Here is a 113,174-nt window from a genome sequence, read left to right on the forward strand (position 1 = left end):
GGGCAAGCTGGTCAATCTGGAAAAGCGCCTGGGCGAAGAGCCGCTCGGCGGCATGATCGGCATCGGCCACACGCGTTGGGCCACGCATGGCGTTCCCAATGAGGCCAATGCGCACCCGCATTTTGCCGAGGATGTGGCTGTCGTTCACAATGGCATCATCGAGAACTTTGCCGAGCTGCGCGAGGAACTGAAGCGCGACGGCTTCGTTTTCGCTTCGCAGACCGACACCGAGGTGGTCGCCCATCTCGTGGCGCGCGAAGTGAAGAACGGCGCATCGCCGAAGGATGCGGCCTTTGCTGCGCTCAAGCGTCTGCGCGGCGCATTCGCGCTCGCCATCATGTTCCGCGGCGATGAAGACCTGATCGTTGGTGCGCGCAATGGCCCGCCGCTTGCCGTTGGCCATGGCGAGGGCGAGATGTATCTCGGCTCTGACGCCATCGCTCTTGCGCCCTTCACCAACGCCATCACCTATCTGGAGGATGGCGACTGGGTGGTGCTGCGCCGCAACGGGATGGAGATCTTCGACATGGCCGGCCAGCCGGTTGAGCGTGCCCGCCAGCAGTCGGTCGGCACCAGCCTTCTGGTCGACAAGGGCAACCACCGGCACTTCATGGAAAAGGAAATCCATGAACAGCCGGAAGTCATCTCCCACACGCTTGCCAACTACCTGAACTTTGCCGAAGGCACGGTTGCCGATTTCGATCTGCCGTTCGATTTCGCAAAGATCGAGCGTCTGGCGATCTCGGCCTGCGGCACCGCCTATCTGGCCGGCCTCATCGGGAAATACTGGCTCGAGCGTTATGCCCGCCTGCCGGTCGATATCGATATCGCCTCGGAGTTCCGCTACCGCGAGATGCCGCTGCCGAAGAACAGCGCCGCCCTGTTCATCTCACAGTCCGGAGAGACCGCCGACACTCTGGCGTCGCTGCGCTATTGCCGTGAAGAGGGCATCCCGATCTCGGCAATCGTCAATGTGCGCGAATCGACCATCGCCCGCGAGAGCGACGGCATCTTCCCGACATTGGCCGGGCCCGAGATCGGCGTTGCCTCGACCAAGGCCTTCACCTGCCAGTTGAGCGTGCTTGCAGCGCTGACGCTGAAGGCCGCCAAGGCGCGCGGAACGATTTCGCCGGAGGAGGAACAGGCGCTGGTGCGTGAGCTTTCCGAAGCACCGCGTTACGCGTCTCAGGCGCTCAAGCTCAGCGCCAGCATCGAGAAGGTCGCGCGCGAGCTCTCCCATGTGCGCCACGTGCTTTATCTCGGCCGCGACACGAACTATCCGCTGGCTCTGGAAGGCGCGCTGAAGCTCAAGGAGATTTCCTACATTCACGCCGAAGGCTATGCCGCCGGTGAGTTGAAGCATGGTCCCATCGCGCTGATCGACGAGCAGATGCCGGTGATCGTGATCGCGCCGCATGACCGCATTTTCGAGAAGACGGTCTCGAACATGCAGGAAGTCGCCGCGCGCGGTGGCCGTATCGTTCTGATCACGGATGAGAAGGGCGCACAGAACGCCACGCTCGAAACGCTCGAGACCATCGTTCTGCCGGATGTTCCCGAGTTCGTCGCGCCGATCATCTATGCACTGCCGATCCAGATGCTTGCCTATCACACGGCAGTCATCATGGGCACGGATGTCGATCAGCCGCGAAACCTGGCGAAGTCGGTTACCGTAGAATAACGAAAGGAGGGCTGTCATACGGCGGCCCTAATTTCTATTCTAATGTTCAGCCTGGTGGCGTAGTGTCCACCGGGCTGCTTCCCGTTAATTCGCCACTCTTGAGGCCCGTTCCCACATCATGATGACTCGCCTGCGCAACTATTTTCTTACGGGTTTCATTGTCACTGCGCCGCTCGCAATCACGGCCTATCTGGCCTGGTCGATGATCGGATGGGTGGATTCATGGGTCAAACCCTACATTCCCTTCCGCTACAATCCCGACAATTACCTGCCATTCGCCCTTCCGGGCTTCGGTCTGATCGTGGCGCTTGTCGTGATCACGCTGATCGGTTTCCTGACAGCGAATTTCATCGGTCGCACCATCGTCAACACCGGTGAAAACATTCTCGGTCGCATGCCGCTGGTGCGCAGCGTCTATCGCGGTCTGAAACAGATCCTCGAAACGGTTCTTTCCGAGCGCTCGGACACGTTCAAGAAGGTCGGTCTGATCGAATATCCGCGCAAGGGGCTCTGGGCGCTGGTCTTCGTTGCCACAGAGACGCGCGGCGAGGTGCAGGCAAAGGTGGATGACGATGCAGGCCAGACCATCGCCGTGTTCCTGCCGACAACGCCGAACCCGACATCCGGCTACCTGCTGTTCGTCCCGAAGCAGGATGTGATCGAGCTCAAGATGACCGTGGAAGAGGGCGCAAAGCTCGTGATCTCCGCCGGTCTGGTTGCGCCTGAATATCAGCAGCAGACGGCAGCGCTGGCCGCCGAGGCGATGAACGAAGACAGTCAGCCGGCGCGCAAGAGCCGCACCGCCTCATCCCGACCGAACAAATAAAGAAGCAGCCTCAGCGCTTCACCGCGCGGGGTCTGTAGCTCCGGGTCGCGCGACAGGATAAGCCGCGCATCGTCACGCGCGGCCTGTAGCAGGTCCACATGCGCCTCGATGCGGGCCACCCGGAAACCGGGCGTGCCCGACTGTTTGGTGCCGAGAAGGTCACCTTCGCCACGCAGTTTCAGGTCTTCCTCGGCGATGACGAAGCCGTCTTCGGTTTCGCGCATCACTTCCAGCCGCCGGGTGGCGGTCTGGCCGAGCGGGCCTTTGTAGACGAGCACACAGGACGAGGCGAGGGCGCCGCGCCCCACGCGTCCGCGAAGCTGGTGCAGCTGCGCCAGACCGAAGCGCTCGGCATGTTCGATCACGATAATGGTGGCGTCGGGCACATCGACGCCGACCTCCACCACTGTGGTGCCAACCAGAATGCGCGTTTCGCCTGCCTTGAAGGCGCGCATCGCCTCGTCCTTCTCGGCAGCCTTCATGCGACCGTGAATGAGGCCGACCGCGCTGCCGAAGACCTTTTGCAGCGAAGCATGCCGGTCCTCCGCCGACATCAGCGGCAATTCCTCCGATTCATCGACAAGCGGGCAGATCCAGTAGACCTTCTGGCCTTCGTCCAGCGCCTTGCGCAGCCGGTCGACCAGTTGCGGCAGGCGCTCTACAGGCAACGTCACCGTACGGATGGGCTGGCGTCCCGCCGGTTTCTCGGTCAGGCGCGAAACATCCATGTCGCCGAATGCCGAAAGCACCAGCGTGCGCGGAATGGGCGTCGCCGTCATGACCAGCATGTCGGGCGCGTCGCCCTTCGCGGTCATGGCGAGCCGCTGGTGCACGCCGAAACGATGCTGCTCGTCCACCACGGCCAGCGCCAGATCCTTGAACTGCACGGTTTCCTGAAAAAGCGCATGGGTGCCGATCACGAAGTCGACTGCGCCCGATGCGATATCATCAAGAATGCGCTGGCGCTCCTTGCCCTTTTCCCGGCCCGTCAGAACGGCAACGGAGAGGCCTGCCGCCTGCGCCAGCGGCGTGATCGTCGCGGCATGCTGCCGGGCGAGGATTTCCGTCGGAGCCATGAGGGACGACTGTCCGCCGGCTTCGGCGGCGCGCGCCATGGCAAGCAGTGCAACAACGGTCTTGCCCGCACCCACATCGCCCTGAAGCAGCCGCACCATGCGCTCTGCGCTGCCCAGATCCGCTTGAATGTCCTTGACGGCCTCCTCCTGCGCGCCCGTGAGCGTATAGGGAAGCGCCGCACGGATCTTGCGCTCAAGGCGTCCATCGCCCGTCAACGGCCGGCCGGAAAGGCGCTTCACCTTCGCCCGCACAAGCGCCAGGGAGAGCTGCCCTGCCAGAAATTCGTCATAGGCGATGCGCCGCCAGAACGGGCTTTCAGGCTGCACGTCTTCGGGCGCCTGCGGATCGTGAAGCCGCTTCAACGCGTCTGCGAAGGGCGGCATCCCGTTGCGCGACAGGAATGCGGCATCCTGCCATTCGGGCATGTCTGGAAGGCGTTCAAGCGACTGGCCGATGGCGCGCCGAAGCACCTTTGCCGAAAGGCCGGCCGTCAGCGGATAGACCGGTTCGAGCGCCGGCAGCGTGTGCGCTTCGGAAAGCGGCACGATGAAATCCGGGTGCACCATCGATGCGCGCCCGTTGAACCATTCCATCCGGCCACTCACCAGAACCTTCTCGCCCTCCGGCAGGATCTTTTCGATCCATGGCGCGCGGGCATGGAAGAAGGTCAGCGTGATCTCGCCCGTGTCATCGAACGCGAAGACCCGGTAGGGCACGTTCCTGCGCCCCTGCGGCGAAGGATGATGGCGGCCCACTGTCACTTCAAGCGTGACGATCGCGCCCTCGGGCGCATTGGCGATGCCCGGCCGGTTGCGCCGGTCGATCAGCGAGTGCGGCAGAACAAAGATCAGGTCGCCGACGCGCAGCTCACGGCCAGCGGCGTCGCCCGGCACGATATTGGCCAGAAGATCGGCAACCTTGGTCCCGACGCCATCGAGCGTCGTGACAGGGGCGAACAGGGGATCAAGAAGTGAAGGGCGCATGGTGTCATGATTAAAGCCCAAATTCGGCGACGCAAGGCTGACAGACGCTCATGCACACGCTATATCCGCCCGGGCGACCGATCACCGCAGATCATGCCGCAGACCATGCCGCAGACCATGCCGCAGACCATGAAGGCCAGACCATGACAGGCACCACCCGTTCCAGCCACGATCTCGACCCCCGCCGCCGCCGCGCCCTGGTGCGCTCCTGGCGTCGCGGAACGCGCGAGATGGATCTCGTTCTCGGCGGTTTCGCCGATGCGGAAATCGATCGTCTCAGCGATCAGGAAATGGACGAGCTGGAAACCATTCTGGATGTGCCCGACACCCAGCTTTTCAAATGGGTGACGGGCGAAACGCCGGTGCCGTCGGAGTATGACACACCACTCTGGAGGCGCATTCTCGCCTCGCGGAGCCGCTGAGGCACGACGCTGATGAGCCTGATGACTGCTTTGAAACTGCCGCGCGAGGGCATTGGCGCGGTAACGGTGGACGGTGTTGCCGACGGCTTTGAAGCCTTCGCACTGGCAACGGTCGCGCGTGAGATCGCCCCCAATGGGCCGGTGATCTTCGTTCTGCGCGATGGCCAACGTCTGCCAGCACTCATCGACACGCTGCGCTTTGCCGATCCGGGCCTGCCTGTGCTCGACCTGCCGGCCTGGGACTGTTTGCCCTATGACCGCGTGTCGCCGGGCGGCGATGCGGCTGCGCGCCGGCTTGCAGCCATGAACGCCATGGCGGATCTGCGCAAGAACCCGCACCGCGCCATTGTCATCGTCAGCGCGAACGCGCTCTTGCAGCGCATGCCGCCGGCAGATCAGATCGGCGCGCAGGGCTTTTTCGCCAAACCCGGCAACCAGGTGGACATGACCGCGCTCACGGGCCGGCTTGAGACCAGCGGTTTCGAGCGCGTTTCCACCGTGCGCGACGTGGGCGAGTATGCGGTGCGCGGCGGCATTCTGGACCTTTTCGCGCCCGGCTGGGACGAAGCGCTGCGGCTCGATTTCTTCGGCGACACGCTGGAATCCATTCGCGCCTTCGATGTCGCCACACAGCGCACCACCGGCCAGCGCACCGAAGTCGCGCTTCAGGCGATGAGCGAAATCACGCTGACGTCCGAGGTTATCAGCCGGTTTCGCCGCAATTACATCGAGATGTTCGGCGCGCCATCGCGTGACGATGCGCTTTATGCCGCCGTCAGCGAGGGCCGGCGCTTTGCCGGCATGGAGCACTGGCTGCCGCTCTTCCATGAGCGCCTTGAAAGCGCGCTCGATTATCTGCCCGACGCACCGCTCATCTTCGATCATCTGGCCGAGGAAGCGCTTGGCGAACGTCATGCGCTGATCGTCGATCACTATGAGGCGCGGCGCGAGCAGATGGCGGGCAACGAGCTTGGCGGCGCGGTTCCCTACAAGCCGGTGAAGCCCGACACGATCTATCTCGATCCGAAGGAAGTGACTGCGGCAGGCGCCGAGCGCCGCGTGGTCCACTTCACGCCCTTCGCCACGCCCGAAACCAGCAAGTCGCGCCTCTATCACGCCGGTTCCGAAGCGGGCCGCAACTTTGCCGAAGAGCGCGCCGACCCCAACGCCAACGTTTTCGACCATGCCGTGAAGCACATTGGCGACCTGCGCTCCAGGGGCAAGCGGGTGCTGATTGCCGGCTGGAGCGAGGGCTCCGCCGAGCGGCTTTCGCAGATCCTTGCCGAGCACAATCTGGGCAATGTCGCGCGTGTCGACACGCTGGCCGAACTTGAAAAGCTGGAAGAGCGGCAGGCCGGCATCGGCATTCTGCCGCTGGAATCCGGCTTCGAGACGGCGTCGCTGGCCGTCATCGGCGAGCAGGACATTCTGGGCGACCGCCTCGTCCGTCGCGCAAAGAAGCGCAAGAAAGCCTCTGATTTCATTTCGGAAGTCGCGGCACTCTCCGCTGGTGATATCGTCGTTCATGCCGATCATGGCATCGGCCGCTTCATCGGGCTCAAGACCATTGAGGCGATGGGCGCGCCGCACGACTGTCTCGAACTGCGCTATTCCGGCGATGACCGGCTCTTCCTGCCGGTCGAGAACATCGAGCTTCTGTCCCGCTACGGCTCCGACGGCCCGGACACGATGCTCGACAAGCTGGGCGGCGTGGCCTGGCAGTCGCGCAAGGCGAAGCTCAAGAAGAAGCTTCTGGAGATGGCCGGCCACCTGATCCGCATTGCCGCCGAGCGCGAAATGCAGAAGGGCATCAGGCTCTCCCCGCCGGACGGTCTCTATGGCGAGTTCGCCGCGCGTTTCCCCTATGAGGAAACCGACGACCAGCAGAACGCCATCGACGCCGTGCTCGACGATCTCGGGTCCGGTCGCCCCATGGACCGGCTGATCTGTGGCGATGTGGGGTTCGGCAAGACCGAGGTGGCGCTGCGCGCCGCCTTCATCGCAGCGATGGAAGGTTTTCAGGTGGCCGTGGTGGTCCCCACCACGCTGCTTGCGCGCCAGCACTTCAAGACATTCCGCGAGCGCTTTGCCGGACTGCCATTACGGGTTCGCCAGGCCTCGCGCCTCGTTGGCTCCAAGGAGCTGGCCGAGACCAAGAAGGGCCTGACCGACGGCACGGTCGACATCGTGGTCGGCACCCATGCGCTTCTCGGTAATTCCATAAAATTCAAGAATCTCGGCCTGCTGATCATCGACGAAGAGCAGCACTTCGGCGTGAAGCACAAGGAACGGCTCAAGGAGCTGAAGTCGGACGTCCATGTGCTGACGCTTTCGGCAACGCCCATTCCGCGCACGCTGCAGCTGGCCTTGACGGGCGTGCGGGAGCTTTCGCTCATCACCACCGCGCCGGTGGATCGCATGGCGGTGCGCAGCTTCATCTCGCCGGTCGATCCGCTGGTGATCCGCGAAACCCTGTTGCGCGAACGCTATCGCGGCGGACAGAGCTTCTATGTCGTGCCGCGCGTTTCCGATCTCGCCGAAGTGCGTGAATTCCTCAACGAGCATGTGCCGGAATTGAAGGTCGCCACGGCTCACGGCCAGCTTCCGCCTGGCGAACTCGATGACATCATGAACGCCTTCTATGACGGTCAGTATGATGTGCTTCTTGCGACCACCATCGTCGAATCCGGTCTCGACATTCCGACTGCAAACACGCTGATCGTGCACCGTGCCGACATGTTCGGTCTTGCCCAGCTCTACCAGATCCGTGGCCGCGTCGGGCGCTCCAAGGTGCGCGCCTATGCGCTCTTCACCCTGCCGCCCAACCGCACGCTGACAAAAACCGCCGAGCGCCGCCTAAAGGTGCTTCAGTCGCTCGATACGCTGGGCGCGGGCTTCCAGCTGGCAAGCCACGATCTCGACATTCGCGGCGCGGGCAACATTCTGGGTGAGGAACAGTCCGGCCATATCAAGGAAGTTGGTTACGAGCTTTATCAGCAGATGCTGGAAGAGGCGGTTGCCGAGCTGAAGGGGGCCGAAGACGCCGCCGATACCGGCTGGTCGCCGCAGATCACGGTCGGTACGGCCGTCATGATCCCGGAAAACTATGTGCCGGATCTGCAATTGCGGCTTGGTCTCTACCGCCGCATCGCCGATCTGGAGACGCCGCAGGAAATCGACGCCTTTGGCGCGGAGCTTATCGACCGTTTCGGCCCGCTGCCGCAGGAGGTGGAGCACCTGTTGAAGATCGTCTTCATCAAGGCGCTTTGCCGCCGGGCCAATGTCGAGAAACTCGATGCCGGCCCCAAGGGCGCGGTTGTGCATCTGCGCAATCAGCAGTTTGCCGAGCCGGCTTCTCTGGTGCGCTTTATCGGCGAGCAGGGCTCGCTTGCGAAGATCCGCCCGGACCACAGCATCGTGTTCATTCGCGACTGGCCAACGCCGCAGAAGCGCCTGGCAGGCGCTGCCGTCATCATGACCCAGCTCGTGCGGCTGATCGAGGCGAAGGCGGCCTGATTTCTCAGGCCTGGCTGCTGTCGAGCGCGCCTTCCGCCTTGGCCTGCGCCACCTGGCGGATGGCGTCCGCCAGCGTGTCGGCCTCCTGTGCGCCCATCACCGCATAGCGTCCTTCGAGAAGGAAGCAGGGCACCCCGGTGACGCCCATCTGTTGCGCGGTGGCAATTTCCTGCTCTACCTCGGCCCGGTCGGCGTCGGTTGCAAGCAGGGTCTCGACAACGGCCGCATCCATGCCTGCGTCCCGCGCAGCCTGAATGAGAACCGCAGCATCGCCGATATTCGCGCCTTCTTCGAAATAGAGCGCAAAGAGCCGGCCGACGAGCTTGTCCTGCACGCCGGGCTCAGCCGTCGCCGCCCAGCGGATCACGCGGTGGGCGTTCAGCGTGTTGGGCGAGGTCCGGATCGCATCAAAAGCGAAATCGATCCCCTCCGCACGCCCAAGCTCATCGATCTGTGCATGCATCTGGCGAATGCGTTCCTCGTCGCCGAATTTGTCCATCAGATAGGTCTGACGGTCCTTGCCCTCGGGCGGAATGGTCGGGTCGAGCTGGAACGGGCGCCAGCGCAGTTCCACGGCAATCTCGGGAACCGCCGCCAGCGCTTTCATGAGACGGGCCCGCCCCACATAGCACCAGGGGCACACGACGTCGGAAACAACGTCGATGGTTACGGGGAGGGGGCTCATCATTGTATCTGCCTTATTCTGCATCCGGCTTGTGCCACCACGTCTGCAGCTTGTAGCCGTAAAGCGGTGTTTTTTCCGGGTGGTCGAGGTCACTCCAGTAAGCGACCCATTCGTCATTGTCATGCTGCATCGGCACCACATAGGCGCCCGACATCAAAAGACGGTCCATCGCACGCACGGCAGCCGAATAATCATCCATGTCGCGCGCATTCAGCATGGCGTCGATCATGGCGTCGATGGCCGGATCGGCCGCGCCCGAAAGGTTGAACGAGCCTTCTGCGTTTGCTGCAGCCGAACCCCAGCGGTTAATCTGCTCGGTGCCCGGCGAAAGCGAGCCGGAGAAGCCCACGGAAGCAATCAGCATGTCAAAGTCATAGCGCTGTTTGCGCTGCTGGGCCTGTGAATCATCCAGAAGCCGGATCGAAACATCGATGCCGATTTTCCGCAGCGCGCGCTGGAACACGGCGGCCAGCTTTTCGCCTTCCTCGGACGTAACCAGAATTTCGAAGGTGAGCGCTTCGCCGTTTTCATTGACCAGCGCATTGCCTTCCAGGCTGTAGCCGGCCTCCTGAAGCATCTTCAGCGCTTCGCGCATCTGGTCGCGGCCAATTGGCTCGCCCGCCATTTCCATCTTGCCGTAGCTGCCGTCCATCACCTCCGGTGTCACCCGGTCGGCATAGGGCTCAAGCAGGGCGCGTTCGCGTTCATCGGCCGGCTTGCCGAGAGCGGAAAGATGCGATCCCTGCCAGTAGCTCAGCGTGCGCTCATACTCGCCGCGCAGCACATTGGTGTTCACCCAGCCGAAATCATAGAGCTTTGACAGCGCGCGGCGCACGCGCGGATCGGCGAATTTCTCGCGCCGCGTGTTGAAGAAGAAACCGCTGACCGCAGGCGGAACGCCATTGGTGAAGGTTTCGCTGACCACCTTGCCCTCGCGGGCCGCCGGAAAATCGATGCCGTGCTGACGACGCACCGGGTCGGATTCGGCATAGACCGAGCAGATGCCCTTCTTGAACGCTTCCACCATGGAGTTCACGTTGAGGAAGTACTCGATGGTGATCTTGTCGTAATTGTCGAAGCCGCGCTTGGAGGGAATGTCCTCGCCCCAGTACTCCTGGTTGCGCGAAAACACGATGCGCCGGCCCGGGTCCACTTCCGAGATGCGGTAAGCGCCGCTCCCCGTCACCGGCTTCAGCGTCGTCTGGTCAAATGTCTCGATGTCGAAGGCGTGCTGCGGGATGATCGGCGTCATGGCGATGATCAGCGGGAATTCGCGGTCGGCCTTCTCGTTGAAGGTGAAGCGTACGCTGTGATCGCCCGTCTTTTCGATCTTCTCGATCTTTGCCGTGCGGCTGGAATAGGGCGGGCGGCCTTTCTCCGTGAACGCTTCATAGGTGAAGATTACGTCTTCCGGGGTCACCGGCTTGCCATCCGACCATGTCGCATCCGGGTCGAGATTGAACTCGGCATAGCTGCGCGCCTCGTCCATCACCACGCTTTCGGCAAGCAGGCCATAGAGCGCGAAGGGCTCGTCGGCGCTGCGCATCATCAGCGGCTCGAAAACCAGATTGCCGAAAATCGTGTCGATCACGCCGCGCGCCGTTGTGCGCATGCTTTTGAGGATGAACGGGTTGAGATTGTCAAAGGAACCGACCACGCAATAGGTGACGTCGCCCCCCTTGGGCGCATCGGGATTTGCGTAAGGAAAATGCGTGTAATCGGCAGGCAGTGCAGGCTTGCCGTGCATCGCGATGCCGTGAACCGGCGCATCTTCGGCGAGTGCCGTGCCCGAGGCGAGCATCGTTGCGGAAATGGCGAGAAGGAGAGATTTGGAGCTTGGGAACATCTACGCACCTTGGCCGGATTTATCTGGCGGTTCCATGATTCGTCGGCGAGCGTATCACACACAATGTGGCGAATGCGGCCACCGGGGGCTTTGCCGGACAAAGACGCGTGATCGTGTGATGTTTGCCGCACAGGTCGACAAAGTCCAGCGAAATGGTCCGTTGGGCTGGATTCGCGTTTCACGGCAGTGTAACACGCGCACAAGAGTCATGCTGTCGCCGCATTTTACAAACAGGTGACACATGAACAAATTTCTGGCGCTGTGCATTTAGAGGAACTGAGCCATATGAAAAGCCTGAACGCGAAAGCTACCCGCACCCTGTTCGCCCTTGCCGGCGCCGCTTGTGTGGCTGCCAGCGGAGTTGGTGTCGCCGCCGCGCAGCAGCAAGCGCCGCAGGGCTGGTTCAAGGCCTGCACGAAGCAGGAAGACGTCGACATCTGCAATGTGCAGAACGTTCTCGTTGCCGAGACCGGCCAGATGATCACCGGCGTCAGCCTCATCGAGGTCAAGGGCAAGGTGAACCGCAAGGTCTTCCAGATCACCGTGCCGACCGGCCGCATGGTGCCTCCCGGCATCGGTCTGCAGATCGATGGCGGCCAGACGCAGAAGATCGATTACGCGATCTGCCTGCCGGACCGCTGCATCGCCGAAGCTCCGCTGACCGATCAGCTGGTTGGTTCCTTCAAGCGCGGTTCGGAACTGACGCTCACCTCGGTGAACTTCCAGAACCAGCCGAACCCGATCAAGATGTCGCTTTCGGGCTTCACCGCTGCCTATGACGGTGATCCGATGCCGCAGTCCGACATTGAGGACCGCCAGAAGAAGCTTCAGGACTTCGTGAACAAGAACAACGAAGAGTTCACCGAGAAGCTCCGCGAAGCGCAGGAAAAGGCCAAGAAGGCCGAATAGCGCTCACACAGAGTTCAAATGAAAACAGGGCCCGCGAGGCCCTGTTTTTGTATGCGTGTGGTTCTGCGCTGGCGTCAGTGGTGCAGGCGCTCGCGCGGTTCGTAGTGGCCGTCGCCGGTCTCGACGAAGAACTCCGCCAGTTGCGGGTGCCGCACGGGCACGCCGGTCTCGTCCGGCATCAGGTTCTGTTCCGAAACATAGGCGACATATTCCGTCTCCTCGTTCTCGGCGAGCAGATGGTAAAAGGGCTGGTCCTTGCGCGGCCGCACGTCTTCGGGGATCGCCTGATACCAGGCTTCCGTGTTGTTGAATTCGGGATCGACATCGAAAATCACGCCACGGAAGTCGAACACCCGATGGCGGACAACCTGGCCTATGCGAAATTTTGCAGTTCCAATGTTTTGCATAATTGTACCTCTGCCCCCTATTTGGCGCAGCCGCCGCCACAATTCAATCCCGCGACCTTGACGGGCAGGGGGCCTGCGCGCTAGCCGCGATGTCGGGCGTAACGCAGTCGAGCTGCTTCCGCGGGTCCGGCGGATCGAATGGCGGGCTCCACGGGGATGGGCTATGTCGGGTGTCGCGGGACTTGTGCTGCCGTTTTTCGGGCTGATCTTCATCGGCTATGCGGTCGCCCGGCTGAAGCCGCACCCTGCCGATGCGCTCGGCTGGATGAACACATTTGTCATCTATGTGGCGCTTCCCGCTCTCTTCTTTCAGCTGCTGGCCAAGACCCCGATCGAGAAGCTGACCGAGTGGGGCTATATCTTCGGCGCCGTCGCCTCGACCTATATCGTCTTCGCCATCATGTTCGTCGGCTCGATGCTCATCAGCCGCAGTTCGGTTGCCGAAAGCACGATCAAGGGGCTCGCCGCCGCCTATGGCAATATCGGCTATATGGGGCCGGGCCTGGCGCTCCTTGCCTTTGGCGAGAAGGCGGCGGTCCCCGTGGCGCTCATCTTCTGCTTCGAGAACATGATCCATTTCGCCGTCGCGCCCATGATGATGGCGATTTCGGGCGGCGACAGGCAATCGCCTGGCCGTCTTGCGCTGGAGGTTCTGCGCAAGATCGCGCTGCATCCCTTCATCATCGCGACCGCAGTGGGCGTTGCAGCGGCTGCGGTGCAGTTCACCCCGCCGCTTCCGATCGAACGCCTTCTGGCCTATCTTGCCTCGGCTGCCGCACCCTGCGCGCTCTTTGCGATGGGTGTCAGCCTCGCCATGCGGCCGCTGCGGCGCGTTCCGCATGAGGTTGGCGTGATCGCCTTCCTCAAGCTCATTCTGCACCCCGTCATCTGTTACGTGATGCTGAGCTGGATCGGAAATTACGAGGAGAGCTGGGTGTTCTCCGCCGTTCTGCTGGCCTCGCTGCCCACGGCCACCAATGTGTTCGTGATCAGCCAGCAGTACGGAGTCTGGATGGAGCGTGCGTCGGCCAGCATTCTGATCACGACGCTGCTCTCGGTCGGAACGGTGACGGCGCTGCTTTACGCCATCACGAACGGGCTTCTGCCGCCGGATCTTTTTCCCTGACCAGACCTTTTCCCCCAAAAGGAAGAAGCGCGGAGAAACCGCTGCCCGGACGCATGCCCTCGCGCATGAAAAGCGCGCGCAGTGGCGGAATGCTGCTGATGACGCTGAGGCCCGCGCTGCGCGCGATCTGTGCCGGCAGAAGACCGGACAGAAGCGACATGTTGAGCAGGTTCACCGAGTTGCTGCGCGCCAGAACATCCGGCCGGCGCGAAGCGTCGTAGCGCGTCATGGCGGCAGGAGCGCCCGGATCGTCGCGGAAGGCGTTCGCCGTTGCGACAAGGTCTTCCACGTCGCGAATGCCCAGATTGAGCCCCTGCGCCGAGATTGGCGGGAAGACATGCGCCGCTTCGCCGATCAGCGCCACGCGGTTCTGACCGAAGCGCGATGGCATCAGCGTGCTCAGCGGATAGACCTGTCGGCCGGGCTCCACCGTCACGCCGCCGACGAGCGAGGAAAGCTGCTTCTCCACCTCACGCGAGAGGTCTTCATCGCTCAGCGCATGGCGGCGCTCGGCGTCTTCCGGGCGCTGCACCCAGACGAGGCTTGAACGCATGCCCGGCAGCGGCACCTGCGTGCACGGGCCGTTCTGCGTGTGAAATTCGGTGGAAACGAAACCATGTTCGCGCGTGTGCGAAAAATTCAAAACGAGAGCCGCCTGCGGCAGCGGGCTGGTCTTGGCCGAAATGCCAGCCGCTTCACGGGCCGGCGATCTGCGGCCATCGGCAGCGACGGCCAGCTGCGCCGAAACGCGTTCGCCATTGTCGAGCGTCGCGGTCACATGATCGGGCGCGCACTCCCAGTCCGTGACGAGGTTCTCATGCCAGTCGATAAGCGGCGAGGCCTGTGCGGCCTTGGCAAGCTCTTCGGTCAGGCGCGCATTGGGAATGTTGAGCCCAAAATACTCTTCGCCGATCTCGCCGGCGTGGAATGTCACGGTCGGACTGCGCACCAGCCGGCCGGTTGCGTCCACGAGGCGCATGGCCTTGAGCGGCGCGGTCTCGGGCAGGAGCTTTTCCAGAAAGCCCAGTGGTTCGATGATGTCGAGCGACGGGCGCATCAGCGCCACGGTGCGGCGGTCTCTGCCCTGCGGCACCGGCCCCACCAGCGTCACCGCATGGCCATGATGCGCCAGCGCGAGCGCTGCAATCAGGCCGGCCGGTCCGGTTCCTGCAACGAGAATTTTACGGTCACTATCGCCCACGGCAGCTCATCCATCTATGCTTCGACAATCATCGACAGGACATCGGCATGTCTTTGTCATGATGGGGTTGTTCGACGCAAGGTTCAACGCGGCGAAAGCACCCAGGCAATGTGACGGGGGCAGGGCGTGGACCAGCCGAATGATGATCTGACGAGGCTCGAAGGCGGCGCGCGCGCCGTTCATCGCCTGGCGCTGGCGGCTTTTCCGCTTTCCGTCCTGTCGCTCTTTCTGGCCGTCCTCCTCTCATGGGGCGTTCTGGCGCTGATGGGCGCTGGCATTGCGGCGGTGGAGCCGCGTGCGCTCGGTCCGGGCGGCATGCTGCTTGAGGCTCTGCCCGACATGCCCCTGCCTGCACCGCTGCGAACCCTGCTTTCCCTGTGTCTAGCGCCTGTCGGGGCGGGGAGCGGACCTGCCGTTTTCGCCCTTCTCGCCTTCATGTGGTTTCTGATGGCTCTGGCGATGATGCTGCCATCGGCATCCCCGTTGATTCGCACCTATTGCGAAATCGCCGACACCGCCGCCCTTAAGGGTGAGCGGGTTGTCCATCCGCTGGTTCTGGTCGCGGGCTATCTGACCGTCTGGCTGATCGCGTCTCTCGGCTTTACCGGGCTGGCGCTCGTTGCAGAACGGTTCATGAGCCAAGGCGCGGTCATGTCCCCATGGACGGGACTGGCGGGTGCTGTCGTTCTTGCCATCGCCGGCCTTTACCAGTTCTCGGCCCTGAAGGAGGCCTGTCTCGTCAAATGCCGCAATCCCTTCACCACCCTTTTCGGGCGCTGGAGCACGCGACCGCGCGCCATCTACCGGCTGGGATTGCAGCAGGGCCTGTGGTGTTTCGGATGCTGCTGGGCGCTCATGCTTGTCATGTTTGCCGTTGGCATGATGAATGTGTTCTGGATGGCGCTTCTCGGCGTTTTCACCATCGTGGAGAAATCTGGTCATAGTCGGCTTTTCACACGCATTTCGGGCGTGACGCTGCTTGTGTGGGCGCTCGCGCTTCTAGTAATCTCGATCTAGAGCATCGCAATATCCGAACAGAAGGGGTTGGTTTTTCGGATATTCCGATGCTCTGCCAATGGTTTAGATCGTCCTTTGTGCGTCCGGCCGGGGGTGCGGCGGTCTGGAAGAGGGGTCGCAAGTCATGGGAAAGAAAGACTGGGCGCTGAAAGGCGAGCTGGTGCTGTCATGCAATTGCACCGTGTTCTGTCCCTGCGTGCTTTCACTCGGCAATCATCCGCCCACTGAAGGCTATTGCCAGACCTGGGTGGGCTTCCGCATCGATGAGGGCCACTATGGCGAGACCGACCTCTCGGGCCTCAATCTCGGTCTGGTGATGGAAATTCCCGGCTATATGAGCCGCGGCAACTGGACCGTCGGCCTGTTTCTGGACGAACGCGCCTCGATCTATGCGGAAAAGGCCATCGGCAAGATCTTTTCCGGCAAGGCCGGCGGCACAACCGGTCTGCTTTCCATTCTCGTTGGCGATTTTCTGGGTATTCAGCGTGTGCCGGTGACCTATGAGGTTGAAGGCAAGACGCGTATCTTCCAGATACCGAAGATCATCGACGGGGCCGTGACGCCCATTCCCGGCGGAGACAGGGATGGCGACACTGTCATCACCAATTCGCAGTACTGGATCGCGCCGGAGATCATCGTCGCGAAATCCGACAAGAGCCGTATGCGCGCTTTCGGGCGCAACTGGAATTTTGCCGGCCGCTCGGCGGAGATCTGTCCGCTCGACTGGCGTGGCCCTTAGGCGACTATCATGACCAAGAAGAAAGTTACGGCCCCTCAGGCCAAGGCGTTTTCCGTGCATCTCTTGACGGCATCGGGATCGTTTCTCGCATTCCTATCGCTTGTGGCTGCAAGCGAGGAGCGCTGGGCGGCGATGTTCTGGTGGCTGGGCTTTGCGCTTTTTGTGGATGGCATCGACGGCCCCATCGCGCGCAAGCTCGATGTGAAGCAGGTGCTGCCCACCTGGTCGGGCGACATGCTCGACAACATCATCGACTACGTCACCTATGTGCTCATCCCCGCTTTCGCCCTGTATCAGAGCGGGTTCATGGGCGAGGGGCTTTCCTTCCTGTCGGCCGCCATCATCGTGATCACCAGCGCGATCTACTACGCCGACACGGGCATGAAGACGCGGGAAAATTTCTTCAAGGGGTTCCCCGTCGTCTGGAACATGGTGGTGTTCACGCTCTTTGTCGTACAACCGGGCGAGATGATCGCTTTTGGTGTCGTGCTCATTTCGGCCTTCACGACATTCCTGCCCGTCTTCTTCCTGCATCCGGTGCGCGTGCAGCGCCTGAGAACGCTCAATCTGGCGATTTTCTTCGCCTGGTGCGCCTTCGGCATAATCGCGCTCATCCAGTCTCTGGAGGCTGATCAGCTCATTCGCATCGGCATTGCGGTGACCGGTATTTACCTCTTTGTCATTGGAGGGGTCATGCAGGCTTGGCCGAATCTTGGCAAAGGGAATAAAGAGTAATTGTGCGTTCCCATTTGAATCTCTTTCAAGTAAAGCGGCACTAATACGGGGCAAATCCGTCTGCCTATGATCGAGCTGGGAACAAAAACAAAATGACCGAAATGGGAGCCGGCGTGGATCAACTACACGAAGGCGAAGGTGGCGGACTCCTCGATGTTCGCGGCCTGACAAAGATATTTGGCGCTCTGAAAGCCTGTGACGCGATCGATCTGTCGATCGGCAAGGGCGAAATTCATGCGCTTCTTGGCGAAAACGGCGCTGGCAAATCGACGCTGGTGAAGATGCTGTTCGGCGCATTGGAGCCGGCTGCCGGTGAAATCCACTGGAAAGGTCAACCGGTCGCGATCCATTCGCCCGGCGCTGCGCGCCATCTCGGCATCGGCATGGTGTTCCAGCACTTCTCGCTGTTTGAGGCGCTGACCGCCGCCGAGAACATCATGCTCTCGCTGGATGAGAAAACGCCGATCCTTCAGGTGGCCGAGCGGGCGCGGGAACTCTCAAAGGCCTATGGCCTGCCGCTCGATCCTTTCGCACATGTGGGCGATCTTTCGGTCGGCGAGCGCCAGCGCATCGAGATCATTCGCTGCCTCCTGCAGAAGCCGGACCTGATCATTCTCGACGAACCGACCTCCGTTCTGACCCCGCAGGAAGCCGACAAGCTGTTCGAAACGCTTGAGACGCTGCGCGACGAAGGGAAGTCGATCCTCTACATTTCGCACCGCCTTGAGGAAGTGAAGCGCCTGTGCGACCGCGCAACGGTTCTGCGGCACGGCAAGGTGGTCGCCCATTGCGATCCCCGTCAGGAGACGGCGGCGTCGCTGGCCCGCATGATGGTGGGCGATGAAGTGGCCACGGTAAAGCGCACTGGCAGCGTCGACGCTGGCGGTCAGGCGCTGCTGGAGGTCCGGGAGCTCAGCCGCCCGTCCGCCAATCCGTTTGCCGTCCCGCTACGCAAGATCGATCTCTTGGTGCGCTCCGGTGAAGTCATGGGCATTGCGGGCGTTGCCGGTAACGGGCAGGGCGAGCTTTTCGAGGCTCTCTCCGGTGAAGCCCTGCAGCAGAACGCCGCCACGATCCGCATCCGCGACAAAGATGCCGGCCGGCTCGGCATCTCCGGTCGCCGCCTTCTTGGCGCAGCCTTTGTGCCCGAAGAGCGCCTTGGCCATGGCGCAGCCCCCCAGATGCGGCTTTCCGAAAACCTGTTCCTGTCGCGTCACGTGACGGATGCAAAGGCGCTCATGGGTGCTTTCGGCACCGTGCGCACGGGTGCGCTGGCCAAGGCTGCCGCCCGCATCGTCAAGGTGATGGATGTGCGCAAGAGCGGCGAGGACCCGGAAGCCTCCGCGCTCTCGGGCGGCAATCTGCAAAAGTTCATCATCGGCCGCGAGCTGGACCGGCAACCGGCGGTGATGGTCGTGAACCAGCCGACCTGGGGTGTGGACGCCGGCGCTGCCGCGCGCATCCGCCAGGCGCTGATCGATCTGGCGCGTTCGGGCTCTGCCGTTCTCGTCATCAGCCAGGATCTGGATGAGTTGTTTGAAATGTGTGATTCCGTCGCCGTGATGCATGACGGTCGCCTGTCGGCTCCCATGCCCATCGCGGAAGCGACATTCGAGAAGATCGGTCTTCTGATGGGCGGCGCGACGCCGGAACGCTCCGAACTGCCTGAAGAAGCGGAGACGGCATGATGCGGCTTGAACTCATCAAACGGCCGCAGCATTCGGTTCTGTTCAGCGCGATTTCGCCGCTGATTGCTCTGGTTCTGACCATGATTGCCGGTGCGATCATGTTCTCGGTTCTGGGCAAGAACCCGCTCGACGCGCTCTACTATTATTTCATCGATCCGCTGCGCGAGACCTGGTCGCTGCACGAACTGGCGATCAAGGCAGCGCCGCTGATCCTGATCGCGGTCGGTCTGTCGGTCTGTTTCCTGTCCAACAACTGGAACATCGGCGCAGAAGGACAGTTCATCGCTGGCGCAATCGCCGGCAGCATCCTTCCGGTGGTCTTTCCTGATTTCCAGAACTGGCTCGTCCTGCCCCTGATGCTGATCATGGGCATGGCGGGTGGCGCGGCCTATGCCGCCGTTCCGGCATTCCTGAAAGCGCGTTTCAACACCAATGAGATCCTCACCAGCCTCATGCTGGTCTATGTGGCCGAGCTTTTCCTCGACTGGATCGTGCGCGGTCCGTGGCGTGATCCGGGCGGCATGAATTTCCCCGAAACGCGCGATTTCCATTCCTTCGCCATCCTTCCGGAGCTGATGCCGGCTGCCGGCCGCGCAAACTGGGGCATCGTGTTCGCCATCATTGCAGCCCTCGTCCTGTGGTTCGTTCTCGGCAAGACCCGCAAGGGTTTTGAAATTCGCGTTCTCGGCCAGAGCCCGCGGGCAGGGCGGTTTGCAGGCTTCAGCGCATCGCGCATGGTCATGGTCGCCTTCCTGATCTCCGGCGCTCTGGCAGGGCTTGCAGGCATTTCCGAGGTTGCCGGCGCAATCGGGCAGTTGCAGCCGTCCATTTCTCCCGGCTACGGCTTTACCGCGATCATCGTGGCGTTTCTTGGCCGGTTGAACCCGCTGGGCATCGTGGCCGCCGGTTTCGTTTTGGCGCTTTCCTATCTGGGTGGCGAGGCAGCGCAGATTTCGCTCGGTCTTTCGGACAAGGCCGCCCGCGCCTTTCAGGGCATGCTTCTGTTCTTCGTTCTCGGCTGCGACACGCTGATTCACTACCGCATCCGCCTGGTCGGGCGCGCGCCGCAGGTCCGGGAGGCCGCCGAACATGTTTGAATCCGTTCTGATCACGATCGCAACGGCCGCCACGCCTCTTCTCATAGCTGCAATCGGCGAGCTGGTCGTGGAGCGCTCCGGCGTTCTCAATCTCGGCGTTGAAGGCATGATGGTGATGGGCGCCGTCACCGGGTTTGGCGTGGCGATCACCACCGGTTCGCCATGGCTCGGCGTGTTTGCGGCCATCCTCGTCGGCGCTGCCTTTGCCCTTCTGTTCGGCTTCCTGACGCTGACGCTGGTCACCAATCAGGTTGCGACGGGACTTGCGCTCACGCTTCTGGGGCTCGGCGTTTCCGGCATGATCGGCGAAGCGTTCATCGGCCTGCCGGGCGTAAAAATGTCGCCCTGGGTCATTCCCGTCCTGTCGGATATTCCCCTTGTCGGCCGCTTCCTGTTTGCGCAGGCGCCGCTGTTCTACATCTCGATCCTGCTGGTCATCGGCGTCAGTTATTTCCTGTTCAGCACGCGCGCCGGGCTGACGCTGCGCTCGGTGGGCGACAATCATGATTCCGCCCATGCGCTGGGCATTCGCGTGATTGCGGTGCGCTATGCCGCCGTCATGTTCGGCGGCGCGTGTGCGGGGCTGGCGGGCGCTTATCTGTCGCTCGTCTACACGCCGCAATGGATCGAGAACATGACCGCCGGTCGCGGCTGGATCGCGCTGGCGCTCGTCGTGTTCGCCTCGTGGCGGCCCTGGCGCGTGCTCGCCGGGGCATATCTCTTCGGCGCGGTCTCCATCGGCCAGCTTCACGCGCAGGTGATCGGCGTGTCCGTGCCGTCGCAGCTGCTGTCGGCGCTGCCCTATGTGGCGACCATCGTGGTTCTTGTTCTAATCTCCCGCAACAGACGGCTGACCATGGTGAACACACCCGCCTGCCTCGGTCGGCCCTTTGTTCCGGCCCGGTAATATCCGAACTCAGTCAACAGAGAGGACGTCAACAATGAAGAAACTCGTTATGGCACTCGCCGCCAGCACCGCGGCCCTTGCCTTCACGGCGGCCCCTGCCGCAGCGCAGGACAAGACCAAGGCCTGCTGGATCTATGTCGGCCCGATCGGCGATTTCGGCTATTCCTACCAGCACCATCAGGGTCTGCTGGATGTCGAGGAGCATTTCGGCGATAAGGTCGAGACCGCCTATCTGGAGAGCGTTCCGGAAGGTGCGGACGCCGAGCGCGCGATTGAGCGTTTCGCACGTTCGGGCTGCGACATCATCTTCGCAACCTCCTTCGGCTTCATGGACCCGGTCCAGAAGGTCGCCGCCAAGTTCCCGGACATCAAGTTCGAGCATGCGACGGGCTTCAAGCGCGACCATCCGAATGTCGCCACCTACAATTCGCGCTTCCATGAGGGGCGTTATGTGCAGGGCGTGATTGCCGCCCAGATCTCGGAGAAGGGTGAAGCCGGCTACATCGCGTCCTTCCCGATCCCGGAAGTCGTGATGGGCATCAATGCGTTCATGCTCGGCGCGCAGTCCGTCAATCCCGACTTCAAGGTCAAGATCGTCTGGGCCAACACCTGGTTCGACGCCGGCAAGGAAGCCGACGCCGCCAAGGCGCTGCTCGATCAGGGTGTCGATGTCATCACCCAGCACACCGATTCCACCGCGCCGCTTCAGGTCGCCGGTGAACGCGGCATCAAGGGCTTCGGTCAGGCATCCGACATGATCAAGTTCGCGCCCGACACGCAGCTCACCTCCATCGTCGACGACTGGGGCCCGTACTACATCGAGCGCGTTCAGGCGGTCATGGACGGTTCCTGGGAGCAGCAGGACGTCTGGGGCGGCATGAAGGACGGCCACGTCGTGATGGCGCCCTACACGAACATGCCCGACGATGTGAAGGCGGCTGCCGAAGCCGTTGAAGCGAAGATCAGGGATGAGGGCTTCAACCCCTTCACCGGTCCCGTCTACAAGCAGGATGGCACGCTGTGGCTCGAAGAGGGTGAGGTCGCACCCGATGGTGACGTTCTCAGCATCAACTTCTATGTGAAGGGCGTGGACGACCAGCTGCCGAACTGATCGGCATCCTCGCAGTCTTCTGCATTCGGAAAAGGCGGCTCTCGGGCCGCCTTTTTTGCGTCTAACCGCTTGCCCGCGAATGCTCCTGCCACAGCCCTGTCAGGAGCACTGTGCCAGAACGGCTGCGAGCAAAAAGGGAAGGCAAATCCATGCTTAAATTCTACCACGCGCCGTGGTCCCGTTCCTCAAGCGTGTTGTGGCTTCTGGAAGAGTTGCAGGCACCCTATGATCTCGAACTGGCCGACATGCATGCACAGGGCGGCGTGCCTGAGAGCTATCGTGCGATCCAGCCGAGCAAGAAAGTGCCGGCCATCGTTCACGACGGTCATATCGTGACCGAGCGCGCGGCAATCACGCTTTATCTCGCCGACATGTTTCCCGAGGCAGGGCTCGCGCCCGCCATCGATGACCCGGCGCGCGCCGCCTATCTGCGGTCGCTCGTCTATCACGACGCGGTGTTTGATCCGGTCGTCTGCGCGCGCGTTCACGGACTGGCCTATGAGAGCCGTGACTATCCCTTCGGGACCTTTGACGACATGGTGGCGTTTCTGGAGCGCCAGCTTGGCGAGACGCCATACGCTGCCGGAGACCGTTTCACCGCCGCCGACGTTCAGCTTGGAACCGGCATCGGCTACACGATGAACATCATGAACGCCCTCCCGGAACGCCCCGTCTTCAAAGAATATGTCGCAAGGATCGAGCAGCGGCCGGCCTACCGCAAGGCGCAGCAGATCGACATGGAACTGGCTTCGAGAATTCCGTTCTTTTCAGGAGAAAATGCGCCAGGAAAAGTCTGAAGGAAGGCGCGGGCAGGCGGGGCCTGCCCGGCGCTTATTTCGTTGCTTCCTCAAGCAGCGTTTCGATGAAACGCGGCAGGGCGAAAGAAGCCCTGTGATGTGCGGGCGTGTAGTACCGTGTGTCGATACCAGCCATGCGCTGTGCGAGCGTTTCTTCGCTCACCTTCAGCGTATCGGCATTGTCGGTCGACCAGCCGAGCGTCATGTGTCCGCCGAAATAGGTCGGTACCGCAACGAGATAGCAGCTTGCAATCTCAAACACGGAGCGCAGGCCGCGCATGGCGGTCTGGAACTCTTCCGGCTGAAGGAACGGCACGCCGTTCTGGCTGACGACGATGCCGCCAGGGCGCAGAATGCGCTTCAAATTCCGGTAGAATTCGGTCGTGAACAGCACCGCGCCCGGACCGGACGGGTCTGTGGAATCCACCAGAATGACGTCGAAGCGTTGATCGGTTTCGGCCGCAAACGCAGCGCCGTCGGCAATCTCCACTTTGAAGCGGGGATCATCGAAGACGGACGCATTGAAATCCGCGAAATGTTCTTTCGAGAATTCCAGAACCGAAGCGTCGATCTCGACCTGGGTGAGGGTGCCAACACGCTTGTGCTTCAGCACTTCCTCGGCAAGGCCGCAATCGCCGCCACCGATGATCAGCACATCGGCAGGGTTGTCATGCGCCGCAATCGGCACATGCGCGAGCATCTCGTGATACATGAACTCGTCGCGGCTGGTGACCTGCACCGCCCCGTCGAGCATCAGGACCTTGCCGAAGATGCCGTTGCGGATCAGCGCCAGCTGATGATGTCCTGTACCATCCTGGTACAGGACATCATCGACATCAAAAACGATGCTGACGCCGTTGTGCAGGGTCTCGGCGATCGTTTTGCGTTCGCTCACGCGCTTCGCCCCCGCAACAGTTCCTGCACGTCAATGCGACCCGGCGAGAAGGCGCGCTGCAGCACATCGATGCAGCGTTCCGGCTCCGCGTCGCCGCACATGAAGATATCCAGAGCCGCGTAGCTCCGCTCCGGCCACGAATGGATGGAGATGTGGCTTTCCGCCAGAACGGCAACGCCGCTCACCCCGCCATTCGGTTCGAATGGATGCAGATGGATATGCAGCAAAGTCGCGCCGGCTGCATTCACGCAGTCGACGAGCGTTTGCTGGATATACGGCAGATCGTCGAGACGCTCGGCCTCGAACAGATCAACGATAAAGTGCGATCCGGCGCACAGCACGCCGTTCTTCTCGATGAAGTGATCTTTGTCGTCGCAAACCGCCGGAGCGGGCTGCGCTGTGGTGTTTTCTTCCTTTTGGGCGGTGTTCAGTACAACTGAATCCATCCCCAATTGGAAAAGGGCGTCTTGCGACATGGCGTCCTCTCCAACCAGCAGATGTCTGAGGCCTGACCATTCAGGCGTGGCCCGTATATATGCAACGAAAGTGGCGACGCAAGCATAATCATTCATCGAATTTTATGACATTTTTGCAGCAGCCGGGTGCGAATACGCATTACCCCTGCGTCACATTTCGGCGATGCAGGGCATGTGCGGTCTGTATATTTCCTGACGTATACATTTATAAATCATGGCATCATTTCACATTTCCAGGCGGAATAAGTATTTTACAAATTTTTGTATCGCCATAAGAATAGATCTTATTGAAATAACTTATTTAATGTTTGTAACAAAGATATACGATAATGAACCTGAATGGAGAGTTCTCGGATTGGCTCGCGACCAACCAGGTTGATGAAAAATTCCTTCTGAGAAATTTAACCGGCAAACCATTCTCTCGACAGGCGTTCGCCCCTGAATCAGCCGCCGTCGGTGAAGTTCCAGAGATGTCTGCAGAAGAGGCCTGGGCGCTTGCGTCGCAGTCTCTTGCGGCAGCGCTGCCGCGACTCGCGCGGTTGATTCGATTTGTCCGAAACCGTGCGCCCAAATGCCTTGAGCCAAAGGCCGGGAAGCCGGAAAGGGCGTTCACCTATGATCATGGCCGCCGGCAATTGCCGTTCGTCAGTTGCAGCTATCGCGGCCAGGCGTCCGACATTCTGACGGTCGCACATGAATTCTCTCATGCGCTTCAGATTGTCGCTTCGGCAAATTCTGCCATGCCGCCTCTGGCGCGTGAGGTCTGCGCGTTCATTGGCGAGCATGCGCTTCTGGACTGGGCCCGGCAGAATGCTTCTCCATTGCTGCCCCGTCTTGAGGCAGCCTGGGCGGCGGACAATCAATGCTATATGGGCGCGGATGCCGAGCGATTACGCAAAGCGCTTGCCCGCAAAAGCGGAGCTTACGATTATCGCTGGAACTACCCGGTCGCTCGTGTTCTTGCCTGTGCGATCTGGCGTCACTGGGAGCGCGCGGAGATCATCGCGCTCTTTCGCAGCGGAGCTGCTGCGCCCTCCCTGCTGATCGGGGGCACGCGGACGCTGCGGCCACATTTTGATCTGCCGCCCTTACCCCTTGATGGTGGCGAGACCGTCAAACTCTATCGTCAGATCGGCGTTGCGACGCTGCTTGATCTACAGGAAGGCTCTGGGCGCGAACAGGCTGGTGCAGAGTTGTCCAGGCGCTATGGCACCCTTTTGAGGTGCATGCAGAGCCGCAGTCTCTTCATCGCTCTCGACCGCGAAAATGTGCCCATTGGATACGCCACATGGCAGCGGGACGAAGAGAAAACCATCACGGCGCATTCCTGCGTACCGCAGACTGAACGGCTGCCGTTTTTCCTCAAATCGCTTTCCCGAGCCTGCCCTGATGTAGGTCGCGTTGTCGAGCGTTCCTGTCAGTTGGCCAGTCGCGAGAGGCCGGCCTCATGACGGCAATCGATGTCTATGCGGGCGCTGGCTATGTTCTGGAGCTCTTGGCGCGGTCACCCTATCACCGGCCGTTCCCGTTCCGGCGCTATTTCGAAGTCGAGATCCTGCCGCCCCTTCAGTGCAGCCAGGCGCGCTTCTATCTGACGCCGGGCGGCATCCCGACCGGTTTTATCAGCTGGGCCTTGCTGGATGACGCCACGCTGGACGAGATACTCTCCACCGGCCGGGCACTCAGGGCAGGTGAGTGGGCGTGTGGTGAAAACCTGTTCTTCAACGACTTCATCGCGCCATACGGGACGCTTCCGGAAATCGTCAAAGACCTGAAAACGAATATGTTCCCGGGGCGGCAGGCGACCAGCATTCGCCGCCACCCGGATGGTTCCATCAGGTCTGTGAAACGCTGGAAAGCGTCCAGATAAATTCGTTTCGCCGAAGCAACTGGCCGAAACCGGGGGCGGTTATTGTGCTTCTTCGGCAAGAGATGCTTTCGCCGTTTTGCGTCGAAAGCATACCGGTGATTTTTCCACCGGTTTAACTGCCGGATATCCGGCTCAATAGTAAAAGTCATTTTGAAGAGGTTACCAATGTTTACAGATATTGATTTCGCTGATGATTGCCTGGACAGCGCTTTCAGCTTCGGAGGCGGTGGTGAAGGCAAACTGGCCGGTGGCATCATTGGCGCATTTATCGGCGGTTTGGTTGGCGGTTGCATTGGCGCCGTTCCGGGCGCTGAGATCGGGGGCGTTGTCGGCAACACTGTCGGCGGTCTCATCGGTGACGTGATCGACAGCGCAGTGGCCTGACCGGCTCTTTGCGCCAATCGTTGTTGCAGCCCGCAGCTTGGAGCGAGGGCTGTAGCGATATGGGGCCGTGGGGTTCCGCGGCCCTGTGTCTGCCAGACAAACCACGCCACTGATGGTTTCCAGATATGACACCAAACACCTCGCTTCCGGGGCAGGGCGTTCCGCTCTCCTGGTTCAGCACCACGCTGCGCAAGCACAGCTTGCTCTATGCGGAGCTCACCTTTCTGGCCATATGCGTTCGGCTGATTGGTCTGCTGGAGCCCTTTGTCTTTCAGGTGGTGATCGACCGCATTCTGCCGTTTCAGCGTGAAGCGTCTTTGATTGTCGTTATCGTCGTCCTGATCGGCGCCAACCTCTTTTCGCTCGGCTTCAATCTTCTGGCGGCGTTTCTCGGCGTCTCGGTCGCAAATCGCCTCACATCGGAACTTGGACGCCGGCTCTTCGATCACCTCTTTCGGCTCCCGCTGCGGCATTTCCGACGATGGCCGGTGGGGGAAACCCTGTCACGGATCGGCGAGACCGACACAATTCGCGGGTTTCTGATCGGGGTCACGACGGGTGCGTCGCTCGATCTTCTGTTCATCGGCGTCTATTTCATGGTTCTCCTGTCCATCTCGGGCAAGCTCACCATGGTCGTGGCCTTTGCGCTCCCGCTTCAGGCGCTGCTCTATATGTGTTTCGGGCCTGTTCTGCGAAAGCGCCTGCGCGCCCAGTTCGATGCCGGATCACATCATCAGGCGCGCATGGTGGAAAACCTTTCAGGCATGACCGCCGTAAAAGCCCTGACGGCCGAAGGGGCCATGCTGTCGCGCTTAAGCGAAACGCTCGCGCAGACCCTGAATGCCTCCCGCCGCGTCTACACGATGAACGCGGTCAGCGGGCAGCTGATCGGCCTTTGCGAAAAGGGCATCTTCATCGGTGTCATCTATATCGGCGCACAGCAGGTCTTCGCCGGAGAGCTTACCCTTGGCCAGCTGATCGCGTTTCAGTTGATCGCAGAGAAGATCGCCGCGCCGATTGCCGGGTTTTCGAAGCTCTGGCAGGACTGGCAGAACCTTCGAATTTCCCGCCAGCGCCTGGGCGACATTCTCAACAGCGAGCAGGAAAAATTCGGCAGCGGGAGTGTTTTTCCGGATGACATCGAACCACGGCTTGCCTTTCAGGGGGTCTCGTTCGGTTATGGGCCAGACGAGCCGCCGGTCATCAGCGGGCTTGATCTTTCCCTTGAACCGCGGACCTGTACGCTGGTGGTCGGGCCGTCGGGCATAGGCAAGTCCACATTCGGACGTCTCGCCGCCGGTCTCGAAGAACCGCAGAGCGGGATCATAACCGTCGGTGGTCAGGATCTGGCGGCGTTCGAACCGGAAAGCCTGCGCTCCCGCGTCGTTTATGTGCCTCAGGAGCCCTATCTCTTCTCTGGAACATTGCGCGAAAACCTGCTGCTGCGCACACCGGACGCCAGCGATGCCGAAATCCTAGACGCGCTTCGCATCTCTGCCGCCGGGGAACTGGTGTTCCGCCTTGCGCAGGGGCTTGATACCGAGGTCGGGGAGCGTGGCTCGGCCCTGTCAGGCGGGCAGAAGCAGCGCGTGGCCATCGCGCGCGCAATTCTTCAAAAGCCCGCCATCCTGATACTGGATGAACCCACAAGCGCACTTGATGAGGCAGCGCAGCACCGGCTGGTCTCCGAGCTCATGCAGCTCAGAAAGCAACTGACCGTTATCGTGATCACACATCGTCCGGATGTCTTTGCCGGAGCGGATCGCGTCATTGATTTCGGTTTGGGGAGACATTGATGTCTGCAACTGACGAACTCGACCGCACATCGCCGACGCTGCGCATCACCGCGCTTTTCACCAGCACGGTCTTTCTCATCATTCTGGTCGCGTCCTGCGTCCTTCGTGTCGAGATAACCGCACGCGGAACGGCACGCATCGTCCCGGTCGACCGGGTTCAGGTGGTGCAGCCCGAATATCCTGGCGCGATCACACAAATACGCGTCCGCAATGGAGCAAAAGTCGTCAAAGGCGACCTCCTTGTAAGCCTCGATGCAACGCCGGCACGCGCCGAGCGCATGACGCTGATCGAAGAGGAGACACGACTTGGACGCGAAGATGCACGTCTAGCGGCTTTTCTGGCGGGTATCGCTGCGATGCGGGAAGGGGGCCTGCCGCCCCCTCCCGACGTGACCGAAGATTTTAAGATCGATGCAGTCGATGAGACAGGCATGGAGGAACAGAAACGCCTTCTCTCCGCCGATCTGAAGGACTTTGCCGACACTCTAAGGCGCGCCGATGCCCGCATCGAGGCAAACAGCCGGGAAAGCGACGTCATTCAGGGAAGAATTGCACAGACCGAGGCCGCTCTGGAAATCCAGAACGAACGTTTGCGGGCGGTTGAGAAACTCTTGAAGCGTGGCGCGGTGTCCCGCAGCAACTATCTGGATGTGCGCAAACTGTTCGACAGTCTGGAAAACGACAGGATCATCGCCGAACGCCAGGCAGAGCAGAAACAGGCAGAGGCCGGTGTCTTGCAGGCCGAGTGGCGAGGCCTTTTCAGCAGCAGAAGCAGCGCCGCCTTAAAACGGCGCGACGAGATCGCACTGCGTCTTGCCGTGCTGCGGCAAAAGCAGCGCGCCCTGAAGGAGCGCATCGCGGCTGCCACGCTGACCGCCCCCGTGTCAGGCACTGTCGAGCAGCTCCAGATCGCCACCATTGGCGGCGTTGTGCAGGCGGGGCAGGAGTTGTTGCGGATCGTGCCAAGCGACAGCGCGCTTGAGCTGGAGGCGCTCTTTTCGAACGAAGACAGCGGCTTTCTCGAAGTTGGCCAGAAGGTGCGTGTTCGTCTCGATGCCTATCCGGCCGAGCGTTTCGGAACCGCAATTGCCGAGATCACCGATATCGCGACCGACTCCATTGAAACAGGCTCATCCGGGCGCTGGGGGTTCGCCGTGTCCATGAAGCCGGAGGACGCATTCCTCCAGTCTCCGTCCGGCCAGCTCGCGCTGCGGCCCGGCATGACGGCCAGTGTGGACGCCATCACCGGAGAGCGCCGCCTGATCAGCTATTTCATCGCGCCGATCACCGCCCAGTTCAGCCGGAGCCTTGGAGAACGCTGACCTTTCCTGATTTTGTGGCCGCGCCCTCTTCATCAAAACCGTCTGGCCCGGTATTGAGAAACCGGTCGACCGTTCGTCGGCGTCGTACCGGGGAGGGGTAATGACACAAACTCTCGCGCCTTTTTGCGCTGCCGTTGACTGGGGCACCAGCAGCTTTCGCCTGTGGCTTCTGGATGAAGCAGGCGCCGTTCTGGCCGAGAGCCGAAGCGGCGAGGGGATGATGCACTGCGCTTCGGGCCCGGGGTTTCAGCCCGTTCTCGATGCCCATCTTGCAAAGGCCGGAGCACCCGCAGACCTGCCTGTCGTGATCTGCGGCATGGCCGGGGCGCGTCAGGGCTGGCTGGAAGCGCCCTACGTGGCCGCGCCGGCCGCACTCTCCGAACTGCCGTTCAACGCCGCGCGGATCGCAGACGCCACTGCCGACATTCGCATTCTGCCCGGCATTTCGCTCAATGACGCATCGTCCCCGAACGTCATGCGCGGCGAGGAAACGCAATTGCTGGGCACCGTCGAGGCGCTTGGCAGCGCTCTCGTCTGCATGCCGGGCACCCACAGCAAATGGGTGCGCGTGGAGGCAGGCGCGGTCACCCGTTTCAGCACCTTCATGACGGGGGAGCTGTTTTCCGTTCTCACCCGGCACGCCATTCTGCAACACGCGGTGGATGCCGAAAGCGTGGTGAAAAGCGATGACGCGGCGTTTCTTGCCGCACTCGAGCGCGCCATCGCCCAGCCCGATGCGAGCCTGTCCGGCCTCTTCGGCGTCCGCGCTGCACAGCTTCTGGGCTATGAGCCCCGCGACGACGGGGCCGCACATCTTTCCGGCCTCCTGATCGGCGGTGAAGTGGCCGCAGCCCGCTCGCTCTACGGTGCGGATGCCGCTGTCACGCTCATTGCCTCCGGTGGCGTGTCGGCCCTTTATGAGACAGCGCTTGCGCGCGCCGGCTTTACCGTGACGCTGATCGATGCGGAAACCGCTTCGCGCAACGGGCTTTACCGTTCTGCGCGCCAGATCTGGGATGTGAAATGATGGATGTTTTAGACAAGAACTGGCCCGGAACGAACCGCGCGCTCGTCGCGATCCTGCGTGGCATTCGCCCCCCGGAAGTCGTGCCCATGACCGAGATGCTGATCGAAGAGGGCATCACCTCCATCGAGGTTCCGCTGAACTCGCCGGATCCCTTCAGATCCATCGAGGCGGCGCTCGCAGCAGCCGGGAAGAGGGCGCTGATTGGTGCCGGAACGGTGCTTGATGTCGAAGACGTCGACCGGCTTGCCGATATGGGCGCAAAGCTCGTTGTGAGCCCGAACACGGACGCGGATGTGATCCGCCGCACTGTCGAGCGCGGGCTGGTCTCCATGCCGGGCGTCTTCACGCCCTCCGAGGCGCTTCTGGCCCACAAATGTGGCGCCACGGCGCTCAAATTCTTTCCGGCGTCCGCGCTTGGCGTGTCGGGCATCGCCGCCGTCAAGGCGATCCTGCCCGCCGATGCGACCGTCTGTGCAGTGGGTGGCGTTTCGGACGCGACCATAAAGGATTATGTCCGCATCGGAGTGCGCGCCTTCGGTCTCGCCACAGGGCTCTACAGGCCCGGCGACAGCGTCGAAACCGTCCGCCAGAAGGCGCGTTCCACCGTCGCGGCCTACGATGCGGCGCTCGCGGACGCGTAAGGAATGCCGCTTGCGCTCTACACGTTCGGTGTGTTTTCCAAACCGGCGGATGATCCGGCCAATGATGGCTTTCACCGGCGGAATGATCCCATATTCGAGCTGGTCGATCAGGCCGAGGGGCTGATTGCGCGCTCCGGCTATGCATCGGATCCCGGCCCCTTGTCCTGGGGCGAGGAGGTCTATCCGCGTTTCTACGAGGAGAGGGGGGATGGATGGTCTCCGGCCACGCTGTCCTTATGGACAGACATGGAAGCGCTCTTCTCCTTCACCTATTTCGGGCTTCACGCCGAGGCGCTCAGGCGTGGCCGGGATTGGTTTGAAAAGCCGCAGTGGCCACCGCTGGCGATGTGGTGGCATCACGAAGAAGCCTATCCAGTCTGGGCCGAAGCCGTGCGGCGGCATGCGTATCTGCACGAGCATGGCCCGACGCCTGTGGCCTTCACCTTCAAACAGCCATTCGATGAAAAGGGTTTGCCGGTGAAGCTCGACAAGGCGCGCATTCAGGCGCTTCGCCCTTAGGGACGATGAGACCGCGCCGGGTGAAAAATCCATCCGGCGCATGTCAGTCAGATCAAATCAGGGCCGCAGTTCCTTCGCGCCCTTGTCAGTCAGCATCTTCGCGATCTCGTCATTGCCATTCGCGTTTGCGCGCACGAGCGGCGAATAGCCTTCGAAATCACGCGCATTGACGTCCGCGCCATTGTCGATGAGAAATTTGGCGAGCTCTTTATTGCCAACCATGCTTGCTAGATGCAGCGGCGTGTAGCCGTCCAGCTTCGCCGTGACGAGAGCCGGATCGCTCTGCATGGCCTTGATCGCTTCGGCATTCTTGCCAGTCCAGATCAGGTCACTGAGCGCCGCGTCGGCGGCGAGCGCCGGCCCGGAAAGACTGACCGCAATCAGGAAGGCTGAGACGAATTTCATGAGAATCTCCAGAACGTGATGAAAGCCACGTCCTAGGCCGCCGGCCAGTTAAATGTAATTGCCTCTGACTGCGACATTGTGCGCTGCTCCTGAAACAGAATGTGTCCAACTGGCTGCACAAGCAACTTTTCGGACGGTTACTTCGAACGCTGTGTTAGACGAAATCTGGACGAAAGGCGCAGTGGGAAGCAGATACATGATTGAGCCGAATGTGGAGCAGGGATTTTCTGAAATCGGTGTCCTTTTCGTGGCCGGTTTTGGCCCGATCACCAGAGAAGCTGAAGACAGTCGGGCGCTATATGCCGATACGCTGGGCCTGCCGCTCAAGCCATACGGCGAGAATGAGGATTATCTTCTGACCGAAGATGGCGAATTGGAGGGGTGCCGGCATTTCGCGCTTTGGCCACTCAGACAGGCCGCGCAGTCCTGTTTCGGTCGGGATGAGTGGCCGGCCGATCTGCCAACGCCGCAGGCATGGCTGGAGTTCGATGTGAAGAGCATTGCCGTCGCCACCGAAGGCCTCCTGGCGCGCGGGTATCATCTTCTGATCGCCAACAGGGAGGAACCCTGGGGTCAGAGAGTGACCCGTTTTCTCAGTCCTGAGGGCCTTTTGGTTGCCGTAAGCGAAACGCCATGGTTGCGGGGCTCGTAGAATCCAGACTTATCGGAGCTCGAAAGCACGGCACTCGCAAATCGCATCGCTACTGACGCGACATCGCGGCATGGTGGGAATGGCAGGTTTGTGGTGTTCGAACCATCCGCAGGCAGCACTTCAAACTTGAGCCCACCCAACCACACACAAAGGTCGCATAAGATAGATTATGGAACTGGCATGTGTCGATCAGCCAGCAGAACCAATGATGCGTGCGGTCGCCAGATAGCCGGCCCAGGCCGAAACGCCGGTCAGAACCGTGCCCCAGGCAATGTCGACGAAGGTCACCGCAATCGACCAGTTCTTCACGGTCGCAAGGTTCGTCATGTCATAGGTGCCGTAAGCGATGAGCCCCAGAATGGCGCCGGCGAAAAGCGCGCTGGCGGCGCTGCCATTGTTCAGCGATGGCGCGACGGCGAAATAGACGATGCCCGCCACATAGACGCAATAGAACAGTCCGGCAGCGACGAGATTGGGCTGGTCCAGCAAGAGATGTCCCATGCGCTCGCGGTAGAAGCCCGTGGCGACGCGTGACAGCCAGATGTAATCCAGCCCGAAGAACACAAGCGCTGTTGCGACATAGGCCACGAGATAGCTCATTCGATCTCTTTCTCCGTTTGTCCGTCGATTGTCAGATTCCGATGATTGGCTGCACGGCGCGCACCAGCCAGCTGCGGAATTTCAATGGCGCGTCCGTCACGGCCAGGCAGATGCAGTCTTCGCCTTCGGTGGCGATGGGCTGGTGCTGCAGCGTCTCGTCGGCTTCCTCGAAGTCGCCACGAGCAAAGAGATCGTCTCCGTCGTGAAAACTGCCGGAAAGAACGAGGGTCAGCTCCCTGCCCCTGTGGCCGTGCTCTGGCACCGGCTTGCCAGCCGGAATGCGCAGAAGTCGCACGCGCGCCGTACCGTCATCGGTCTCGATGGGCAGATGATAGGCTCCGCGACCGAGCGGCCGCCATTTCACCGTATCCACGTCGCCGCCCACATAAGAGCGTAATGGTTCTGGCAGAACCGTCTGCCCGGCTTGCGAAGAAGCCTTCGCCTTCACGGGCCGTTCAGCGTCCGGCGTATGCGCCCTGTCGGCGGCAAGCCGCTTTCTGAGGCTTTCCCAGGACGCGCTTTCGTCGCTGGCCGCTTCCTGCGTTGCCTCTTCATCCACCGGCTCGGCAATGAGCGCGCCGCCCGTCATTTCCATCACGGCCAGACGCCGGCGGCATGACGGGCAAAGCGCCAGATGCGTGGCGACAGCAATGCGCCAGCCTTCCGAAAGCTGGCCGGTTGCATAATCGAGAAGAAGCTCTTCGCTGATATGGTGCTGGATGCTCATGATCTGTCTCCCAGCGTCGCTCGCAGTCGATTGAACGCCAGACGAATGCGTGATTTCACGGTTCCCAGTGGCAGGTCGAGGCGCTTGGCGATCTCGCTGTGGGAAGCCTCGTCGAAAAATGCGAGATCGAGCAGCCTGCGTTGCTCGGGCGGCAGCTCTTCAAGTGCCGCATGGAGACGCCGCTCGTCATCACGGGCTTCCATTGTCTGATCGGCCGTCGGGTCTGCGTCAGGCACGAAAGCCGGATCGTTCGGGTCGAAATCCGGCCTCTTGGAGCGACGGTAGCTATCGATGCGCAGATTGCGCGCGATGGTGAAAATCCAGGTGGCCGCGTTGCCTTTGTCGGCGTCGAACTGCGCTGCTTTGCGCCACACCGTCATCATGGTTTCCTGCATCAGCTCCTCGGCTGCCTGCGGGTCCCGCACGAGACGCATCATATATGCGCGCACCCGCGGCCCGAAGGCGCGGAAAACCTGTTCAAAGGCCTCCATATCGCCATCGCTGCCGATCCTGGCGATGAGATCAGCCATCTCTGCCCTGGGCTCGGTATCCGTCGTCTTGGTCATCTCGCCCCGATTCACGGCGCGGCGGCGCTTCCGCGTCGCAGAGCCGGAGAACATTAAAAGCGCCTGTCGCACAGGCTTTGTCGGGCCGATTTCAAGGTTCATGCCCGCCACTACGCGATCTAGCGCGCTCCGGATCACAGCACACAAAAAAATGTCATGCCGGCAAATCCAGTCGCGCTTTGCTTGCGTATCTGAGTTCAAAGAGACGTCAAAAGGAAAAATCCGGTGCTCAACCAAGTTCGCCCAGCCAGCAGAGGCCATGTTGCTGTCATCGGAAGTGGTATTTCGGGCCTGTCGGCCGCCTGGCTTCTTTCGCGGTCGCGCCGGGTCACGCTTTACGAGGCAGATGCCCGCCCGGGCGGGCACGCCAACACGGTGGATGTTCCTTCCGAGACCGGTCCGATAGCGGTCGATACGGGGTTCATCGTCTACAATGACCGGAATTACCCCGAACTCGTCTCGCTCTTCGATCACTTAAGCGTTCCGACACTGCCATCGGACATGTCGTTCGCCGCGTCTCTGGATGGTGGACGTTTTGAATATTCCGGTTCCGGTCTGCGCGGTCTTCTGGGACAGAAGGCAAATGTGGTGCGCCCGCGTTTCTGGCGGATGCTGGCCGATGTTCTTCGGTTCTACCGCGAGGCCCCTTCCCTCCTGATCGAACGCAAACATGCCGATGAAACCCTCGGCTCCTATCTCAGGCTTTCCGGCTACAGCGAAGGCTTCATCAACGATCATCTCCTGCCCATGGGCGCAGCCATCTGGTCGACAACGTCTGAGGAGATGCGTGAATACCCACTGCATGCCTTCATCAGCTTCTTCGAACGGCACGGGCTTCTCTCGCTGTCGGATCGCCCGCGCTGGCGCACAGTGGCGGGCGGCAGCCGCACCTATGTGCGCCGGCTCCTTGACGATTTTGACGGCGAGTTGCGGCTTTCCACGCCGGTTGCAAACGTTCGACGGCTCAAGCATGGCGTGGAGGTCACAGACACGTCGGGTCATAAAGAACGGTTTGACGATGTCGTCATCGCAACGCATGCCGATCAGGCACTCAAGTTTCTGGAGGATGCGAGCGAGACGGAGCACCGGCTCCTGAGCGCCTTCTCCTACACGCCGAACAAGGCCGTCCTGCACAAGAACACGGATCTCATGCCGAAACGGCAAAGCGTCTGGTCGAGCTGGAACTATATCGAGCGCGACAGGAAGGCCGGCAACCGTCAGCTTTGCGTCACTTACTGGATGAACCGGCTCCAGAACATCGACCCCGCTCATCCGCTTTTCGTCACGCTCAATCCTTCGCAGGATATTCCGGACGAAGACGTGATTCAGGCGTTCGACTACACGCACCCGCTCTTCAACCACGCGGCTCTTTCGGCGCAGAAGCAACTCTGGCAGTTGCAGGGAAACCGCAACACGTGGTTCTGCGGTGCCTATTTCGGCAGCGGCTTCCACGAAGACGGCATCCGCGCCGGTCTTGGCGCCGCCGAGCTTCTGGCCGGCATCGCCGCGCCGTGGAAAAGTGGCAGGGCGGACGCCGCCGCCGCAAGGCGGGACGAGGCGCTTGTGGCAGCCGAATGAGCTGGAACTCCGCCATATACCGGGGTGAGGTGGTCCATGTGCGCCACCGGCCGCGCGTGCATCGGCTGCGCTACCGCGTGTTCGCACTGGATCTCGATCTGGACGAACTGCCGCGCCTGTCGAAGGCGCTCCGGTTTTTCGGCTACAACCGCCCTGCTCTCTTTTCGTTCCGCGACAGCGACCATGGAGATGGTCTTGCGGGCGGCCTGCGCCGCTGGGTGGATGCGCGCATCGCCGAGGCCGGGTTCGATCCCGCTTCCATGCGGGTCAGCGTTCTTTGTTATCCGCGCATTCTCGGCTATGTGTTCAATCCCCTCACCGTCTATTTCTGCCGCGACGAAAGAGGCGCGGTGCAGCTCGTTCTCTACGAGGTCTGCAACACGTTCAACGAGCGCCACACCTATGTGATCCCGGCCTCCGATACGGGCAGGCCCAGCATCCGACATTCCTGCGACAAGGCGCTTTATGTCTCGCCATTCCTCTCGATGGATTGCCGCTATGATTTCCGCATCGCTCCGCCGGGTGATGAAGTCATGGTCTCGATCAGCGAGAGCGAGGCGCGCGAGAAGGTGCTTTTCGCTTCCTTTTCCGGCAAGCGCCAGACGCTGACCGACGGGGCGCTCATCCGCCTCTTCTTCAGCCATCCGCTGATGACCCTCAAGGTCACCGGAGCCATTCATTTCGAGGCGCTTCGCCTCTGGCTGAAGGGCGTTCCATTTCACCGCCATCGGCCCGCCGACACCCCCGTCGCCAAAACACTGGTCGCCCCCAATCCCAAGGTGCAACAGCATGAGCCACATTGAGAACGTTTCCGGCCTCTCCACCCAGATCGACGGCGCGCTCTGGCAGCGCATCGTGTGCCGCTGGGCTGATGCGATCACCATTGGCCGGATCACCCTGCGCTTTCCCGATGGCCAGACCTACACCGCTGCCGGAGAAAAACCGGGTCCGGCTGCCGCCCTACGTTTCAACACCGGTCGCGGTTTCATGCAGATCCTTTCCGGCGGCAGCACGGGTTTTGCAAAGGCCTATCTCGACGGGCACGTAGACACGCCGGATCTTGATGCGATCATGGAGCTGGCGCTTGCCAATGAAAACCGCTGGCAGAATGTGCTCGACACGTCGAAGCTCGTCTCCCGGCTGGATTTCATCCGGCATCGTCTGCGGCGCAATTCACGCAGCGGCAGCCGGCGCAACATTGCCTATCACTATGATCTGGGCAACGCGTTCTATCGGCTCTGGCTCGATGACACGATGACCTATTCCTCGGCCCTTTACGAGGACGGCCAGACGGATCTGGAACAGGCGCAGATCGCGAAATATGACCGCATTCTGGAGCGGCTCGGGATCGGGCCGGATGACCGTGTTCTGGAGATCGGCTGCGGCTGGGGCGGCTTTGCCGAACATGCGATCCGCAAGACCGGCTGCCATGTGACCGGCCTGACGCTTTCCACCGAACAGGCGGATTATGCACGCGCCCGGCTGTCTGATGCCGGGTTGTCGGAGAAGGCCGACATTCGATTGCAGGACTACCGCGACTGTCAGGGCCGGTTCACAAAAATCGTGTCCATCGAGATGTTCGAGGCGGTGGGCGAGGAAAACTGGCCGCTTTATTTCGCCCGCGTGCGTGATCTGCTGGCCGAAGAGGGCCGTGCGCTTCTGCAGGTCATCACGATTGATGAAACCCGCTTCGACCATTACCGCCGCAATGCGGATTTCATCCAGAAATACATCTTTCCTGGCGGCATGCTCCCCTCGCCTGCAGCCTTCATAAATGCGGCCGGAACCGCCGGAATGGCGGTGGTTGACGAACTCCGCTTCGGTCCCGATTACGCCACCACGCTCGCCGAATGGGAGACACGCTTCCGCGCGTCCTGGGAGAAGATAGAAGCGCTCGGCTTCGATGAGCGCTTCTATCGCATGTGGCTCTATTATCTCGCTTATTGCCGGACTGGATTCCGCACCGGCCGCATCGATGTGGTCCAGTTCGAGCTTGTGAAACCGTGAGGCGCGCGGTGCGCCTTACGCAGTTTCCTGCGCGCGCACCAGCTTTCTCGTGATCGCAAACCTGAGGCCTGCGGGAAGTGCGTGAAGGAGCTTCACCGCGAGCTTCATCTTCCATGGAAAGATGATCTCGTAGCGGCGGTCAGTAAGCCCGCGTTCAATGTGTTCTGCGGCCTCGTCGGCCGAAATCATGAACGGCATTGGAAAATCGTTGCGCGCCGTCAGCGGCGTGTCGACGAAACCGGGATTGATGATGCTGAGCGAAACATTCCGGCGCTCGGCTTCGGGCTTCATCGCTTCACACAGATTGTTCAGCGCGGCCTTGGTCGCGCCATAGGTTGCCCCGCCCGGAAGCCCGGTATAACCGGCGACCGAGGCCATGATGGCGATCTGCCCCCGGCCCCGCCGCATCATTGCCTGAAGCACCGGATCGAGCGCATTGCACGCCCCTTGCAGATTGACCGATATCATTCTGGCGGCGGTTTCCGCGCTGAAACCGAACGCGCCATCCCGCGTATAGGTGCCCGCCCCCAGAACGGCCATGTCCACCGGCCCGAGCGCTTCTTCGATGGCCTCGAACACGGCGCGTGTTTCATCCATCTCTGTCACGTCGAGCGGATACGGGTGAATGCTCTCCGGGACTTCTTTTGCGAGATTGAGGAGCGCCTCTTCACTGCGCGCGCTTGCCGCCACGCGCCAGCCCGATTTGGTCAGTCGCAGGGCAAGCGCGCGTCCGATGCCGGAACTGGCGCCGGTGATCCAGACGAGACGGTTTGCGGAAATTTCGCTCATTTTCACTCGTTCTCCTGCGCTTTTGTCACAAAACACTACGAGAATCGGCGAAAAGTGGATCACCACACGCGGGTTCAAAAAATGTCGGTGACACACCCGACCTTCGCGTGGCGATTATGCAGAAAACCCAGCAATTGCAGGCGTTTGCGCTGTGGTCCACAGGCGAACCGGAAACACGCCGGCTAAGCTTGACAAAACAAATGCGCTATTTTCTTATTAAAAGAACATTTGTTTCATATTTCCATTGGAAACGACATGCGCATAGGCGTCGCCCGGCTCTGGCACGAGGCAAACTCATTCTCAGTCTGCGAAACCCGTCTGGAGCAGTTTCAGGCCCGCGAATGGGTGCGCGGCGAAGAAGCTCGCGAACTCTACCGGGACACGTCCACGGAACCGGGCGGTGCGCTCGCCTGGGCCGAGCAGCGCGAAAACGTCGAGCTGGTCTTCTCCCGTTGCGCATCAGCGGCTCCGGCCGGCCCGGTCGATCAGGCGCTGCTTGACCGGTTGACGCAGGAAATCGTCGAAGACGCATCGCTGGACGGTATCGACGGGCTCTACCTCTCGCTTCACGGCGCATGCATCGGAACCACGGATCTCGATCCGGAGCTGACGCTTGTCAAAGCCCTGCGTCAGCGCTTTCCCGATCTGCCGATTGCGGCCTCCTTCGACATGCATGCCTGCATCGCGCCTGAACTGGCCGATATGTTGAATGCGGCAACCATCTATCGCACCTACCCGCATGTGGACATGGCCGAGACTGCGCAGGCCGCACTCGACATGCTTGCCTGCATGGTGGAAGGCGGGCTGAAGCCCCGCGTGATCCTGCGCCGGATCGGGCGCATTCTGCCGAGCTTCAACATGCGCACCGACGGGCCGGGCCCGATGCGTGACATCGAGGCGAAGGCGCAGATCCTTGCGCCGGATGCTGCCGCCGCGCCCTTCCCCGCAGCCTACCCCTATGCAAGCTTTGCTTACGCGGATGTTCCCGTCGCAGATGCCGGCGTTCTGGTAACCTGTCTCAACGAAGCCGAGGGCTCCGCACTGGCGGACGAGGTTGCGGCTTTCATGCTTTCGCAGCAGGCCCGCTTTCAGCCGGATCTGCCATCCGCGCATGAGGCGCTCGCGGCCTGTCCGTGGGCGAGCGGCGCGCGCGTCGCGTTTCTGGAACCTTCTGACAATCCGCTTTCCGGCGGCATTGGCGATACGCCGGGTCTGTTTGCAGCGGCTCTGGAAGCCGATCTGCCGGAAGGCAGCGTCTTCGCGTTTTTCTGCGATCCCGATCTGGTGACGAAATCCCACGAAGCGGGGGCCGGGGCGACGCTCGAAGTCTCGCTGGGCGGACGGCTTGACGACCGGTTCGGCGAACCGCTGCGTTGCATGGCCAAGGTGCTCTGCGTCACTGATGGCCGGTTCCGCAACGAAGACGCGATGGAGCGCGGCATGCCGGTGGACCTCGGCCCCACCGCACTGATCGGTGTGAACGGTCTGCGGGTCATCGTCACCACGGGCTGCCAGTCGCCCAACGACACGGCCTATTTCCGCCTTCACGGCATCGATATCGACACGGTGCCCGTGCTTCTCGCCAAGGCGAAAAACCATTTCCGCGCTGCTTTCGGCAGCCGGTTTGACGTCATCCAGTCCTGCGAAACGCTGGGGCCAGCCATGGCTGACGTTTCACAACTGCCCTTCCGAAATGTGCCTCGGGAGCGCTTCAACCTGAAAGAACAGAGGGAAACATGAAGAAGACAATTACTGCCGCCCTGCTCGGCCTTGCGGCAAGCTCCGTCAGCGCCGCTGCCATCGAACTCACCGTCAGCTCCTGGGTCGCGCCGTCGCATCCGACGATCTTTGCTGGCTATGAAACCTACTTCCCGGCTGTGGCCAAGGCCTCCGGCGGTGATGTGACCTTCAACCTGGTTTCCGGCGGCGCTCTGCTGGGCGGCAAGGAAACGCTGACCGGTCTTGGCGACGGCGTTGCCGATGCATCCGTTCTGGCGCTGACCTACAACCCGGCCCAGCTGCCGACCAGCCAGCTCGTTGCGGAACTCGCCATGCTGAGCGGCGATTCACTGGCCGTTGCCGCTGCCGTGACCGAGTTCACGCTGCTCAACTGCGCGCCCTGCGTTGACGAATTTTCCAAGCAGAACGTCGTTTACACCGGCAGCTACGCGACGGCGCCCTATGCGCTGATCAGCAAGGAAGACGTGACCCAGACCGGCGACGTGGCTGGCAAGCGCATCCGTTCGCCCGGTGGCGCATGGGATCGCTGGATCGGCGAGGCCGGCGCGACCGTCGTGCACACCTCCAGCTCGGAAATGTATGAGGCGCTGGACAAGGGCGTGATCGACATCGCCATGCAGCCTGCCGCTTCGCTCAAGACGCATTCGCTCTGGGATGTGGCCGACACGATCACGCTGGGCAGCTTCGGCGTCTACAATTCCGGTCCGCTGCTTGCGTTCAACAAGGACGCGTGGATGGAGCTGAGCGCTGAAAACCGTCGCGTTCTGCTCGACGAGATGGCTGACGCCATCGTCGCGACCACCGAAGCCTATGTGGCGCAGAACGAAGACGCCAAGGCGGAAGCCGCCGACCACGGCATGAAGGTTCTCGACAAGCCGGAAGCGCTGGAGACGGAAATTGCCGCCTTCAACAGCCAGGACATCGCCTCCATCATCGAGAAGGCGCAGGACGTCTACGGCGTCGAGAATGCGCAAGCGCTGATCGAGAGCTACCAGGCATCGCTTGCCAAATGGGAAGAGATCACGGCTTCCGGTCTTTCCGGCGAGGCGTTTGCCGAGCGCATGAAGACCGAGATCTTCGACAAGCTTTCGGAAAACGAATACGGCCTTTGAGCCGGTCGCGGCGGCGCTTCATGAGCGCCGCCCCTTCTATCTGACACGCCGGATATTCCATGCAACAAATCGATGTCTTCCTGGGCAGGCTGGGGCGTCTTCTCGCGCTTGCGGCAAGCCTTTGCCTCGTCGTCATGATGTTCCAGATCTGCCTTGATGTTGGCGGGCGTTACCTCTTTGGCAAGCCCATGCCCTCAACGCTCGAGATCGTCTCGGACTGGTGGATGCCGGCGCTGATCTTCCTGCCGCTGCTCAATGTGGAATGGCGCAACGAAAACATTGCCGTCGACCTGTTCTATCAGGGGCTCGGCCCCCGTGCGCAGGCCGTGCTTGATGTGATCGCCCTCGTGTGTTTCGGCGTGTTCCTCGCGCTCATCGCCTATGCCGGTTTCGAGCAGGCCATGCGCGCCTATCGGCAGGGCGAGTTCATCATCGGCATGATCCCCGTCATTACCTGGCCGCCCCGTTTCTTCCTGCCGGTGGCGGGCTTCCTGACGGCCCTTCTTTGCTTTGTCCGGGCCGTACGCGCCGTTGGCCGCGCCGCTTCGACCAAAGCCGAAACCAGCGACATCTAGGGGCCTATCGTGGATAGCATCACACTCGTCTACTGGGCGCTTGGCGCGCTCATGATCCTTCTGGCGCTGCGCGTCCCCGTTGCAGCAGCCCTTGGCCTCGTCGCCATTGTCGGCATGTATATTCTGGTTGGCGAGCGGGCCACCTGGGGCGTTCTTCGCTCGGTCCCGCATGCCTTTGCCGCACACTGGAGCCTGAGCGCCATCCCCATGTTCCTGTTCATGGGCTATGTCTGCTTCTCTGCCGGTCTGACCGACGGTCTGTTCCGCGTGGCGCGGGCCTGGCTGAACTTCCTGCCGGGCGGCCTTGCCATCTCGTCTGTTGGCGGGGCTGCGCTCTTCTCCTCCGTCACCGGCTCCTCCGTTGCCTGTGCGGCGGCCATGGGCAAGATTGCCGTGCCGGCCATGCTCGACCGCGGCTATGACGCAAAGCTCGCCGTTGGCACCATCGCGGCTGCCGGCACCATGGGCTCGCTCATTCCGCCAAGCACGATCCTGCTGCTTTACGCCGTCTTTGCCGAAGTGCCGGTCAGTGAACTGTTCATCGGCGCGGTCATTCCGGGGCTTATCACTGCGCTCATGTATGCGCTGATGATCCTGATGCGGGTGAAGTACAATCCGTCTCTGGCTCCGCGCGAGATGAGCGTCGACTGGCGTGAGCGCTTTCTGGCGCTCGGCGAGACCTGGCCGCTCTTCCTGCTTGTCATCACGGTTTTCGGCGGCATCTTTGCCGGTCTCTTCTCGGCAACGGAAGCGGGCGCCATCGGCGCGCTGGCGGCCATCGCCATCGGTTTCGCCAAGCGCACGCTCTCCTGGCGAGCCCTGAAGGACGCCGCGTTCGAGACCATCCGCTCCACCTCGGCCATCTTCCTGATCGCCGTGGCCGCAGCGCTGCTGACCCGCCTCTTCGCCTTCGCCGGCTTCCCTGATTATGTGCAGGGACTGATCGGCGAGGACATGTCGCCGCTGCTCATCATCATCGCCGTGTCGCTGATCTATCTGGTTCTGGGCATGTTCCTCGACCCGATCGGCGTGATGCTTTTGACGCTGCCCGTTCTGCTGCCGATCTTCGAGACGGCGGACATCAGCCTCATCTATGCGGGTGTGATGATCACCAAATATCTGGAGATCGGTCTCATCACGCCACCGGTCGGGCTCAATGTGTTCGTGATCAAGAATGTCGTGGCGGACAGGGTGTCGATCAGCGACGTCTTCCGCGGCGTGGGCTGGTTCCTGCTTGCCGATGTGGTGACGGTGGCCATACTCATAGCCTTCCCGGCGACCGTTCTGTGGTTGCCCAGCCTGATAAGCGGGTGACACCATGACCGAGGCCCCTACCCTTGAAGCCCTGAGCCAGCGGATGATTGCCGAGATCGACGCATTGCCGCGTCGACTGGCCGATGGCGCACGCTATCTGATCGATCATCCCGACGATGTGGTGCTTCTCTCCATGCGCGAGATCGCCACACGCGCCGGCATTGCGCCGGCGACGCTGGTGCGGCTGGCGCGCACGCTGGGCTTTGCCGACTGGTCGGAACTGCGCGCGGTCTACGCCAACAGTTTCCGGACCGGGCCGGCCCGCTATGCCGACAAGGCGGTGGCGGCCGTGCAGCAGGACAAGGGCGCGGGGCTTCTCAGCGAAACGTTTCGCGCGCAGGAGGCGAGCCTCGCCTTTGCGCTCGAAAGCAATGCGCTTGAGGACATCACGGCGGCGGCGCGCACGCTCGCCCATGCCGAGCGCATCTATGTGGCTGCCTTCATGAGTTGCCGGGGACCGGGCCTCACCTTCACCTATCTGTGCAAGATGCTGCGCCCGAACGTGGAGTTTCTCGGCAGCGAAGGCTCATCGCTGGTGGCCGACCTTTCCATGCTCACCGAGCGCGATGCGGTTCTCTCGATCAACTTCCAGCCCTATGCGCGCGAAATCGACATGGTGGCCGAGGCTGTCGCAAAGTCGGGTGCAAGCCTGATCAGCCTGGCCGACAGCCGCGCCACGCCGCTTCAACCGCACGCCTCCACCTGCCTTCTGTTCTCTGCAGAGAGCCCGTCCTTCTTCCCCTCCGTCATTTCCGCCGTAGGCGTTGTCGAGGGGCTTGCAGCGGCCATGCTGACCGAGCTGCAGGACACGGCCATGGAGCGGATCGGCCACATCGAAGAACAGCTTTACACATCCGGTTCCTACCACGCGCACCGTCGTGCGCGATAACAGAGACGTCCCAATGACCCACGTGTTTCATCGCTCCCCGAAAAACCCGCTGCCGCTCGCAGTGAAAGGGGCTGGCGCCTACATCACCGACGAGACCGGCAAGCGCTATATCGACGCCTGCGGCGGCGCGGCCGTTTCCTGCATCGGCCATGGCGATGTGCGCGTTCTCGAGGCCGTTCAGCGCCAGATGAGCGAAATCAGCTATGCGCATACGAGCTTCTTTACCTCGGCTGCCGCCGAGGCGCTGGCCGACCATCTGTGCGCGGCAAGCCCGGTCCCGCTCGACAAGGTCTATCTGGTCGGCTCCGGTTCCGAGGCCGTTGAAGCGGCCATCAAGATGGCGCGCCAATATCACCTGGAGCGCGGGGAAGCATCGCGCAAGCTCGTGATCTCCCGCCACCAGAGCTATCACGGCAACACGCTGGGCGCGCTTTCCGTCGGCGGCAACCCGCCACGGCGCAAGCCCTACGGCCCCTTCCTTCTGGAAGAGCCGAAGATCGAGCCCTGCTTTGCCTATCGCTATGCGAAAGAAGGCGAAAGCGCGGAAGACTATGCCCTGCGTGCAGCGAACCTTCTGGAAGACAAGATCCTCGAGCTCGGGCCGGAAAACGTCGTGGCGTTCCTGGCGGAGACAGTGGTGGGCGCAACGGCTGGCGCAGTGGCCGCCGAGGCCGGCTATTTCCGCCGCATCCGCGAGATCTGCGACCGCTATGACGTGCTTCTCATCCTCGATGAAGTGATGTGTGGCTCCGGGCGCACGGGCACGTTCCTCGCCTGCGAAGAGGAAAATGTAACGCCCGACATCCTGACGCTCGCCAAGGGACTGGGCGGCGGATATCAGCCCATCGCGGCGGTGATGTGCACGGCCAATGTCTATGACACCATCGTCAATGGCAGCGGCGGTTTCGTGCACGGGCACACCTATTCGGCTCATCCGCTTGCCTGCGCGGCGGCACTTGCAGTTCAGAAGATCATCCGCGACGACGACCTGCTCGCCAATGTGCGTGCGCGTGGCGCGCAGCTTCAGGAGCGGCTTCAGGCGCGTTTCGGCAACCATCCCCATGTGGGCGATGTGCGCGGGCGCGGGCTTCTGCAGGCCATCGAGCTGGTCGAACATCGCGACGCCAAAACGCCATTTTCGCCTGAACGGCGCATCGGCGCGGCGATAAAGAAAGAAGCGATGGCCGCTGGCCTGATGGTTTATCCGGGAGCGGGCACCATTGATGGCGTATCGGGCGACCACGTGCTGCTCGCACCACCTTACAATGTTGACGCCGAAACCATTGATCTGATTGTCGACAGGCTGGGGCTGGCGGTGGATGCGGCCCTCGCCCGTCAAGGCTGAAATGCGCAGTTATGCGCCTCTTATGTGAGGCGCATAACAACGTAAAAACAATTAATTGCCGGAGGTTTCGTTTGTAAAAGATGAAATCGCCAGATCAGGAAACCGGCATCGAGCCAGCAACCATCCGGTGCCCGGCGACACGGTGGAAGAAGCCGTTGCTGAAGCGCGTTTGAGCGCAGGTTTCCGAGAGCTGCGCAAGCGCTTCCTCGCTGTCGATTTTTCCGTCGAGACAGGCCCGGAAAGTCTCCGCCACCGCAACCATGTCGACCGATTGCGGCATGAGCCGCAGATGGCGGATGCCCATTGCGACAAGCTCGGCCATCTCCCGAACGAGACAGATATAGCTTTCAGACTGGGTCTGGATTCCGTTCACCCTGAGGAACGGCGTCCCGTCGGCGGTCAGGAGCGGCATGCCATCGGGATCGTCCTCGCAGACGAACTGGCAATTGTCCTTGTGACGGCCATGGGCGCGGGCATGGTAGCAGCGTGCGGAAACGGCAAGCGGCGCGCGGCCGAACACCTGAAACTCGGTCTCGATGGCGATTTCGCCTGCTGCCTTGGCGGCATGGGCGAGTGAGGCGCGCGGCAGTTCGTGTGGCAGGCACACATGTGTCGCGCCGTTCTGCGCCAGCCAGGCGATGGTCGCTTCGTTATAGGCGTTGAGGAACGGACCGATGCGGTGCGGTGCGCCGGCCCGTGCATGAAGGCCGGCCGCATTGTTGATTTCGATCTCGGCGCCTTCCATTTCGCAGAGTGCGCGCGTGGCCTGCCGCTCGCGCGGAAGCATGACTTCGGCAAGCGATGACAGAACCACGGTCTTCCCGGCTCTCTCGAGGCGCTCGATGATGTCCGGCATGTCGCGCTCGAAGAAGGGCGCGCGTTTCGAGCAGATCACCTCCCCCAGATAAACGGTTTCGAGCGGGGCCTCGTCGGCAATGCGCGCATAGAAATCGCGCTTGCGTTCAGCGGGCCAGTGATAGGCTATCGGCCCGAGCGTCAGAGCGGCGTGCATCGGCTTATCTCCACTTCTTCGTTTCGAATGCGCCCTGCGTTTCCCGGCCGCCTTCGGTGAGTTGCAGGAGACCCGCAATGTTCGCCTCCCTGCCCGCGCGAATATCGTCCACCGCATTGCGGAAGGCGGAAACGACGTTGCGCACATAGCTCTTGGAGCGCTGCCGCCCCTCGATCTTGAAGGCGTGGACGCCGGCGTCGATCAGCTCGGGCAGGAGACGTGCGAGGTTCAGGCTGACGGGTTCTTCAAAGGCGTAATAGCCTTCGGGACGATGCGGCGCCTGATAGCGCCCCTTGCAGATCGTCGGATAGCCGGCCATCTCGTCCGGCCCGAAGCGGTCGATCACGTAGCCAGAGAGGCAGCTGGAGACCGCGCCATCACCCTCCCGGCGATACTCCACGTCGGCCGCCGGCGAGCACACGCCATCCATATTGGTGGAAAGCCCGGTGACGTAATTGGTCAGGCTGCAGCGCCCCTCCACCATCAGCCCGTGATTGCCGAAGATGAAGGTCTCGATCTCGCAGGGGATTTCCTGGGCGATGCGCCGGATTTCGGGGATGGTGAGGATACGCGGAAGGACGACGCGTTTCACACCGAAACTCTCGCAGTAATAGCGGATGGCTTCAGGGCTGGATGCTGCGGCCTGCACGGAGAGATGCAGGCGGATTTCCGGGTATTTCGTGGCGATGTACCGGGCAACGCCCATATCCGCGACGATGAAGGCGTCGACGCCGATGCGTGCGCCGGTGTCTGCCGCCTCGCGCCACAGATCCACCTGGCCCGCAGGCGGATAGGTGTTGAGCGCGAGAAGCACTTTCGAGCCCTTCGCATGGGCATAGGCGACGGCTGTGGCGAGTTCGTCGGTGCTGAAGTTCAGACCGGGAAAGTTCCGCGCATTCGTCGCATTGCGAAAACCGCAATAGACGGTGTCTGCACCGGCATCCACGGCCGTGCGCAAGGCTGCCGGTGTACCGGCCGGGCACACCAGTTCTGCAAGTGTCATGTCGAGCTCCTTTGTGAACGCGCGTCCGCCCGGCTTCGCAGGAAGCCAAGCGCAAGCCTGCCTGGCGGGCCGAACAGGTCGGCCGTATCGGCGGCAATCGATCCGTCGACATCGTCGAGCGCGTTGCGCAGGCTCACCACGGCCTCCGTATTGCCTTCGATGATCAGGTCGCGGGAGAAGAAGACGGCGTCGCCATCGGCATCTGCATCGATCAGTTCGAACAATGTGTCGAAGCTGCCACGGATCAGCGCCTCATGCGCCGGCAGCGCCCGGCGGGCGACGGCGCGCAGCACGGGGCGTTCGGGATCCGGCTGAAGGAAGAGAGCGAAAGGCAGGTTTGTCGGGTCGATGATATAGCCTGTCTTCGTATGCGGTCCGAGGCGCTCGAAGATTGCGGGGTGCTTGCGCGAGAGGCTTTTGACGACCCGGCCGAGAAGCGGCGCAAGGAGGACTGTGAGGGCTGGAGCTGTGAGGTCGGTGAGAGGATTTGCTTTATTCAGAACTTCATGTTTATGCGAATAAGCCATTGTTCATGCTTCACTTTGGTCTGAATGCCTTGCCGGTTTTGCCCGCAGTTTCCAGACCGGGCGAACCGATCAGGTCGAGGCAATAGGGAATGGCCGGAAACACGGCGTCGAGGCATGTGCGGATTGCTGCCGGCTTTCCCGGAAGATTGACGATGAGCGTCTTTCCGCGTGTTCCGGCGGTCTGGCGTGAGAGGATGGCGGTCGGCACTTCCTCAAGACTGCGCCGGCGCATCAGCTCGCCGAAACCCGGCAGCTCCTTTTCAAGAACATCCTGCATGGCTTCGGGCGTTTCATCGCGCGGAGCGGGACCGGTGCCGCCCGTGGTCAGGATCAGCGCTGCATTCTCTTCATCACAGAGCCTCTTCAGTTCATCGCCGACACGGGCCCGCCCGTCGCTGATGATGCAAATTTCGAGATGGAAGGCAGAAGCGATGTTCTCTTGAAGCCATTCGGCGATGGCCGGGCCGCCACGGTCCTCATAGTCGCCCCGGCTTGCGCGATCCGATATGACCAGCGCCACGATGCTGAGGCCGGCGCGTTCATTCTCATGAGGCGGTGCGGGTTCATGCGGCATTGCGGGCATCCTTGCGCACCACATGGGTTGCGAGCCACGCGTCGATGCGCGCCGGATCTGGCTGGAGTTCCGTGTGACACCCTTCCGTGAAGTCCTGCCAGGCCTGCGCATATTCATCCCGAACCGCCACCAGCACCGGAATGCCCAGCATGAAGGCCTCCTCGATTGCCGCGCGAAAACCGCCGCCGAGCATTTCCCCCTTGCCGAAACGGTTGAGGATCAGAAGATCCGGCTTTTCGCGAACACGCTCAAGAAGCGGGCCGCACAGATCGGCCAGCGCATGCGGATCGAGCCTGCACCCGGACGACCCCTGCCCCAGTTCCTGTGAAATGAGCCAGACCGCGCCATTGCGGATGTCTTCCAGATGCATGGCCGCGCAGCAGTTTTCGGAAAGGTCGCGTTCGAGCTGGACAAAGCCTTCAACGACAATGTTCTGCGACTGCAACCGCGCGGCGGCATCCGCGAGCAGCGCGTCGATGGGATCGCCGCCGCTGAAGCGGACCGCCGCTATGGCCGGGATGGTGTTCGTCATTCCAAAACTCCTTGCACGAAGGGGAGGAAATCCAGTTCCTCGCCCGCCTCGGCATCGCCGGTTGTGGCTTCGATAATGGCCACTCCATCGGCAAAACACAGAGGATAAAGCGACGCAGACCCGCCATGGCCGATGCGCGCCAGAAGCGGCTGTCCGCGATGGGTGTGCGACACGACGCGCACCGGCACATATTCGCGCCGTCCAAGCCTGTGGCGTATGACGCCCTCGGTGATGGCGCGCACGGGTTCGACAGGCTGCGTTGCGCGTCCCGATAGCCGCTCGACCGCCATGCGACCGAAAAGCTGGAAGCCGATCCATGCCGCCATCGGGTTTCCCGGAAGGCCGAGAAACGCCGTTTTGCCGATGCGACCGAACATGACGGGCTTGCCGGGTTTCAGGGCGACTTTCCAGCTGTCGATAACGCCACCGGCGGACGAAAACGCGCCTTTCAGAAAATCCCTGCCACCGACCGATACCGCGCCGGAGGAGATGAGCAGATCGAAGTCGCCGGCATGCCGATGCAGGAACTGGCGCGTTTCAAAGGGATCGTCCGGGAGGATGCCGAGATCGACCGGCGCGCAACCCATCTCCTGCAGCATCATCAGGAGCATGGGGCGGTTGGCATCGTGCAGTTCAAAGGCGCGTCTTTCGCCGCTGCCAGCCACCAGCTCGTCGCCGGTCGAGAAAACGCCGATGCGGGGCTGGCGATAGACGGTCACCGAGAGATGCCCATTGGCTGCCAGAAGCCCGGCATAGCGCCCGCTCATCCGGGTTCCGGGCGCGACAAGGACAGCATCGCGCGCGATATCGCAGCCAGCGCGCCTGATATGCGCGCCCGGTCGCGGCGCTTTGAAGAACGCGGCGCAGCCCTGCTCTTCCGACGTCTGTTCAAACGGCACGACTGCATCCGCATTGGCTGGAATGGGCGCGCCGGTGAAGATGCGCATACAGGCGCCCGGCGCGAGGGCTGGCGCCCCATGATCGCCCGCTGCAACCGCGCCGCTGATCGGCAGCGCATGCGGCGGTCCGTTTTCGAAATCCGCAAGACTGACGGCGAAACCATCCATCGCCGAATTGTCGAAGAATGGCATCGGGCATGACGCATGAAGTGGTTTTGCAACGATGCGCCCGGCGGCCTCAGCCAGAGGCAGGCTCTCCGTCGCGCTGGCCGGCATCAGCAGGGCGTAAAGGCGCTGACGCGCTTCGTCCACGTTGAGCATTCCACCGGCAGGGGCGTCGCAGGGACAAGAAATCGATATTGCCGCTTCACCCATGGGGGTTCTCCGTAGTGCCTGATCTCTGGATCACCTGGCGCTTCCTTCCGCGTGTTCGGGGAAGGTGATCCCACGACGTTCCGCCATATGCCGGCCGATGCGCGTGAGGTCGTCCGGCTCGAGCCGGATGCGCGCCATGGGGATGACGATGGCGTTCTCCACGATCAGATGCCGGCGCTCGTTCGCCGCAAAGCGGGTGAACAGGCCCTTCCAGCCCCTGCCCTGTCTTTCCGGCGCGTCCAGCGCGCGGCACAGTTCGTCTGCGTCGAGCTTGTCGGACGAGTGTTCTGCGCACAGTTCGCTGACCACATCCTCCATGCGGTCCTCTGGCAGAGCGCGCTCAAGAAGCACGGGAAACAGATCCAGCTCTTCATCCAGAACATGAAGCCCGAAATCACGGCGCAGAAACGTCAGAATATGCCGCGAGAGAGCGAGGTCGCGCTCACCCTCCGAGACCATCGCGTCGAGCAGGTTGCAGAGCATCCGCTGCCGAAAATGATCGGCAAAGATGTAGTCAAGCGGCTCGCGCAACAGCGCCTCCGGCGGGCGCTCCTCCAGCGCCTCCACCATCAGCCTGCGTTTCTCCTCCATATGTTCCATGACATCCCCGCTACTGCACGAGAGGACTGTCCGCCGCGCCGATCTCAATGCCGGAAATGTCCGCCTTTCCGGCGAGAATCGCGATGTATTGCGCGGAAGCGCGCGACCATGACTGGGCTTCCAGCCAGGCGGCAATTCTGTCCTCGACGAGTTCGAATGGAAGTTCACGTGCCGGAACCACGCGGTCGAGTGCGATGACGTGATAGCCAAAGCGCGAAGCGACCGGCCCCGGCGCGATCTCGCCTGCCGCCAAGCCTTCTAGCGCCTTCTCGAATTCGGGCACGGTGCTGCCGGGCGAAAGCTGGCCTAGATTGCCGCCCTGACTGCCCGACGGACAGGCCGAGTGCAGCGCGGCGAGCGCGGCAAAGGCCGACGGATCGGAGGCCAGCGCATTGCACAGTTCCTGCGCGAGGCGGTGCGCCGCGATGCGTTTTTCCTCATCGCTTTCAGGTGCAGCGATCAGGATGTGGCGGGCTTCAAACAGCGGCTCGCTCATGAAGCGCTGCCGGTTGTTCTCATAATAACGCCGGCACTCCTCCGCACCGGCGCGGGGCACGTCGAGTTCGGCCTCCAGCAGCGCATGGATGGCCGCATCGTCGGCCGAGGTTGTCCGGCCTTTCTCGTCGCGTTCGCCCTCGCCTGCAAGCCCGCGTCTTGCCGCTTCGCTCAGAAGGAGCTGACGGATCACCAGTGCTTCGGCAGCGGCGCGCAGCGCCTTTCCGGGATTGTCTGCCGGATGGTTCTGCGCCTCGCGCAGGATCTCGTCTTCGGGCACAGCCACGCCATCGACCGTGATGGCGCGGATGAGCGGCAGGGGCTTGGGCGGAACCCGTGTGTCGGGCTCCTGATAGGTGGTGTAGCCCTGCCCGTCCGGCGACGGAGCCGCCGCCGGATGATCGAGTTTGGGGTTCTTGTAGATCGTCGCCATGGTGCTACTCCGCTGCCGGCAGGCGCGTCGGCTGCGCCCGTTGATTGCGTTCGCGAACGACCTGGTAGCCGGGCCGCCAGAAGAAACCGAGCGGCACACTCAGCATGTGCACCAGACGGGTGAACGGGAACAGGAGAAGGATCGTCAGTCCGAGGAACAGGTGCGCCTTGAAAATGAAAGATACTTCAGCGACATAGCTCGATGCCTCAAAGTTAAAGGTGAAGATTCCCTGGGCCCAGGACATGAACTTCACCATCTCCTCGCCGTCGAGATGCTGCATCGAAATCGGGATGGTCATGAGACCGAGCGCCAGCTGGATCCATAAGAGGATGATGATCAGCGTGTCGGTGGTGCTGGAGTTTGCACGTACCCGCGCATCGAACAGGCGGCGATGGACGAGCAGGCTTGCGCCGATGATTGCCATCACGCCCGCCACGCCGCCGGCGACGATGGCCAGAAGCTGCTTTGCCCCATGGCTGATACCGAGCGCATCGAATATGGCGATGGGAGTGAGCAGGCCGACCAGGTGGCCGAAGAAGATCACCAGAACGCCCACATGGAAAAGCACCGATCCCCAGATGAGCTGCCGTCGCCTGAGGAGCTGAGAGGAGCCCGAACGCCAGCCATACTGCTCGCGGTCGTAGCGAATGGCGGTGCCCAGAATGAGCACGACCAGCGCGATATAGGGATAGATCCCGAACAGGAGTGTGTTGATATAGCCTGACATGACGGCCTCCACTCAGAGATTGGTTGCCGGCGCGGGAGCGTCCGGCCGGCGTTGATGGGCGCGCATCTGGCGTTGCAGACGGTCGGGACCGCAGGCGTTTTCACCGGCATTGCCGGCAAAGGTCACGGCCTCTTCCTCCCAGATGCGGTCGAGCGCTTCGAGATCCGCCGGATCGTCTTCCGGCGTCTCAAGGAGTTCACGCACCAGTTTCGGATCGGCTTCCCCCGAGGCGAGCGCCTCCAGAACCGCAAACGCATTGGCGTAGACCGACTGACGCTTCTTCAGCCGCTCGCGCAGGACCTTCAGGATATGGCCGGTCTGGCCGAGGAGTTCCGCTGCTTCCGCGTCCGGCTTGATCGACAGATATTCGAGGAAGAGCGGCAGATAGTCCGGCATCTCCTTTGCGTCGATGGACAGGCCGTCCGCCTCATACATGGCAAGCAGATCAACCATCGCCTGACCGCGATCCCGGCTCTCTCCATGGACATGTTCGAACAGATGAAGCGACAGCGAACGCGTGCGGTCGAACAGGAACACGTAGCGTTCCTGTGCGTCGTAGAGGTCGAGCCCGCCAATATCGTCGGCCAGCCGTTCCAGAAGGCGCTTCTGGGTCCCGTTGATCCCGTCTGCGCCGGCGATGGAGGTTTTCACCTCCTGCGTCGCCGCCTGCAGGTCCGCGCTCGGATAGGACAGAAGCAGGGAAATGATTTTCAGTGCGGTTTGCATCACACGCCCTCCGAAAGTTTGCCAACCGGCGTCTGCACCGTGCGGGTGCGCTTGCCGCCGAACAGATCCGTGCCCGTGTCTTCTCCCGAGCAGCCATTGCCGAAGGTGAAACCGCAGGAGCCGCGCACGTCATATGCGTCTTCCGAGATTTCACGATGGCTGGTGGGAATGACGAAACGGTCCTCGTAATTGGCAATGGCCATCACGTGGTACATTTCCTCGATCATCTCGTTGCTCATGCCGACCTTGCCGGCAACGGCCTCGTCGATGACGCCATCGACCGTCTTGGCGCGCATGTATGTCCGCATGGCGAGCATGCGTTCGAGCGCGGAGACGACCGGCGCTTCCTTGCCGCCCGTCAGAAGATTGGCGAGGTAGCGGACGGGAATGCGCAACGAACGCACGTCCGGCATGTCGCCGTCGAGGCCGATCTTGCCGGCTTCGGCCGCAGACTGGAGCGGCGAAAGCGGCGGCACATACCAGACCATTGGAAGCGTGCGGTATTCCGGGTGAAGCGGGAACGCCACTTTCCACTCCATCGCCATCTTCCAGACTGGCGATTTACGGGCGGCCTCAAGCCAGGCATCGGGCACGCCGTCCTTCTTCGCCTGGGCGATGACCTCCGGGTCATTGGGATCGAGGAACACTTTGAGCTGCTCTTCATAGAGATCCTGCTCGTTGGGAGCGGATGCGGCCTCGGCGATGCGGTCGGCATCGTAGAGAACCACGCCCAGATAGCGGATGCGCCCGACGCAGGTTTCTGAACAGACCGTGGGCTGGCCAGCCTCGATGCGCGGATAACAGAACACGCATTTCTCGGATTTGCCCGAAGACCAGTTGTAATAGATCTTCTTGTAAGGGCAGCCCGAGACGCACATGCGCCAGCCACGGCACTTGTCCTGATCGATCAGGACGATGCCGTCATCCTCGCGCTTGTAGATGGCGCCCGACGGGCACGAGGCCACGCAGGTCGGGTTCAGGCAGTGTTCGCACAGGCGCGGCAGATACATCATGAAAGTGTTTTCGAACTCGCCGTAAATCTGCTTTTCGACGCCTTCGAAATTGTAGTCCTTCGACCGCTTGGCGAACTCGCCGCCCAGGATTTCCTCCCAGTTCGGGCCCCATTCGATCTTCTCCATCCGCTCGCCCGAGATCTGCGACCGCGGGCGGGCGGTGGGCGATGTCTGGCTTTCCTTCGCCGTCTGAAGGTGGCTGTAGTCGAAATCGAACGGCTCGTAATAGTCGTCGATTTCCGGCAGGTCCGGATTGGCGAAGAGCTTTGCCAGAATGCGCCATTTCGCGCCCTGTTTGGGCTCGATGCGGCCATTGGCCCTGCGCACCCAGCCGCCATTCCAGCGTTTCTGGTTTTCCCAGTCCTTCGGATAGCCGATGCCGGGCTTGGTCTCGACATTGTTGAACCAGGCGTATTCAACGCCCTCGCGGTTCGTCCAGACGTTCTTGCAGGTGACGGAGCAGGTGTGACACCCGATGCACTTGTCGAGGTTCAGCACCATGCCGATTTGCGCGCGGACTTTCATTCTGCCGCCTCCTTCTTTTCGCCGGTTTCGCGGTAAGGCCCTTCCATCCAGTCCACCTCCTCCATCTTGTGCACCACGACGAATTCATCGCGGTTGGAGCCGACGGTGCCGTAATAGTTGAAGCCGTAAGCCTGGTGCGCGTAGCCGCCGATCATGTGCGTCGGCTTGGTGATGGCGCGGGTCACCGAATTGTGGATGCCGCCGCGCTGGCCGGTGATCTGCGACCCCGGCGTGTTCACGATCTTTTCCTGCGCGTGATACATGTAGACGGTTCCCTGTTTCATGCGCTGGGAGACCACGACACGCGCCACGATCGCGCCGTTGACGTTGAAGACCTCGACCCAGTCATTGTCGACCAGACCCGCCGTCTTCGCGTCTTCCTCCGAAATCCACACGACCGGACCGCCGCGATTGAGCGTCAGCATCAGGAGATTGTCGGAATAGGTGGAGTGGATGCCCCACTTCTGGTGCGGCGTGATGAAGTTCAACACCACCGAAGGCTTGCCCTTCGACTTCTCCGCGATCATCGGATTGATCGACTTGGTGTCGATGGGCGGCCGGTAGACGCAGAATGCCTCACCGAAGGCGCGCATCCACAGATGGTCCTGATAGAGCTGCTGGCGGCCGGTGATGGTGCGCCAGGGGATCAGCTCATGCACATTGGTGTAGCCGGCATTGTAGCAGACCTTCTCCGATTCAAGCCCCGACCAGGTCGGTGAGGAGATGATCTTGCGCGGCTGCGCCACCACATCGCGGAAGCGGATTTTTTCGTCTTCCTTGGGCAGCGCCAGATGGGTGTGGTCGCGACCCGTGTTCTGGGACAACGCATCCCAGGCCTTCACGGCCACCTCGCCATTGGTTTCCGGCGCGAGCATGAGGATCACCTCGGTCGCATCGATATCGCTGTCGATGCGCGGACGCCCCTTCGTTGCGCCCTCCTCCGTAACGACGCCGTTGAGACGGCCAAGGGCCTCCACCTCGTGCTCGGTGTTCCACGAAATGCCCTTGCCGCCATTGCCGAGCTTGTCCATGAGCGGCCCGAGCGCGGTGAAACGCTTGTAGAGGTTCGGGTAATCGCGCTCGACCACGGCGACTGCCGGCATGGTCTTTCCCGGAACAGGCTCCACCTTACCGGTCTTCCAGTCCTCCACCTCGAAGGGCTGGGCAAGTTCGCCCGGCGTGTCGTGAAGAATGGGGACCAGAACCACATCCTTCTCCACGCCCAGCACCTCGGGCGCGACTTCGGAGAATTTCCTGGCAATGCCCTTGAAGATGTCCCAGTCGCTGCGCGCCTCCCAGGCCGGGTCCGCCGCGCTTGAAAGCGGGTGGATGAAGGGGTGCATGTCGGACGTGTTGAGATCGTTCTTCTCGTACCAGGTGGCCGTCGGCAGAACGATGTCGGAATAGACGCAGGTGGTCGACATGCGGAAGTCGAGCGTGACCAGAAGGTCGAGCTTTCCTTCAGGCGCGGTCTCGTGCCAGACGGCCTCGCGCGCCCTCTGCCGCCCTTCTTCGCCCAGATCCTTGCCCATGACGCCATTCGCCGTCCCGAGCAGATGTTTTAGAAAATACTCATGCCCCTTGCCCGAGGAGCCGAGCAGGTTTGAGCGCCAGACGAACAGGTTGCGCGGCCAGTTGGCCGGATCGTCCGGGTCTTCGCAGGACATCTGCAGATCGCCGGACTTGAGCTGCGCCGCGACGTAATCCTTGGCCTCCTGACCAGCCTCGCCCGCCGCCTTTGCGACATCCAGCGGATTCGTCTTCAGCTGCGGGGCCGATGGCAGCCAGCCCATGCGCTCGGCGCGGATGTTGTAGTCGATCAGCGTCCCGTCCCACGGGCCTTCCGGCGCGGTTGGCGACAGGATTTCATCCACCTTGAGCGTTTCATAGCGCCACTGGTCCGTGTGCGCGTAGAAGAAGGAGGTCGAGTTCATCTGCCGGGGCGGACGGCCCCAGTCGAGCCCGAAGGCGAGCGGCAGCCAGCCGGTCTGCGGGCGCAGCTTCTCCTGTCCCACATAATGGCTCCAGCCGCCTCCGGACTGGCCGACGCAGCCGCACATGACCAGGAGATTGATGATCCCCCGGTAGTTCATGTCCATGTGGTACCAGTGGTTCAGGCCCGCGCCGAGAATGACCATCGAGCGGCCATTGGTCTTTTCGGCATTGAGCGCGAACTCACGGGCGACCGTGACGATGTGATCGCGCGGCACGCCGGTGATCTTCTCGGCCCAGGCCGGCGTATAGGGCGCTTCATCGTCATAGGATTTCGCGCAGCTATTGTCGCCCAGCCCCCGGTCGAGCCCGTAATTGGCGACGAACAGGTCGAACACGGTTGCAACCAGCGCCTCTCCGGAAGCGAGCTTGACCTTCTTGGCGGGCACGGCGCGTTCCAGAACGCTGTCATGGTCCGTGCCGGCGAAATGATCGTGCTCGCGATTGCCGAAATAGGGGAACGCCACATTGGCGACCGTGTCGCGGTCAGCATCGAGGATCAGGCTCATTTCGAGCTCGACATCCTCGCCCTTGCCGTCCTTGCTCTCCAGGTTCCACTTGCCCTTCTCACCCCAGCGGAAGCCGACGGAGCCGGTCGGCGCGACGATCTTGCCCGACTTGCGGTCAATCGCGACTGTCTTCCATTCGGGATTGTTCTTCTCGCCGAGCTTGCCCCGGAAATCGGAGGCGCGGAGCAGCCGGTCGGGCACATAACGCCCGTCCTTCTCGACAAGCCGCACCAGCATGGGCATGTCGGTGTAGCGACGGCAGTAATCCTCAAAATACTCCGCCTGCCGGTCGAGGTGGAACTCGCGCAGGATGACGTGCCCCATGGCCATGGCGAGCGCCGCGTCGGTGCCCTGCTTGGGATGCAGCCAGATGTCGGAGAACTTGGCCGCTTCCGAATAGTCCGGCGACACGACCACGGACTTTGCGCCCCGGTAGCGCACTTCCGTGTAGAAATGGGCGTCCGGCGTGCGGGTCTGCGGCACGTTGGAGCCCCAGAGGATGAGGAAGCTGGAATTGTACCAGTCGGCCGATTCCGGCACGTCCGTCTGTTCACCCCAGGTCATGGGAGATGCCGGCGGCAGGTCACAATACCAGTCATAGAACGACATGCAGGTGCCGCCCAGAAGCGACAGATAGCGCGAACCCGCCGCATAGGAGACCATCGACATGGCCGGGATCGGCGAGAAGCCGATCACCCGGTCGGGACCATGGGTGCGCGCCGTATAGGCGTTGGCTGCGGCGATGATCTCGTTGACCTCGTCCCAGCTTGCCCGCACGAAGCCGCCGAGACCGCGCACCTTGGTGTATTCGGCGCGCTTGGCCGGATCCTGCTGGATCGCCGCCCATGCGCCGACCGGCGTCTTCACCGCCCGTTCGCGCCGCCACAGTTTCAGAAGCCGCGAGCGCACCAGCGGATATTTCACCCGGTTGGCCGAGTACATGTACCAGGAGTAGCTGGCGCCGCGCGAACAGCCGCGCGGCTCATGGTTGGGCAGATCGGGCCGCGTGCGCGGGTAGTCGGTCTGCTGCGTTTCCCAGGTGACGATCCCGCCCTTCACGTAGATTTTCCACGAGCAGGAGCCGGTGCAGTTCACGCCATGGGTGGAGCGCACGATCTTGTCGTGCTGCCAGCGCTTGCGGTAGGCGTCCTCCCAGTCACGGCTTTCATTGGTCGTGACGCCGTGACCGTCGGAGAAGGTTCCCGTGTTCTTCCGCGCCAGGAAGTTGAGACGGTTTAACAGATGTGACATCGCTTGGTCCTTTTCAGCTTGCTGGCACGGTGCTGGCTGGCCGGGTGTTTCCGGCCCGCTCAACGGCATGCAGGAGCCCGCCTTTTCGCGTGTAGAAGAGGTAGGTGAGGCCCATGCAGACCACGTAGAAGATCAGGAAACCCCACAGGGCCATTTCGGGCCCGCCGGACATGGCGATCGAGGAGCCGTAGGCTTTCGGGATGAAGAATGCGCCATAGGCTGCGATGGCCGAGGTGAAGGCGATGATGGCCGCCGACTCGCGCTCGGCCTGTCTGACCGAAGCATCCTTGTCGAGCTCGGGCATCAGCCGCGGGATCTCGAGCCGCATGATCGAGGGGATCATCTGGAAGGTCGACGCATTGCCCACGCCTGTCAGGAAGAACAGGGCCATGAAGCAGGCGAAGAAGCCCCAGAAATTGCCGCCCGTGCCGTTCAGGGGCAGGAACTGCAACACACCCCAGACCGCCACGATCATGCCCGCAAAGGTCCACAGCGTGACGCGTCCGCCGCCATACCGGTCGGAAACCCAGCCGGTGCCCGCCCGCGAGAGCGCGCCGACCAATGGGCCGAGGAAGGCGTAGGAGAGCGCATTCACCTCAGGGAACTGCGTTTTCATTAACAGCGGGAAGCCGGCCGAATATCCGATGAAGGAGCCGAACGTGCCCGTGTAGAGAATGCACATCACCCAGTTGTGGAACCGCGAGAAGATGATCGACTGTTCGGCGAACGAGGCGCGCGCGGAGGCGATGTCGTTCATGCCGAGCCATGCGGCGATGGTCGAGACGATCAGGAACGGAACCCAGATGAAGCCCGCGTTCTGGAGCCACAGCATGGTGCCATCGCTGGCCATCTGGCCATCGCCGACCGCGAAGGCGAATGCGCCTGTCGAGATCACCACCGGCACCAGGAACTGCATGACGCTGACGCCGAGATTTCCAAGCCCTGCATTGAGCGCAAGTGCATTGCCCTTCTCCGACTTCGGGAAGAAGTAGGAGATGTTGGCCATGGAGGAGGCGAAGTTGCCGCCGCCAAGACCGCACAGAAGCGCCAGGACCAGGAAAATCAGGTAAGGCGTTTCGGGGTTCTGCACCGCATAGCCGATGCCGAAGGCCGGGATCAGGAGCGAAGCGGTCGACAATGTCGTCCATAAGCGCCCGCCGAAGATCGGCACCATGAAGGAGTAGAAGATGCGCAGCGTTGCGCCCGAAAGCCCCGGCAGAGCGGCCAGCCAGAACAGCTGATCGGTCGTGTAGTCGAAGCCGATGCTCGGCAGCTTGGCCACCACCACCGACCAGACCATCCAGACCGAGAAGGCCAGAAGCAGCGCGGGAATGGAGATCCAGAGATTGCGCCGGGCAATCGCCCTGCCCTTCTCGTTCCAGAAGGTTTCATCGTCCGGACGCCAGTCTTCGATCACGCCGGCCATGCCGCCATGCTTGTCTTTCTCATGGATCGGCTGCATTTCAGGCAGTTCGGGGAGCGCGCCGAGTTCGCGCGACAGCGCCGTCTTCTCCATCTGGCGGATCGAGAAGTGCATCCAGACGAGCGACACCGCGACGATGCCGAACAAGAGCATGAAGCAGGTGGTCCACACGCCCGTCATGTCGAGCAGAACGCCGAAGGTGATCGGCAGAACGAAACCGCCAAGACCGCCGATCATGCCGACGAGACCGCCGACAGACCCCACATGATCGGGATAGTAGACGGGAATGTGCTTGTAGACCGCCGCCTTGCCGAGCGACATGAAGAAGCCCAGAACGAAGATCAGCAGGATGAAGGGCACCAGGCTAAGGCTGGTCGAGAAGGTGATCGGCCCGCGAATGCCGTGGATGATGTAATCCGTGTCCGGATAGGACAGCATGAAAGTCGTCACCAGCGCCACGCCGAAGGTCCAGTACATGATGCGGCGCGCGCCATACCGGTCGGAAAGATGTCCGCCATAAGCGCGGAAGATGGAGGCCGGGATCGAGTAGAAGGCGGCGATCATGCCGGCCGTCTTGATGTCCAATTCATAGACGCCGACCAGATAGCGCGGCAGCCAGAGCGCGAGCGCGACGAAGCCGCCGAACACGAAGAAATAGTAGATCGAGAAGCGCCAGACCTGCAGGTTCTTGAGCGGTTCGAGCTGCATGAAGGTGCCGCGCGCCTTTGCGCCGGCTGCCCGCCTGGACTTCAGGTCCGGATCATCTTCGGTTGTCAGCCAGAACACGATGGCCATGGCGACCAGAACGGCGGCCCAGACCTGCGCAACCATGGTCCAGCCAAAGGCCACCATGACGAAGGGCGCGACGAATTTGGTGACCGCCGCGCCGACATTGCCGGCGCCGAAAATGCCGAGCGCCGTGCCCTGCTTTTCCTTCGGATACCATTTCGACACATAGGCAACGCCCACGGCAAACGAGCCGCCGGCAAGACCGACGCCCAGCGCCGCCAGGAGCATTGTCTCATAGGTCGTGGCGTAGGAGAGCGCGAATGTCGCGGCGGCTGCCGCAAGCATCGTCAGGACATAGACGATGCGCCCGCCATACTGATCCGTCCAGATGCCCAGGAAGATACGGGACAAGGAACCGGTCAGGATCGGCGTGCCGGCAAGGAGACCGAACTGCGTGTCGGTCAGGCCCAGATCCTCTTTGATCTGAACGCCGATGATGGAAAAAATGGTCCAAACGGCAAAGCACACGGTGAAAGCCAATGTGCTCATGCCAAGAATTGTGTTTTGCTGTCGGGGAGTGACCCCTTGGAGGGAACTCATGTGTCCGCCCTTTCCTCACAAGCGGCACGCGCCGCTCCGATGGCTATAACGGGGCGAGTTTCGGGGCATTCCTTCGAAGAAGTTTGATGCAGATCAAACTTCTGGAGCAAGGGATGGGAAATAAGACGCTGCGGGAAATGTTTCGGCAGCAGGGTTGCAGCCATCAAGTTTGACGGCCGGACCAGCAAAATGACAGACTGACTTTTATCAATCGCGCGATTGATAATTATCAAAAGGGGGATACATGCGGCCTTCAGATATTCCGGAGATCCGAGCGCTGCGCCTCTTCAAGAGCATGTCGGATTCGGCTTTTGAGGCGCTGATTCAGGCCGCTTATCTGCAAACCTTTCCCGCCCAGCTCGAACTGATCCGCGAAGGTGATCCGGCGGACTTTCTCTATGTGGTCACCGAGGGGCGCGTTGAGCTTTTCGCCCGCGCCAACGGACGCGAGGCCACGATGGGCATGGTGCATCCCATCGGCACCTTCATTCTGGCGGCCGTGCTGAAGGATGCCGTCTATCTGATGTCGGCGCGCACCTGCCAGAAGTCCAAGGTTCTCATGATCCCGGCGGAGAATGTTCGCGCCGCGTTCGAGGCGGACGATGCCTTTGCCCGCGCCATCGTTGTCGAGCTTGCGAGCTGTTACCGCTCGGTCGTCAAGGAGCACAAGGATCTGAAGCTGCGCAGTTCCGTGGAGCGTCTGGCAAACCGGCTGTTGCGTTACCACGCCGACCAGGGCGCAAACGGCACGCTTGAACTGCCCTATGACAAGCGCACCCTCGCCTCGCTTCTGGGCATGACGCCGGAGAACCTGTCGCGTGCTTTCAATACGCTCAAACCCTATGGCGTGCAGGTGAAAGGCACCGAGGTCACGCTGTCTGATATCGACGGGCTGACGACGCTTGCCAAACCCAATATTCTGATCGACGACCGCACAAGCTGATCGTCCTGCTCTCAATTTGCGCAAGATGCTGCGAATTCCTGTTGCATCCTTCGCAACATTCACTAGTATCCGGTGCGTAACCCTGCTCCTTGTTTGATTGTTCGAGAGCCTCCACCGCATGCGTTTCACACCCGGAAAATCGAGGGACCGCGTTCGCTTCTGCAACCACGCGGGTAGCCTGATCGCAAGCATCTAGCCCTGGCGCGGTTGCAAGACCGTCGACCGGGGGCCGGAAATCCAAACCACCTGAAATTTCGGTTCTGATTTCCGGGTCCGCCACCGACGACCCGGTGGAGTTGCATAAAGTGTTCACGACCATGGAAAGCCGTTTCCCCACGGCTCGCAGCATCGTTTTCATGCGCCCGCATCGCGTCGCGCGCAGTTCCCCGACAACGTCCCACGCAGGCTTGATCCCCGATCGGCGAAGGCACGCCCTCGCCGTGCCGCAACGGGCGTTTTCCATCCCGGCGTAGCACTCGCGCCTTCCCCAAATCCCCCAGATCCAAAAGTCATTCGGAGTACCCATCATGCGCGTTGTCGTGCTTGGCGCCGGCGTTGTCGGTGTAACCTCAGCCTACTATCTCGCCCAACAGGGCCATGACGTCACGGTTATCGACCGCCAGGAAGGCCCGGCGCTGGAAACCAGCTTTGCCAATGCCGGCGAGATTTCGCCCGGCTACTCGTCGCCATGGGCCGGCCCCGGCATGCCCTTCAAGGCCATCAAATGGCTGATGATGAAGAATGGTCCGCTGGCGATCCGCCCGCGCCTCGATCCGGTCATGTGGTCCTGGCTCTTCAAGATGCTCTTGAACTGCACCTCGGCACGCTACGCGCTCAACAAGTCGCGCATGGTGCCCATCGCCGAGTACAGCCGCGACTGCCTGCGCGCACTGCGCGCTGAAACCGGCATCACCTATGACGAGCGCAGCCAGGGCCTGCTTCAGCTTTTCCGCAAGCAGGAACAGCTCGACGGCATCGGCAGCGACATTGAAATCCTGAAACAGTTCGGCGTGCCCTTCGAGGTGCTCGACCGGGATGGCTGCGCCGCGGCTGAACCCGCACTGGGCGCGGTGAAGGAGAAATATGTCGGCGGCCTGCGGCTGCCGGGAGACGAGACGGGCGACTGTCAGGTGTTCACCACACGGCTTTCGGAACTGGCGGCCTCCTCGGTCGATTTCCGCTACGGCGTGTCGATCAAAAACCTCGTCAGGGACGGCGCGCGGGTGACCGGTGTCGAGACGGATCAGGGACGTTTCGAGGCCGATGCGGTTCTCGTCTGTCTCGGCAGCTATTCCCCGGCGCTCTTGCGGCCGCTCGGCCTCCACATCCCGGTCTATCCGGTCAAGGGCTACTCGCTGACTGCCAGGATCACCAACGAAGCCGGCGCGCCGGTCTCCACCGTCATGGACGAGACCTACAAGATCGCCATCACCCGGCTGGGCGACCGCATTCGTGTCGGCGGTACGGCGGAAATTTCCGGCTTCGACCTGTCGGTGCCGGAATCGCGCCGCCGCCCGCTGGAATTCTCCGCCGGCGATCTGTTCGGCAATGGCGCGAACTTCTCCGACGCCACCTTCTGGTCCGGTCTCCGCCCGATGACGCCTGACAGCCCGCCCATCATCGGCGCGACGCGTCTCGACGGGCTTTACCTGAACACCGGCCACGGCACGCTGGGCTGGACCATGTCCTGCGGTTCCGGGCGCGTGATCGCCGACATCATTTCCGGCCGCAAGCCCGAGATCGACACGAACGGCCTCGGGATCGAGCGTTACGGGCAGTGATCGGGAAAAGGGCGGGCGCCGATGAGGCCCCGCCCTTTCAATCTTCCTGTGCTCAAAACTCAGGCGATGTCGGCGCGCTTTACTGAAGCCGCGTCAAACAGAGCGCCGGGCATCGCGGAAAACACCGCGTCATGCGCGCCGGCGGCTGCCCACACCACATCATAGCCGAGCAGGCTTTCATCACCGAAGCGCAGCACGTCGTCCGGCTGACCGAGAGGCGACACACCGCCAATGGCGAAACCCGTCACCTCGCGGATATGGCGCGGGTCGGCCCGCTTGAGCGCTTCGCCCACCAGCGCCGACGCCTTGTCGAGCGCCAGCTGACGGCTCCCGGAAACAAGAAAAAGATAGAGCTTTCCGCTCTCTTCACCCTGAAAGATCAGGGATTTCACGATCTGCGCCACGCTGCAGCCGCACTGGGCCGCCGCCTCTTCGGCGGTGCGGGTGGACTCACCCATGCGCTTGACTTCGATCTCCAGTCCGGCGGCCTCAGCCGCCGCCTGCACCCGCCTGATGCTCTTGCTCATCGGTCTTCTCCCCCTCCTCCATGGGTATCTCGATCACCATGCCATCGAAACCGGGTTCGACATGATCCGGCGTCTCGCGCAGCACGGTCTCGTAATCGAGTGGAATGTGCATATGCGTGAGCACTGCGCGCCTTGGCGAAAGCCGCTCGATCCAGCCAAGCGCTTCCTCCAGCGAGAAATGGCTCGGATGCGGGCGGTATTGCAGGGCGTCGATGACCAGAACATCCGCACCGGCGATCAGCGCAGGCGTCTCTTCTGGAAACTGGCTGACATCGGGACAGTACGCCAGCCCGCCGATGCGATAGCCGAGCGAGAGAATGTCGCCATGGATTTGCGGCAGTGGCTGGAATGTCAGCGGCCCGCCCGCGCCATTGATGGAGAAAGGCGCTTCATGGCTGATCGGATGCGCCTTCAGGATCGGCGGATAATTGCTGCCCGGCGGCGTCTCGAAACAATAGCCGAAGGCTTCGATCAGGCGCTGGAGCGTGGGCTTGTCGGCGTAGACATCCATGAGATGGCGCTGGTTCATAACGAAGCCGCGCAGATCATCTATGCCGTGAATATGGTCCGCATGGGGATGCGTGTAGACGGCGGCGTCCAGCCGGTCGACGCCTGCGGAGATCATCTGCTCGCGAAAATCGGGGCCGGTGTCGATGACGACGCGGGTGATGCCGCCGCTCGCCGAAACGCGCTCCACCATCGCCGCGCAGCGGCGGCGACGGTTTTTCGGATTGGCCGGATCGCACGCGCCCCAATCGCCGGTGATGCGCGGCGTTCCCGGAGAGGAACCGCATCCCAGGATCGTCAGGCGCAGCAGATCGCTCACCGCGCGGCAGCGTCCCGCGGCGCTTTCTTGAACAGGCGGAAGAAGTTTTCCGTGGTCAGGTCGGCCGTCTCGGCATCGGAAAGGCCGATGGTTTCGGCCAGAACATGCGCCGTGTGTGCGACGAAGGCCGGCTCGTTGCGCTTGCCCCGATTGGGAACGGGCGCGAGATAGGGCGCATCCGTTTCCACCAGAAGCCGGTCATGCGGCACGGTCGCGGCGATGTCACGCAGCGCCTGCGAGTTACGGAAGGTCAAAATGCCGGAGAAGGAAACATATCCGCCAAGCTCCACGCCGGCCTTTGCAAGACCTGCCCCCGAGGAGAAGCAATGCAGGATGAAGGGAAATGCGCCCCTGTCCGTCTCCTCGCGCAGAATGGCGATCATGTCGTCATCGGCGTTGCGGGCATGAATGACCAGCGGCAGGCCGGTTTCACGCGCCGCCGCGATGTGCGTGCGAAAACCCTGCGCCTGTGCTTCGCGGGGAGCCTTGTCGTAAAAATAGTCGAGCCCCGCCTCGCCGATGGCCACCACCTTGGGGTGCTGCGCCAGACGCACGAGCTCTTCTGCCGTTACATCAAGCTCCTCATCCGCATTGTGCGGATGCGTGCCCACGGAGCAAAGAACGTTGTCGTTCGCTTCTGCAATTGCCAGAATCCGGTCGAACTGACGCACGTGCGTCGAGATCGTGACCATGAGGCCGACGCCGGCCTCGCGCGCGCGCTCCATGAACGCGGCGCGATCCTCGTCGAAATCCGGAAAATCCAGATGACAATGGCTGTCCACCAGCATTGGCGTCAGGCTCCCTCGCTCTCCGGCTTCGGCTCCACATAGCGCGGGAAGACCGGCTGCGGCGCGGGCAGTTCACTGCCGGAAACGAGCGCGTTTTCATCCGAAAGATGCGCGAAGGAGCGTGCATCCGCCGGAACGGCCAGAAGGTCGAGCAGCTTTTCGGCGGAGCCCGGAATGTAGGGCTGGCAGAGGATCGCCACGCGACGCACCAGCTCGGCGGTCGTGTAGAGCACCGAATGCATGCGCGCAGGATCAGTCTTCTTAAGCGCCCACGGCTCCTGCCCCGCAAAATAGCGGTTCGCCTCGGCGACAACGCCGAAGATTGCGCCCAGCGCCTGATGAAGCGCCTGCGTGCTCATGGCCGTGCGTGCAGTGGCGAGCGCCTCGTCGGCACTGGCGAGAATGGCCAGATCGGCTTCGCCGAGCGCGCCCTTCTCCGGAACCTTGCCTTCGCAGTTCTTCGCGATCATGGAAAGCGAACGCTGGGCGAGATTGCCCAGATCGTTTGCAAGATCGGCATTGGTGCGGTTCACGATCGCATCATGGCTGTAGCTGCCGTCCTGACCGAACGGAACCTCGCGCAGGAAGAAATAGCGCACGGCGTCGAGGCCGTAATGCTCCACCAGCGTGAACGGATCGACGACATTGCCGACCGATTTCGACATTTTCTCACCGCGGTTGAACAGGAAGCCATGCGCAAAAACGCGCTTGGGCAGCTCGATGCCAGCCGACATCAGGAATGCCGGCCAGTAGACCGCATGGAAGCGCACAATGTCCTTGCCGATCATGTGCACATCGGCCGGCCAGTAGGACCAGCTATCGGCATCCGTGTCCGGGTAGCCCGCAGCGGTGATGTAGTTGGTGAGCGCATCCACCCACACATACATCACGTGCTTCTCGTCGCCCGGCACCGGAACGCCCCAGTTGAACGTGGAGCGCGAGATCGACAGGTCCTTGAGGCCGGAGCGAACGAAGCTCATCACCTCGTTGCGGCGCTCGGACGGGCCGATGAATTCCGGATTGGCTTCATAATGCGCCAGGAGCTTGTCCTGATAGGCGGACAGGCGGAAGAAATAGGTCTCTTCCTCGTTCCATTCGACCGGCGAGCCGAGCGGCTCGCGGCGAACGCCATCTTCACCGACGGTCGTTTCGCTTTCGTCGAAATAGGCTTCCTGACGGACGGAGTACCAGCCCTTGTAGCTGTCGAGATAGATGTCGCCATTGTCTGCCATCTTCTTCCAGATAGCCTGACAGGCGCGGTGATGGCGCTCTTCCGTGGTGCGGATGAAGCCATCATTGGAGCCGCCCATTGCGGCGATCATCTCGCGGAACACGGCCGAGTTGCGGTCGGCGAGTTCCTGCGCGGTGATGCCTTCCTTTTCGGCGGTCTGCTGCATCTTCAGCCCGTGCTCATCCGTGCCCGACAGGAAGAAGACATCCTTGCCGTCGAGACGCTGAAACCGCGCCATCACGTCGGTCGCGATCACGGTATAGGCGTGACCGATATGCGGCTTGCCATTCGGGTAGAAAATGGGAGTCGTGATGTAAAAGCTATCGCGGGCCATTTGGCAGAGAGTCCAGAGAATGCATTGTTTGATGACGCCCAGATAGCGCATCGGCGAGGTGCATGCCAGCCCAAGCGGCCGCTTCAGGCATTGAATGCGGCATTAAGCTTCGCGGCGAGCCCGGCGGCATGCTGTTTTCGGTCGAGATTGTAGGTCTCGGCGTCGCGAATTGTGGTGGTGACATCGTCCCAGAGATCGGCAGCGGCGGCAGCGCCACGCGCATCACCGGCCGCAGCAAGCGCCACGGCACGCTCGTTGATCATGTCGAGAACAGTGCGGTTGAAGATCGAGAACTGCACGTCGCGGTCACGCCCGTTCACCGCGTCACCAAGCTTCAGCGCTTCGGCCGCATCGAAATTGCGCCCCGTAGCGAGCTTTTGCAGCACATCGGCGATTTCCGCACCGCCGAACTGCGACAACAGGATCGCATTGCGCACACTGCCCTGCGCGCGCGCCGCGATCTCCTCATCGCTGCCACCTCCATCAGCGCCAAGACGGCGCAGAAGCCCGGCAAGCTCCGGCGTTTCCAGAGGCTGAAGACGCACGATCTGGCAGCGCGAACGGATGGTGGGCAGGAGCCGTCCGAGCGAATGCGTGATCAGCACGAAGAGCGTGCGCGGCGGCGGCTCCTCCAGGCTCTTGAGCAGGGCGTTGGCGGCGCTGATGTTCAGATCGTCGGCGGAATCGACAATCACCACGCGGTAACCGCCATCATGCGGCGTCAGCGAAAGGAAGCGATGTATCCTGCGGATCTCGTCGACCGTGATCACCGTCTTGAACTTCTTGTCGCGCTCAACGAAGGGACGCGTCAGATGGAGCAGAGACGGATGCGCATCCTGCGCCACCAGCCGAAACACCTGTCCGGTGGGATCGGGCGGCGAAAAGCGCGGTGGCGCGGTCTCCGGCTGCGGGTTCGAAAAAAGATGGTTGGCCAGATGAAAGGCGAGCGTCGCCTTGCCGATTCCGGGCGGACCAGCGAACAGAAGGCCGTGATGCAGTTTGCCGGCACGGTAGGCCCCTGCAAGCATTTCTGCAGCGCGCTCATGGCCGACGAGTATGGGGTTCTCCGACGGCTCGGGAATATCCGGCAGACTGTCGAAGCGTTCAGGCGCGGTGCGTTCGAACATTACGCCTTGCTCCTTTTGCCAGACGACTGGGCTTCGGCCATCGCAAGACTGACAGTGCGCAGGATGGTTGCTGCAACCTTCTCCGGATCGGCGTCCGCATCGATGACCACGCAGCGCTGCGGTTCGGCCTTGGCGATTTCCAGAAACGCCTTTCTGCGGCGGCGGTGGATCGACAGCGTTTCCTTCTCGAAACGGTCGGGCGTATCGTCGCCACGCCGCGCGGTTGCCCGGCGCAGCCCCTCTTCGGGATCGATGTCGAGAATGAGCGTCAGATCCGGCTTCATGCCGTTGACCGTCACGCGTTCGAGATTGGCCATGAAGTCTGCGTCCAGATTGCCGGTCACGCCCTGATAGACGCGCGAGGAATCCAGAAACCGGTCGCAAAGAACAACCGCGCCGCGCGCGATGGCAGGCCGTATCACCTGCTCCACATGGTCTGAACGCGCCGCAGCGAAAAGGACTGCCTCCATTGCCGCGCCGAAAGGCTCGGCAGCGCCCGACAGGAGAACGTGGCGAACGGCTTCGGCGCCCGCAGAACCGCCGGGCTCGCGCGTGACGATGACGTCACGCCCCGCTTCACGCAGGCTGGCCGCAAGCTGCTCGATCTGCGTCGATTTTCCGGCCCCCTCGCCTCCCTCGAATGTAATGAAGAAACCGCGAGACAAGAGACCTCAATCCTTTCAGTAAGCGCCTGCCGGCTCCATTGCCGAACACGCTCCTACTTAGGCTCTCGTTTCCCGCAGGTCCATGCTGAACTGACATTGCGACAGGCTTTGTGGATGGCGGACGGGTGATGCGTCGCCGCGCTCAGGAGCGATACCGGCGCATCCAGCCGGTCAGAAGCTCACCGACGGCATCCAGCGCGCGGTCCGGCAGCCCACCCACGGCAATGCTTTCGGCTGCATAGAGCGGCGTTTCCTGGCTGAGCGTGTCGCCGATCCAGACCTTGAGCGTGCCGATGCGCTGGCCCTCTTCCACCGGAGCCGGGATCGGACCCTGATAGACGATGCGCGCACGCAGGCTGTCGGCATTGGTGATGGGACGGAAGATGGCCACAGGCCCCTTCGCGCGCACCGCAAGCTCGCCCTTGGCTCCGCCAAATACGGAGACGTTGCCGATGGTTTCACCTTCGGCGAAGATATCCATGCGCTCGAACGCCCGCACGCCCCAGTCCAGCATCTTGCGCGCTTCTTCGGCCCGCTCGCTCTCGGTCTCAAGCCCGCTCATCGCCATGAAAAGCCGGCGGCCATTGCGGTTGACGGAACCGACGATGGCGTAGCCCGAAGCTTCCGTAAAACCGGTTTTCAGCCCGTCCGCGCCAATATCCATGCGCAGAAGCGGGTTGCGGTTGCGCTGCAGGATCTTGTTCCAGGTGAAGGATTCCTGCGCGTAATATTTGTAGAATTCCGGATACTCCCGCCAAAGATGGGTGGCGAGCGTCACCAGATCACGCATGGTGACATGCTGACCTTCGGCGGGCAACCCGCTCGAATTCACGAACACCGAATCCGTCAAGCCGATCTTGTGGGCGCGCTCGGTCATCAGACGCGCGAAATTCTCTTCGGACCCCGCCATGCCTTCCGCGATGATGATGCAGCCATCATTGGCCGACTGGACGATCACGCCCTGGATCAGCGCCTCGAGCGGCACGGAGGATTTGATCTCGGCGAACATGGTCGACGTGCCCGAAACGGCCCCGCCCGTGCGCCAGGCGTGTTCGCTCACATAGAACGCATCACTCATCGAAAGCCGCCCGCTCTTGATGGCGTTGAAGACGACTTCCATCGTCATCAGCTTGGCGAGCGAAGCCGGGGGTATTTTCTCGTCCGGGTTCTTGGAGAAGAGGACCGTGCCCGTGTCCGCATCGATCAGAAAGGCCTGTCTGGCCCGGGTTTCGAACAATTGGGCGAATGCCGCCTGCGACCCGAGAAACAGAAGACAGAAGGCGAAAACAAGCGATTTATTGAGTGTAGAGATCACCGACCATGCACCATACCAGAACCCCACCAGGGAGACTCTAGCGCTGCTCAGCCGGCGGGATCAACCGCGGTAATACAAATTTGATGAAATGGTTATGGGCCGGGGGCGCCGCGCCGGCGCCCCGATCATTCAGCGGACGATGAAAGCGTCGGCTGCGCCTGCATTCCAGGCGGCCTGCAGCACCTGGTCGATGGAACTCTGATCCTGCGGCGTGACGGCGAGCGTATAGTAGAGCGTGCCGGCATCATCCGAAACGGTTTCGAACTTCAGCTGACCGAAACCCGCGAGCTTCTCTGCCTGCGCCTTGGCCTCGGCCTCAGACTGCCAGGTGCCGATATTGATGAAGGCCAGATCGTCCGAAGCGCCCTGCCCGGCTGCGCCGGGCTGCTTCTGCCGCCACCAGCGCGCCACGTCCTGCGACTGCAGATCGCTGCGCAGCACATTGTCAAACGCGCCAGCAGCCGCGCTCACGCGCTGATCGGCATAAGAGAGGAACGCCACGTCACGCTCGACGCCGTCCATCGGCAGTGAATCCGGGCGGTCGGGAACCAGCGGACCGGAGGTTGGCAGGGTGAAGGAGCCGGAAGACGCGGCAATCGGCTGCGGCGGCGTCAGGCCCGGCTGGCTCGCAAATGCGTCGCGCGCCTTGACGCCTGGAAGCGTCGCCGTCGGCGTGGAGCCGTTCATTGCAATCATCACGCCGGTCGGCAGACCGTCGGATGGATCGGGTGCTGCGCCGCCCGGGCGGTAGGACGCCATGAGATATTCGTCGTCGCGTCCTTCGAGCGGCGCCGGGCCGACATATTCGACCTTCACCTTTGCTACGCCGGCGCTCTGGTAATCGAGCAGCTGGGCCGCACGCTTCGACAGATCGATGATGCGGTTGTGCGCGAAGGGACCGCGATCATTGACGCGGACCAGAACGGAGCTGCCATTGTCGACATTGGTGACGCGCGCATAGCTGGGCAGCGGCATGGTCGGATGCGCCGCAGAAAGATGCGTCATGTCATAGGTTTCGCCATTGGCCGTGAGCCGGCCATGAAAGGCGTCGCCATACCAGGAAGCCGCGCCGACCTTTTCATAGTCGGGGTCTTCCTTGGGATGATACCACTTGCCCTTGATCTGATAGGGCTTGCCCACCTGGCGGCGGCCACCGCCGCGCTTCAGGTTGGAGCTTTTCATGGAAACGCGCGGGCTTGCCTGAACGCCGTATTCGGACTCGGCGAAATATTCCTTGGACTTGGTTTTGTTGACAGCGACCTTGGGGGTCGTGGACGAGCACGCCGAAAGCAATGCGGCACAGGCTGCAAAGGCAATGGCGGACGACAGGCGGCGAACCGCAATGCGGTGCACAACAATCTGAATGCTCATGCGTCCGCGTCTCCCCCGGACATCGAAATCCCGTTCATGGTCGCGAGATATCCCCACTCGTCAAAAAATGCCGAAACAAGGCGTTCCGGTTTCTACAACTCAGGATGCCCTCCGCACCCCTAGCTGAAATGCATTAGCAAGTTGTAAATCATTTATGGCAGCAAAACGGCAGAATTTCGAATTTTTGCCAAAACCTTACTACCATTGCGTGTGTTATTAGACTGACACGGTTTCAAATGTAAACCCCGCGTGCATCCGGCAACGCCGATCTGCTTGTGCGGGCGCGGTTTCGGGGCACGTTCGAATCGCCGCATCGCGCGGTGAGCCAGCGCAGCGCTAGAATTCGATCACCACCGATGGCGCACTGCGCTCTGCCTCGCCGTGGAACACGAATTCGATGTTGTTGCCATCCGGATCGAGCACGAATGCGGCGTAGTAACCGGGATGATACGCCCTTTCGCCGGGCGCACCGTTGTCGCGTCCGCCATGCGCCATCGCGGCCTGATAGCAGGCATCCACCATGGCGCGGTCCCTGGCCTGAAAAGCCAGGTGATGACGCCCCGTCAACACGCCGAGCGCTGCGGGGCTGTCCGCCGAAGACACCACCAGTTCGTCAGCGAAGAAGAAATCGGCATTCGTGCCGATGACCGGAATGTCGAGCACCTCCAGAACGGCTGCGTAAAAGGCGTGGCTTGCCTCAAGATCGCGCACGACGAGCTGGATGTGGTCAATGAGCCGGCCACGATGCAGTTGCTGGGTTTCCATGGTTGGGCTCCGTGTGGAATGGGGCTGGTTTCGCCTCCTGCGCTGACGGATAGCATAACTTTGGGGTTTCTGCGTGCTGGAACCTTGGGCTTTGGCGACGCAGAAGGAGCCGCAGATGCCCCCGCCTTGCTCCAGCACCAAACTGCTTACCCGACCGTTCAGCATGTTGCTCGGATACAATCGACAGGCCAACGACCTGCCGCTAATCTTGTCGGCGGGCGGGGTGTGTCATGACGTATAAATGGTATCTGCGTATTGTTTTTACAGCTGCATTGCTACTGAGCTTCAGCGTAGCTGCCCGCTGCGATCTGACATATGAGCCTGGGCGCACGGAAGATGGTCTCAGCTATCTGGTTGTTCACGGCTCTTTCACCAAAGGCGATGATCTATCGGAGTTCACTGCCGCAGTCCGCGCAGCAAACCCGACCGTGGTGACATTCAATTCCCCGGGTGGAAACGTCATAAAGGCCATGGAACTGGGCCGACTGATCCGTGCTTTCGAGCTCAACACACTCCAGTTTCGTGAACTCGAATGCGCCTCGGCCTGTGCTCTTGCATTTCTTGGGGGTGTGGTTCGCATTGCTCTGCCCGGATCGATCGGCGTGCATCGGGCTTCCTTTGCAGACGGTCACCAGATGTCGGCGGATGATGCAGTGTCCAGCGTTCAGGCGATGACGGCCGAAGTCATGAGCTACATGTACAGCATGGGTGCTGATCCCGGTCTTTTGCAGCTTTCACTGCGCTACGACGCCAGTGACATGCGCTACCTTTCAGGCAGCGAGATGCAGCAGTTCAAGGTCGTCACCCACGCAGGAGACATACCCACAGAGAGCCCCTCACCTCAATACACCCCGCCGACCGCACCCAGCCCGGAAGTTGGCAGATCACCGAGCGCCCCGGCAGGACCTGCAGATTTGCTAACTATTCCCACAGCAAGGACGGGGCTTGTTCGCCATCCAAAGGGTGAAGTGCCCTTGAAATCAAATGCGGACGGAAAAGCGCCGAATCTGGCGACATTGCACAATGGCACTGCGCTGCAGATTCTCGGCAATGTGGAGCGATGGTATCGTGTCAGGGTGCGAGGTTACTCGGGATACCTTCACCACACATGGGTTTATGTGGACCAGTTCGAGAGCGGCCCTTTCGGGCACCGCCACATTCAGGTGAAAAGTTTCGCTGATATGGAGACCGCGAACGCCTATGTCCGCTCATCTTCCATTCCCGTCTCCGCCTATCTGGCGACAAACGGATGGTTTGCCATAACTCTGCGTGACACCTTCGAACCGGATGTTGCGAGAACTCTGGTCAAGGAAATGAAAGCACGAGGCGCCATTCCCGACGATAGCTTCATGACTTTTGGCAACACTTATGTACGGAAAGTCTGTTGTTGGTGAGACAGAGAGTTGGGCCGTGCACCTCCCTCAGCGCTCTCTGTATGCGCAATAGACGGATTGATGCCACGCGATCACAGAAGCCGGGACGGATATGAGGCCATACTGCCAGGATATATCGCTGAAACTGCCTTCAAAGAGATACATCTCCAGCCTGATCGCAATGGCCTGAATGACAATCAGAAACAGCAGCAGCGACGAGACTGGTCTCAGTTTGAGCGCAGCAACAATGGCCAGCAGAACCGCCCCGCCCACCAGCGCGACAACCAGCGCCACAACGAAAGTCACGGCAGCGATATAGGCGAGTTCCAGACCAATCGAACGGGCCGCTATTCCCACGAGAACCGCATGGGCCAGCGCCGCGAAGATGGATGTCGCGATGGCCGCAGGAAAGAGGCGGCGAAATAGGGGCTGCGTTTCGCGCATGTGTTTCAGATTTCCCGCAATCTTCCCCAGTTTCGCGAAACCTCGTTTCGACAGGCGGTCGCTTCTTCACCCTTCGGCAAGCATTGCCACGCGCAGAACCGCAAGTCGATGCTCCAGTTTATGCAGGTTTTGAAACAGACATATACAGAGAAATCTGCAACCGTTCCTTACAATGCGGTGGCTCGCGGCGGTCAACGGTATTTGGGAGAATGCAGGTGATGCATGGCGGAGGGAGTGGGATTCGAACCCACGAGACGGTCACCCGCCTGCCGGTTTTCAAGACCGGTGCCTTCAACCGCTCGGCCATCCCTCCGGAACTTTCCGGGCGCTTGTACAGTCCGGCCCCGTCGCGCGTCAACTTATTCCGCACGCTGCGAACCGGTTTCTCGCCAGGCTCGACCGTTTGCCCCGCCGCGCCCATAGCTGCATGCCTCGCGCATTTCGGCCATGCGCTTTCGCGCGATTTGCGTCCTGCTGCGCGCTTGCCTAGAAAGGACGCCTGCAGACCAGTCGGGTCGGCCGGATCAAGAAGCGAAGTCATTCATGCCATCAGATATCATTCCCGTTTTCGACGGTCACAACGATGCGCTCCTGCGCCTCTATGAAAGTGGCCAGTCCAATGCCGAGCAGTCCTTTCTGGACGGAACGACCGAAGGCCATATCGACCTGCCGCGCGCCCGCAAGGGCGGACTTGCCGGTGGCCTCTTCGCCATCTTCCCGCCGCCGACTGCCGAGCGCGGACCGAACGGAAAGCGTATCCGTCCGGAAGACGGTGCGTTTCCGCAGCTCTCGCAGGCCGACGCGCTGAGCTCGACGCTCGCCATGGCCGCCATTCTGATGCGGCTTGAACGCGCCGCGCAGGGACGCTTTGCCGTGTGCCGCACCTCCGGCGACATTCGCAGCGCCATGGCTGTCGGCGCGCTCGCGGCGGTGTTTCACATCGAGGGTGCGGAGGCGATCGGCCCCGATCTCGACCTCATCGATGTTCTTTATGGCGCAGGCCTGCGCTCCATCGGCCCGGTGTGGAGCCGGTCCAACATTTTCGGTCACGGCGTGCCGTTCCGCTTCCCCTCCTCGCCCGACATTGGCGACGGGCTCACCGATGCCGGCAAGGCTCTGGTGCGCAAGTGCAATGCGCTCAAGATGATGGTCGACCTGTCGCACCTGAACGAGAAGGGGTTCCGCGATGTGCAGGCCATCAGCGATGCGCCGCTGGTTGCAAGCCATTCCAATGTCCACGCCATCAGCGAGCAGTCGCGCAATCTCACCGCCTGGCAGCTTGACGCCATTCGCGAGACGGGCGGTCTGGTCGGCCTCAATTTCGCGGCCGGTTTCCTGCGCCCCGACGGCCAGTCCAACGCGGACACCGATCTCGAAGTGATGCTGCGCCATCTGGATGCGCTGCTTGAGGCGCTCGGCGAGGACGGCGTGGCGTTCGGCTCCGATTTTGACGGTGCGCTGATGCCGCAGGCGATTGGCGATGCAGCCGGTCTTCCCAATCTGCTGAACGCGATGGAAGCCCATGGCTATGGGCGCGAACTGTTGGAAAAGATCGCCTGGCGCAACTGGCTCGGCCTTCTGGAGCGCACCATTGGCTGATGCAGGCGTGACAGAGCAGAAAGGAACAGGCCGGATGCAACCGTCCAAGGACATCGCCAGACTGCTTGAAATCATGCGCGCCCTGCGCAATCCGGAAACGGGTTGCCCCTGGGATGTGGAGCAGGATTTCTCGACCATCGCACCCTACACGATCGAAGAGGCCTATGAGGTCGCCGACGCCATCGAGCGCGGCGACATCGACGATCTGCGCGACGAACTGGGCGACCTGCTTCTGCAGGTGGTTTTCCATGCGCGCATCGCCGAAGAGGACCAGCAGTTCGATTTCGGTGACGTGGTCGAAGCGATCACGACGAAGATGATTCGCCGCCATCCGCATGTGTTCGGCGACGCCGAGGCCCGCGGCCGCGGCATGGCCAAGGGCATGTGGGACGAGATCAAGGCGCAGGAAAAGGCCGAACGCCTTGCCCGCCGCCTGCAGAGCGGCGCCCCCGACGAGACAATCGCCTATCTGGACGAGGTGCCGCGCGCCCTGCCCGCGCTCATGCGCGCCCACAAGCTGCAGTCACGCGCTGCGCGCGTCGGGTTCGACTGGGGCGAAGCCGGGCCGGTTCTCGACAAAATCGAGGAAGAGATCGGCGAATTGCGCGAAGCGCTTGCCGAGGGCGACGATGCCCATGCGGCCGAGGAATATGGCGACCTTCTGTTCGCCGTAGTCAATCTGGGCCGCCATCTGGGGCATGATCCCGAGGCAGCCCTTGCCGGTACGAATGACAAATTCCGGCGGCGGTTCGACTTTGTGGAGCGTGAACTCAAAAAAGCCGGCCGTTCGCTCGACGAATCCGGCCTCGAAGAGATGGAAACGCTCTGGCAGCGGGCCAAGACCGAAGCGAAATAGGCGTGGCTGCCGGCAGCTTTACCTGCCGCCGGCAAGACGCTCCTGGATTTCAGCGCGCGCGGTCTGCGTCACGCGCACGGTCAGCGTGATGCTGCCATCGTCATTGTCCGTACGCCCGGTCACATCGCCATTGCGATAGATCCAGTCGATCAGCGACATCTGGTGCGGGGCGAGATCGACCGTCATCGGCGCGACAGCACCCGAGATATGCTCTTCGATCAGGTCGAGCAGTTCGGGAACGCCCTCACCCGTGATGGCGGAAATGGCGAGCGGCGCATCGCTTGCGCGCATGCCTTCGAGCAGCGCGCGGCGCTGTTCGGCGTCCAGATTGTCGACCTTGTTCCACACTTCCAGAACCCGTGTGCGGTCCGAGGCGTCAACACCCAGATCGCCGAGAATTGCGGCCACATCGGTTGCCTGAGCCGTGGTGTCGGGGTCGGAAATGTCGCGCAGATGCACGACGAGATCGGCCTCGACCACTTCTTCGAGCGTTGCGCGGAACGCGGCGACGAGATGCGTCGGCAGGTCCGAGATGAAGCCAACCGTATCGGAAAGGATGATGATCGTGCCGTGCGGAAGCGTGACGCGCCGCAATGTCGGATCAAGCGTGGCGAAGAGCATGTCTTCGGCCATCACGCTCGCACCGGTCAGGCGGTTGAACAGCGTCGACTTTCCTGCATTGGTGTAACCGACAATGGCGACGATGGGGAACGGCACCTTGCGGCGCTTCGAGCGGTGCAGATCGCGCGTGCGGCGCACATGCTCCAGCTCTTTCTTGAGCCTTGTGATGCGCTCCTGAAGCTGACGTCTGTCGGCCTCGATCTGGGTTTCACCGGGACCGCCCATGAATCCGCCGCCGCCGCGCTGGCGTTCAAGGTGCGTCCAGCTGCGCACGAGGCGGCCGCGCTGATATTCCAGATGGGCGAGATCGACCTGAAGCCGCCCCTCCTTGGTGCGTGCGCGGCGTCCGAAAATTTCCAGAATAAGGCCGGTGCGGTCGAGCACCTTCGCCTTCAGCGCCTTTTCGAGATTGCGCTGCTGAACCGGCGTGAGCGGATGATCGATGATCACCACTTCCGCCTCCAGATCGTGGACGCGCTCGGCGATCTCGTCGAGCTTGCCCGTTCCGAGCAGTGTTGCGGGGCGCGGCGTGTTGACCGTGACGATATCGGCGGAAACGATATCGAGATCGATGGCCTCGGCCAGTCCGACCGCCTCTTCATGCCGTGCTTCAGGCGCACGCGCAGAAGCCGCGCTGCCTTCGGCAGAACGGCGTTCGTTGGTCAGAACCGGAGTGATGACAAGAGCGCGTGTGGCGAAAGGCTGCGTTGTCAGCCCTTCGTCTTCTCGCTTTCCGTCAGCGGAGTTTTCTGTGTCGTCCAATCAGGAATCCCGATTGTTTTCCTCGGCGTCATAAAGCTGCACGGGCTGGCTCGGCATAATCGTCGAAATCGCATGCTTGTAGACAAGCTGCGAATGGCCATCGCGGCGCAAGAGCACGCAGAAATTATCAAATGAAGTGACAATGCCTGTCAGCTTGACACCGTTGATGAGAAAGATCGTCAGAGGGTTCTTGCTCTTGCGAACGGTGTTCAGGAACAGGTCCTGTAGGTTTTGAGATCGTTCCGCCATTTTTTGGTCTTTCACCCATTCGCTGCACTTTATGCAGCCAGTAGCGCAAATATCACATGCCTCTGTCAAGAAACTCCGCGACAGAAGTTACATGAATAATTGATGCCAGTATTTTTCGGTCGTGCTGAGCCGCTACCACCATGCGCGCTGGTTAACAGCTAGGACTTTTTTCCGCAATCTCAAAAAATGCCTCGCGCAAAGAAGTTGCAACCGTGCCCGGATGACCATTCGCCACAGGCTTGCCGTCAATGTTCACGACCGGCATGACCACGCTCGTGGCGCTGGTCACGAACGCCTCGCGGGCATTCTGCGCTTCTTCCACGGAGAACGGGCGCTCTTCCACCTTGAGGCCGAGACTGTCGGCGACCTTCATGACGGTTGCCCGCGTGATGCCGCGCAGAATGCCGAAATCGGCAGGCCGCGTCACCAGAGAGCCGTCCGCCGTCACGATCCAGGCATTGGTGGAAGCGCCCTCCTTCACGGTTCCATCGGGATCGACGAACCAGGCTTCCTGTGCGCCCGAATCCACCGCCGTCTGGCGCGCAAGCACGTTGGGCAGAAGGCCGATGGTCTTGATGTCCACGCGTTCCCAGCGATTGTCCGGTACGGTGATGACGGTCATGCCCTTTTCGGCCTTCCTGGCCGCAGCCACCGGGTCCATGCGCTTGGCGGTGACCACCAGTGCGGACCGCACCGGCGTGGTCGGGAACGCATGATCGCGCGGTGCAACGCCGCGCGTGACCTGGAGATAGACCATGCCGTTATGCACATGATTGCGGCGGATGACCTCGCGCATGACGAACTCGAGCGCCTTGCGCTCGATCGGCCAGTCCATGCGAAGCTCGCGCAGCGACCGGTCGAGCCGGTCGAGATGGCCCTCCATGTCGATGATGAAGCCCCGGGAAATCTCGCAGACCTCGTACACGCCATCGCCAAGCTGATAGCCGCGATCCTCCACATGAACCATGGCGTCGTTGTGATTCGCATAACGCCCGTTCACATAAGCAATGCGTGGCATGTCGAGTTCTCCATTCTGGGTGGATGCAACCGCCAGGCCCCGGGCGGCGCGAAAAGGCAGACAGTGTTTTGCCGCCGTGCGGCGGAATTTTCAAGCGACTCAGAAAAACTCCAGGCTGACGCGGAACATCTGTTCCACCTGGCGCACCGCGCTTTCCAGCGCAAAAATCACGACCCGGTCCTTCGGCTTGATCTTGAGCGAACCGCTCGGCTTGATGACCGCGCCGTCGCGATAGACCGCGCCAATGCGCATGCCATCGGGAAACTCCACTTCGCTGAGCGGCGGGCCGACCAGCGGCGAGGTTTCCAGCGCCTCGGCCTCGATGACTTCGGCAGCGCCCCGCTGAATGTTGTGGACAGCGCGGATGCGGCCGCGCCGCACATGCTGAAGCACCTTCGAGATGGTCACCGAGCGCGGGTTCACATGCGCGTCGATGCCCAGCGTCTTGGCGAAGTCGTGATAGGTCGGATTGTTGATCAGAACGAGATTGGAGCGGCAGCCAAGCCGCTTCGCGATCACGCTCGACAGGATGTTGACCTGATCGTCATTGGTCAGCGCCACCATCAGGTCGGCATGCTGGATGTCGGCTTCCAGAAGCAGTTTCTGGTCGAGCGCGCTGCCATGCAGCACCACGGTGCGGCGCAGCTTGTCGGCGAGCGCCACGGCGCGTTCGCGCGTGTTCTCGATCACCTTGACCTTGGTGCGGCTCTGCTTCTTTTCCATCGCGCGCGAGACATAGAGGCCGATATTGCCGCCACCGGCAATGACGATGCGGGTCGCTTCGCGCTCCTCATGGCCAAACAGGCCGAGCGTGCGGCGCACCTGTTCCTTGGTGGTGACCACATAAGCAAGATCGCCGGCCATGAGCTGATCGCCGGAATGGGGGATGAAGAGCTTTCCCTCACGCGACACGCCAACCACGGTCGACGGCAGATCCGGAAACAGTTCGGTGAGCTGCGCCAGCGGCGTGTTGATGACCGGGCATTCCTCAAGACACTCGATGGCGACCATGGAGACCTTGTCATCGGCAAAGCTCACCACATCCGTCGCACCCGGCAGCGCGATGCGGCGCATCACCATCTCGCCCACCTCGACTTCCGGCGAGATGATCACGTCGATCGGCAGATGGTCCCGCGAGAACAGGTCCATATAATGCGTCTGGAGATAGGACTGCGAGCGAATGCGCGCAATCTTGGTCGGCACGTTGAAGAGCGAATGCGCCACCTGACAGGCGACCATGTTCACTTCATCAAACAGCGTGACCGCAATGATCATGTCGGCTTCGCTGGCGCCGGCCGAGGCCAGAACGTCGGGATGCGCCCCATGGCCGACGAAACCACGCACATCAAGCGTGTCGCGAACCGCGCGGATCAGCTCCGGCGAGGTATCGATCACGGAAACATCGTTCTGCTCGGCGGCCAACCGCTCTGCGATACCGAAGCCAACCTGGCCTGCCCCGCAAATAATGACCTTCATCACGTATTCCCTGCATTCGCGCAGACCTCTTTCGGTCTGCAGGGTCACTGCTCTAGCGCTTTTCGGGGCGCGTGAAAACCTCGTCCATCGAGATGGACGCGGCCTGGCGGCTCAGACGCCGAGCGACTTCAGCTTGCGGTGCAGTGCGGAGCGCTCCATGCCGACGAATTCCGCCGTGCGCGAAATGTTGCCGCCGAAGCGGTTGATCTGCGCCAGCAGATACTCCTTTTCGAACATTTCGCGCGCCTCGCGCAGCGGCAGCGCCATGATGTGCTGGTCGGACTGCGTCGGCAGGCGCGGCATCACATCGCCGATTTCGGACGGCAGAAGATCGGCGGTGATCGGCGTGTCCGGGCCATCGCCACGCGTCAGGATCATCAGGCGTTCGATGTTGTTGCGCAGCTGGCGCACATTGCCCGGCCAGTTATGGGCCTGCAGAACCGCCATGGCGTCATTGCCGAGCGGACGCGGCTTGATCCCGGCCTGTTCTCCGATCTGCTGCATGAAGTGGTCGACCAGAAGCGGAATGTCCTCGCGCCGTTCTGCAAGCGGCGGAACGCCAACCGGAACCACGGCCAGCCGGTGTAACAGATCCTCGCGGAACCGCCCTTCGGCGATCAGCGATTCGACGTTCTGCGCGGTGGAGGAAATGATGCGCACATCAACCTTCACGCGACGCGTTCCGCCAACCCGCTCAAACTGCTGGTCCACGAGCACACGCAGGATCTTGCTCTGCGTGCCAAGCGGCATGTCGGCCACTTCATCCAGATAGAGAACGCCGCCATGGGCCTCCTCCAGCGCGCCGACCTTGCGCTCGCCGCCATTGGATTCGGTGCCGAAAAGCTCGATTTCCATGCGCTCGGGCGTGATCGCAGCGGCGTTCAGCGTTACGAACGGTCCGCCATTGCGCGGCGAGGCCGCATGAATGGCGCGGGCGACGAGTTCCTTGCCGGAGCCGGAAGGTCCGGTCAGCATGATGCGGCTGTTGGAGGGCGCGACACGCTCGATGGTCTGGCGCAGATTGTTGAGAGCCGCCGATTCACCCACGAGATCGAAGGATGCGCCGCTGCGCTTCTTCAGGTCACTCATCTCGCGCTTCAGTTTGGAGATCTCCAGTGCGCGCTCGCAGATGAGGATCATGCGATCCGTCTTGAAAGGTTTTTCGATGAAATCATAAGCGCCGCGCTTGATCGCCGAAACGGCCGTCTCAATAGTGCCGTGTCCGGAAATCATCACCACCGGAACGTGCGGATGCAGTTCCTTGATCTTGTCCAGAAGCGCAAGCCCGTCGAGCTTGGAGCCCTGAAGCCAGATGTCGAGCAGGATGAGGCGCGGCACGCGCTCGGCGATGGAGGCAAGCGCGCTGTCGCTGTCGAAAGCGGTGCGCGTTTCATGGCCCTCGTCGCTGAGAATGCCAGCAACGAGTTCGCGGATGTCTTCCTCGTCGTCTACGATCAGAATATCGGAAGCCATTTTCTACCTTCTTGTCGTCTCAGCAGCGCTACCGGCGTCTCCGGCAGCAGGAAGTATGATGCGGATCATGGCGCCACCTCCGCCGTGGAAATCGTCTGGCGCGTCGTGGAGTTCCAGGCGGCCGCCATGGTCCTCGATGATCTTCTTCACGATGGCGAGGCCAAGTCCCGTGCCCTTCTCGCGTGTGGTCATGTAGGGCTCGAGCAGCCGCTGCCTGTTCTCGCGCGGCAGGCCCTTGCCATTGTCGATCACCTCGATCTGGATGAACCGGCCATTCATGCGCGCCGCGATGCGGATTGCGCCCGGCTGGCCGTTCTGACGCTCAGCCGCGTCGATGGCTTCGGCAGCGTTCTTGATGATGTTGCCGAATGCCTGCCCCAGGAGGCGCGCGTCGAAACGGCCCATCAGCGGCGTGTCGGAAATCTGCCGTTCAAAGGTGATCTCGTTGCGCGCCACCTCCACAAGGAAGGAAGCCTCGCGCAGCGGCTCGCGCAGATCGAGAAGCTGGATGTCAGGCTTTGGCATGCGCGCGAAGGCCGAGAACTCATCCACCATGCGCCCGATATCACCCACCTGGCGAATGATCGTGTCGGTGCACTGATCGAAAATCTCGCGATCCTGCTCGATCACCTTGCCGAAGCGACGGCGAATACGCTCGGCTGAAAGCTGGATCGGCGTCAGCGGGTTCTTGATTTCATGCGCAATGCGGCGGGCAACATCGGCCCACGCCATGGAGCGCTGCGCCTGCATCAGATCGGTGATGTCATCCACCGTGACCACATAGGAATGCTCGTCATCCTCGTTGACGCCCTCCTCCGTGGTGATCTGTATGTTGAAGGTGCGTTCCACGCCGCCACGGAAGAAGGTGGCCTGCTCGCGATAGACGGCGCGACCGGACTTGCGTCCCATCTCGAAGATGCGACCCACATGGGGCAGCACCATGGAGAGGTTCTTGTTGACCGCGTCATCGGCTGAAATGTCGAGCATCGCCTCGGCGGAGCGATTGACCATGGCGACCGAACCATCGGCTTCCACGCCGATAACCCCGGCGCTGACGCCCGAAAGCACGGCCTCGGTGAACCGGCGGCGCTCGTCGATGACGTCCCTTGCGGTGATGAGCTCATCGCGCTGCGATTTCAGCTGCTGGGTCATCTGGTTGAACGTATCGCCCAGAAGCCCGACATCGCCATCGGAACTGCGTACAGGCACGGAGACGTCGAGATTGCCTGTCGAAACGGCGCCCGCCGCACTGATGAGCTGGCGGATCGGTCGCACAAGACGGTCGGCGACCGCGATGCCGGTCCAGATGGCCGCCAGCACGATGGCAAGCGTCACGACCAGATAGAGCAGCGCGAAGGCGATCTGTGTGTTGCCGCGATTGCCCTCGAGTGATCGGTACTCATCCGTATTCGTGCGCACGATCTGGCGCGCCTTCAGGACTTCGGGATCAAGCAATGCGCCTGTGTAGAGATAGGCGTCCGGAATCTCCTGCAGCTTGTAGACCGCTGTCACAAGATTCGTTCCGCCGATCTCGTTGAAAGCGATCTGCGAGCTGTTGGCGACCTCGATGGCGTTCTCGTTTGGACGCGGCAATGGAATCTCTTCCGGCATCTGCGCGCCGATGATCACCGAGCCGTCCTCGCGCACGAGTTCGGCAACGGCCAGACCGCGCAGCATCGCCTGACGGGTCAGGAAATCGCGGAAACCATAGCGGTCCAGATTGTAGAGCGTGCGCGCCTGATCGAGCCGCACCCCCATGCTCTCCGTCGTGCCCTGCAGGCTGCGGGCATTCTGCTGCACATAGGCATCGGCAATCGAAAGAGACGAGTAGACGATGACCTTGGTTCTGAGTTCGAACCATCGATCAAGGCCCAGATCCAGCGTCACCGAAGCGACAACCGCCACCAGAATGGCAGGGATCGCCGCCACAAGCGAGAACATGGCGACGATGCGCACATGCAGACGGGAAGCTGCCCGCCGTCCCTTGCGGGATTTGTAGATACGCCAGCCTTCCATGAGGATCAGGCCGAAAAGGAGCAGAATGAAGCCAAGATTGATCGCGATCAGAAGGATCGTCGTGGTCGCATCAGGCGTGATCGGGGTAAGGCCAAGCAGAACGGTGAAGGAAATGCCTGCCGTCACGACAGCGCCGATCGCCGCCGTCATACCGATATAGAACGCAGCCGTTCGCCCGCGCCTCACGGGCGCAGCCGCAGCCAAAGGCTCCATCGGCGAACTCTCGGACAAGCTGACCATCACTCCCGCTTCCGTTTTCCAGCATAGCGTTTAGTTGTTGCACATATGCAACGACTGTAACCATCTGGCAACAGTTGCATTTCCTAACAATGCGGCATTGCTGGGGCAGACTGGGGATCGTGCCGGGAAGTCAGGGCTGGCCTGAAACGGCGTGCGGGCGGACTGGCTTCAGTTCGCGCCGCGATAGATGTTCACGCCATATTCGCGGATCTTCTTGCGTAAGGTGTTGCGGTTGACGCCGAGAAGGTCTGCGGCCTTCAACTGGTTGCCGCCCGTCGCGGTCAGCGCCGCAATCAGAAGCGGTTGCTCCACTTCAGCCAGCACCCGCTGGTAGAGCCCTGCCGGCGGCAACTGGTCACCGAATGTCGCGAAATAGCGCTGCAAATGCTGCTCGACGGCCTGGGACAGCGTGGTTTCTTCCGGCAGAGGTTCCGACTGGTTGCCGCGCAAAGCGCCTGCCGCGCGCAGCTCCTGCTCAATCACTTCGGCCGAAATTTCGTCCTGTGGGTAGAGCGCGGCCAGCCTGCGCACGAGGTTTTCAAGCTCACGCACATTGCCGGGCCAGCGATAGCTCTTCAGCCGGTTGAGCCCGTCATTGCTGATTCGCTTGGCCTGTAGCCCCTCCTGCTCGGCGCGGGCGAAGAAGTGGCGCACCAGATCCGGGATGTCTTCCGCCCGTTCGCGCAGCGGCGGCAGCCGCAGCGGCACGACGTTCAGCCGATAGAAAAGGTCTTCCCGGAACAGGCCCTGATCGATCAGCGTGCGCGGATCCTTGTTGGTGGCGGCGACGATGCGCACATCGGTGCGGATCGGCGTGCGCCCGCCAACGGTCGTGTATTCGCCCTGCTGCAAGACGCGCAGGAGGCGCGTCTGCGCTTCCATTGGCATGTCGCCGATTTCGTCGAGAAACAGCGTGCCGCCTTCCGCCTGCTCGAACCGGCCGAAGGAGCGCGCCTGCGCGCCCGTGAACGCACCCTTCTCATGACCGAAAAGCTCCGATTCGATCAGATCGCGCGGGATGGCGGCCATGTTGATGGCGACAAACGGCCCTTTGCGGCGACGGCCATATTCGTGAAGCGCGCGGGCCACGAGTTCCTTGCCGGTGCCCGACTCGCCGCTGATCATCACCGTCAAATCGGTCTGCATCATGCGCGCAAGCAGCCGGTAGATTTCCTGCATCGCCGCCGATCGGCCGATCAGCGGCAGCGTCTCGGGCGCATCCGCACCGGCAAGCTCCTTCTGGCTTGCCTTGGGCTCCGACAGCGCACGCCCGACAATGTTCACCAGTTCGGTCAGATCGAAAGGTTTGGGCAGATAGTCATAGGCCCCGACCTCGGAGGCGCGTATCGCGGTCATGAACGTGTTCTGCGCGCTCATGGCGATCACCGGCAGATCGGGCCGCACCTTCTTGATGCGGGGCAGAAGGTCGAACGCATTGCCATCGGGCATCACCACATCGGTGATGACCAGATCGCCCTCGCCGCCCGAAACCCAGCGCCAGAGCGTCTCTACGTTCGAGGTGACGCGCACATCGTGGCCGGCGCGCGACAGCGCCTGATTGAGCACGGTGCGGATGGCCGCGTCGTCATCGGCCACGAGAATGCTGGAACCGGTCATGACCTGCCCTCCATTTCAGTCTTCAAAGGGTTTGGCCGGGGGGCCGGATGGCGCGCCTCGCGCCAGGCCGGCATCAGGATGCGGAACACGGTTCCACGCTGGCCGGAAGATTCGCATTCGATCACCCCGCCATGCGCGCCCACGATCTTGGCGACCAGCGCAAGCCCGAGGCCAGACCCGTTTTGCTTGGAGGTGACGAAGGGATCGAAGATGATCTGCCGCAGATCCTCGGGGATGCCCGGCCCGTTGTCGTAGACGCAAAACTCCAGCGGAAGCGCCACGCGATCCGGCGAGCCCGGAACCGAAAGCCGGATGCCCGGACGAAACGCCGTTGTCAGCCGGATCTCGCCATCATCCTGATCGGCAATGGCTTCGGCAGCGTTCTTGACCAGATTGAGAAAGACCTGGATCAGCTGGTCGCGATTGGCCCAGACCGGCGGCAGCGACGGATCGTAATCCTCCAAAATGCTGACTTTGCGCGCAAAACCGCTCTTGGCGACGGCTTTGACGTGATCAAGCACCAGATGAATGTTGATCGGATCGCGCTCCACCGGGCGTTCGTCCGAAAACACTTCCATACGGTCGACCAGCGCCACGATCCGGTCGGTCTCCTCGGTGATGAGGCGCGTCAGCGCCCGGTCTTCATCCGAAACGGCGTGTTCGAGCAATTGCGCCGCGCCGCGAATGCCCGAAAGCGGGTTCTTGATTTCATGCGCCAGCATGGCTGCCAGCCCGGTCACCGAACGCGCCGCCCCGCGATGCACCATCTGCCGGTCGATCTTGTCGGCCATGGAGCGCTCCTGCAGGAGAAGCGCAACCGCGCCGGGCACTTCTGAAACCGGGGCTGCGTGAATATCCACCAGCCGCTCCGGCCCAAGGCGCGGTGACGAGATGTCGACACGGTATTCGTTGATCGCCACGCGCTGCTCGCGCACCTGTTCGACAAGCGCGATCAGCGGGCTTCCGAAGGGAACGAAATCCGACAGGCGGCTTCGGGCAAGAATGGACGCGCCGGAGCGGAAGAAATCCTCGGCCTCCGCATTCACCTCGGCGATGAAGCCATCCCGGTCGATCATCACCACGGGGTGGCGCAACGTGTTCAAGAGCAGACTGGCCGGGCCGGTTTCCATACGTGCGCGTTCACCCCTGTCATTCATGCGGCCAGTTGATCCTCTTGTCTGCGAAACAGGTCGCGCAGGAGCCGGCTGACCTCTCTGTGATCGGTCCCCGTCATGATCGCCCTGCGCGTTTCGGGGGAAACCTCGGTGATGTGCCGATCCATGTACCAGCCGAGATGCTTGCGGGCGTGCCGTGTGCCGTGATCCGCGCCATAAAGCGAGAGCATCGCCTCGTAATGGTCGATCACATAGTCGGCGAGGTTGTCCGGGCGGCGCTCTGCATTGGAGGCAACAGCGCCTGCGATCCATGGCGCGCCGTAATGCGCGCGTCCGACCATCACCGCGTCAGCGCCCGAAGCGGCAAGCATGCCTGCTGCATCTTCCGCCGATGTCACGTCGCCATTGGCCACCACCGGGATCGTGACGGCTTCCTTCACCGCCGAAATCGCCTTCCAGTCGGCCCTGCCCTTGTAGAACTGGCAGCGGGTGCGCCCGTGCACCGTCACCATGGCCACGCCCGCCTCCTCCGCGCGGCGCGCAATCTCCGGCGCGTTCAGCGCATTGTCGTCCCAGCCAAGACGCATCTTCACCGTGACCGGCACCTGAACAGCACCCACGACAGCCTCGATCAGGCTCAGTGCATGATCGGGTTCGCGCATCAGCGCCGAACCGGAATAGCCGCCCGTCACCTTCTTGGCCGGGCAGCCCATATTGATGTCGATCACGTCTGCGCCGCGCTCTTCGGCGATGCGTGCGCCTTCCGCCATCCAGCGCGCCTCGCGTCCGGCAAGCTGCACCATGTGCACGTCCACATCCGGACGGCGCAGGCGGCGGGCCGATTCAGCCTTGCCGCGCGCAAGCTCGCCGCTTGCCACCATTTCAGAGACGACCAGCCCCGCGCCATGGTCATAGGCGCGTGCGCGGAACGCCAGGTCGGTAACCCCGGACATGGGCGCCAGAAACACGCGGTTGCGAATCGAAACCGATCCGACCGAGAGTGGCGTGGGCAAAAACGCGGCTGATGAGATGCACAAATTTAAAGCACCCTCTGATTGTGCTTATTATTTAGCCAGTTTTTACCCGATCCCGCAACTGCGTTTTCGCATCTGCGCAATCGCCTGCAAATTCGGCTGGCCTTTCGCGGCATGTATTATTATGCGTCTGCGCTATGGACAAGCAGATGACACAATCCGATAGCCTGACGGCCAGCAGGACCGGTGAGGTCGCCGCCGTCATCGTCGCCGCAGGACGCGGCGAGCGCGCGGGGCAGTCCGTCGAAGGACCGAAGCAATATCGCCAGATCGGCGGCAAGCCGGTGCTGCGTCACACGCTGGAAACCTTCCTCACCGATCCGCGCATCGGGCGCGTGGTGGTGGCGATCCACCCGGACGACGAAGCGCTGTTCGCCGAGGCCACTGCCGGCCTGACCGATGATCGCGTCATCGCCATCCATGGCGGCCATTCCCGCCAGGCCTCCACCCGGCTGGCGCTGCTTGCGCTTTACGATCCGTCTCCGCAGACGGTTCTCATCCATGACGGCGTGCGCCCCTTCATCGACCGCGAGCTGATCGACCGGATCATTGCGGCGGTGGAAGATGGTCGCGGCGCGCTGCCATCCCTGCCCGTGGCCGACACGATCAAGCGCGCAGGCCCCGCCGGCAACATTGCCGAGACGGTGCCGCGCCACGACCTGCATGCCGCGCAGACGCCGCAGGGCTTTCCCTTCGCACTCATCGCGGCAGCCCATGAGCGCGCCCACAAGCTGGGGCGTGAGGATTTCACCGACGACGCCTCCATCGCCGAATGGGCAAAGATCCCGGTTCGGCTCGTTGCCGGCTCCGTCGACAACATCAAGCTCACCTGGGCGCGCGACATCGCGCTTGCAGACGAACGCCTGACCCGTCCGAGCGTCTTCCCGGATGTGCGCACCGGCAATGGCTATGACGTGCACACCTTTGCCGATGGCGATGCGGTCGTGCTTTGCGGCGTCGCCATTCCGCATCACAAGCGCCTCTCCGGCCATTCGGATGCCGATGTGGGCCTGCACGCACTGACCGACGCGCTTCTGGCCACCTGCGGCGCTGGCGATATCGGGACGCATTTTCCGCCCTCCGACCCGCAATGGAAGGGCGCCGCCTCGCACATCTTCCTCGAACACGCAGCCGCCATCGTGCGCGAGGCAGGCGGACGCATCGCCAATGTCGATGTCACGATTGTCTGCGAAGCGCCCAAAATCGGTCCGCATCGCGAGAGCATGACGGCAGCCCTTGCCGGCATGCTTAACATCGCGCCGCACCGCATTTCCATCAAGGCCACCACCAATGAGAAGATGGGTTTTGTCGGGCGCGAAGAAGGCATTGCGTCGATCGCCACGGCAAGCGTGATCTATCCCGGCGAGGTGCCGGCATGAGCGGTTTCGAGACACGCGCCCGCGCTGTTCTTGCCGCCTGCAACGCACGCGGCATCATGCTCGCCACGGCCGAGTCCTGCACCGGCGGCATGATCGCCGCCGCCCTGACCGACATTGCCGGTTCGTCCTCGGTCGTCGACCGCGGGTTCGTCACCTATTCCAATGAAGCCAAGATGGAGATGCTCGGCGTTTCACCAGAAACGCTGGCCGCCCATGGCGCTGTCTCGCAGGAAACCGCGCTGGAAATGGCTCAGGGCGCGCTTGCCCACTCACGCGCCGGCGTGACGGTCGCCGTCACCGGCATTGCCGGCCCGGATGGCGGGTCAGACGAAAAACCGGTCGGCCTTGTCTGGTTCGGACTGGCGATGAAGGGCCGCGCGCCCGTGGCGCAGTCCCATGTCTTTGAAGACCGCGACCGCGCCGGTGTGCGCGCTGCAACCGTCGAGACCGCGCTCGACATGGTTCTGTCGGCCCTTCAGGAAGGCTGAATTCAGGCGCTCACGCCGTAGATCACATCCGCACGGCGCTCGAACGCCTCGGAGAACATGCGGAAGGCGCGGTCGAACATCGCGCCCATCACCGCGCCGAGCATCCGGCTCTTGAACTCATATTCGATGAAGAAATGAATTTCGCACGCGCCCTCGCCGGCCGGCTCGAAGCGCCATTCGTTCTTGAGGAAGCGAAACGGGCCGTCCACATAGCGCACGTCGATTGCCGCATCGGCAGGCTTCAGCGTTACCTGGCTGGTGAATGTCTCCCGCAGCGCCTTGTAGCCGACGGTCATATCGGCCACGAGCAGCGTCACGCCATCGCGTTCCTTGCGCGTGCGCACGCTGAGCGCTTCGCACATGGGCACGAATTCAGGATATTTCTCCACATCCGCGACGAGCGCGAACATGTCCTCGGCTGTGTGCGCCACGCGGCGCACGGTCTCGAATTTCGGCATCAGTTCGCAGCAGCACCAGCGCCTTCAAGACGCGCCTCGCGCGCCGCCCGCAGCTTTGCGAAGTCTTCGCCCGCATGGTGCGACGAGCGCGTGAGCGGGCTGGAAGAAACCATCAGGAAGCCCTTCGTGTAGGCCACGGTCTCGTAGGACTTGAATTCCTCCGGCGTGACGAACTTCTTCACCGGATGGTGCTTGCGCGTCGGCTGCAGATACTGGCCGATTGTCATGAAGTCGACATTGGCCGAACGCAGATCGTCCATGAGCTGCAGCACTTCGTTACGCTCTTCGCCAAGGCCGACCATGATACCCGACTTGGTGAACATGCCGGGATCAAGTTCCTTGACCTGCTGGAGAAGACGCAGCGAGTGGAAATAGCGCGCGCCGGGGCGAACCTTGAGATAATTGCCCGGAACGGTTTCCAGATTGTGGTTGAAGACGTCGGGCTTTGCCGCGACGACGACTTCAAGAGCGCCGTCCTTGCGCAGGAAGTCGGGCGTCAGGATCTCGATGGTCGTTTCGGGCGAAGCCGCGCGGATTGCGCCGATCACATCGGCAAAGTGCTGCGCGCCGCCATCGGCCAGATCGTCACGGTCGACCGAGGTGATGACGACATGCTTCAGCCCCATCTCGCGAACGGCCTTGGCGACATTGTCGGGCTCGTTGATGTCCACGGGACCGGGAATGCCGGTTGCGACATTGCAGAACGCGCAGGCGCGCGTGCAGATCTCGCCGAGGATCATGAACGTGGCGTGCTTCTTGTCCCAGCATTCGCCGATATTCGGGCAGCCGGCCTCTTCACACACGGTCACGAGCTTGTTCGACTTCACGATCTCGCGGGTTTCCATATAGCCCTGCGAGGTCGGCGCCTTCACGCGAATCCATTTCGGCTTGCGCATCACGTCCTGATCGGGGCGGTGCGCCTTTTCGGGATGCCGCGGGCGCGGCTTGTCGGTGACGGTATCGAGAATGGTGACCATGTTTGTCCTATCGCGTGCGGCGCGGGGCCGAACGACCGAATATCCAGAGGATCAGGATCGCGCCAAGAATGGCGACCACCAGATTGCCCCAAAAACCATAGAACGAGATGCCGGCAATACCGGCAATCGTCCCGCCGACAAAAGCGCCGGCTATGCCGACCAGGATATTGGTGAGAAAGCCATGCTCGCGGTTCATGGTCTTTTCAGCCACGTAACCGGCCAGAAAACCGATCACGAGCAGTCCGAAAAAGCCGACACCTGACATTCCCATACCAGGTATTCCCATGAGGCCGTGGCTTTCGCCCATCATCCCGATCCTCGTTGCGTTCCCCCGCATATAGTCCACTTGTCGCGGGGGAAACAGGGGCTTTTCAGCCCTTTTCGAGCATTTGGCGGTCAGGCAGCATCACCAGACCGCACACAAACGCTGATCTTAAGCGCCGATCTCAAGCATTGAGCGTGCGCCCATAGGCGTCGAGAACGCTTTCCTTCATCATCTCCGACAGGGTCGGATGCGGGAAGACCGTGTGCATCAGCTCTTCCTCGGTCGTCTCCAGGTTCATGGCGACGACAAAGCCCTGAATGAGCTCGGTGACTTCCGCGCCGATCATGTGTGCACCCAGAAGCTCGCCGGTCTTCTTGTCGAAGATGGTCTTGATGAAGCCCTGATCCTCGCCAAGCGCGATGGCCTTGCCATTGGCGGCGAACTGGAAGCGGCCAACGCGAATGTCGCGCCCGGCTTCCTTGGCCTTTGCTTCCGTCAGACCGACGGAGGCGACCTGCGGCTGGCAGTAGGTGCAGCCCGGGATCAGGCCCTTTTCAAGCCCGTGAACGCCCGGCACGCCGGCGATCTTCTCGATGCAGATCACGCCTTCATGCTCGGCCTTGTGCGCCAGCATGGGCGGGCCCGCCACGTCGCCGATGGCGTAGATGCCATCGACATTGGTGCGGCCATAGCCGTCCACGGCAACGCAGCCGCGATCAGTCTTCACGCCCAGCGCCTCGAGCCCGAGATTCTCAATATTGCCCTGTACGCCAACAGCCGAAATCAGCTTCTCGGCGGAGATCGTCTCGGTCTTTCCATCCTTGGTCTCGATATGGGCGGTGACGCCGTCCTTGCCCTTCTCGACCTTGGAAACCTTTGCGCCAAGCTTGAACTTGATGCCCTGCTTCTCGAACTGACGCTGTGCGAATTTTGAAACTTCCGCATCCTCGACCGGCAGGATCTGCGGCATCAGCTCGACCACCGTAACCTCCGCCCCCATGGTGCGGTAGAAGGAGGCGAACTCCATGCCGATTGCGCCGGAGCCCATGACGACGAGCGACTTCGGCATCGTCTTGGGAACCATTGCCTCGAAATAGGTCCAGATCCGGTCACCATCAGGCTCGATGCCCGGCAGAACGCGCGGACGCGCACCGGTGGCGACGATGATGTGCTTTGCCTTGTAGGTTCCGGGGCCCTTGGTGTTCTTCGGCGCGGGCGGCTGCGGCTGCATCGCCTTCTTCGCCGTTTCCGACACCACGACTTCGCCAGGCCTGGAAAGCTTGGCCTCGCCCCAGATCACGTCGATCTTGTTCTTCTTCATCAGGAACCCGACACCGCCATTGAGGCGCTGCGAGACCTTGCGCGAGCGGTCGACGACGGCGTCCACATCGGCCGTCACCCTGCCCTCGATGGAGAGACCGTAGTCCTTGCCGTTTTCGGCATAATGCTTGATCTCGGCGGAGCGGAGCAGCGCCTTGGTCGGAATGCAGCCCCAGTTGAGGCAGATGCCGCCCAGATGTTCGCGCTCGACGATTGCCGTTTTCAAGCCAAGCTGTGCAGCGCGGACCGCGGTCACATAGCCGCCCGGTCCCGAACCGATGATGATAACGTCGTAGTTTTCAGCCACAGCTGGTCTCTCCTTGTAGTCGTATCGTTGTTCCAGGGCGCGGGGCAGACCCGCGCCCTGAAAGAAAATCAGGCCCGCTGCGCCCCGCGCAGGCCGAAGGCGATGAGCAGGAGGAAGATGCCGTTCGACAACAGCTCAACCGCCAGCAGAATGCCCAGAATGGTTGCGGCCGCCCACGGCATGTCCGCCAGGATCATCACGCCGAGAACCAGCGAGACGAGGCCCGAGAACAGAACCCAGCCCCAGCCCGAAAGCGGGCGGAATGCAAAGGCGTACATGATCTTCACCACACCGAGCACGAGGAAGATGATCGCCACCAGAACCGTGAGCGAAACAATGCCCGCCGCCGGTTTCATGATGATGGAAACGCCCACTGCGAGCATCAGAACGCCCATGAGCAGCGCCCAGAGGAACCCGCCCCAGCCACGCACGCTGAACGCCTGCACGATCTGCAGCACGCCAAACAGGACGAAGGTCCATGCGGCCAGCATTGCAGCGGTCATCGTGGCCGCGAATGGATTGGCGAATGCCAGAATGCCGCCAATGAGTGAAATGGCGCCGAGCAGGGCAAGCCAGCCCCAGGAAGCGTGTACGCTTCTATTTCCTGCCGTATCGGCCATATGTCTATCCTTCCGCCTTTAAAACCCAAGCATTTCAGTAACGACCGGCGCGATTCCCGCACCGATCGACCTCGTGTTGTCGGCGTCCAGATGAACGCCGTCAAGCGGACTTGTGCGCGCCACACGGCCGGCGTCGAAGAAGCCGACACCCGTGTCCCGTGCGAGCGCTTCATATAAACCGGCGAGCTTTGCCGATTCGGAGCGCGCGTTATCGAACAGTACTGAAAAGTCGGGATCATCCGTCGCGCAGGCCTGCGGCGGCGCCATGACGAGCACTTTCGGAGCCGGATCGCCCATCGGGTAGTCATGGCGGCGCACGATGTCGACCAGACGCTGCATGCCCTGTTTCGCACCGAAGGCGCGGCCACAGATGAACGGCTTCATGTCGTTCGTGCCAAGCATGATGATGACGAGATCAAGAGGTGCATGGCTCGTCAGAAGTGTCGGCAGAACCCGCGAACCATTGCGGTCTGCGCCGGCAGCGTAGTCGTCAAACACCGTGGTGCGGCCATTGAGCCCTTCGGCGATCACCCGGGCGCGGTCGCCCAGAGCGGCCTGAAGCGTGCTTGGCCAGCGGTCTTCAAAGGAATGGCGTCCGGGGCCGGCAGGATCGTACCCCCATGTCAGCGAATCGCCGTAGCACAGGATGGTCTTCATGTTCCGCCCCCGGACAAGATGTTCATTTGCGGCCTATACCAGCATCGCCATCGGGTTTTCGATGACCTGCTTGAAGGCGGCGAGGAGTTCTGCGCCGAGCGCGCCGTCGACTGCACGGTGGTCGGTCGAAAGCGTCACCGACATCACGGTCGCAACCTTCACTTCGCCATCCTTCACCACGGCCCGCTGTTCGCCCGCGCCGACCGCGAGGATCGTCGCATGCGGCGGGTTGATGACGGCGGCGAAGTCCTTGATGCCGAACATGCCCAGATTGGACACGGCCGTGTTGCCGCCCTGGAACTCTTCCGTCTTCAGCTTGCGCGAACGCGCCCGCGCGGCCAGATCCTTCATCTCGTTGGAGATGGCCGACAGCGTCTTCTCGTCGGCGCGGCGCACGATCGGCGTGATCAGACCGCCGGGGATCGACACGGCAACGCCCACATCGGCGTTTTTGTGCTTCACCATGGCGTTCTCGGTCCACGACACATTTGCGTCCGGCACCATGGCCAGCGCCTTGGCGTGGGCCTTAATGACCATGTCGTTGACCGACAGCTTGTAGGCCGGCTTCTCGCCATCCCCGGTCTTCACCTTCGGCGCGGCATCATTGAGCTGCTTGCGCAGCGCCAGAAGCGCGTCGATCTCGCAATCGAGCGTCAGGTAGAAATGCGGGATGGTGGATTTGGCCTCGACCAGACGACGGGCGATGGTCTTGCGCATGCTGTCATGCGGGATGAGCTCGTAGGAGCCTTCCTCGAACAGTTTCAGCACCTGATCGTCGGACATGGCCTGCGGCGCGGACGCAGCGGCGGAAGCTGCTTCAGCCGGTGCGGCTGCCTTCGCACCGCCATCCTTGCCTGCTGCTTCCACATCGGCCTTGACGATCCGGCCCTTCGGCCCCGAACCGGCGATGGCGGACAGGTCGAGACCGGCTTCCTTCGCCAGACGGCGGGCGAGCGGAGAGGCAAACACGCGCTCCCCATTGCCGGATGAAGCAGACTTCGCCTCTGCCGGCTTTGCCTGCGCGGGCGCTTCGGCCTTTTCCGCCGGTGCTACGGCTTCAGCGGGCTTCTCGGCCTCGGGAGCCTTCGCCCCGGCCTTTGCGCTTGCGCCGCCTTCGGCAGCCTTCACGGCGTCGGCAGCGTCCTCGCCTTCCTCGGCGAGAACCGCGATCAGCGCATTCACCTTCACGCCTTCGGTGCCTTCCGGCACGACGATCTTGGCGACGGTGCCTTCGTCCACGGCTTCCACTTCCATGGTCGCCTTGTCGGTTTCGATCTCGGCGATCACGTCACCGGGAGCGACGGAATCCCCTTCCTTGACCATCCACTTGGCGAGATTGCCCTCTTCCATCGTCGGCGAGAGGGCGGGCATGGTGACTTGGATCGGCATGGTGTCCTCCCCCTCAGTTGCGATAGGAAACGGCTTTCACCGCCTCGACCACTTCGGCGACGCTCGGGAGCGCCAGCTTTTCGAGATTGGCGGCATAGGGCATCGGAACGTCCTTGCCGGCCACCGTGATCACCGGCGCGTCGAGATGGTCGAAGGCCCGCTGCATCACCTGGCTGGCGATATGCGCGCCGACCGACGACTGCGGGAACCCTTCCTCGACCGTTACCAGACGGTTGGTCTTCTTGACGGATTCGATCACCGTATCGAGGTCCATCGGACGGATCGTGCGCAGGTCGACGATTTCCACGTCGATGCCCTCGGCAGCCAGTTCCTCAGCCGCCTTGACCGCATAGGTCATGCCGATGCCGAAGGAAACGATGGTCGCGTCCTTGCCCGTTTTGTGGATGCGCGCCTTGCCGATCGGCAGAACGAAATCATCCATCTTCGGAACGTCGAAGCTCTGGCCGTAGAGAATCTCGTTCTCCAGGAAGATCACCGGGTTCGGATCACGGATCGCGGCCTTCAGAAGGCCCTTCGCGTCGGCTGCCGTGTAAGGCATCACCACCTTGAGGCCCGGAATGTGCCCGTACCAGGCGGCGTAGCACTGCGAATGCTGTGCCGCCACACGGGCAGCAGCGCCGTTGGGACCACGGAACACGATGGGCGCGCCCATCTGGCCGCCGGCCATGTAGAGCGTCTTGGCCGCCGAGTTGACGATCTGGTCGATCGCCTGCATGGCGAAGTTGAACGTCATGAACTCAACAATCGGCTTCAGACCGGCAAAGGCCGCGCCAACGCCGACGCCGGCAAAGCCGTGCTCGGTGATCGGCGTGTCGACGACGCGCTTGTCGCCGAATTCCTGAAGGAGCCCCTGGGTCACCTTGTAGGCGCCCTGATACTCGGCCACTTCCTCGCCCATGACGAAGACGTCGCCGTCACGGCGCATTTCCTCGGCCATGGCGTCGCGCAGCGCTTCGCGCACGGTGGTCGAAACCATCTCGGTGCCTTCGGGAATGTCCGGATCGGCAGCGACCTTGAGTTCCGGTGCAGCCGGCACGGAGCCACCGGAAAACTTTTCTTCCGGCTCCGCCTTTGCGGCGCTGTCGTCAGCAGCCTTCGTCTCTTCGGCAGCCGGCTTTGCAGCCTGCCTGTCGAGATCGGAGGCGCTTTCGCCCTCACCCAGAAGAACAGCGATGGCCGTGTTCACTTTCACGCCTTCGGTGCCTTCGGCGATCAGGATCTTGCCGAGCGTGCCTTCGTCCACGGCTTCCACTTCCATGGTTGCCTTGTCGGTCTCGATCTCGGCGATCACGTCACCGGGAGCGACAGCGTCGCCTTCCTTCTTGATCCATTTGGAAAGATTGCCCTCTTCCATGGTCGGAGAGAGCGCGGGCATGAGAATTTCGGTTGGCATGTCGGCCCTCCCCTCAAAGCAGAATGTCGGTGTAGAGTTCAGACACATCCGGCTCCGGATCCGTCTGTGCGAATTCGGCCGAATCGCCGACCACGTCACGCACCTCTTTGTCGATGGCCTTCAGCGCATCTTCATCCGCCCACTTGCTGGCCAGAAGACGCTGCTTCACCTGCTCGATCGGATCGTGTTCGGAGCGCATCTTCTGCACTTCGTCCTTGGAGCGGTATTTCGCGGGGTCAGACATGGAATGGCCGCGATAGCGGTAGGTCTGCATCTCGAGGATGATCGGCCCCTTGCCCGAACGGCACCAGTCAACGGCCAGCTCACCGGCCGCCTTGACCGCACGTACATCCATGCCATCCACCTGGATGCCGGGGATCTTGAACGAAAGGCCGCGATGCGAGAAATCGGTCTCGGCGGAGGAACGCGCGACCGCCGTGCCCATGGCGTAGCGGTTGTTCTCGATGATGTAGATCACCGGCAGCTTCCACAGCGAGGCCATGTTGAAGCTCTCATAGACCTGGCCCTGGTTGGCCGCGCCATCACCGAAATAGGTGATCGAAACGCTGTCGTCGCCACGGTAGCGGTTGGCAAAGGCAAGCCCGGTGCCCAGCGGCACCTGCGCGCCAACAATACCGTGACCGCCGTAGAACTTTTTCTCCTTGGAGAACATGTGCATGGAGCCGCCCTTGCCCTTGGAGTAGCCATTGCGGCGCCCCGTGAGCTCGGCCATCACGCCGCGCGCTTCCATGCCGGTTGCGAGCATGTGACCATGATCGCGATAGCCGGTGATGACCTGATCGCCTTCCTTCATGCTCATCTGCATGCCGACGACGACGGCTTCCTGGCCGATATAAAGGTGACAGAAACCGCCGATCAGGCCCATGCCGTAAAGCTGGCCGGCCTTTTCCTCGAAGCGGCGAATGAGCAGCATTTCACGATAGGCGTGAAGCTCCTGCTCCTTGTCGAATTCCTCGGGCTTTGGAGCCTTTGGTGTCTGGCCGGCACTTGCTGCCGCCCCTTTTCCGGTCGAGCGTGACCTGTTGCCACTGGTCTTGCTTGCGGCTCGCGCCATGCCTCTACTCCCTAGCTGACAATCCGGGGAATTTGTGCAACGGTGGAGCGCGGCAAAATTGCGCCGTGAGCCTCCCGTCATCTCCCGCTTATAGATGACAAAGCTAGCACGTAGTTCACATTTCGGCCATTCAAAATCCGCATAGCTGCCATGCAGCTAAATGCTTGGATTTGCACACCTTCTTATCGATTAACTGAAAGTCGGTTAATTCACCGATCCGCGCCAATGAGGATAATGATCTCATTTTCACGCGCGACATTGAGCGCGCGCCGGGCCTGCTCGTCCAGCATGTCCTTCTCGAGGCTGCCGTCATTCACCAGCGCAACACGATGCTCCAGCTCCCTGCGCTTGGCGACAAGCGTGTCGAGTCTGGCCTGCGCCTCGGCAATGCGGGATTCGAGCTGAATTTTGGAATAGATGCCGTATTCGCCGTGATAGGCATGAAAGCCAAAATAGGCGAGAAACAGGCCCGTGATCGTCGGAACGATCAGGCGACCAGTGTTGCGGCGTTTGTGATGACGTGTCCACATGCGGAAAAAACCCTTCTCCCGCATGTGTTCATATCTTGCTTAATGGACCGTTATTTCGGCGCGGCCATTTGCATTTTTATCCGCGCAGGAACGACTTTCCGGCGTAACGCGCCTGACGGTCGAGCTCTTCTTCGATGCGGATGAGCTGGTTGTACTTCGCGGTCCGGTCGGAGCGCGCCAGCGAACCGGTCTTGATCTGCCCGCAATTGGTCGCGACAGCCAGGTCGGCAATGGTGGAATCCTCGGTCTCGCCCGAGCGGTGCGACATCACTGCGGTGTAGCCGGCCTTGTGCGCCGTCTCCACGGCATCCAGCGTCTCGGTCAGCGTACCGATCTGGTTCACCTTCACGAGGATCGAATTGCCGATGCCCATCTTGATGCCGTCGCGCAGACGCGCCGAATTGGTCACGAACAGATCGTCGCCAACGAGCTGGGCCTTGTCGCCAACCAGATCGGTGAGGATCTTCCAGCCCTCGAAATCGTCTTCCGACATGCCGTCTTCGATGGAGATGATCGGGTAGTTGCCGACCAGCTTGGCGAGATACTCGGCCTGCGCCTTGCCGTCGCGCGTCTGGCCTTCGCCTTCGTAGACGTATTTGCCTTCCTTGAAGAACTCGGTGGCGGCGCAATCGAGCGCGATGCCCACATCTTCACCCGGGCGGTAGCCGGCCTTCTCGATGGAGGCGAGAACGAAGTCCAGCGCATCCTCGGCGCTCTTCAGGTTCGGCGCAAAGCCGCCTTCGTCGCCCACATTGGTGTTGTGGCCGGCATCCTTCAGACCCGCTTTCAGCGTGTGGAAGATTTCCGACCCCCAGCGCACGGCTTCACGGATGGAGGATGCGCCAATCGGCATCACCATGAATTCCTGGAAGTCGATCGGGTTGTCGGCATGCGCACCGCCATTGACGATGTTCATCATCGGCACCGGCAGGACATGCGCCGACGCGCCGCCCACATAGCGGTAGAGCGGCAGGTTGGAGGATTCGGCAGCGGCCTTCGCCACGGCCAGCGAAACGCCGAGAATGGCGTTTGCGCCGAGACGGCTCTTGTTCGGCGTGCCGTCGAGATCGATCATCGCCTGGTCGATCTGCATCTGGTTCTCGGCTTCGAGACCGCTCAGCGTCTCGAAGATCTCGCCATTGACCGCATCGACGGCCTGCTCGACGCCCTTGCCGAGATAGCGCTTGCCGCCATCGCGCAGTTCCACGGCCTCGTGCGCGCCGGTGGACGCACCCGAAGGCACGGCGGCGCGGCCCATCGAGCCGTCTTCCAGAACCACATCGACCTCGACGGTGGGGTTGCCGCGGCTGTCCAGTATTTCGCGTCCGACAATGTCGAGAATGGCAGTCATTTTAACTCTCTCTGATCTGGAGGTTGAACCTGGGCATGAACCCGGGGGCAAGAACCCCGTAAGGTAAGAACCCGGGAGGAAGTGTCCGCGCTTTCTTAGCGCAGACACGTGAAAACTCAATGTCGCGCCTGACGTTCAGGCAGCCTTTGCGATCCGGTCGAACGCCATGAGACGCTCAAGAAGCCCTTTCATCTCGTTCAGCGGCACCATGTTCGGACCATCCGAAGGCGCGTTGTCGGGGTCCTGGTGCGTTTCCATGAAGACGCCGGCAACGCCAACGGCCACGGCCGCCCGCGCAAGCGTTTCCACGAACTGGCGCTGGCCGCCCGACGAACCGCCGAGACCGCCGGGCTGCGCAACCGAATGGGTCGCATCGAAGATCACCGGCGCCCCCATGGCCGCCATCTGCGGCAGACCGCGCATGTCGGAGACGAGCGTGTTGTAGCCAAACGAGGTGCCCCGCTCGGTCGCCATCACATTGGGATTGCCCGAAGCCGTCACCTTGGAAATCACGTTTTCCATGTCCCATGGCGCGAGGAACTGGCCCTTCTTCACATTCACCACCTTGCCGGTCTCGGCAGCCGCGATCAGGAGATCGGTCTGGCGGCACAGAAAGGCCGGGATCTGAAGCACATCGACCACTTCAGCGACGATGCGGCACTGCTCCTCGGTGTGGACGTCCGTGAGAACCGGAACGTCGAATTCCTTGCGCAGATCCGCGAAGATCGGCAGAGCTGCCTCCAGCCCCGCACCGCGCTTGCCCGAAAGCGATGTGCGGTTCGCCTTGTCGAAACTGCTCTTGTAGACGAGACCGATACCAAGCTCGTCCGTCATTTCCTTCAGCGCGCCAGCCATGTCGAAGGCGTGCTCCCGCGTCTCCATCTGGCAGGGACCGGCGATCAGAGCCAGCGGAGCGTCGTTGCCGAAAACGACATTGCCGACCGTGACACGCGGATTGGGTTTCATAGGGAAGACTCCTCAAAGACAAATACTGCGCCCTGCCCGGCCGCCGGCGGCACGATGATGGAACCGGCTTCGTCGGCGAACAGGATCTCACGAATCGAAAATTGCTCGCGCAATCTGGCAATATCCAGACACTCAAAGACGATTGCCGCGAGATCGAACCGGCCATGTTGAGAAACACGGTCTAGACCATAACGCATTGCGTAGCGGTCGGGCGTCATCACCGTCAAAACCGCGTTGCCGAGCCTCAGATCGACTTCGCCATCCACCAGCCGCTCATGCGCTTCATCGGAAAATGCGTCCAGAAAGCCTGCATAATCGTCCGGCGATGCAGCAAGGATGACGATGCGTGCGGTGCCCGTCACGCCATTTGAATGCGTCTCGAGCGCGCCGCGCCCCGCAGTCGGCATGTTGATGCGCTGGCAGATGAAGAAAAAGTGGCCGTCGGCGTTTTCCGGAGCGGCAAAGGCCAGCCGGAACGAAGCCGTGGCCTCACGTCCTTCAGCGTCGCGGAATGGACGCGAGAAGGACAGCGGCTTTCCCGCAGAAATCCCTGCGTCGACAAAGCGTGCGTGATCGGCATCGGCGTCCGCCGTTCCCAGAACCACGGCCGAAAACCCTTCATCGCCATAGGTTTGACGAAAGACGCTGTCCCGCTCAATGAAGACATTGCCGTCTGCTTCCGCCTCAAGGGCAGCCTTCTGGTCCATGCGGGCCAGGGGTTCGAGATAGGAGCCGTCTGAGAGAAAAACGCAGCAATTGCCGGTGCCGAAAGGATGCGCCGCGTCTGCGGCGACCGTGAAGCCAAGCGCTTCCAGCCGTTCCCGCGCGACCGTCAGGCCCGCGGTTGGCAACACACAATGATCGAGGGCGCGATCAAGCTTGCGATCAGGGCTGCGCGGCATTTGCATCTTGTCTTCAGATACCATGCTCCGCATGTGCCCGAAGCCCGGGCGCTTTGCAAGTGCAGAGCCGGGCAAGTGCAGAGCCGGGCAAGGAGGGTTTCCCCGCCATGAAGGCGGGGAAATGAAATCACACGAGACGTGACTGCTCCACCGCAGCTGCGATGAAGGAAGCAAAAAGCGGATGCGGCTCGAAGGGCCTGCTCTTCAGCTCAGGGTGATACTGCACACCGATGAACCAGGGATGGTCGGCATACTCCACCGTCTCCGGCAGAACGCCGTCGGGCGACAGGCCGGCAAACACCAGACCGCACTCTTCCAGCTTCTGACGATAGCCGATGTTCACCTCGTAGCGATGGCGGTGACGCTCGGAGATTTCCTCCGAACCATAGATCTCCGCAATCTTGGTACCCTCAACGAGCATCGATTCGTATGCGCCAAGCCGCATCGTGCCGCCGAGATCGCCAGAGGCCGTGCGCTTTTCGAGCATGTTGCCCTTGAGCCACTCGGTCATCAGGCCGACAACCGGTTCGCTGGTCGGACCAAACTCGGTCGAGGAGGCATTCTCGATGCCAGCCAGCGAGCGGGCCGCCTCGATGCAGGCCATCTGCATGCCGAAGCAGATGCCGAAATAAGGCACCTTGCGCTCACGCGCGAACTTGGCCGCCAGGATCTTGCCTTCCGCACCGCGCTCGCCAAAGCCGCCCGGCACCAGAATGCCATGCACTTTTTCGAGCCACGGAGCCGGATCTTCCTTCTCGAAGATTTCCGCTTCGATCCATTCGAGCTTCACGCGCACCCGGTTCGCCATGCCGCCATGAGACAGGGCCTCGATGAGCGATTTGTAGGCGTCTTTCAGGCCCGTATACTTGCCGACGACGGCAATCGTGACCTGGCCTTCCGGATTGTGGATGCGGTCTGCAACCTCTTCCCAGCGCTCCATGCGCGGCTTCGGCGCCGGATCGATGCCGAAGGCCGACAGCACTTCCGAATCGAGCCCTTCTTCGTGATAGGCGATCGGCACATCATAGATATGCGCAACGTCGAGCGCCTGAATCACGGCTGATTCGCGCACATTGCAGAACAGCGACAGCTTGCGCCGTTCTTCGGCCGGAATCTCGCGATCCGCGCGCACCAAAAGGATATCCGGTGCAATGCCGATGGAACGCAGTTCCTTGACCGAGTGCTGGGTCGGTTTCGTCTTGAGTTCGCCCGCCGCCGGAATCCACGGCATCAGCGTCAGATGCACATAGACGGCGTTGCCGCGCGGCAGTTCATTGCCGAGCTGACGAATCGCCTCGAGGAACGGCATCGCCTCGATGTCGCCAACGGTTCCGCCAATTTCGCATAACACGAAATCGTAATCCTCATTGCCTTCAAGGACGAACTGCTTGATCTCGTCAGTGACGTGCGGGATCACCTGCACCGTGGCGCCCAGATAGTCGCCACGACGCTCTTTTTCCAGAATGTTCTGGTAGATCCGACCCGTGGTGATGTTGTCCTGCTTGTTGGCCGAACGCCCTGTGAAGCGCTCGTAATGGCCAAGGTCCAGGTCTGTTTCGGCACCGTCATCGGTGACGAAAACCTCACCATGCTGATAGGGCGACATCGTGCCCGGATCAACATTCAGGTAGGGATCGAGTTTACGGATGCGAACGCGGTACCCACGGGCCTGAAGCAACGCGCCAAGGGCCGCTGCTGCAATGCCTTTTCCGAGGGAGGAGACCACGCCGCCGGTTATAAAAACATATCGCGCCATGGGACTCATCGCTTATCCGGACACAGGCGATTCCGCCAGCAAAAAATAACGAGACGCAAATCTTTTTGCGCCCCGCGGTGAATAACTCTTGCGCACTGCAAAACCGGCCGCACCATTCAGGCGGCCGGAAAGCCTTGCAAGCGTGGGCTTACTGCCCCGTGGGAACCTGATCTTCAGGATTTGCTTCGGCAGGAGCTGCCGGCTCGTCGGTCGGAACCGATGCGCCTGCGCCGCCAAGCTGGTCGAGAACGCCACCAGTGCCTTCGGTCTGCTCGCTTCCGGCCGGGATGCGGTCCAGAATGTCTGTCGGGCTCGCGCCGTAACGGGCGATCAGCGAAAGAGCAAGCGAGGTTGCGAAGAAGGCTGCGGCGAGGATCGCCGTCGTGCGCGTCAGCGCGTTGGCCGCACCGCGCGCGGACATGAAGCCGGAACCGCCGCCGACACCAAGGCCGCCACCCTCGGAGCGTTGCATGAGGACGACGCCGACCAGCGCGACCACGACGATCAGATGAATGACGATGATAACGGTCTGCATGTTTCCTTCCGGCTTTCCGGCTCGAAGCATCCACTTGAATGCGGACGCGGCTCATTACACGGCTTTCACCGTTTTTCCAAGACCGCTTTTCCAAGACCGCCGGGTGCTCACTCACAGGGTCTCGTCTTCGATACCCCGTAATTTTGCCCTTAAAAGGACCGCACCGCATACGGTTTTGCGGCATTTCAAACGCGTTTTCGCTCAAACCACATCAAATGACGGCATTTGAACGAAGCTCGCTCTCACATAGGCGGTTGAGCGAGCAACGCAAGACTTTTCTCTTCACTCAGCTCGGACAGGCAGCCGCGATGGCAAGAAAATCGACCGCCTTGAGGCTCGCCCCGCCGACCAGCGCACCGTCCACATTCTCAATCGAGAGAAGCTCGGTGGCGTTGCCGGGCTTCACCGACCCGCCATAGAGAAGACGCATCTTGTCGGCTTCGTCGCCGAGCAGCGTCTTGAGTTCGGTGCGGATATGCCGGTGTGCTTCAGTAATGTCCTCGACCGTGGGCGTAAGGCCCGTGCCGATAGCCCAGACCGGCTCATAGGCAACAACGGTGTTTGCCGCCGTGGCTTCCGCCGGAACCGAACCGGCGATCTGGCTGGAGAGGACGGAAAGCGTCTTGCCGCCTTCGCGCTCTTCTTTGGTTTCGCCGATGCAGATCACTGCCGTGAGGCCGGCGCGCCATGCGGCCTTCGCCTTGTCGGCCACGACGGCATCGCTCTCGCCATGATCGGTGCGGCGCTCCGAGTGACCGACCAGCACATGGCTCGCGCCGGCATCGGCCAGCATTTCGGCGGAGACATCGCCCGTATGCGCGCCGGAGGCTGCCGCATGACAGTCTTCACCGCCAAGGCGCAGCTTGCTGCCGGCGAGCGCATCGCTTGCGCGCGACAGGAGCGTTGCGGGAACGCAGATCAGCCCTTCCGCGCCGCCAAAGGCGCCCTCGCCCATCGCTGTGAGTTCACCGAGGTCGGCCGAAAGACCGTTCATTTTCCAGTTGCCTGCAATCAGGGGGCGAATACCTGGCGTCATGCGTCAGCGTCCTTACAAAAATCAAACTCGGCAGCTTCCCTAGCAAAAACACGCGCTAATGCAAAAGCAATTGGGCCGGCAATTCCCACTCAACTATCGACACCCGGCGTCAGGGGCGTTATTGCGCTGTGTTGGGGCCAGTCCCTGAAATCACGCGAGGAACTTCGGAAAAGCCATGCTCGACAGTCTCAGAAACGCCGCCTCTACCTGGATCGCCAAGCTGCTCCTGGGCCTTCTCGTCCTGAGCTTTGCGGTTTGGGGCATTTCGGGCCAGATCCTGAACGATCAGTCGCGCAATGTGCTGACGGTCGGAGATTCCTCCGTTTCCATGCTGGATTACCGGCTGGCCTATGACCGCCAGATCAACACGCTTTCACAGCGTCTGGGCACGCGCGTCACGCGCGAACAGGCTGTTGCCTTCGGCATTGACGAACAGGTTCTGCAGCAGCTGGCCGCCGGCGCGCTTTTGGACGAGGAAGCCCGCAAGCTCGGCCTTGGCCTTTCCAGCGACCGGCTTGCGCAGCTGACCGCCGACGACCCGGCGTTCCGCGGACCGGACGGTCGCTTCAACCGCCAGCAGTTCGATTTCGTTCTGAGCCAGATCGGCATGCGCCCCGAAGATTATCTGCGCAACCGCGAACAGGTGGCCATTCGCCAGCAGATCGTGGAAGCGGCAACGGACGGCATGAGCGTGCCGGACGAGCTGTTCAAGAACCTGGCGCTCTATCGCGGTGAAGACCGCACCATCGAATATGTGGCGCTGCCGCAGGCTCTGGTCGAGCCCGTCGCAACGCCGGACGACGCGACGCTGCAAGCCTGGTTTGACGAGCGCAAGGCAGACTATGCCGCCCCGGAATACCGCAAGTTCAGCTATGTGAAGCTTGAGCCGAGCGACATTTCCGACCCGGCTTCCGTGTCCGAAGATCAGGTCAAGAAGGCCTATGACGACCTGCGCAACCGCTACACGACGCCGGAGAAGCGCACGATCGAACAGATCGTCTTCCCGGATCGCGAAGCAGCCGAAGCTGCGCTGAAAAACCTGCTCGACGGCCAGAGCTTCGCAGACGTGGCGACGGCCGCCGGCAAGAGCGCCGACGACATCGCGCTCGGCACGCTCGCCCAGGGGGAAATCGCAGACAGCGCCATCGCCGAAGCGGCCTTCGCGCTCAGCGAAAACCAGTTCAGCGACGTGCTTGACGGCACGTTCGGACCGGTGATCGTAAATGTCTCGGAAGTTCAGGCCGAGGTGGTTCAGCCCCTCAGCGAGGTGGAAGACGAGATCCGTCAGGACCTGGCGCTTGAGGAAGCGTCGCGCGTTCTGCTCGATGTGCACGATGCCTACGAAGACGCCCGCGCCGGCGGCGCGACCATGGCGGAAGCAGCCGAGCGCATGAACCTGACCATGCGCACGATTGAAGCCATCGACGCCACTGCGCGTCGCCCTGATGGCGCGATCGTCGGTGATCTTCCGGTTTCGGCAGAGCTGATTCGCGAAGTGTTCGAGAGCGATTCCGGCATCGAGAACGCGCCCCTCTCCATGGGCGGCAATGGCTTCATCTTCTACGAGGTGGAAGGCATCACGCCCGAGCGCGACCGCACGCTTGACGAAGTGCGCGAAGAGGTCACGCAGGATTGGATCGCAGCCGAGACGGATCGCCTTCTGGCTGCGCGCGCTGCCGAGCTGGCCCAGAAGGTGAAGGACGGCGTTTCGCTGGACGACATCGCTCTGGAAATCGACCAGCAGAAGCAGGTGAAGCGTGGCGTCAAGCGCACGGCGAACGACGCCGACCTTGGCCAGGCCGGTGTTGCGGCGGTGTTCTCCGTTCCGCGCGATGGCAGCGGCGTGTTTGCCAACCCGGCCGGCGACGGACAGGTTCTGTTCCGCGTCACCGAGGTCTTCGAGCCGGCGAGCGCGACGGCGCAGAGCATTCCCGAAAACCAGCGCGACGCCATGCGCACCGGGCTTGCCGACGATCTTCTCGACCAGATGGTTGCACGCCTGCAGGGCAAGCATCCGGTGACCGTGAACCGGGCTGCAATGCAGGAAGCCCTTAGCTTCTGAGGCCGACGATGAAGGCATTCAAAACCTATATCGCCAAGGCAGCCTCGGGCGAGCCGCTGAGCTTTGACGATGCGCGCGAAGCGTTCGACATCATGATGTCGGGCAATGCGACACCGAGCCAGATCGGCGGTTTTCTGATGGCCCTGCGCGTGCGTGGCGAGACCGTTGAGGAAATCTCGGGCGCAGTCGCCACCATGCGCGACAAGATGCTGACAGTCACCGCGCCGGAAGATGCCGTGGACATCGTCGGCACGGGCGGCGACGCCTCCGGCTCCTACAATGTGTCCACCTGCTCGGCCTTTATCGTGGCGGGCGCCGGCGTTCCCGTCGCCAAACACGGCAACCGGGCGCTCTCCTCGCGCTCGGGCGCTGCCGACACGCTGGCGGCTCTCGGCATCAATATCGAGCTTGGGCCAAACGAGATCGCGGACTGCATCCGCGAAGCCGGCCTCGGCTTCATGTTTGCGCCGGCACATCACTCCGCCATGCGCCATGTGGGCCCGTCGCGGGTTGAGCTTGGCACGCGGACGATCTTCAACCTGCTTGGCCCCCTGTCCAACCCGGCTGGCGTGCGCCGCCAGCTCATCGGCGTTTTTGCGCCGGAATGGGTGGGACCGATTGCCGAGGTGCTGAAGCAGCTTGGAACGGAAACCGCCTGGGTGGTGCATGGCGCGGGTCTTGACGAACTGACCACCGCCGGAACCACGCAGGTCGCCGCGCTCGAAGACGGCCAGATCCGCCATTTCGAGATCACGCCGGAGGATGTTGGCCTCAAGCGCGTGACCATGGCCGACCTGAAGGGCGGCGAGGCAGACTACAATGCGCGCGCGCTCAGGGCCGTTCTCGAAGGCGAAAAGAACGCCTATCGCGACATCTCGGTTCTGAATTCCGGCGCTGCGCTGGTCGTGGCCGGACGCGCCAAGACCCTGAAAGACGGCATCAAACTGGCGGCGGAATCGCTCGACCGCGGACAGGCTCTGGCAACGCTGGAACGCCTCATCGAAGTTTCCAACAGGGGCACGAACAGCGATGACGACTGACATTCTGCGCAAAATCGAGGCCTACAAGCGCGAGGAAATCGCCGCCGCGAAGACGGCCTGCCCGCTGCCTGAACTGGTGGCGCGCGCCCGCGACGTGGAAGCGCCGCGTGGCTTCGGTGATGCGCTGTTGTCCAGGCAGGAGCGCGGGCGCTTCGGCCTGATCGCCGAGATCAAGAAGGCGAGCCCCTCGCGCGGCCTGATTCGTGCGGATTTCGACCCGCCGCGACTGGCTTCGGCCTACGAGGATGGCGGAGCGGCCTGCCTTTCGGTTCTGACCGACGGCCCGTCCTTTCAGGGGGCGCCCGCCTATCTGGAACAGGCGCGCGCCGCCTGCGGCCTGCCGGCGCTGCGCAAGGATTTCCTGTTCGAGCCCTATCAGGTCTACGAGGCCCGCAGCTGGGGTGCCGATGCGATCCTGATCATCATGGCGAGCCTGACGGATGACGAAGCCCGCGCGCTTGAAGAAACGGCGCTGGAACTGGGCATGGATTCACTGATCGAGGTGCATGACGAGCGCGAGCTGGAACGCGCGCTGGAGCTTTCCTCGACGCTGATCGGCATCAACAATCGCGACCTGCGCACCTTCGAGACAAGTCTTGAAACAAGTGAGCGGCTGGCCCCGCGTGTGCCCGAAGACCGCCTGGTGATCGGCGAGAGCGGCATCTTCACCAATGACGACTGCCGGCGGCTGGCGCGTGCGGGCATGAACACGTTCCTGGTGGGCGAAAGCCTGATGCGGCAGGATGATGTGACCGCTGCCACGCGCACGCTTCTGGGGCTCGACGCCGCCAAACTTGCGGGCTGAGCCGATGAGCGAGAAAGCGGCAGGCCTGACCCATATCGGCGCTTCCGGCGAAGCGCATATGGTCGATGTGAGCGGCAAGCAGGAAACCAGCCGGGAAGCGCTGGCGGAAGGCGCTGTGGTGATGAAGGCGGAAACGCTGGAGGCCATTCTGGCGGGCAACGCCAAGAAGGGCGACGTTCTGGCAACCGCGCGCATCGCAGGCATCATGGCCGCCAAGAAGACGCATGATCTCATTCCCCTTTGCCACCCGCTGGCGCTCTCGAAAGTGGTGGTGGACATCGAGCCCGACCACGAACTGCCGGGGCTCAGGGTGATGGCGCGTGTGCGCGTGACGGGACAGACGGGCGTGGAGATGGAAGCGCTTACCGCTGCCTCGGTTGCCTGCCTGACGATCTATGACATGGCCAAGGCGCTGGACAAGGGCATGGTGCTCGACGGCATCCGCCTTCTTGAGAAGACGGGTGGAAAATCCGGCGACTGGCGCGTAGCGGAGAACTGACCATGAGCCTTTTGCCGGTGGATGAAGCGCTGGAGCGCATTCTCGAGGGCGTGAAAGCACTACCCGGCGAAACAGTGCCCATTGAAGAGGCCGACGGTCGGGTTCTGGCAGCCCCCCTCGCCGCCACCCGCACACAGCCGCCCTTCGACGCTTCGGCCATGGACGGCTATGCCGTGCGCGCCGCCAATGTGGCGACGCCGCGCGCAATGCCGCTAAAGCTTATTGGAGAATCTGCCGCGGGCAGCCGGTATCACGGCGCGGTGGCCGACGGCGAAACCGTGCGGATCTTCACCGGCGCGCCGGTGCCCGAAGGCGCGGACACGATACTCATTCAGGAAAATGCGGACATTCTGGACGATGGCCGGATCGAGGCTATCGATACCGTCGCTGCCGGACGCCATATCCGCCGCGCAGGGCTTGATTTTCAAAAGGGCGACAGCGTTCTCGAACAGGGACGCCGGCTCGGACCTGCAGGAATAGGACTGGCGGCTGCGGCAGGCCATGCAACGCTTGATGTGACGCAGCGCCCGCTGGTGGCGGTGATCGCCACGGGCGACGAGCTGGTGCGGCCGGGCGAGCCCTGTGGCCCGGACCAGATCATTGCATCCAACGGCTTTGCCATCGGCGCTCTGGCGCGCAGGGAAGGCGCGCGCATTCTTGATCTCGGCATCATCCCCGACGACAGCGCCGCGATCTCCGACGCGGTGCGCAGCGCCGCTGCCGCCGGTGCGCATGTTCTGGTGACGCTTGGCGGCGCTTCTGTCGGTGCGCGCGATCTGGTGCGGCAGGCGCTGCTCGATGCGGGCATGTCGCTTGATTTCTGGAAAATCGCCATGCGCCCCGGCAAACCGCTGATGTTCGGGCGGCTGGGTGACATGCGTGTGCTTGGCCTGCCTGGCAACCCGGTTTCCAGCCTCGTCTGCGCGCATCTGTTTCTGCGTCCGCTCATTGCCCGGCTTGGCCAGCGCAGCTACGCGCCGGATCTGCGCTCGGCTGTTCTGGCAAAGGCGCTGCGGGCAAACGATGAACGCCGCGACTATGTTCGCGCCTCGGTGGCGCCCGGTTCCGAAGGGCTGATCGCAACGCCGTTCACGCTGCAGGATTCCTCCATGCTGACCACGCTGGCCGCATCCAATGCACTGATCGTGCGCGAGCCCGGATCGCCGGCGGCTGAAGAAGGCGATCGCTGCCGTGTTTTGATGCTCGGGTGAGTGCTTCGCACCCGACGGTTACAGCCAGAAGTGCTGAGAAATCCGGTGGATCGTCGTCAGCACACCGATCCAACCCGGCTTACCGTTCTGCGCGATGCCAGCCCGCTGCGCTGAAGAGAGCAGGCATTAACCGCCCTCGCCTTCGCGCCCGGGGATTGCGACGCGCATGATGCGACCGCCAAGCCCGTGCACGGTGTCATGCGCACGTACAGTCACATGACCGAGCCCCCCTGGCAGCGCGACACCTGAAAGGCTGCGCGTAAAAGGCTGCTCATTCACATGTGGGTGGAGAAGCGTTCGGGAGGCGATGACCCTGCCAGCGTCATCCAGCACATCCCAGCGATCTGCATAGTGATCCCAGCCTTCGTCCTCATGCTCGACCGTCACGTCGAAGCGATGGGTTCCGTCACCGTCAGCAATGATGTCGACCGCGACAACATCTGCTTCACCGGCATTCACCGGCGATGGCGCAAGGGCCGTCGCCACCGCAAAAAAGAAAAGCCCGGCAGGCCTGCTCAGACACGGTGCGGTCGAAGCGGCTCTGCCGGGCTTTTTCATGCGACTGTTCCGCCTCAGAACGGAATTTCGTCGTCGAGGTTCTGCGAGTAACCGCCACCGCCGC

At 62.0% G+C, this 113,174-nt stretch carries 107 protein-coding genes and 1 tRNA gene (2 of these 108 only partly in view); 45 read left to right on the forward strand and 63 right to left on the reverse strand.

The genetic code is table 11. The features are described from left to right. Positions 1-1,681 carry the 3' portion of a glutamine--fructose-6-phosphate transaminase (isomerizing) gene (gene glmS, locus JYP46_RS05800; protein ID WP_206547528.1) on the forward strand. 143 nt of this gene lie to the left of the window's left edge, so only the last 1,681 of its 1,824 coding nucleotides appear in the window; the start codon falls outside the window, past its left edge; its stop codon occupies positions 1,679-1,681. Positions 1,682-1,802: 121 nt separating this feature from the next. Continuing rightward, complete coding sequence (locus tag JYP46_RS05805) at positions 1,803-2,507, forward strand: DUF502 domain-containing protein (protein ID WP_206545500.1); 705 nt, start codon at positions 1,803-1,805, stop codon at positions 2,505-2,507. On the opposite strand, the gene recG is transcribed toward JYP46_RS05805, so the two are convergent. Beyond that, positions 2,459-4,567, reverse strand: a complete 2,109-nt coding sequence (gene recG / locus JYP46_RS05810) for an ATP-dependent DNA helicase RecG (protein WP_206547529.1) — start codon at positions 4,565-4,567, stop codon at positions 2,459-2,461. The genes JYP46_RS05805 and recG overlap by 49 nt on opposite strands. 50 nt (positions 4,568-4,617) lie before the next feature. On the opposite strand from recG, the gene JYP46_RS05815 reads away from it, so the two are divergent. After that, complete coding sequence (locus tag JYP46_RS05815) at positions 4,618-4,989, forward strand: FAD assembly factor SdhE (protein WP_236042116.1); 372 nt, start codon at positions 4,618-4,620, stop codon at positions 4,987-4,989. Positions 4,990-5,001: 12 nt separating this feature from the next. Further along, positions 5,002-8,505, forward strand: a complete 3,504-nt coding sequence (gene mfd / locus JYP46_RS05820) for a transcription-repair coupling factor (protein WP_206547530.1) — start codon at positions 5,002-5,004, stop codon at positions 8,503-8,505. A 4-nt stretch (positions 8,506-8,509) separates the two neighbouring features. Here the strand turns inward: mfd and JYP46_RS05825 are convergent, their stop codons facing one another. Continuing rightward, a complete protein-coding gene (locus JYP46_RS05825; protein ID WP_222473929.1) occupies positions 8,510-9,193 on the reverse strand; it encodes a DsbA family oxidoreductase in 684 nt (227 codons plus the stop codon). A 10-nt stretch (positions 9,194-9,203) separates the two neighbouring features. Next, on the reverse strand, positions 9,204-11,036 hold the full coding sequence (locus tag JYP46_RS05830) for an extracellular solute-binding protein (RefSeq protein ID WP_206547531.1): 1,833 nt from the start codon (positions 11,034-11,036) through the stop codon (positions 9,204-9,206). 285 nt (positions 11,037-11,321) lie between these two features. On the opposite strand from JYP46_RS05830, the gene JYP46_RS05835 reads away from it, so the two are divergent. Next, entirely contained in the window at positions 11,322-11,945 is a 624-nt protein-coding gene (locus JYP46_RS05835) for an invasion associated locus B family protein (protein ID WP_113155240.1), read from the forward strand. Positions 11,946-12,019: 74 nt separating this feature from the next. Here JYP46_RS05835 and hspQ read toward each other — a convergent pair whose 3' ends face one another. Further along, positions 12,020-12,352, reverse strand: a complete 333-nt coding sequence (gene hspQ / locus JYP46_RS05840; RefSeq protein WP_204360814.1) for a heat shock protein HspQ — start codon at positions 12,350-12,352, stop codon at positions 12,020-12,022. A gap of 163 nt (positions 12,353-12,515) precedes the next feature. Between hspQ and JYP46_RS05845 the strand changes: the two genes are divergently transcribed. Next, the gene (locus tag JYP46_RS05845; protein WP_113155239.1) at positions 12,516-13,478 is read left to right on the forward strand and encodes an AEC family transporter; all 963 of its coding nucleotides are present in this window, start codon (positions 12,516-12,518) and stop codon (positions 13,476-13,478) included. On the opposite strand, the gene JYP46_RS05850 is transcribed toward JYP46_RS05845, so the two are convergent. Next, positions 13,441-14,679, reverse strand: a complete 1,239-nt coding sequence (locus tag JYP46_RS05850) for a UbiH/UbiF family hydroxylase (protein WP_206547532.1) — start codon at positions 14,677-14,679, stop codon at positions 13,441-13,443. The two genes, JYP46_RS05845 and JYP46_RS05850, sit on opposite strands and share 38 nt — an antisense overlap. Positions 14,680-14,805: 126 nt before the next feature. On the opposite strand from JYP46_RS05850, the gene JYP46_RS05855 reads away from it, so the two are divergent. The 8 genes from JYP46_RS05855 (at position 14,806) to JYP46_RS05890 (ending at position 22,770) form a co-directional block, all read left to right on the forward strand. Next, positions 14,806-15,696, forward strand: coding sequence for a DUF2182 domain-containing protein (locus tag JYP46_RS05855; protein WP_206547533.1), 891 nt, complete (start codon positions 14,806-14,808; stop codon positions 15,694-15,696). A gap of 124 nt (positions 15,697-15,820) precedes the next feature. Beyond that, positions 15,821-16,435 (forward strand): DUF1326 domain-containing protein, encoded by a 615-nt coding sequence (locus JYP46_RS05860; RefSeq protein WP_206547534.1) that lies wholly within the window; start codon positions 15,821-15,823, stop codon positions 16,433-16,435. Between the two features lie 9 nt (positions 16,436-16,444). Beyond that, positions 16,445-17,170, forward strand: coding sequence for a phosphatidylcholine synthase (gene pcsA, locus JYP46_RS05865; RefSeq protein ID WP_206547535.1), 726 nt, complete (start codon positions 16,445-16,447; stop codon positions 17,168-17,170). Between the two features lie 101 nt (positions 17,171-17,271). Then, complete coding sequence (locus JYP46_RS05870; RefSeq protein ID WP_222473956.1) at positions 17,272-18,858, forward strand: ABC transporter ATP-binding protein; 1,587 nt, start codon at positions 17,272-17,274, stop codon at positions 18,856-18,858. Beyond that, positions 18,858-19,955, forward strand: a complete 1,098-nt coding sequence (locus tag JYP46_RS05875; protein WP_206547725.1) for an ABC transporter permease — start codon at positions 18,858-18,860, stop codon at positions 19,953-19,955. Before JYP46_RS05870 ends, JYP46_RS05875 begins: the two co-directional genes overlap by 1 nt. Next, positions 19,948-20,862 (forward strand): ABC transporter permease, encoded by a 915-nt coding sequence (locus tag JYP46_RS05880; protein WP_206545272.1) that lies wholly within the window; start codon positions 19,948-19,950, stop codon positions 20,860-20,862. The genes JYP46_RS05875 and JYP46_RS05880 overlap by 8 nt, the downstream gene beginning before the upstream one ends. A gap of 34 nt (positions 20,863-20,896) precedes the next feature. Beyond that, positions 20,897-21,973: a BMP family ABC transporter substrate-binding protein gene (locus tag JYP46_RS05885; protein ID WP_206547537.1), complete on the forward strand. Its 1,077-nt coding sequence runs from the start codon at positions 20,897-20,899 to the stop codon at positions 21,971-21,973. 149 nt (positions 21,974-22,122) lie between these two features. Then, on the forward strand, positions 22,123-22,770 hold the full coding sequence (locus JYP46_RS05890) for a glutathione S-transferase family protein (protein ID WP_206547538.1): 648 nt from the start codon (positions 22,123-22,125) through the stop codon (positions 22,768-22,770). Positions 22,771-22,804: 34 nt separating this feature from the next. Here the strand turns inward: JYP46_RS05890 and speE are convergent, their stop codons facing one another. Further along, entirely contained in the window at positions 22,805-23,665 is an 861-nt protein-coding gene (gene speE, locus JYP46_RS05895) for a polyamine aminopropyltransferase (RefSeq protein ID WP_206547539.1), read from the reverse strand. Then, entirely contained in the window at positions 23,662-24,141 is a 480-nt protein-coding gene (gene speD, locus JYP46_RS05900) for an adenosylmethionine decarboxylase (protein ID WP_206547540.1), read from the reverse strand. Before speD ends, speE begins: the two co-directional genes overlap by 4 nt. A gap of 470 nt (positions 24,142-24,611) precedes the next feature. Here speD and JYP46_RS05905 point away from each other — a divergent pair, with 470 nt between their 5' ends. The 8 genes from JYP46_RS05905 to JYP46_RS05940 all read left to right on the forward strand — a co-directional run bounded on the left by JYP46_RS05905 (position 24,612) and on the right by JYP46_RS05940 (position 31,700). After that, positions 24,612-25,592, forward strand: a complete 981-nt coding sequence (locus JYP46_RS05905; RefSeq protein WP_206547541.1) for a hypothetical protein — start codon at positions 24,612-24,614, stop codon at positions 25,590-25,592. Then, on the forward strand, positions 25,589-26,011 hold the full coding sequence (locus JYP46_RS05910; protein WP_113155227.1) for a toxin-activating lysine-acyltransferase: 423 nt from the start codon (positions 25,589-25,591) through the stop codon (positions 26,009-26,011). The genes JYP46_RS05905 and JYP46_RS05910 overlap by 4 nt, the downstream gene beginning before the upstream one ends. A 165-nt stretch (positions 26,012-26,176) precedes the next feature. Further along, on the forward strand, positions 26,177-26,395 hold the full coding sequence (locus tag JYP46_RS05915; RefSeq protein ID WP_206545278.1) for a hypothetical protein: 219 nt from the start codon (positions 26,177-26,179) through the stop codon (positions 26,393-26,395). A gap of 125 nt (positions 26,396-26,520) precedes the next feature. Then, positions 26,521-28,191 (forward strand): peptidase domain-containing ABC transporter, encoded by a 1,671-nt coding sequence (locus JYP46_RS05920; protein ID WP_206547542.1) that lies wholly within the window; start codon positions 26,521-26,523, stop codon positions 28,189-28,191. Beyond that, on the forward strand, positions 28,191-29,513 hold the full coding sequence (locus JYP46_RS05925; RefSeq protein ID WP_206547543.1) for an HlyD family type I secretion periplasmic adaptor subunit: 1,323 nt from the start codon (positions 28,191-28,193) through the stop codon (positions 29,511-29,513). Before JYP46_RS05920 ends, JYP46_RS05925 begins: the two co-directional genes overlap by 1 nt. Before the next feature lie 100 nt (positions 29,514-29,613). Continuing rightward, positions 29,614-30,540, forward strand: coding sequence for a 2-dehydro-3-deoxygalactonokinase (locus tag JYP46_RS05930; RefSeq protein WP_206547544.1), 927 nt, complete (start codon positions 29,614-29,616; stop codon positions 30,538-30,540). Further along, a complete protein-coding gene (locus JYP46_RS05935; protein WP_224873247.1) occupies positions 30,537-31,181 on the forward strand; it encodes a 2-dehydro-3-deoxy-6-phosphogalactonate aldolase in 645 nt (214 codons plus the stop codon). The genes JYP46_RS05930 and JYP46_RS05935 overlap by 4 nt, the downstream gene beginning before the upstream one ends. 3 nt (positions 31,182-31,184) lie before the next feature. After that, on the forward strand, positions 31,185-31,700 hold the full coding sequence (locus JYP46_RS05940; RefSeq protein WP_206547545.1) for a DUF3291 domain-containing protein: 516 nt from the start codon (positions 31,185-31,187) through the stop codon (positions 31,698-31,700). A gap of 57 nt (positions 31,701-31,757) precedes the next feature. Here JYP46_RS05940 and JYP46_RS05945 read toward each other — a convergent pair whose 3' ends face one another. Further along, a complete protein-coding gene (locus JYP46_RS05945) occupies positions 31,758-32,105 on the reverse strand; it encodes an ankyrin repeat domain-containing protein (protein WP_206547546.1) in 348 nt (115 codons plus the stop codon). 196 nt (positions 32,106-32,301) lie between these two features. Between JYP46_RS05945 and JYP46_RS05950 the strand changes: the two genes are divergently transcribed. Next, positions 32,302-32,757 carry a VOC family protein gene (locus JYP46_RS05950; RefSeq protein WP_206545284.1) on the forward strand — a complete coding sequence of 152 codons (456 nt, stop codon included), beginning with the start codon at positions 32,302-32,304 and terminating at the stop codon, positions 32,755-32,757. 189 nt (positions 32,758-32,946) lie between these two features. On the opposite strand, the gene JYP46_RS05955 is transcribed toward JYP46_RS05950, so the two are convergent. From JYP46_RS05955 to JYP46_RS05965, 3 genes are read right to left on the reverse strand one after another with little or no spacing between them, the layout of a single operon-like run. Continuing rightward, positions 32,947-33,357, reverse strand: coding sequence for a DUF2177 family protein (locus JYP46_RS05955; protein ID WP_113155219.1), 411 nt, complete (start codon positions 33,355-33,357; stop codon positions 32,947-32,949). Between the two features lie 31 nt (positions 33,358-33,388). After that, positions 33,389-34,084: a ChrR family anti-sigma-E factor gene (locus tag JYP46_RS05960; RefSeq protein ID WP_206547547.1), complete on the reverse strand. Its 696-nt coding sequence runs from the start codon at positions 34,082-34,084 to the stop codon at positions 33,389-33,391. Next, positions 34,081-34,911, reverse strand: coding sequence for a sigma-70 family RNA polymerase sigma factor (locus JYP46_RS05965; RefSeq protein WP_222473931.1), 831 nt, complete (start codon positions 34,909-34,911; stop codon positions 34,081-34,083). Before JYP46_RS05965 ends, JYP46_RS05960 begins: the two co-directional genes overlap by 4 nt. Between JYP46_RS05965 and JYP46_RS05970 the strand changes: the two genes are divergently transcribed. Genes JYP46_RS05970 through JYP46_RS05980 form a run of 3 tightly spaced genes read left to right on the forward strand, consistent with a single transcriptional unit; the run spans position 34,876 to position 38,235 of the window. Beyond that, positions 34,876-36,228: an NAD(P)/FAD-dependent oxidoreductase gene (locus JYP46_RS05970; RefSeq protein ID WP_206547548.1), complete on the forward strand. Its 1,353-nt coding sequence runs from the start codon at positions 34,876-34,878 to the stop codon at positions 36,226-36,228. The two genes, JYP46_RS05965 and JYP46_RS05970, sit on opposite strands and share 36 nt — an antisense overlap. Further along, on the forward strand, positions 36,225-37,031 hold the full coding sequence (locus tag JYP46_RS05975) for a DUF1365 domain-containing protein (RefSeq protein WP_206545287.1): 807 nt from the start codon (positions 36,225-36,227) through the stop codon (positions 37,029-37,031). The genes JYP46_RS05970 and JYP46_RS05975 overlap by 4 nt, the downstream gene beginning before the upstream one ends. Continuing rightward, the gene (locus JYP46_RS05980; RefSeq protein ID WP_206547549.1) at positions 37,018-38,235 is read left to right on the forward strand and encodes an SAM-dependent methyltransferase; all 1,218 of its coding nucleotides are present in this window, start codon (positions 37,018-37,020) and stop codon (positions 38,233-38,235) included. Before JYP46_RS05975 ends, JYP46_RS05980 begins: the two co-directional genes overlap by 14 nt. Positions 38,236-38,250: 15 nt before the next feature. On the opposite strand, the gene JYP46_RS05985 is transcribed toward JYP46_RS05980, so the two are convergent. Next, positions 38,251-39,024 carry an SDR family NAD(P)-dependent oxidoreductase gene (locus JYP46_RS05985; RefSeq protein WP_206547552.1) on the reverse strand — a complete coding sequence of 258 codons (774 nt, stop codon included), beginning with the start codon at positions 39,022-39,024 and terminating at the stop codon, positions 38,251-38,253. 255 nt (positions 39,025-39,279) lie between these two features. Between JYP46_RS05985 and JYP46_RS05990 the strand changes: the two genes are divergently transcribed. From JYP46_RS05990 to JYP46_RS06015, 6 genes are read left to right on the forward strand one after another with little or no spacing between them, the layout of a single operon-like run. Then, the gene (locus JYP46_RS05990; RefSeq protein ID WP_206547554.1) at positions 39,280-40,764 is read left to right on the forward strand and encodes a M81 family metallopeptidase; all 1,485 of its coding nucleotides are present in this window, start codon (positions 39,280-39,282) and stop codon (positions 40,762-40,764) included. After that, a complete protein-coding gene (locus JYP46_RS05995) occupies positions 40,761-41,876 on the forward strand; it encodes a C4-dicarboxylate TRAP transporter substrate-binding protein (protein ID WP_206547555.1) in 1,116 nt (371 codons plus the stop codon). Before JYP46_RS05990 ends, JYP46_RS05995 begins: the two co-directional genes overlap by 4 nt. A gap of 59 nt (positions 41,877-41,935) precedes the next feature. Continuing rightward, a complete protein-coding gene (locus tag JYP46_RS06000; RefSeq protein WP_206547556.1) occupies positions 41,936-42,451 on the forward strand; it encodes a TRAP transporter small permease subunit in 516 nt (171 codons plus the stop codon). A gap of 9 nt (positions 42,452-42,460) precedes the next feature. Beyond that, positions 42,461-43,765: a TRAP transporter large permease gene (locus JYP46_RS06005; RefSeq protein ID WP_206547557.1), complete on the forward strand. Its 1,305-nt coding sequence runs from the start codon at positions 42,461-42,463 to the stop codon at positions 43,763-43,765. 4 nt (positions 43,766-43,769) lie between these two features. Continuing rightward, entirely contained in the window at positions 43,770-44,654 is an 885-nt protein-coding gene (locus JYP46_RS06010; protein ID WP_206545294.1) for a MurR/RpiR family transcriptional regulator, read from the forward strand. A gap of 13 nt (positions 44,655-44,667) precedes the next feature. Beyond that, positions 44,668-45,999: an aspartate aminotransferase family protein gene (locus JYP46_RS06015; protein ID WP_206547558.1), complete on the forward strand. Its 1,332-nt coding sequence runs from the start codon at positions 44,668-44,670 to the stop codon at positions 45,997-45,999. A gap of 94 nt (positions 46,000-46,093) precedes the next feature. Here JYP46_RS06015 and ubiV read toward each other — a convergent pair whose 3' ends face one another. From ubiV to JYP46_RS06080, 13 genes are read right to left on the reverse strand one after another with little or no spacing between them, the layout of a single operon-like run. Next, a complete protein-coding gene (gene ubiV / locus JYP46_RS06020) occupies positions 46,094-47,011 on the reverse strand; it encodes a ubiquinone anaerobic biosynthesis protein UbiV (protein WP_206547559.1) in 918 nt (305 codons plus the stop codon). 4 nt (positions 47,012-47,015) lie between these two features. After that, positions 47,016-48,014, reverse strand: a complete 999-nt coding sequence (gene ubiU / locus JYP46_RS06025; protein WP_206547560.1) for a ubiquinone anaerobic biosynthesis protein UbiU — start codon at positions 48,012-48,014, stop codon at positions 47,016-47,018. After that, a complete protein-coding gene (gene ubiT / locus JYP46_RS06030) occupies positions 48,011-48,541 on the reverse strand; it encodes a ubiquinone anaerobic biosynthesis accessory factor UbiT (protein WP_206547561.1) in 531 nt (176 codons plus the stop codon). Before ubiT ends, ubiU begins: the two co-directional genes overlap by 4 nt. A 10-nt stretch (positions 48,542-48,551) precedes the next feature. Further along, the gene (mog, locus tag JYP46_RS06035) at positions 48,552-49,115 is read right to left on the reverse strand and encodes a molybdopterin adenylyltransferase (RefSeq protein ID WP_206547562.1); all 564 of its coding nucleotides are present in this window, start codon (positions 49,113-49,115) and stop codon (positions 48,552-48,554) included. Next, positions 49,105-49,647 carry a DUF2478 domain-containing protein gene (locus tag JYP46_RS06040; RefSeq protein WP_206545300.1) on the reverse strand — a complete coding sequence of 181 codons (543 nt, stop codon included), beginning with the start codon at positions 49,645-49,647 and terminating at the stop codon, positions 49,105-49,107. The genes mog and JYP46_RS06040 overlap by 11 nt, the downstream gene beginning before the upstream one ends. Continuing rightward, complete coding sequence (locus tag JYP46_RS06045; protein ID WP_206547563.1) at positions 49,644-50,921, reverse strand: molybdopterin molybdotransferase MoeA; 1,278 nt, start codon at positions 50,919-50,921, stop codon at positions 49,644-49,646. The genes JYP46_RS06040 and JYP46_RS06045 overlap by 4 nt, the downstream gene beginning before the upstream one ends. A gap of 30 nt (positions 50,922-50,951) precedes the next feature. After that, positions 50,952-51,521, reverse strand: a complete 570-nt coding sequence (locus JYP46_RS06050) for a hemerythrin domain-containing protein (RefSeq protein WP_206547564.1) — start codon at positions 51,519-51,521, stop codon at positions 50,952-50,954. 10 nt (positions 51,522-51,531) lie between these two features. After that, positions 51,532-52,449 (reverse strand): peptidylprolyl isomerase, encoded by a 918-nt coding sequence (locus JYP46_RS06055; protein ID WP_206547565.1) that lies wholly within the window; start codon positions 52,447-52,449, stop codon positions 51,532-51,534. Positions 52,450-52,453: 4 nt separating this feature from the next. Then, a complete protein-coding gene (gene narI / locus JYP46_RS06060; protein ID WP_206547566.1) occupies positions 52,454-53,176 on the reverse strand; it encodes a respiratory nitrate reductase subunit gamma in 723 nt (240 codons plus the stop codon). 12 nt (positions 53,177-53,188) lie between these two features. Continuing rightward, entirely contained in the window at positions 53,189-53,902 is a 714-nt protein-coding gene (gene narJ / locus JYP46_RS06065) for a nitrate reductase molybdenum cofactor assembly chaperone (protein ID WP_206547567.1), read from the reverse strand. After that, entirely contained in the window at positions 53,902-55,440 is a 1,539-nt protein-coding gene (narH, locus tag JYP46_RS06070; protein WP_113155198.1) for a nitrate reductase subunit beta, read from the reverse strand. The genes narJ and narH overlap by 1 nt, the downstream gene beginning before the upstream one ends. After that, complete coding sequence (locus tag JYP46_RS06075; protein WP_206547568.1) at positions 55,437-59,192, reverse strand: nitrate reductase subunit alpha; 3,756 nt, start codon at positions 59,190-59,192, stop codon at positions 55,437-55,439. The genes narH and JYP46_RS06075 overlap by 4 nt, the downstream gene beginning before the upstream one ends. A gap of 13 nt (positions 59,193-59,205) precedes the next feature. Further along, positions 59,206-61,944: a nitrate/nitrite transporter gene (locus JYP46_RS06080; protein WP_113155196.1), complete on the reverse strand. Its 2,739-nt coding sequence runs from the start codon at positions 61,942-61,944 to the stop codon at positions 59,206-59,208. Positions 61,945-62,188: 244 nt separating this feature from the next. Between JYP46_RS06080 and JYP46_RS06085 the strand changes: the two genes are divergently transcribed. Both JYP46_RS06085 and JYP46_RS06090 read left to right on the forward strand, forming a co-directional pair. Continuing rightward, on the forward strand, positions 62,189-62,887 hold the full coding sequence (locus tag JYP46_RS06085; RefSeq protein WP_206547569.1) for a cyclic nucleotide-binding domain-containing protein: 699 nt from the start codon (positions 62,189-62,191) through the stop codon (positions 62,885-62,887). Positions 62,888-63,414: 527 nt separating this feature from the next. Continuing rightward, positions 63,415-64,668, forward strand: a complete 1,254-nt coding sequence (locus JYP46_RS06090) for a D-amino acid dehydrogenase (protein WP_113155194.1) — start codon at positions 63,415-63,417, stop codon at positions 64,666-64,668. A gap of 59 nt (positions 64,669-64,727) precedes the next feature. Here JYP46_RS06090 and JYP46_RS06095 read toward each other — a convergent pair whose 3' ends face one another. The 9 genes from JYP46_RS06095 to JYP46_RS06135 form a co-directional block, all read right to left on the reverse strand. Beyond that, positions 64,728-65,195, reverse strand: coding sequence for a YbaK/EbsC family protein (locus JYP46_RS06095; protein ID WP_113155193.1), 468 nt, complete (start codon positions 65,193-65,195; stop codon positions 64,728-64,730). Then, the gene (locus JYP46_RS06100) at positions 65,158-66,021 is read right to left on the reverse strand and encodes an MBL fold metallo-hydrolase (RefSeq protein WP_206547570.1); all 864 of its coding nucleotides are present in this window, start codon (positions 66,019-66,021) and stop codon (positions 65,158-65,160) included. The genes JYP46_RS06095 and JYP46_RS06100 overlap by 38 nt, the downstream gene beginning before the upstream one ends. Then, the gene (locus JYP46_RS06105) at positions 66,018-66,809 is read right to left on the reverse strand and encodes a TatD family hydrolase (protein WP_206547571.1); all 792 of its coding nucleotides are present in this window, start codon (positions 66,807-66,809) and stop codon (positions 66,018-66,020) included. Before JYP46_RS06105 ends, JYP46_RS06100 begins: the two co-directional genes overlap by 4 nt. Positions 66,810-66,814: 5 nt before the next feature. Further along, positions 66,815-68,374: a methionine--tRNA ligase gene (metG, locus tag JYP46_RS06110; protein WP_206547572.1), complete on the reverse strand. Its 1,560-nt coding sequence runs from the start codon at positions 68,372-68,374 to the stop codon at positions 66,815-66,817. 83 nt (positions 68,375-68,457) lie between these two features. Beyond that, the gene (locus JYP46_RS06115; protein ID WP_206547573.1) at positions 68,458-69,501 is read right to left on the reverse strand and encodes a DNA polymerase III subunit delta'; all 1,044 of its coding nucleotides are present in this window, start codon (positions 69,499-69,501) and stop codon (positions 68,458-68,460) included. Beyond that, entirely contained in the window at positions 69,501-70,166 is a 666-nt protein-coding gene (tmk, locus tag JYP46_RS06120; protein WP_206547574.1) for a dTMP kinase, read from the reverse strand. Before tmk ends, JYP46_RS06115 begins: the two co-directional genes overlap by 1 nt. A 142-nt stretch (positions 70,167-70,308) precedes the next feature. Continuing rightward, complete coding sequence (locus tag JYP46_RS06125) at positions 70,309-71,436, reverse strand: D-alanyl-D-alanine carboxypeptidase family protein (RefSeq protein ID WP_210346586.1); 1,128 nt, start codon at positions 71,434-71,436, stop codon at positions 70,309-70,311. 174 nt (positions 71,437-71,610) lie between these two features. Further along, positions 71,611-72,852 (reverse strand): septal ring lytic transglycosylase RlpA family protein, encoded by a 1,242-nt coding sequence (locus JYP46_RS06130; RefSeq protein ID WP_206547576.1) that lies wholly within the window; start codon positions 72,850-72,852, stop codon positions 71,611-71,613. Between the two features lie 336 nt (positions 72,853-73,188). Further along, positions 73,189-73,617, reverse strand: coding sequence for a VOC family protein (locus tag JYP46_RS06135; protein WP_206545316.1), 429 nt, complete (start codon positions 73,615-73,617; stop codon positions 73,189-73,191). 230 nt (positions 73,618-73,847) lie between these two features. On the opposite strand from JYP46_RS06135, the gene JYP46_RS06140 reads away from it, so the two are divergent. Continuing rightward, entirely contained in the window at positions 73,848-75,011 is a 1,164-nt protein-coding gene (locus JYP46_RS06140; RefSeq protein WP_206547577.1) for an SH3 domain-containing protein, read from the forward strand. A 27-nt stretch (positions 75,012-75,038) separates the two neighbouring features. Here the strand turns inward: JYP46_RS06140 and JYP46_RS06145 are convergent, their stop codons facing one another. Together JYP46_RS06145 and JYP46_RS06150 are read right to left on the reverse strand one after the other, a co-directional pair. Next, positions 75,039-75,434 carry a hypothetical protein gene (locus JYP46_RS06145; RefSeq protein ID WP_206547578.1) on the reverse strand — a complete coding sequence of 132 codons (396 nt, stop codon included), beginning with the start codon at positions 75,432-75,434 and terminating at the stop codon, positions 75,039-75,041. 223 nt (positions 75,435-75,657) lie between these two features. Next, positions 75,658-75,747 (reverse strand) — tRNA-Ser (locus tag JYP46_RS06150). A gap of 230 nt (positions 75,748-75,977) precedes the next feature. Between JYP46_RS06150 and JYP46_RS06155 the strand changes: the two genes are divergently transcribed. Continuing rightward, positions 75,978-77,033, forward strand: coding sequence for a dipeptidase (locus JYP46_RS06155; RefSeq protein WP_206547579.1), 1,056 nt, complete (start codon positions 75,978-75,980; stop codon positions 77,031-77,033). A gap of 34 nt (positions 77,034-77,067) precedes the next feature. Next, on the forward strand, positions 77,068-77,889 hold the full coding sequence (gene mazG / locus JYP46_RS06160) for a nucleoside triphosphate pyrophosphohydrolase (protein WP_113155184.1): 822 nt from the start codon (positions 77,068-77,070) through the stop codon (positions 77,887-77,889). 18 nt (positions 77,890-77,907) lie between these two features. Here the strand turns inward: mazG and hflX are convergent, their stop codons facing one another. The 9 genes from hflX to dusB all read right to left on the reverse strand — a co-directional run bounded on the left by hflX (position 77,908) and on the right by dusB (position 89,429). Next, entirely contained in the window at positions 77,908-79,272 is a 1,365-nt protein-coding gene (gene hflX, locus JYP46_RS06165) for a GTPase HflX (RefSeq protein WP_113155183.1), read from the reverse strand. After that, complete coding sequence (hfq, locus tag JYP46_RS06170) at positions 79,273-79,521, reverse strand: RNA chaperone Hfq (protein ID WP_113155182.1); 249 nt, start codon at positions 79,519-79,521, stop codon at positions 79,273-79,275. A gap of 151 nt (positions 79,522-79,672) precedes the next feature. Next, the gene (locus tag JYP46_RS06175; RefSeq protein WP_206545322.1) at positions 79,673-80,539 is read right to left on the reverse strand and encodes a D-amino-acid transaminase; all 867 of its coding nucleotides are present in this window, start codon (positions 80,537-80,539) and stop codon (positions 79,673-79,675) included. Positions 80,540-80,638: 99 nt separating this feature from the next. Then, positions 80,639-82,015 carry a Trk system potassium transporter TrkA gene (gene trkA, locus JYP46_RS06180; RefSeq protein WP_206547580.1) on the reverse strand — a complete coding sequence of 459 codons (1,377 nt, stop codon included), beginning with the start codon at positions 82,013-82,015 and terminating at the stop codon, positions 80,639-80,641. 111 nt (positions 82,016-82,126) lie between these two features. Beyond that, on the reverse strand, positions 82,127-83,488 hold the full coding sequence (gene ntrX, locus JYP46_RS06185; RefSeq protein ID WP_113155180.1) for a nitrogen assimilation response regulator NtrX: 1,362 nt from the start codon (positions 83,486-83,488) through the stop codon (positions 82,127-82,129). Positions 83,489-83,491: 3 nt separating this feature from the next. Then, complete coding sequence (locus JYP46_RS06190; RefSeq protein ID WP_113155179.1) at positions 83,492-85,744, reverse strand: sensor histidine kinase NtrY-like; 2,253 nt, start codon at positions 85,742-85,744, stop codon at positions 83,492-83,494. Between the two features lie 168 nt (positions 85,745-85,912). Further along, the gene (gene ntrC, locus JYP46_RS06195) at positions 85,913-87,361 is read right to left on the reverse strand and encodes a nitrogen regulation protein NR(I) (protein WP_113155178.1); all 1,449 of its coding nucleotides are present in this window, start codon (positions 87,359-87,361) and stop codon (positions 85,913-85,915) included. Next, positions 87,358-88,518 carry a two-component system sensor histidine kinase NtrB gene (locus JYP46_RS06200; RefSeq protein ID WP_206547581.1) on the reverse strand — a complete coding sequence of 387 codons (1,161 nt, stop codon included), beginning with the start codon at positions 88,516-88,518 and terminating at the stop codon, positions 87,358-87,360. Before JYP46_RS06200 ends, ntrC begins: the two co-directional genes overlap by 4 nt. Then, positions 88,515-89,429 carry a tRNA dihydrouridine synthase DusB gene (gene dusB / locus JYP46_RS06205; RefSeq protein WP_236042117.1) on the reverse strand — a complete coding sequence of 305 codons (915 nt, stop codon included), beginning with the start codon at positions 89,427-89,429 and terminating at the stop codon, positions 88,515-88,517. Before dusB ends, JYP46_RS06200 begins: the two co-directional genes overlap by 4 nt. Here dusB and JYP46_RS06210 point away from each other — a divergent pair. From JYP46_RS06210 to JYP46_RS06220, 3 genes are read left to right on the forward strand one after another with little or no spacing between them, the layout of a single operon-like run. After that, positions 89,428-89,676 carry a hypothetical protein gene (locus tag JYP46_RS06210; protein WP_206547736.1) on the forward strand — a complete coding sequence of 83 codons (249 nt, stop codon included), beginning with the start codon at positions 89,428-89,430 and terminating at the stop codon, positions 89,674-89,676. The genes dusB and JYP46_RS06210 overlap by 2 nt on opposite strands. Then, on the forward strand, positions 89,660-90,889 hold the full coding sequence (locus JYP46_RS06215; protein WP_206547583.1) for a bifunctional 2-C-methyl-D-erythritol 4-phosphate cytidylyltransferase/2-C-methyl-D-erythritol 2,4-cyclodiphosphate synthase: 1,230 nt from the start codon (positions 89,660-89,662) through the stop codon (positions 90,887-90,889). Before JYP46_RS06210 ends, JYP46_RS06215 begins: the two co-directional genes overlap by 17 nt. Then, entirely contained in the window at positions 90,886-91,377 is a 492-nt protein-coding gene (locus JYP46_RS06220) for a CinA family protein (RefSeq protein WP_113155174.1), read from the forward strand. The genes JYP46_RS06215 and JYP46_RS06220 overlap by 4 nt, the downstream gene beginning before the upstream one ends. A gap of 2 nt (positions 91,378-91,379) precedes the next feature. Here the strand turns inward: JYP46_RS06220 and JYP46_RS06225 are convergent, their stop codons facing one another. From JYP46_RS06225 to tpiA, 16 genes are all read right to left on the reverse strand, one after another. Continuing rightward, positions 91,380-91,835 carry a type II toxin-antitoxin system RatA family toxin gene (locus JYP46_RS06225; RefSeq protein ID WP_206547584.1) on the reverse strand — a complete coding sequence of 152 codons (456 nt, stop codon included), beginning with the start codon at positions 91,833-91,835 and terminating at the stop codon, positions 91,380-91,382. After that, positions 91,835-92,812, reverse strand: a complete 978-nt coding sequence (lipA, locus tag JYP46_RS06230; protein WP_113155172.1) for a lipoyl synthase — start codon at positions 92,810-92,812, stop codon at positions 91,835-91,837. Before lipA ends, JYP46_RS06225 begins: the two co-directional genes overlap by 1 nt. Positions 92,813-92,819: 7 nt before the next feature. Then, positions 92,820-93,119 carry a GlsB/YeaQ/YmgE family stress response membrane protein gene (locus tag JYP46_RS06235; protein ID WP_206547585.1) on the reverse strand — a complete coding sequence of 100 codons (300 nt, stop codon included), beginning with the start codon at positions 93,117-93,119 and terminating at the stop codon, positions 92,820-92,822. A gap of 139 nt (positions 93,120-93,258) precedes the next feature. After that, positions 93,259-94,704, reverse strand: a complete 1,446-nt coding sequence (lpdA, locus tag JYP46_RS06240) for a dihydrolipoyl dehydrogenase (RefSeq protein WP_206547586.1) — start codon at positions 94,702-94,704, stop codon at positions 93,259-93,261. 68 nt (positions 94,705-94,772) lie between these two features. Continuing rightward, positions 94,773-95,324 carry an HdeD family acid-resistance protein gene (locus JYP46_RS06245; RefSeq protein WP_113155170.1) on the reverse strand — a complete coding sequence of 184 codons (552 nt, stop codon included), beginning with the start codon at positions 95,322-95,324 and terminating at the stop codon, positions 94,773-94,775. A gap of 18 nt (positions 95,325-95,342) precedes the next feature. After that, positions 95,343-95,981, reverse strand: coding sequence for an SGNH/GDSL hydrolase family protein (locus tag JYP46_RS06250; RefSeq protein WP_206547587.1), 639 nt, complete (start codon positions 95,979-95,981; stop codon positions 95,343-95,345). Positions 95,982-96,014: 33 nt separating this feature from the next. Next, on the reverse strand, positions 96,015-97,370 hold the full coding sequence (locus tag JYP46_RS06255; protein WP_206547588.1) for a pyruvate dehydrogenase complex dihydrolipoamide acetyltransferase: 1,356 nt from the start codon (positions 97,368-97,370) through the stop codon (positions 96,015-96,017). A gap of 13 nt (positions 97,371-97,383) precedes the next feature. Continuing rightward, the gene (locus JYP46_RS06260; protein ID WP_206547589.1) at positions 97,384-98,784 is read right to left on the reverse strand and encodes a pyruvate dehydrogenase complex E1 component subunit beta; all 1,401 of its coding nucleotides are present in this window, start codon (positions 98,782-98,784) and stop codon (positions 97,384-97,386) included. Positions 98,785-98,797: 13 nt separating this feature from the next. Next, on the reverse strand, positions 98,798-99,859 hold the full coding sequence (pdhA, locus tag JYP46_RS06265; RefSeq protein ID WP_113155166.1) for a pyruvate dehydrogenase (acetyl-transferring) E1 component subunit alpha: 1,062 nt from the start codon (positions 99,857-99,859) through the stop codon (positions 98,798-98,800). Between the two features lie 209 nt (positions 99,860-100,068). Continuing rightward, entirely contained in the window at positions 100,069-100,389 is a 321-nt protein-coding gene (locus tag JYP46_RS06270; protein WP_206547590.1) for an FtsB family cell division protein, read from the reverse strand. Positions 100,390-100,465: 76 nt separating this feature from the next. Continuing rightward, a complete protein-coding gene (gene eno / locus JYP46_RS06275) occupies positions 100,466-101,740 on the reverse strand; it encodes a phosphopyruvate hydratase (RefSeq protein WP_113155165.1) in 1,275 nt (424 codons plus the stop codon). Between the two features lie 135 nt (positions 101,741-101,875). Beyond that, on the reverse strand, positions 101,876-102,706 hold the full coding sequence (gene kdsA / locus JYP46_RS06280; protein WP_113155164.1) for a 3-deoxy-8-phosphooctulonate synthase: 831 nt from the start codon (positions 102,704-102,706) through the stop codon (positions 101,876-101,878). Beyond that, positions 102,703-103,608: a VOC family protein gene (locus tag JYP46_RS06285; protein ID WP_206547591.1), complete on the reverse strand. Its 906-nt coding sequence runs from the start codon at positions 103,606-103,608 to the stop codon at positions 102,703-102,705. The genes kdsA and JYP46_RS06285 overlap by 4 nt, the downstream gene beginning before the upstream one ends. A 127-nt stretch (positions 103,609-103,735) precedes the next feature. Next, a complete protein-coding gene (locus JYP46_RS06290; RefSeq protein ID WP_162742309.1) occupies positions 103,736-105,364 on the reverse strand; it encodes a CTP synthase in 1,629 nt (542 codons plus the stop codon). 148 nt (positions 105,365-105,512) lie between these two features. Next, positions 105,513-105,899 carry a preprotein translocase subunit SecG gene (gene secG / locus JYP46_RS06295; protein WP_113156294.1) on the reverse strand — a complete coding sequence of 129 codons (387 nt, stop codon included), beginning with the start codon at positions 105,897-105,899 and terminating at the stop codon, positions 105,513-105,515. Positions 105,900-106,185: 286 nt separating this feature from the next. Beyond that, on the reverse strand, positions 106,186-106,935 hold the full coding sequence (gene tpiA, locus JYP46_RS06300) for a triose-phosphate isomerase (protein WP_206547592.1): 750 nt from the start codon (positions 106,933-106,935) through the stop codon (positions 106,186-106,188). Positions 106,936-107,110: 175 nt separating this feature from the next. Between tpiA and JYP46_RS06305 the strand changes: the two genes are divergently transcribed. Genes JYP46_RS06305 through JYP46_RS06325 form a run of 5 tightly spaced genes read left to right on the forward strand, consistent with a single transcriptional unit; the run spans position 107,111 to position 112,552 of the window. Continuing rightward, positions 107,111-108,997, forward strand: coding sequence for a SurA N-terminal domain-containing protein (locus JYP46_RS06305; RefSeq protein WP_206547593.1), 1,887 nt, complete (start codon positions 107,111-107,113; stop codon positions 108,995-108,997). Positions 108,998-109,005: 8 nt separating this feature from the next. Continuing rightward, on the forward strand, positions 109,006-110,037 hold the full coding sequence (gene trpD / locus JYP46_RS06310) for an anthranilate phosphoribosyltransferase (RefSeq protein ID WP_113155159.1): 1,032 nt from the start codon (positions 109,006-109,008) through the stop codon (positions 110,035-110,037). Then, positions 110,027-110,842 (forward strand): indole-3-glycerol phosphate synthase TrpC, encoded by an 816-nt coding sequence (gene trpC / locus JYP46_RS06315; protein WP_113155158.1) that lies wholly within the window; start codon positions 110,027-110,029, stop codon positions 110,840-110,842. The genes trpD and trpC overlap by 11 nt, the downstream gene beginning before the upstream one ends. A gap of 4 nt (positions 110,843-110,846) precedes the next feature. Continuing rightward, complete coding sequence (gene moaC, locus JYP46_RS06320; RefSeq protein WP_206545337.1) at positions 110,847-111,341, forward strand: cyclic pyranopterin monophosphate synthase MoaC; 495 nt, start codon at positions 110,847-110,849, stop codon at positions 111,339-111,341. 2 nt (positions 111,342-111,343) lie between these two features. After that, complete coding sequence (locus JYP46_RS06325) at positions 111,344-112,552, forward strand: molybdopterin molybdotransferase MoeA (protein ID WP_206547594.1); 1,209 nt, start codon at positions 111,344-111,346, stop codon at positions 112,550-112,552. A 126-nt stretch (positions 112,553-112,678) separates the two neighbouring features. Here JYP46_RS06325 and JYP46_RS06330 read toward each other — a convergent pair whose 3' ends face one another. Beyond that, a complete protein-coding gene (locus tag JYP46_RS06330) occupies positions 112,679-113,110 on the reverse strand; it encodes a hypothetical protein (protein WP_222473936.1) in 432 nt (143 codons plus the stop codon). Between the two features lie 14 nt (positions 113,111-113,124). Then, on the reverse strand, positions 113,125-113,174 hold the 3' portion of the coding sequence (locus tag JYP46_RS06335; protein ID WP_206547595.1) for a single-stranded DNA-binding protein. 451 nt of this gene lie beyond the right edge of the window; the window shows 50 of its 501 coding nt (coding positions 452-501); the start codon falls outside the window, past its right edge; the stop codon is at positions 113,125-113,127.

The sequence above is a fragment of the Nitratireductor aquimarinus genome, assembly GCF_017255295.1.
Classification (GTDB): Bacteria; Pseudomonadota; Alphaproteobacteria; order Rhizobiales; family Rhizobiaceae; genus Nitratireductor; species Nitratireductor aquimarinus.

Bases quoted from the DNA above. Each gene is read 5' to 3' on its own strand.
- JYP46_RS05805 (WP_206545500.1), top strand. From the start codon at position 1,803: ATGACTCGCCTGCGCAACTATTTTCTTACGGGTTTCATTGTCACTGCG.
- recG (WP_206547529.1), bottom strand. From the start codon at position 4,567: ATGCGCCCTTCACTTCTTGATCCCCTGTTCGCCCCTGTCACGACGCTC.
- JYP46_RS05815 (WP_236042116.1), top strand. From the start codon at position 4,618: ATGCACACGCTATATCCGCCCGGGCGACCGATCACCGCAGATCATGCC.
- mfd (WP_206547530.1), top strand. From the start codon at position 5,002: ATGAGCCTGATGACTGCTTTGAAACTGCCGCGCGAGGGCATTGGCGCG.
- JYP46_RS05825 (WP_222473929.1), bottom strand. From the start codon at position 9,193: ATGATGAGCCCCCTCCCCGTAACCATCGACGTTGTTTCCGACGTCGTG.
- JYP46_RS05830 (WP_206547531.1), bottom strand. From the start codon at position 11,036: ATGTTCCCAAGCTCCAAATCTCTCCTTCTCGCCATTTCCGCAACGATG.
- JYP46_RS05835 (WP_113155240.1), top strand. From the start codon at position 11,322: ATGAAAAGCCTGAACGCGAAAGCTACCCGCACCCTGTTCGCCCTTGCC.
- hspQ (WP_204360814.1), bottom strand. From the start codon at position 12,352: ATGCAAAACATTGGAACTGCAAAATTTCGCATAGGCCAGGTTGTCCGC.
- JYP46_RS05845 (WP_113155239.1), top strand. From the start codon at position 12,516: ATGTCGGGTGTCGCGGGACTTGTGCTGCCGTTTTTCGGGCTGATCTTC.
- JYP46_RS05860 (WP_206547534.1), top strand. From the start codon at position 15,821: ATGGGAAAGAAAGACTGGGCGCTGAAAGGCGAGCTGGTGCTGTCATGC.
- pcsA (WP_206547535.1), top strand. From the start codon at position 16,445: ATGACCAAGAAGAAAGTTACGGCCCCTCAGGCCAAGGCGTTTTCCGTG.
- JYP46_RS05870 (WP_222473956.1), top strand. From the start codon at position 17,272: ATGGGAGCCGGCGTGGATCAACTACACGAAGGCGAAGGTGGCGGACTC.
- JYP46_RS05875 (WP_206547725.1), top strand. From the start codon at position 18,858: ATGCGGCTTGAACTCATCAAACGGCCGCAGCATTCGGTTCTGTTCAGC.
- JYP46_RS05880 (WP_206545272.1), top strand. From the start codon at position 19,948: ATGTTTGAATCCGTTCTGATCACGATCGCAACGGCCGCCACGCCTCTT.
- JYP46_RS05885 (WP_206547537.1), top strand. From the start codon at position 20,897: ATGAAGAAACTCGTTATGGCACTCGCCGCCAGCACCGCGGCCCTTGCC.
- JYP46_RS05890 (WP_206547538.1), top strand. From the start codon at position 22,123: ATGCTTAAATTCTACCACGCGCCGTGGTCCCGTTCCTCAAGCGTGTTG.
- speD (WP_206547540.1), bottom strand. From the start codon at position 24,141: ATGTCGCAAGACGCCCTTTTCCAATTGGGGATGGATTCAGTTGTACTG.
- JYP46_RS05905 (WP_206547541.1), top strand. From the start codon at position 24,612: ATGTCTGCAGAAGAGGCCTGGGCGCTTGCGTCGCAGTCTCTTGCGGCA.
- JYP46_RS05910 (WP_113155227.1), top strand. From the start codon at position 25,589: ATGACGGCAATCGATGTCTATGCGGGCGCTGGCTATGTTCTGGAGCTC.
- JYP46_RS05915 (WP_206545278.1), top strand. From the start codon at position 26,177: ATGTTTACAGATATTGATTTCGCTGATGATTGCCTGGACAGCGCTTTC.
- JYP46_RS05920 (WP_206547542.1), top strand. From the start codon at position 26,521: ATGACACCAAACACCTCGCTTCCGGGGCAGGGCGTTCCGCTCTCCTGG.
- JYP46_RS05925 (WP_206547543.1), top strand. From the start codon at position 28,191: ATGTCTGCAACTGACGAACTCGACCGCACATCGCCGACGCTGCGCATC.
- JYP46_RS05930 (WP_206547544.1), top strand. From the start codon at position 29,614: ATGACACAAACTCTCGCGCCTTTTTGCGCTGCCGTTGACTGGGGCACC.
- JYP46_RS05935 (WP_224873247.1), top strand. From the start codon at position 30,537: ATGATGGATGTTTTAGACAAGAACTGGCCCGGAACGAACCGCGCGCTC.
- JYP46_RS05940 (WP_206547545.1), top strand. From the start codon at position 31,185: ATGCCGCTTGCGCTCTACACGTTCGGTGTGTTTTCCAAACCGGCGGAT.
- JYP46_RS05945 (WP_206547546.1), bottom strand. From the start codon at position 32,105: ATGAAATTCGTCTCAGCCTTCCTGATTGCGGTCAGTCTTTCCGGGCCG.
- JYP46_RS05950 (WP_206545284.1), top strand. From the start codon at position 32,302: ATGATTGAGCCGAATGTGGAGCAGGGATTTTCTGAAATCGGTGTCCTT.
- JYP46_RS05955 (WP_113155219.1), bottom strand. From the start codon at position 33,357: ATGAGCTATCTCGTGGCCTATGTCGCAACAGCGCTTGTGTTCTTCGGG.
- JYP46_RS05960 (WP_206547547.1), bottom strand. From the start codon at position 34,084: ATGAGCATCCAGCACCATATCAGCGAAGAGCTTCTTCTCGATTATGCA.
- JYP46_RS05965 (WP_222473931.1), bottom strand. From the start codon at position 34,911: ATGGCCTCTGCTGGCTGGGCGAACTTGGTTGAGCACCGGATTTTTCCT.
- JYP46_RS05975 (WP_206545287.1), top strand. From the start codon at position 36,225: ATGAGCTGGAACTCCGCCATATACCGGGGTGAGGTGGTCCATGTGCGC.
- JYP46_RS05980 (WP_206547549.1), top strand. From the start codon at position 37,018: ATGAGCCACATTGAGAACGTTTCCGGCCTCTCCACCCAGATCGACGGC.
- JYP46_RS05985 (WP_206547552.1), bottom strand. From the start codon at position 39,024: ATGAGCGAAATTTCCGCAAACCGTCTCGTCTGGATCACCGGCGCCAGT.
- JYP46_RS05990 (WP_206547554.1), top strand. From the start codon at position 39,280: ATGCGCATAGGCGTCGCCCGGCTCTGGCACGAGGCAAACTCATTCTCA.
- JYP46_RS05995 (WP_206547555.1), top strand. From the start codon at position 40,761: ATGAAGAAGACAATTACTGCCGCCCTGCTCGGCCTTGCGGCAAGCTCC.
- JYP46_RS06000 (WP_206547556.1), top strand. From the start codon at position 41,936: ATGCAACAAATCGATGTCTTCCTGGGCAGGCTGGGGCGTCTTCTCGCG.
- JYP46_RS06010 (WP_206545294.1), top strand. From the start codon at position 43,770: ATGACCGAGGCCCCTACCCTTGAAGCCCTGAGCCAGCGGATGATTGCC.
- JYP46_RS06015 (WP_206547558.1), top strand. From the start codon at position 44,668: ATGACCCACGTGTTTCATCGCTCCCCGAAAAACCCGCTGCCGCTCGCA.
- ubiV (WP_206547559.1), bottom strand. From the start codon at position 47,011: ATGCACGCCGCTCTGACGCTCGGGCCGATAGCCTATCACTGGCCCGCT.
- ubiU (WP_206547560.1), bottom strand. From the start codon at position 48,014: ATGACACTTGCAGAACTGGTGTGCCCGGCCGGTACACCGGCAGCCTTG.
- ubiT (WP_206547561.1), bottom strand. From the start codon at position 48,541: ATGGCTTATTCGCATAAACATGAAGTTCTGAATAAAGCAAATCCTCTC.
- mog (WP_206547562.1), bottom strand. From the start codon at position 49,115: ATGCCGCATGAACCCGCACCGCCTCATGAGAATGAACGCGCCGGCCTC.
- JYP46_RS06040 (WP_206545300.1), bottom strand. From the start codon at position 49,647: ATGACGAACACCATCCCGGCCATAGCGGCGGTCCGCTTCAGCGGCGGC.
- JYP46_RS06045 (WP_206547563.1), bottom strand. From the start codon at position 50,921: ATGGGTGAAGCGGCAATATCGATTTCTTGTCCCTGCGACGCCCCTGCC.
- JYP46_RS06050 (WP_206547564.1), bottom strand. From the start codon at position 51,521: ATGGAACATATGGAGGAGAAACGCAGGCTGATGGTGGAGGCGCTGGAG.
- JYP46_RS06055 (WP_206547565.1), bottom strand. From the start codon at position 52,449: ATGGCGACGATCTACAAGAACCCCAAACTCGATCATCCGGCGGCGGCT.
- narI (WP_206547566.1), bottom strand. From the start codon at position 53,176: ATGTCAGGCTATATCAACACACTCCTGTTCGGGATCTATCCCTATATC.
- narJ (WP_206547567.1), bottom strand. From the start codon at position 53,902: ATGCAAACCGCACTGAAAATCATTTCCCTGCTTCTGTCCTATCCGAGC.
- narH (WP_113155198.1), bottom strand. From the start codon at position 55,440: ATGAAAGTCCGCGCGCAAATCGGCATGGTGCTGAACCTCGACAAGTGC.
- JYP46_RS06075 (WP_206547568.1), bottom strand. From the start codon at position 59,192: ATGTCACATCTGTTAAACCGTCTCAACTTCCTGGCGCGGAAGAACACG.
- JYP46_RS06080 (WP_113155196.1), bottom strand. From the start codon at position 61,944: ATGAGTTCCCTCCAAGGGGTCACTCCCCGACAGCAAAACACAATTCTT.
- JYP46_RS06085 (WP_206547569.1), top strand. From the start codon at position 62,189: ATGCGGCCTTCAGATATTCCGGAGATCCGAGCGCTGCGCCTCTTCAAG.
- JYP46_RS06090 (WP_113155194.1), top strand. From the start codon at position 63,415: ATGCGCGTTGTCGTGCTTGGCGCCGGCGTTGTCGGTGTAACCTCAGCC.
- JYP46_RS06095 (WP_113155193.1), bottom strand. From the start codon at position 65,195: ATGAGCAAGAGCATCAGGCGGGTGCAGGCGGCGGCTGAGGCCGCCGGA.
- JYP46_RS06105 (WP_206547571.1), bottom strand. From the start codon at position 66,809: ATGCTGGTGGACAGCCATTGTCATCTGGATTTTCCGGATTTCGACGAG.
- metG (WP_206547572.1), bottom strand. From the start codon at position 68,374: ATGGCCCGCGATAGCTTTTACATCACGACTCCCATTTTCTACCCGAAT.
- JYP46_RS06115 (WP_206547573.1), bottom strand. From the start codon at position 69,501: ATGTTCGAACGCACCGCGCCTGAACGCTTCGACAGTCTGCCGGATATT.
- JYP46_RS06130 (WP_206547576.1), bottom strand. From the start codon at position 72,852: ATGAGCATTCAGATTGTTGTGCACCGCATTGCGGTTCGCCGCCTGTCG.
- JYP46_RS06135 (WP_206545316.1), bottom strand. From the start codon at position 73,617: ATGGAAACCCAGCAACTGCATCGTGGCCGGCTCATTGACCACATCCAG.
- JYP46_RS06140 (WP_206547577.1), top strand. From the start codon at position 73,848: ATGACGTATAAATGGTATCTGCGTATTGTTTTTACAGCTGCATTGCTA.
- JYP46_RS06145 (WP_206547578.1), bottom strand. From the start codon at position 75,434: ATGCGCGAAACGCAGCCCCTATTTCGCCGCCTCTTTCCTGCGGCCATC.
- JYP46_RS06155 (WP_206547579.1), top strand. From the start codon at position 75,978: ATGCCATCAGATATCATTCCCGTTTTCGACGGTCACAACGATGCGCTC.
- mazG (WP_113155184.1), top strand. From the start codon at position 77,068: ATGCAACCGTCCAAGGACATCGCCAGACTGCTTGAAATCATGCGCGCC.
- hfq (WP_113155182.1), bottom strand. From the start codon at position 79,521: ATGGCGGAACGATCTCAAAACCTACAGGACCTGTTCCTGAACACCGTT.
- JYP46_RS06175 (WP_206545322.1), bottom strand. From the start codon at position 80,539: ATGCCACGCATTGCTTATGTGAACGGGCGTTATGCGAATCACAACGAC.
- trkA (WP_206547580.1), bottom strand. From the start codon at position 82,015: ATGAAGGTCATTATTTGCGGGGCAGGCCAGGTTGGCTTCGGTATCGCA.
- ntrX (WP_113155180.1), bottom strand. From the start codon at position 83,488: ATGGCTTCCGATATTCTGATCGTAGACGACGAGGAAGACATCCGCGAA.
- JYP46_RS06190 (WP_113155179.1), bottom strand. From the start codon at position 85,744: ATGGTCAGCTTGTCCGAGAGTTCGCCGATGGAGCCTTTGGCTGCGGCT.
- ntrC (WP_113155178.1), bottom strand. From the start codon at position 87,361: ATGACCGGTTCCAGCATTCTCGTGGCCGATGACGACGCGGCCATCCGC.
- JYP46_RS06200 (WP_206547581.1), bottom strand. From the start codon at position 88,518: ATGAATGACAGGGGTGAACGCGCACGTATGGAAACCGGCCCGGCCAGT.
- JYP46_RS06210 (WP_206547736.1), top strand. From the start codon at position 89,428: ATGGGCGCCAGAAACACGCGGTTGCGAATCGAAACCGATCCGACCGAG.
- dusB (WP_236042117.1), bottom strand. From the start codon at position 89,429: ATGTCCGGGGTTACCGACCTGGCGTTCCGCGCACGCGCCTATGACCAT.
- JYP46_RS06215 (WP_206547583.1), top strand. From the start codon at position 89,660: ATGACACAATCCGATAGCCTGACGGCCAGCAGGACCGGTGAGGTCGCC.
- JYP46_RS06220 (WP_113155174.1), top strand. From the start codon at position 90,886: ATGAGCGGTTTCGAGACACGCGCCCGCGCTGTTCTTGCCGCCTGCAAC.
- JYP46_RS06225 (WP_206547584.1), bottom strand. From the start codon at position 91,835: ATGCCGAAATTCGAGACCGTGCGCCGCGTGGCGCACACAGCCGAGGAC.
- lipA (WP_113155172.1), bottom strand. From the start codon at position 92,812: ATGGTCACCATTCTCGATACCGTCACCGACAAGCCGCGCCCGCGGCAT.
- JYP46_RS06235 (WP_206547585.1), bottom strand. From the start codon at position 93,119: ATGGGCGAAAGCCACGGCCTCATGGGAATACCTGGTATGGGAATGTCA.
- JYP46_RS06245 (WP_113155170.1), bottom strand. From the start codon at position 95,324: ATGGCCGATACGGCAGGAAATAGAAGCGTACACGCTTCCTGGGGCTGG.
- JYP46_RS06250 (WP_206547587.1), bottom strand. From the start codon at position 95,981: ATGAAGACCATCCTGTGCTACGGCGATTCGCTGACATGGGGGTACGAT.
- JYP46_RS06255 (WP_206547588.1), bottom strand. From the start codon at position 97,370: ATGCCGATCCAAGTCACCATGCCCGCCCTCTCGCCGACGATGGAAGAG.
- JYP46_RS06260 (WP_206547589.1), bottom strand. From the start codon at position 98,784: ATGCCAACCGAAATTCTCATGCCCGCGCTCTCTCCGACCATGGAAGAG.
- pdhA (WP_113155166.1), bottom strand. From the start codon at position 99,859: ATGGCGCGAGCCGCAAGCAAGACCAGTGGCAACAGGTCACGCTCGACC.
- JYP46_RS06270 (WP_206547590.1), bottom strand. From the start codon at position 100,389: ATGTGGACACGTCATCACAAACGCCGCAACACTGGTCGCCTGATCGTT.
- eno (WP_113155165.1), bottom strand. From the start codon at position 101,740: ATGACTGCCATTCTCGACATTGTCGGACGCGAAATACTGGACAGCCGC.
- kdsA (WP_113155164.1), bottom strand. From the start codon at position 102,706: ATGAAACCCAATCCGCGTGTCACGGTCGGCAATGTCGTTTTCGGCAAC.
- JYP46_RS06285 (WP_206547591.1), bottom strand. From the start codon at position 103,608: ATGCCGCGCAGCCCTGATCGCAAGCTTGATCGCGCCCTCGATCATTGT.
- JYP46_RS06290 (WP_162742309.1), bottom strand. From the start codon at position 105,364: ATGGCGCGATATGTTTTTATAACCGGCGGCGTGGTCTCCTCCCTCGGA.
- secG (WP_113156294.1), bottom strand. From the start codon at position 105,899: ATGCAGACCGTTATCATCGTCATTCATCTGATCGTCGTGGTCGCGCTG.
- tpiA (WP_206547592.1), bottom strand. From the start codon at position 106,935: ATGACGCCAGGTATTCGCCCCCTGATTGCAGGCAACTGGAAAATGAAC.
- JYP46_RS06305 (WP_206547593.1), top strand. From the start codon at position 107,111: ATGCTCGACAGTCTCAGAAACGCCGCCTCTACCTGGATCGCCAAGCTG.
- trpD (WP_113155159.1), top strand. From the start codon at position 109,006: ATGAAGGCATTCAAAACCTATATCGCCAAGGCAGCCTCGGGCGAGCCG.
- trpC (WP_113155158.1), top strand. From the start codon at position 110,027: ATGACGACTGACATTCTGCGCAAAATCGAGGCCTACAAGCGCGAGGAA.
- moaC (WP_206545337.1), top strand. From the start codon at position 110,847: ATGAGCGAGAAAGCGGCAGGCCTGACCCATATCGGCGCTTCCGGCGAA.
- JYP46_RS06325 (WP_206547594.1), top strand. From the start codon at position 111,344: ATGAGCCTTTTGCCGGTGGATGAAGCGCTGGAGCGCATTCTCGAGGGC.
- JYP46_RS06330 (WP_222473936.1), bottom strand. From the start codon at position 113,110: ATGAAAAAGCCCGGCAGAGCCGCTTCGACCGCACCGTGTCTGAGCAGG.